At 35.4% G+C, this 115343-nt stretch carries 108 protein-coding genes and 1 tRNA gene (1 of these 109 running past the window's edge); 36 read left to right on the forward strand and 73 right to left on the reverse strand.

Annotation, left to right across the window (positions count from 1 at the left end):
* Window positions 1–1636 precede the first annotated feature (1636 nt).
* Window positions 1637–1834, forward strand: coding sequence for a hypothetical protein (locus DEU39_RS21495; protein WP_062675641.1), 198 nt, complete (start codon window positions 1637–1639; stop codon window positions 1832–1834).
* Between the two features lie 81 nt (window positions 1835–1915).
* Here the strand turns inward: DEU39_RS21495 and DEU39_RS21500 are convergent, their stop codons facing one another.
* Window positions 1916–3544: an acyl-CoA carboxylase subunit beta gene (locus DEU39_RS21500; protein ID WP_062675640.1), complete on the reverse strand. Its 1629-nt coding sequence runs from the start codon at window positions 3542–3544 to the stop codon at window positions 1916–1918.
* 383 nt (window positions 3545–3927) lie between these two features.
* On the opposite strand from DEU39_RS21500, the gene DEU39_RS21505 reads away from it, so the two are divergent.
* The 4 genes from DEU39_RS21505 to DEU39_RS21520 all read left to right on the forward strand — a co-directional run bounded on the left by DEU39_RS21505 (window position 3928) and on the right by DEU39_RS21520 (window position 9598).
* Window positions 3928–4806 carry a DMT family transporter gene (locus DEU39_RS21505; RefSeq protein WP_062675639.1) on the forward strand — a complete coding sequence of 293 codons (879 nt, stop codon included), beginning with the start codon at window positions 3928–3930 and terminating at the stop codon, window positions 4804–4806.
* Between the two features lie 13 nt (window positions 4807–4819).
* Complete coding sequence (locus DEU39_RS21510) at window positions 4820–5902, forward strand: PorV/PorQ family protein (RefSeq protein ID WP_034693290.1); 1083 nt, start codon at window positions 4820–4822, stop codon at window positions 5900–5902.
* A 10-nt stretch (window positions 5903–5912) separates the two neighbouring features.
* The gene (locus DEU39_RS21515) at window positions 5913–6656 is read left to right on the forward strand and encodes a hypothetical protein (RefSeq protein ID WP_120233335.1); all 744 of its coding nucleotides are present in this window, start codon (window positions 5913–5915) and stop codon (window positions 6654–6656) included.
* Between the two features lie 77 nt (window positions 6657–6733).
* Window positions 6734–9598 (forward strand): T9SS type A sorting domain-containing protein, encoded by a 2865-nt coding sequence (locus DEU39_RS21520; RefSeq protein WP_120233336.1) that lies wholly within the window; start codon window positions 6734–6736, stop codon window positions 9596–9598.
* 380 nt (window positions 9599–9978) lie between these two features.
* Here DEU39_RS21520 and uvrC read toward each other — a convergent pair whose 3' ends face one another.
* Together uvrC and DEU39_RS21530 are read right to left on the reverse strand one after the other, a co-directional pair.
* Window positions 9979–11772 carry an excinuclease ABC subunit UvrC gene (uvrC, locus tag DEU39_RS21525; RefSeq protein WP_120233337.1) on the reverse strand — a complete coding sequence of 598 codons (1794 nt, stop codon included), beginning with the start codon at window positions 11770–11772 and terminating at the stop codon, window positions 9979–9981.
* An 86-nt stretch (window positions 11773–11858) separates the two neighbouring features.
* Window positions 11859–12620, reverse strand: coding sequence for a hypothetical protein (locus tag DEU39_RS21530; protein WP_117753117.1), 762 nt, complete (start codon window positions 12618–12620; stop codon window positions 11859–11861).
* 130 nt (window positions 12621–12750) lie between these two features.
* Here DEU39_RS21530 and hutH point away from each other — a divergent pair, with 130 nt between their 5' ends.
* The 3 genes from hutH to DEU39_RS21545 all read left to right on the forward strand — a co-directional run bounded on the left by hutH (window position 12751) and on the right by DEU39_RS21545 (window position 16346).
* Window positions 12751–14238 carry a histidine ammonia-lyase gene (gene hutH / locus DEU39_RS21535; RefSeq protein WP_120233338.1) on the forward strand — a complete coding sequence of 496 codons (1488 nt, stop codon included), beginning with the start codon at window positions 12751–12753 and terminating at the stop codon, window positions 14236–14238.
* A gap of 88 nt (window positions 14239–14326) precedes the next feature.
* Complete coding sequence (locus DEU39_RS21540; RefSeq protein WP_062675635.1) at window positions 14327–14773, forward strand: GNAT family N-acetyltransferase; 447 nt, start codon at window positions 14327–14329, stop codon at window positions 14771–14773.
* Between the two features lie 91 nt (window positions 14774–14864).
* Window positions 14865–16346, forward strand: a complete 1482-nt coding sequence (locus DEU39_RS21545; protein ID WP_120233339.1) for a S8 family peptidase — start codon at window positions 14865–14867, stop codon at window positions 16344–16346.
* A gap of 83 nt (window positions 16347–16429) precedes the next feature.
* Here the strand turns inward: DEU39_RS21545 and DEU39_RS21550 are convergent, their stop codons facing one another.
* From DEU39_RS21550 to DEU39_RS21560, 3 genes are all read right to left on the reverse strand, one after another.
* Window positions 16430–17593 carry a carboxypeptidase-like regulatory domain-containing protein gene (locus DEU39_RS21550; protein ID WP_120233340.1) on the reverse strand — a complete coding sequence of 388 codons (1164 nt, stop codon included), beginning with the start codon at window positions 17591–17593 and terminating at the stop codon, window positions 16430–16432.
* 45 nt (window positions 17594–17638) lie between these two features.
* Window positions 17639–18466 (reverse strand): 4,5-DOPA dioxygenase extradiol, encoded by an 828-nt coding sequence (ygiD, locus tag DEU39_RS21555; RefSeq protein ID WP_120233341.1) that lies wholly within the window; start codon window positions 18464–18466, stop codon window positions 17639–17641.
* 81 nt (window positions 18467–18547) lie between these two features.
* On the reverse strand, window positions 18548–19060 hold the full coding sequence (locus DEU39_RS21560) for a YceI family protein (RefSeq protein ID WP_062675631.1): 513 nt from the start codon (window positions 19058–19060) through the stop codon (window positions 18548–18550).
* Window positions 19061–19491: 431 nt separating this feature from the next.
* On the opposite strand from DEU39_RS21560, the gene DEU39_RS21565 reads away from it, so the two are divergent.
* Complete coding sequence (locus DEU39_RS21565; protein ID WP_120233342.1) at window positions 19492–21630, forward strand: S9 family peptidase; 2139 nt, start codon at window positions 19492–19494, stop codon at window positions 21628–21630.
* A 140-nt stretch (window positions 21631–21770) separates the two neighbouring features.
* Here the strand turns inward: DEU39_RS21565 and DEU39_RS21570 are convergent, their stop codons facing one another.
* Window positions 21771–22145, reverse strand: a complete 375-nt coding sequence (locus DEU39_RS21570) for a hypothetical protein (RefSeq protein ID WP_120233343.1) — start codon at window positions 22143–22145, stop codon at window positions 21771–21773.
* Between the two features lie 292 nt (window positions 22146–22437).
* On the opposite strand from DEU39_RS21570, the gene DEU39_RS21575 reads away from it, so the two are divergent.
* Window positions 22438–23463, forward strand: a complete 1026-nt coding sequence (locus tag DEU39_RS21575; RefSeq protein WP_120233344.1) for an LLM class flavin-dependent oxidoreductase — start codon at window positions 22438–22440, stop codon at window positions 23461–23463.
* A gap of 75 nt (window positions 23464–23538) precedes the next feature.
* On the opposite strand, the gene DEU39_RS21580 is transcribed toward DEU39_RS21575, so the two are convergent.
* The 3 genes from DEU39_RS21580 to DEU39_RS24545 form a co-directional block, all read right to left on the reverse strand.
* Window positions 23539–26574 carry an AAA family ATPase gene (locus DEU39_RS21580; RefSeq protein WP_120233345.1) on the reverse strand — a complete coding sequence of 1012 codons (3036 nt, stop codon included), beginning with the start codon at window positions 26572–26574 and terminating at the stop codon, window positions 23539–23541.
* Window positions 26575–26577: 3 nt separating this feature from the next.
* Window positions 26578–27783: an exonuclease SbcCD subunit D gene (locus DEU39_RS21585; RefSeq protein ID WP_120233346.1), complete on the reverse strand. Its 1206-nt coding sequence runs from the start codon at window positions 27781–27783 to the stop codon at window positions 26578–26580.
* Window positions 27784–27927: 144 nt separating this feature from the next.
* The gene (locus DEU39_RS24545; protein WP_002983641.1) at window positions 27928–28080 is read right to left on the reverse strand and encodes a hypothetical protein; all 153 of its coding nucleotides are present in this window, start codon (window positions 28078–28080) and stop codon (window positions 27928–27930) included.
* Between the two features lie 120 nt (window positions 28081–28200).
* Here DEU39_RS24545 and DEU39_RS21595 point away from each other — a divergent pair, with 120 nt between their 5' ends.
* Both DEU39_RS21595 and DEU39_RS21600 read left to right on the forward strand, forming a co-directional pair.
* Entirely contained in the window at window positions 28201–28446 is a 246-nt protein-coding gene (locus tag DEU39_RS21595; RefSeq protein ID WP_120233347.1) for a VF530 family DNA-binding protein, read from the forward strand.
* A gap of 171 nt (window positions 28447–28617) precedes the next feature.
* Window positions 28618–29118 carry a peptidylprolyl isomerase gene (locus DEU39_RS21600; protein WP_062675624.1) on the forward strand — a complete coding sequence of 167 codons (501 nt, stop codon included), beginning with the start codon at window positions 28618–28620 and terminating at the stop codon, window positions 29116–29118.
* A gap of 207 nt (window positions 29119–29325) precedes the next feature.
* Here the strand turns inward: DEU39_RS21600 and DEU39_RS21605 are convergent, their stop codons facing one another.
* Together DEU39_RS21605 and DEU39_RS21610 are read right to left on the reverse strand one after the other, a co-directional pair.
* Window positions 29326–29703, reverse strand: a complete 378-nt coding sequence (locus DEU39_RS21605; protein WP_062675623.1) for a YchJ family protein — start codon at window positions 29701–29703, stop codon at window positions 29326–29328.
* A 174-nt stretch (window positions 29704–29877) separates the two neighbouring features.
* Window positions 29878–32019 (reverse strand): M3 family metallopeptidase, encoded by a 2142-nt coding sequence (locus DEU39_RS21610; protein WP_062675622.1) that lies wholly within the window; start codon window positions 32017–32019, stop codon window positions 29878–29880.
* Between the two features lie 185 nt (window positions 32020–32204).
* Here DEU39_RS21610 and DEU39_RS21615 point away from each other — a divergent pair, with 185 nt between their 5' ends.
* A complete protein-coding gene (locus DEU39_RS21615; RefSeq protein ID WP_062675621.1) occupies window positions 32205–33032 on the forward strand; it encodes a GIN domain-containing protein in 828 nt (275 codons plus the stop codon).
* Between the two features lies 1 nt (window position 33033).
* On the opposite strand, the gene DEU39_RS21620 is transcribed toward DEU39_RS21615, so the two are convergent.
* The 5 genes from DEU39_RS21620 to DEU39_RS21640 all read right to left on the reverse strand — a co-directional run bounded on the left by DEU39_RS21620 (window position 33034) and on the right by DEU39_RS21640 (window position 37475).
* Window positions 33034–34923: a monovalent cation:proton antiporter-2 (CPA2) family protein gene (locus tag DEU39_RS21620; protein WP_120233348.1), complete on the reverse strand. Its 1890-nt coding sequence runs from the start codon at window positions 34921–34923 to the stop codon at window positions 33034–33036.
* Window positions 34924–34926: 3 nt separating this feature from the next.
* Window positions 34927–35448, reverse strand: coding sequence for an NAD(P)H-dependent oxidoreductase (locus tag DEU39_RS21625; RefSeq protein ID WP_110011719.1), 522 nt, complete (start codon window positions 35446–35448; stop codon window positions 34927–34929).
* A 194-nt stretch (window positions 35449–35642) separates the two neighbouring features.
* Window positions 35643–36458 carry a TPM domain-containing protein gene (locus tag DEU39_RS21630; protein WP_120233349.1) on the reverse strand — a complete coding sequence of 272 codons (816 nt, stop codon included), beginning with the start codon at window positions 36456–36458 and terminating at the stop codon, window positions 35643–35645.
* The gene (locus tag DEU39_RS21635; RefSeq protein WP_183037458.1) at window positions 36439–36867 is read right to left on the reverse strand and encodes a TPM domain-containing protein; all 429 of its coding nucleotides are present in this window, start codon (window positions 36865–36867) and stop codon (window positions 36439–36441) included. Before DEU39_RS21635 ends, DEU39_RS21630 begins: the two co-directional genes overlap by 20 nt.
* Before the next feature lie 2 nt (window positions 36868–36869).
* Entirely contained in the window at window positions 36870–37475 is a 606-nt protein-coding gene (locus tag DEU39_RS21640; protein ID WP_034693337.1) for a LemA family protein, read from the reverse strand.
* 73 nt (window positions 37476–37548) lie between these two features.
* Between DEU39_RS21640 and DEU39_RS21645 the strand changes: the two genes are divergently transcribed.
* The gene (locus DEU39_RS21645) at window positions 37549–38046 is read left to right on the forward strand and encodes a dihydrofolate reductase (protein WP_062675616.1); all 498 of its coding nucleotides are present in this window, start codon (window positions 37549–37551) and stop codon (window positions 38044–38046) included.
* 147 nt (window positions 38047–38193) lie between these two features.
* Window positions 38194–38763, forward strand: a complete 570-nt coding sequence (locus tag DEU39_RS21650; protein WP_034693340.1) for a membrane protein — start codon at window positions 38194–38196, stop codon at window positions 38761–38763.
* Window positions 38764–38826: 63 nt separating this feature from the next.
* On the opposite strand, the gene DEU39_RS21655 is transcribed toward DEU39_RS21650, so the two are convergent.
* The 3 genes from DEU39_RS21655 to DEU39_RS21665 form a co-directional block, all read right to left on the reverse strand.
* On the reverse strand, window positions 38827–39459 hold the full coding sequence (locus DEU39_RS21655) for a trimeric intracellular cation channel family protein (RefSeq protein ID WP_062675615.1): 633 nt from the start codon (window positions 39457–39459) through the stop codon (window positions 38827–38829).
* Window positions 39460–39568: 109 nt separating this feature from the next.
* Complete coding sequence (coaD, locus tag DEU39_RS21660) at window positions 39569–40033, reverse strand: pantetheine-phosphate adenylyltransferase (RefSeq protein ID WP_034693345.1); 465 nt, start codon at window positions 40031–40033, stop codon at window positions 39569–39571.
* A gap of 81 nt (window positions 40034–40114) precedes the next feature.
* On the reverse strand, window positions 40115–41098 hold the full coding sequence (locus DEU39_RS21665) for a D-alanine--D-alanine ligase (RefSeq protein ID WP_120233458.1): 984 nt from the start codon (window positions 41096–41098) through the stop codon (window positions 40115–40117).
* 156 nt (window positions 41099–41254) lie between these two features.
* Between DEU39_RS21665 and DEU39_RS21670 the strand changes: the two genes are divergently transcribed.
* The 5 genes from DEU39_RS21670 to murI all read left to right on the forward strand — a co-directional run bounded on the left by DEU39_RS21670 (window position 41255) and on the right by murI (window position 46565).
* Entirely contained in the window at window positions 41255–42349 is a 1095-nt protein-coding gene (locus DEU39_RS21670; protein WP_120233351.1) for a PASTA domain-containing protein, read from the forward strand.
* Between the two features lie 73 nt (window positions 42350–42422).
* A complete protein-coding gene (locus tag DEU39_RS21675; RefSeq protein ID WP_174525208.1) occupies window positions 42423–43496 on the forward strand; it encodes an RluA family pseudouridine synthase in 1074 nt (357 codons plus the stop codon).
* A 51-nt stretch (window positions 43497–43547) separates the two neighbouring features.
* Window positions 43548–44498, forward strand: a complete 951-nt coding sequence (locus DEU39_RS21680) for a PorP/SprF family type IX secretion system membrane protein (RefSeq protein ID WP_047428474.1) — start codon at window positions 43548–43550, stop codon at window positions 44496–44498.
* A 51-nt stretch (window positions 44499–44549) separates the two neighbouring features.
* Complete coding sequence (gene hemW / locus DEU39_RS21685) at window positions 44550–45674, forward strand: radical SAM family heme chaperone HemW (RefSeq protein WP_120233352.1); 1125 nt, start codon at window positions 44550–44552, stop codon at window positions 45672–45674.
* A 60-nt stretch (window positions 45675–45734) separates the two neighbouring features.
* Window positions 45735–46565, forward strand: coding sequence for a glutamate racemase (gene murI / locus DEU39_RS21690; protein WP_062675613.1), 831 nt, complete (start codon window positions 45735–45737; stop codon window positions 46563–46565).
* Between the two features lie 77 nt (window positions 46566–46642).
* Here the strand turns inward: murI and DEU39_RS21695 are convergent, their stop codons facing one another.
* On the reverse strand, window positions 46643–47242 hold the full coding sequence (locus DEU39_RS21695) for a nitroreductase family protein (protein WP_120233353.1): 600 nt from the start codon (window positions 47240–47242) through the stop codon (window positions 46643–46645).
* 84 nt (window positions 47243–47326) lie between these two features.
* On the opposite strand from DEU39_RS21695, the gene DEU39_RS21700 reads away from it, so the two are divergent.
* Window positions 47327–47674: a winged helix-turn-helix transcriptional regulator gene (locus DEU39_RS21700; RefSeq protein WP_034693356.1), complete on the forward strand. Its 348-nt coding sequence runs from the start codon at window positions 47327–47329 to the stop codon at window positions 47672–47674.
* On the opposite strand, the gene DEU39_RS21705 is transcribed toward DEU39_RS21700, so the two are convergent.
* From DEU39_RS21705 to DEU39_RS21725, 5 genes are all read right to left on the reverse strand, one after another.
* A complete protein-coding gene (locus DEU39_RS21705) occupies window positions 47671–48243 on the reverse strand; it encodes an RsmD family RNA methyltransferase (protein WP_062675611.1) in 573 nt (190 codons plus the stop codon). The two genes, DEU39_RS21700 and DEU39_RS21705, sit on opposite strands and share 4 nt — an antisense overlap.
* A gap of 83 nt (window positions 48244–48326) precedes the next feature.
* Window positions 48327–49043, reverse strand: a complete 717-nt coding sequence (locus DEU39_RS21710) for a DUF3822 family protein (protein ID WP_120233354.1) — start codon at window positions 49041–49043, stop codon at window positions 48327–48329.
* A gap of 18 nt (window positions 49044–49061) precedes the next feature.
* Window positions 49062–49556: a Smr/MutS family protein gene (locus tag DEU39_RS21715; RefSeq protein ID WP_120233355.1), complete on the reverse strand. Its 495-nt coding sequence runs from the start codon at window positions 49554–49556 to the stop codon at window positions 49062–49064.
* Window positions 49557–49681: 125 nt separating this feature from the next.
* Complete coding sequence (locus tag DEU39_RS21720) at window positions 49682–50179, reverse strand: metallophosphoesterase family protein (protein WP_120233356.1); 498 nt, start codon at window positions 50177–50179, stop codon at window positions 49682–49684.
* Window positions 50180–50237: 58 nt separating this feature from the next.
* Entirely contained in the window at window positions 50238–50705 is a 468-nt protein-coding gene (locus DEU39_RS21725) for a hypothetical protein (RefSeq protein WP_062675605.1), read from the reverse strand.
* A gap of 88 nt (window positions 50706–50793) precedes the next feature.
* Here DEU39_RS21725 and DEU39_RS21730 point away from each other — a divergent pair, with 88 nt between their 5' ends.
* Complete coding sequence (locus DEU39_RS21730) at window positions 50794–52338, forward strand: serine hydrolase (RefSeq protein ID WP_120233358.1); 1545 nt, start codon at window positions 50794–50796, stop codon at window positions 52336–52338.
* Window positions 52339–52661: 323 nt separating this feature from the next.
* Here DEU39_RS21730 and DEU39_RS21735 read toward each other — a convergent pair whose 3' ends face one another.
* On the reverse strand, window positions 52662–53555 hold the full coding sequence (locus DEU39_RS21735) for an archaemetzincin (RefSeq protein ID WP_120233359.1): 894 nt from the start codon (window positions 53553–53555) through the stop codon (window positions 52662–52664).
* Complete coding sequence (locus DEU39_RS21740; RefSeq protein WP_103234333.1) at window positions 53536–54012, reverse strand: SixA phosphatase family protein; 477 nt, start codon at window positions 54010–54012, stop codon at window positions 53536–53538. Before DEU39_RS21740 ends, DEU39_RS21735 begins: the two co-directional genes overlap by 20 nt.
* A gap of 115 nt (window positions 54013–54127) precedes the next feature.
* On the opposite strand from DEU39_RS21740, the gene ruvX reads away from it, so the two are divergent.
* From ruvX to DEU39_RS21765, 5 genes are all read left to right on the forward strand, one after another.
* Window positions 54128–54544 carry a Holliday junction resolvase RuvX gene (ruvX, locus tag DEU39_RS21745; RefSeq protein ID WP_120233360.1) on the forward strand — a complete coding sequence of 139 codons (417 nt, stop codon included), beginning with the start codon at window positions 54128–54130 and terminating at the stop codon, window positions 54542–54544.
* Window positions 54541–55113 carry a peptide deformylase gene (gene def, locus DEU39_RS21750; protein ID WP_034693378.1) on the forward strand — a complete coding sequence of 191 codons (573 nt, stop codon included), beginning with the start codon at window positions 54541–54543 and terminating at the stop codon, window positions 55111–55113. Before ruvX ends, def begins: the two co-directional genes overlap by 4 nt.
* A gap of 74 nt (window positions 55114–55187) precedes the next feature.
* Window positions 55188–55745: a DUF5606 domain-containing protein gene (locus DEU39_RS21755; RefSeq protein ID WP_120233361.1), complete on the forward strand. Its 558-nt coding sequence runs from the start codon at window positions 55188–55190 to the stop codon at window positions 55743–55745.
* A gap of 236 nt (window positions 55746–55981) precedes the next feature.
* Window positions 55982–56749 carry a nucleoside triphosphate pyrophosphohydrolase gene (mazG, locus tag DEU39_RS21760; RefSeq protein ID WP_120233362.1) on the forward strand — a complete coding sequence of 256 codons (768 nt, stop codon included), beginning with the start codon at window positions 55982–55984 and terminating at the stop codon, window positions 56747–56749.
* Window positions 56750–56806: 57 nt separating this feature from the next.
* Window positions 56807–57679 (forward strand): SdiA-regulated domain-containing protein, encoded by an 873-nt coding sequence (locus tag DEU39_RS21765; RefSeq protein ID WP_120233363.1) that lies wholly within the window; start codon window positions 56807–56809, stop codon window positions 57677–57679.
* A 95-nt stretch (window positions 57680–57774) separates the two neighbouring features.
* Here the strand turns inward: DEU39_RS21765 and DEU39_RS21770 are convergent, their stop codons facing one another.
* A complete protein-coding gene (locus DEU39_RS21770; RefSeq protein ID WP_120233364.1) occupies window positions 57775–58497 on the reverse strand; it encodes a hypothetical protein in 723 nt (240 codons plus the stop codon).
* A 313-nt stretch (window positions 58498–58810) separates the two neighbouring features.
* Complete coding sequence (locus tag DEU39_RS21775; protein ID WP_120233365.1) at window positions 58811–62527, reverse strand: metallophosphoesterase; 3717 nt, start codon at window positions 62525–62527, stop codon at window positions 58811–58813.
* A gap of 26 nt (window positions 62528–62553) precedes the next feature.
* Here DEU39_RS21775 and DEU39_RS21780 point away from each other — a divergent pair, with 26 nt between their 5' ends.
* Window positions 62554–63729 carry a Pycsar system effector family protein gene (locus tag DEU39_RS21780; RefSeq protein ID WP_120233366.1) on the forward strand — a complete coding sequence of 392 codons (1176 nt, stop codon included), beginning with the start codon at window positions 62554–62556 and terminating at the stop codon, window positions 63727–63729.
* A gap of 17 nt (window positions 63730–63746) precedes the next feature.
* Window positions 63747–64670: a bestrophin family protein gene (locus DEU39_RS21785; protein ID WP_120233367.1), complete on the forward strand. Its 924-nt coding sequence runs from the start codon at window positions 63747–63749 to the stop codon at window positions 64668–64670.
* A gap of 13 nt (window positions 64671–64683) precedes the next feature.
* Here the strand turns inward: DEU39_RS21785 and DEU39_RS21790 are convergent, their stop codons facing one another.
* The 22 genes from DEU39_RS21790 to DEU39_RS21890 form a co-directional block, all read right to left on the reverse strand.
* Complete coding sequence (locus tag DEU39_RS21790) at window positions 64684–66996, reverse strand: GAF domain-containing protein (protein ID WP_062675592.1); 2313 nt, start codon at window positions 66994–66996, stop codon at window positions 64684–64686.
* A gap of 309 nt (window positions 66997–67305) precedes the next feature.
* Window positions 67306–68364, reverse strand: coding sequence for an SH3 domain-containing protein (locus DEU39_RS21795; protein WP_183037459.1), 1059 nt, complete (start codon window positions 68362–68364; stop codon window positions 67306–67308).
* A gap of 87 nt (window positions 68365–68451) precedes the next feature.
* The gene (locus DEU39_RS24550; RefSeq protein ID WP_183037460.1) at window positions 68452–70287 is read right to left on the reverse strand and encodes a hypothetical protein; all 1836 of its coding nucleotides are present in this window, start codon (window positions 70285–70287) and stop codon (window positions 68452–68454) included.
* A 429-nt stretch (window positions 70288–70716) separates the two neighbouring features.
* The gene (locus tag DEU39_RS21805) at window positions 70717–71568 is read right to left on the reverse strand and encodes a PAAR-like protein (protein WP_120233369.1); all 852 of its coding nucleotides are present in this window, start codon (window positions 71566–71568) and stop codon (window positions 70717–70719) included.
* Complete coding sequence (locus DEU39_RS21810) at window positions 71565–72593, reverse strand: LysM peptidoglycan-binding domain-containing protein (RefSeq protein WP_120233370.1); 1029 nt, start codon at window positions 72591–72593, stop codon at window positions 71565–71567. Before DEU39_RS21810 ends, DEU39_RS21805 begins: the two co-directional genes overlap by 4 nt.
* 154 nt (window positions 72594–72747) lie before the next feature.
* Window positions 72748–74127: an NADH-quinone oxidoreductase subunit N gene (locus DEU39_RS21815; RefSeq protein WP_120233371.1), complete on the reverse strand. Its 1380-nt coding sequence runs from the start codon at window positions 74125–74127 to the stop codon at window positions 72748–72750.
* A 16-nt stretch (window positions 74128–74143) separates the two neighbouring features.
* The gene (locus DEU39_RS21820; protein WP_062675590.1) at window positions 74144–75637 is read right to left on the reverse strand and encodes a NuoM family protein; all 1494 of its coding nucleotides are present in this window, start codon (window positions 75635–75637) and stop codon (window positions 74144–74146) included.
* A gap of 2 nt (window positions 75638–75639) precedes the next feature.
* On the reverse strand, window positions 75640–77553 hold the full coding sequence (nuoL, locus tag DEU39_RS21825) for an NADH-quinone oxidoreductase subunit L (protein ID WP_120233372.1): 1914 nt from the start codon (window positions 77551–77553) through the stop codon (window positions 75640–75642).
* Between the two features lie 2 nt (window positions 77554–77555).
* Entirely contained in the window at window positions 77556–77885 is a 330-nt protein-coding gene (gene nuoK / locus DEU39_RS21830) for an NADH-quinone oxidoreductase subunit NuoK (protein WP_002983557.1), read from the reverse strand.
* Window positions 77886–77890: 5 nt separating this feature from the next.
* Window positions 77891–78388 carry an NADH-quinone oxidoreductase subunit J gene (locus tag DEU39_RS21835; RefSeq protein ID WP_034693417.1) on the reverse strand — a complete coding sequence of 166 codons (498 nt, stop codon included), beginning with the start codon at window positions 78386–78388 and terminating at the stop codon, window positions 77891–77893.
* Complete coding sequence (locus DEU39_RS21840; protein WP_040996950.1) at window positions 78388–78945, reverse strand: NuoI/complex I 23 kDa subunit family protein; 558 nt, start codon at window positions 78943–78945, stop codon at window positions 78388–78390. Before DEU39_RS21840 ends, DEU39_RS21835 begins: the two co-directional genes overlap by 1 nt.
* Window positions 78946–79069: 124 nt before the next feature.
* A complete protein-coding gene (gene nuoH / locus DEU39_RS21845; RefSeq protein WP_120233373.1) occupies window positions 79070–80134 on the reverse strand; it encodes an NADH-quinone oxidoreductase subunit NuoH in 1065 nt (354 codons plus the stop codon).
* Window positions 80135–80223: 89 nt separating this feature from the next.
* On the reverse strand, window positions 80224–81222 hold the full coding sequence (locus tag DEU39_RS21850; RefSeq protein WP_062675587.1) for a 2Fe-2S iron-sulfur cluster-binding protein: 999 nt from the start codon (window positions 81220–81222) through the stop codon (window positions 80224–80226).
* Window positions 81223–81263: 41 nt separating this feature from the next.
* Window positions 81264–82175, reverse strand: a complete 912-nt coding sequence (locus tag DEU39_RS21855) for a hypothetical protein (protein WP_117753116.1) — start codon at window positions 82173–82175, stop codon at window positions 81264–81266.
* A gap of 7 nt (window positions 82176–82182) precedes the next feature.
* Window positions 82183–83541 carry an NADH-quinone oxidoreductase subunit NuoF gene (nuoF, locus tag DEU39_RS21860; RefSeq protein WP_089697000.1) on the reverse strand — a complete coding sequence of 453 codons (1359 nt, stop codon included), beginning with the start codon at window positions 83539–83541 and terminating at the stop codon, window positions 82183–82185.
* Window positions 83542–83648: 107 nt separating this feature from the next.
* The gene (nuoE, locus tag DEU39_RS21865) at window positions 83649–84158 is read right to left on the reverse strand and encodes a complex I 24 kDa subunit family protein (RefSeq protein WP_062675585.1); all 510 of its coding nucleotides are present in this window, start codon (window positions 84156–84158) and stop codon (window positions 83649–83651) included.
* 104 nt (window positions 84159–84262) lie between these two features.
* Entirely contained in the window at window positions 84263–85486 is a 1224-nt protein-coding gene (gene nuoD, locus DEU39_RS21870) for an NADH dehydrogenase (quinone) subunit D (RefSeq protein WP_002983543.1), read from the reverse strand.
* 75 nt (window positions 85487–85561) lie between these two features.
* Window positions 85562–86056, reverse strand: a complete 495-nt coding sequence (locus DEU39_RS21875; protein WP_062675584.1) for an NADH-quinone oxidoreductase subunit C — start codon at window positions 86054–86056, stop codon at window positions 85562–85564.
* Window positions 86057–86062: 6 nt separating this feature from the next.
* Window positions 86063–86623 carry an NADH-quinone oxidoreductase subunit B gene (locus tag DEU39_RS21880; RefSeq protein ID WP_002983540.1) on the reverse strand — a complete coding sequence of 187 codons (561 nt, stop codon included), beginning with the start codon at window positions 86621–86623 and terminating at the stop codon, window positions 86063–86065.
* Window positions 86624–86717: 94 nt separating this feature from the next.
* A complete protein-coding gene (locus tag DEU39_RS21885) occupies window positions 86718–87089 on the reverse strand; it encodes an NADH-quinone oxidoreductase subunit A (protein ID WP_034693436.1) in 372 nt (123 codons plus the stop codon).
* Between the two features lie 273 nt (window positions 87090–87362).
* Window positions 87363–87539, reverse strand: coding sequence for a hypothetical protein (locus DEU39_RS24555; RefSeq protein ID WP_167348785.1), 177 nt, complete (start codon window positions 87537–87539; stop codon window positions 87363–87365).
* Between the two features lie 51 nt (window positions 87540–87590).
* On the reverse strand, window positions 87591–88718 hold the full coding sequence (locus DEU39_RS21890) for a GNAT family N-acetyltransferase (protein ID WP_062675583.1): 1128 nt from the start codon (window positions 88716–88718) through the stop codon (window positions 87591–87593).
* Window positions 88719–88822: 104 nt separating this feature from the next.
* On the opposite strand from DEU39_RS21890, the gene DEU39_RS21895 reads away from it, so the two are divergent.
* The gene (locus tag DEU39_RS21895) at window positions 88823–89533 is read left to right on the forward strand and encodes a zinc metallopeptidase (protein ID WP_174525207.1); all 711 of its coding nucleotides are present in this window, start codon (window positions 88823–88825) and stop codon (window positions 89531–89533) included.
* Here the strand turns inward: DEU39_RS21895 and DEU39_RS21900 are convergent.
* From DEU39_RS21900 to rbfA, 9 genes are all read right to left on the reverse strand, one after another.
* On the reverse strand, window positions 89530–90135 hold the full coding sequence (locus DEU39_RS21900; protein ID WP_062675582.1) for an IMPACT family protein: 606 nt from the start codon (window positions 90133–90135) through the stop codon (window positions 89530–89532). The two genes, DEU39_RS21895 and DEU39_RS21900, sit on opposite strands and share 4 nt — an antisense overlap.
* Window positions 90136–90249: 114 nt before the next feature.
* Window positions 90250–90423 carry a bacteriocin-like protein gene (locus DEU39_RS24560; RefSeq protein WP_157885786.1) on the reverse strand — a complete coding sequence of 58 codons (174 nt, stop codon included), beginning with the start codon at window positions 90421–90423 and terminating at the stop codon, window positions 90250–90252.
* A 29-nt stretch (window positions 90424–90452) separates the two neighbouring features.
* The gene (locus tag DEU39_RS24565; protein ID WP_167348784.1) at window positions 90453–90617 is read right to left on the reverse strand and encodes a bacteriocin-like protein; all 165 of its coding nucleotides are present in this window, start codon (window positions 90615–90617) and stop codon (window positions 90453–90455) included.
* 63 nt (window positions 90618–90680) lie between these two features.
* Window positions 90681–91706 carry a bifunctional diaminohydroxyphosphoribosylaminopyrimidine deaminase/5-amino-6-(5-phosphoribosylamino)uracil reductase RibD gene (gene ribD, locus DEU39_RS21910; protein WP_120233374.1) on the reverse strand — a complete coding sequence of 342 codons (1026 nt, stop codon included), beginning with the start codon at window positions 91704–91706 and terminating at the stop codon, window positions 90681–90683.
* Between the two features lie 63 nt (window positions 91707–91769).
* Window positions 91770–93569 (reverse strand): DUF349 domain-containing protein, encoded by a 1800-nt coding sequence (locus DEU39_RS21915; RefSeq protein WP_062675580.1) that lies wholly within the window; start codon window positions 93567–93569, stop codon window positions 91770–91772.
* A gap of 74 nt (window positions 93570–93643) precedes the next feature.
* Window positions 93644–94381, reverse strand: coding sequence for a shikimate dehydrogenase family protein (locus tag DEU39_RS21920; protein WP_062675579.1), 738 nt, complete (start codon window positions 94379–94381; stop codon window positions 93644–93646).
* Window positions 94382–94442: 61 nt separating this feature from the next.
* Window positions 94443–96236, reverse strand: a complete 1794-nt coding sequence (locus DEU39_RS21925) for an endonuclease (RefSeq protein ID WP_120233375.1) — start codon at window positions 96234–96236, stop codon at window positions 94443–94445.
* Between the two features lie 79 nt (window positions 96237–96315).
* Entirely contained in the window at window positions 96316–97521 is a 1206-nt protein-coding gene (locus DEU39_RS21930) for an ABC transporter permease (protein WP_034693452.1), read from the reverse strand.
* A 3-nt stretch (window positions 97522–97524) separates the two neighbouring features.
* Window positions 97525–97884, reverse strand: coding sequence for a 30S ribosome-binding factor RbfA (rbfA, locus tag DEU39_RS21935; protein ID WP_034693455.1), 360 nt, complete (start codon window positions 97882–97884; stop codon window positions 97525–97527).
* A 93-nt stretch (window positions 97885–97977) separates the two neighbouring features.
* On the opposite strand from rbfA, the gene mce reads away from it, so the two are divergent.
* Together mce and DEU39_RS21945 are read left to right on the forward strand one after the other, a co-directional pair.
* Window positions 97978–98376 carry a methylmalonyl-CoA epimerase gene (gene mce / locus DEU39_RS21940; protein WP_062675576.1) on the forward strand — a complete coding sequence of 133 codons (399 nt, stop codon included), beginning with the start codon at window positions 97978–97980 and terminating at the stop codon, window positions 98374–98376.
* Between the two features lie 62 nt (window positions 98377–98438).
* A tRNA-Ile gene (locus tag DEU39_RS21945) sits at window positions 98439–98512 on the forward strand.
* Between the two features lie 162 nt (window positions 98513–98674).
* Here the strand turns inward: DEU39_RS21945 and DEU39_RS21950 are convergent.
* The 12 genes from DEU39_RS21950 to DEU39_RS24570 form a co-directional block, all read right to left on the reverse strand.
* The gene (locus DEU39_RS21950; protein WP_120233376.1) at window positions 98675–99532 is read right to left on the reverse strand and encodes a GLPGLI family protein; all 858 of its coding nucleotides are present in this window, start codon (window positions 99530–99532) and stop codon (window positions 98675–98677) included.
* Between the two features lie 10 nt (window positions 99533–99542).
* Window positions 99543–99869, reverse strand: a complete 327-nt coding sequence (locus DEU39_RS21955; RefSeq protein ID WP_120233377.1) for a thiol-disulfide oxidoreductase DCC family protein — start codon at window positions 99867–99869, stop codon at window positions 99543–99545.
* An 11-nt stretch (window positions 99870–99880) separates the two neighbouring features.
* A complete protein-coding gene (locus tag DEU39_RS21960) occupies window positions 99881–100417 on the reverse strand; it encodes a hypothetical protein (RefSeq protein ID WP_147367634.1) in 537 nt (178 codons plus the stop codon).
* A gap of 19 nt (window positions 100418–100436) precedes the next feature.
* The gene (locus DEU39_RS21965; RefSeq protein WP_120233379.1) at window positions 100437–101114 is read right to left on the reverse strand and encodes an ATP-binding cassette domain-containing protein; all 678 of its coding nucleotides are present in this window, start codon (window positions 101112–101114) and stop codon (window positions 100437–100439) included.
* Complete coding sequence (locus DEU39_RS21970; protein ID WP_131797543.1) at window positions 101107–101946, reverse strand: hypothetical protein; 840 nt, start codon at window positions 101944–101946, stop codon at window positions 101107–101109. The genes DEU39_RS21965 and DEU39_RS21970 overlap by 8 nt, the downstream gene beginning before the upstream one ends.
* Before the next feature lie 52 nt (window positions 101947–101998).
* Window positions 101999–102892, reverse strand: a complete 894-nt coding sequence (locus DEU39_RS21975; RefSeq protein ID WP_120233380.1) for a hypothetical protein — start codon at window positions 102890–102892, stop codon at window positions 101999–102001.
* Window position 102893: 1 nt separating this feature from the next.
* Window positions 102894–103532, reverse strand: a complete 639-nt coding sequence (locus DEU39_RS21980) for a hypothetical protein (protein WP_120233381.1) — start codon at window positions 103530–103532, stop codon at window positions 102894–102896.
* Window positions 103533–103584: 52 nt separating this feature from the next.
* Window positions 103585–103857 carry a hypothetical protein gene (locus tag DEU39_RS21985; protein ID WP_062675569.1) on the reverse strand — a complete coding sequence of 91 codons (273 nt, stop codon included), beginning with the start codon at window positions 103855–103857 and terminating at the stop codon, window positions 103585–103587.
* A 384-nt stretch (window positions 103858–104241) separates the two neighbouring features.
* Complete coding sequence (locus DEU39_RS21990) at window positions 104242–105048, reverse strand: thiopeptide-type bacteriocin biosynthesis protein (protein WP_238590658.1); 807 nt, start codon at window positions 105046–105048, stop codon at window positions 104242–104244.
* Window positions 105049–105098: 50 nt separating this feature from the next.
* Window positions 105099–107327, reverse strand: coding sequence for a lantibiotic dehydratase family protein (locus DEU39_RS21995; RefSeq protein WP_120233382.1), 2229 nt, complete (start codon window positions 107325–107327; stop codon window positions 105099–105101).
* On the reverse strand, window positions 107328–109508 hold the full coding sequence (locus tag DEU39_RS22000; protein WP_120233383.1) for a prolyl oligopeptidase family serine peptidase: 2181 nt from the start codon (window positions 109506–109508) through the stop codon (window positions 107328–107330).
* Between the two features lie 6 nt (window positions 109509–109514).
* Entirely contained in the window at window positions 109515–109691 is a 177-nt protein-coding gene (locus tag DEU39_RS24570) for a hypothetical protein (protein ID WP_157885784.1), read from the reverse strand.
* A gap of 197 nt (window positions 109692–109888) precedes the next feature.
* On the opposite strand from DEU39_RS24570, the gene DEU39_RS22005 reads away from it, so the two are divergent.
* The 4 genes from DEU39_RS22005 to DEU39_RS22020 all read left to right on the forward strand — a co-directional run.
* Window positions 109889–111604 carry a helix-turn-helix transcriptional regulator gene (locus DEU39_RS22005; protein WP_062675565.1) on the forward strand — a complete coding sequence of 572 codons (1716 nt, stop codon included), beginning with the start codon at window positions 109889–109891 and terminating at the stop codon, window positions 111602–111604.
* 134 nt (window positions 111605–111738) lie between these two features.
* Entirely contained in the window at window positions 111739–113490 is a 1752-nt protein-coding gene (locus DEU39_RS22010) for an alkaline phosphatase D family protein (protein WP_120233384.1), read from the forward strand.
* Between the two features lie 218 nt (window positions 113491–113708).
* Window positions 113709–114347, forward strand: a complete 639-nt coding sequence (locus tag DEU39_RS22015) for a hypothetical protein (RefSeq protein ID WP_147367635.1) — start codon at window positions 113709–113711, stop codon at window positions 114345–114347.
* A 161-nt stretch (window positions 114348–114508) separates the two neighbouring features.
* On the forward strand, window positions 114509–115343 hold the 5' portion of the coding sequence (locus DEU39_RS22020; RefSeq protein WP_120233386.1) for an MBL fold metallo-hydrolase. It continues 215 nt past the right edge of the window; the window shows 835 of its 1050 coding nt (coding positions 1–835); the start codon lies at window positions 114509–114511; its stop codon lies off the right edge, out of view.

The following is a 115343-nucleotide window of genomic DNA, read 5'->3' on the forward strand; positions in this document are numbered from 1 at the left end:
GGTACTGCTAACGCGGGAGAGTAGGCCGCCGCCAGTTTTTATTTTATTTTTAAAAAACCTTTATCTTTACGATAAAGGTTTTTTTGTTATATACCTACATCAACACCATCAACACCATCAACACCAACAACACTCAACATACTCACTAAACTAACTAACACAAAATCCAAACAGAAACAGAAGTAATGAGTAATAGATAGTGAGCAGTGGATAATAGATAATAGATAATAGATAATAGATAATAGATAATAGATGTTCGTAGTAAGTAGTCCATCTCATCTATCCGCTATTCTTCTTCCTCCAGCTTTAGGCTTCCAGCTTCCAGCCCTCTGTTTTTTATTCTTTATCCAACGATGGGTCTTTACCTTCAATACTATTTATTCTTCCCAGGCTGTCACTCCAAAGAAATCTAAATAAGGTTTTCTTTATTAAAATGCTTCGACTCCGCTCAGCATGACAATGCCAATACTAACTGCTAAAGAATCGTGGACATTATCCTGTCATCTTGCATCCTTTAAACCTCTAGTAAATAAGTCTGGATTCCTGAGGAATGAAATAATTGGAATAAACGTGCATCCTTACACTTGCAACTGTTAAGTTAATTTCAATAACTCGTAATCCTAATTCCTTGACACTGATTACTTATCCATTATCATTGTTCATTCACTAATCACATTTTAGTCCATTCATCACTGACTTAAGACATTATCGTCGTATAAGGATCCAAGAGCCTAAAAGTATGAAGATTGTGAGATATGGCGACTTAGACCCTTAATACGACAAGAACCTCTAGTGAAAGGGGAATTTATTTCTTATCCCGCCAAATACGACCTTGTATATCACTTTCACTGGTCCCAAATTCAGGATCCTGCTTCATCTGGTCAAGTGCATTCTTCTGATTTTGATAATTCAGATTATCTTTTGAAGGGTAGCTATTCTTCTTGGCATTATCAAAAAAACTCCAGCTTCACTGAATGGATTTTCCAGCTTAAGAACAGTTGATACAACTTCATCGATTTCCTTATTCTTTGCTGAATCTTTCTGTATTTTTTGAGCGTTTATTTGATTTGTACTGAGTAGAAAAACAAAAAACACTGGCGGCCACGGGTAACCCTTTACTTAATTGTTTCATTTTGTTCATCATTTGCTTACTCCTGCAATATTAAAAAAAAAATATGATACTTCATGATAAATAATACATGTAAAGTGTTGATTTACAATTGTTAATAAATTTATTTTGTCGTTTAATCCGAATTTTAGCGTATAATATTCTGTTAATGGTAATATTGAAAAGATAAGATATTGATTATAGGTTATCGTTCATGAATTTTATTTTTTTACTATTTTTTATTTGAAATATGCTTTTTTATCTGGTAAATCTAGGGTTGTAACGTCTCTTTATTAACAATTTATATTATCCATAAAAGATCCCTTCCAATGTGACAATTTTTTTCTTGATACTTAACCAAGCACAATCTATAACATCAACATTAAGTAATCAGCAATAGCTACTAAGTAATGATTAATTATTAAAATTTTTATTTAAATTTCACTATGTGTAGAATAAATAGTATTTTAGAGAAGCGTTATCCGAAAAGCTTAAATAGAGTAGGACACAATTAAAACTAAAATAACTATGAAAAATCTAATGAAGATTTCAAGAGAGAGTTTAAAATCGTTACAAGGAAGTGGAGGACCTACATGTCCTGATGATCCTGCATTTGGAATGTGCTATCCTCCAGGCTGGCCAAATGGAATTTGTATGACTAAGTATCAATGCTGTATGAAACTTGGTGGGCCCATTGAATTTTGTAAAGAAGAATATGGTAAGTAAAATACTTCCCATTTTAAAAGTATAAATAAAAAAGGGCTATCTCAAAATCCTGAGATAGCCCTTTTTTATTATAAATTGATATCAGACTTGTATTACACCTAAGTTGAATTTCTCAGTGATAGGGGCATGATTAGCTGCTTCAATTCCCATAGAAATCCATTTTCTGGTATCTGCAGGATTGATAATGGCATCTGTCCATAATCTTGCAGCTGCGTAAGTAGATTCTGTTTGTTTCTGATATTTCTTAGAAATGGTATTCAGAATTTCATTGTGTTCTTCTTCCGAAATTTCTTTTCCTTGTTTTTTCAATGTTGATTCCTGAATCTGAGCCAGTACTTTTGCAGCTTGTGCTCCTCCCATTACCGCTAAGTCAGCCCAAGGCCATGCAACTATTAATCTTGGATCATAAGCTTTTCCACACATTGCATAATTACCCGCCCCATAAGAGTTACCCGTAATAATCGTGAACTTAGGAACAACAGAATTGGAAACTGCATTTACCATTTTAGCTCCGTCTTTGATAATTCCTCCATGTTCTGATTTGGAGCCTACCATAAATCCTGTAACATCCTGTAAGAAAATTAAAGGTATCTTTCTTTGATTACAATTGGCAATAAATCGGGTCGCTTTATCAGCAGAATCAGAGTAGATTACTCCTCCAAACTGCATTTCTCCTTTCCCACTTTTAACGAGCTTTCGCTGATTGGCTACAATTCCTACAGACCAGCCATCAACTCTTGCCGTTGCACAGATAATACTTTTACCGTAGTCTGGTTTATATTCTTCATATTCGGAGTTATCCACAATACACTTGATAATTTCATAAGTATCATATTGTTCAGCTCTTGAAACCGGCATAATTCCGAAAATATTTTCCGGGTTTTCTTTTGGTGGAAAGCTTTCTATTCTGTCAAAGCCTGCTTTTTCACTACTTCCAATAGATTTCATGATATTTTTGATTCTATTCAAAGCATCTTTATCATCTTTCGCTTTATAATCTGTTACTCCTGAAATAGAGCAATGAGTGGTAGCTCCACCTAATGTTTCGTTATCAATACTTTCTCCGATGGCTGCTTTTACAAGATAGCTTCCGGCAAGGAAAATAGAACCTGTTTTATCCACAATCATCGCCTCGTCACTCATAATGGGAAGATAAGCTCCTCCAGCTACACAACTCCCCATAACGGCAGAGATCTGGATGATTCCCATAGAACTCATTTTAGCATTATTTCTGAAAATTCGTCCAAAATGTTCTTTATCCGGGAAGATCTCATCCTGCATAGGAAGGTAAACACCTGCAGAGTCTACCAGATAAATAATAGGAAGTTTGTTTTCCATAGCAATTTCCTGAGCTCTCAGGTTTTTCTTTCCTGTGATAGGAAACCATGCACCAGCTTTTACAGAGGCATCATTAGCAACTATAATACACTGTCTTCCGGAAACGTAGCCAATAACTACTACAACACCTCCACTAGGACATCCTCCATGCTCCTGATACATCTCGTATCCTGCAAATGCTCCTACTTCTATGGAATCTGAATTTTTATCGAGAAGATAATCTATTCTTTCTCTTGCTGTCATTTTTCCTTCATCACGAAGCTTTTGAAGCCTCTTCTCACCACCGCCTTTTTTAATTTCAGTGAGTAAGCGATTAATTTCAGATAATTTTAATCTGTTCTGATCTTCTCGTTTATTGAATTCGATGTCCATAAAATTTTCAATTTTTTACGCTTAAAGATACTATTTTTATGAGGAATACGAATTGGAAGTAAAACAGATGTTTAATTATTTGGTTTTTAGTAATTTGTGAAATTTTTAACTAAAAAATATTTTCAAATAATTTATATTTTTTCTAACTTTACATAAGAGTAATGGAGGGTGATAACCTCTGAAAATTACTCTGTTCCTAGTTTATTTTTTTAATAGTTTATTATTTGAAGGCCCTGAAAGTTTAATAAATTTTCAGGGTTTTTTTATGGTTTAACCTTTATTTTAAATTTTGTTAACTTTTTTTAGATTAAAGCCGTCTTTTTATCAATATTTGGGTTTGTGATTTGTAAATTTGCAGGGTTAAAATAAAAAGAGGATAGGTTATGCATAAATTGGCACTTTTCAGATTGCATTTAATAGTTTTTTTATGGGGGTTCACTGCAATTCTGGGAAAATTGATTCAGGCCAATGCACAGATTCTGGTTTTTTACAGAATGTTGTTTGCCTCTATTTTTTTGTATGTATTTATCAGGATTTTTAAAAAGGAGAGCATAAAGGTTTCCAGAAAAATATTTTTTCAGCTGGCAGCAATAGGTTTTGCCATGGCACTCCATTGGTATTGCTTTTTTTATTCTATTAAAGTTTCCAATGTTTCTATTGCGCTAAGTTGTCTTTCGTTATCTACTCTTTTTGCCTCAATTCTGGAGCCTATTATTTTCAAAAGGAAAATTGATGTATCCGAAGTGATCATGGGAACTGTTATTGTGGCCTGTATACTATTGATCTTTAAAACAGAATTTCATTTTAAAGAAGGTATTATTTATGGAATTCTGTGTGCCATATTCGGAACTGTTTTTTCTGTTTTTAATGGTAAAATGTTTGGGAAAACAAGTTCGGGGAACATTATTTTTTATGAAATCTTCTGTGGTTGGTTTATTTTAATGTTAATTTATTTGTTTTCAGGGCAAATTTTTCAAATGAATGAAATAAACTACAGGGATCTGGCGTTAATATGCTTGTTAGCCAGTGTTTTCACTGCTTTTCCAATGCTGGAATCGGTGAATTTAATGAAATATATATCACCTTTTACTTTAATTTTAACAGTTAATTTAGAACCTGTTTACGGAATTATACTAGCTTTTTTTATCTTTGGGGAATCAGAACATATGAGCCCTATATTTTATGTCGCTTCGGGTGTTATGATACTGGCAATCATTGCAAATGGATTAATAAAAGCCAGAAAAACTAAAAACTTAAACTAAGCATCAAATTTATATGATGAAAAAATATTTTTTACTTGCATTTTCACTGCTGTTTGGGCTTTCTCAATCTCAGATTATCAGGAAATATTCCAATGAATTCTTAAATATCGGTGCCGGAGCAAGAGGACTTGCTATGGGAGGAGCAGTAATTACCAACCAGGATGACGTATATTCCCCAATGTGGAACCCTGCAGGTCTAATGTCTGTTGAAAGAGATTGGCAAGGGGCAGCAATGCACGCAGAATACTTTGAATCCATCGCGAAATATGACTATCTGGCCTATGCAAAAGTACTTGAAGAAGGTGTTTTTGGCGTTTCGGTAGTAAGGCTTGGAGTAGACAATATTTTAAATACTACCCAAATGATCGATTCTGAAGGGAATATCGATTATGATAAAATTACCAAGTTTTCCCAATCCGACTATGCTGCTATTCTTTCTTATGCTTTCAGACCTGGAGGAAATCCAAAATTAGATGTGGGGGTGAATGCTAAAATTGTTTATAGAAATGTAGGTAAATTTGCAAATGGTTATGGTTTTGGTTTCGATGTGGGAGCAATTTATAAGGCAGATAACGGATGGAAATTCGGAGGAATGGTGAGAGATATTACGACTACCGTAAACTTCTGGACGATTAATCAGAAAGAACTTTCTACTGTTGTAAACGGGGAAGAATTTAACCCAGCTCCTAAGGATAAACTTGAACTTACAATGCCTAAGCTAAATGTAGGTGCCAGCAAATTATTCGAAATCAATAGCAGTGTGTATGTATTACCGGAAGCAGGTATTAATGTTGATTTTGCTAAAACAGCATCATTAATTTCAACAGATTTTGCCAGTATCAGTCCGTATGCGGGAGCTGAACTGGGATATCAGAAAATGATTTTTGTGAGATTGGGGATCAACAGATTCCAGTCTATTACAGATATAGAAGACCTTAAGAGAAAAGTTTCTTTCCAGCCGAGTGCAGGTCTTGGGATCAGATATAGAGGCCTTACACTGGATTATGCAATTACGAATTCAGGGATTGGCGGATCTAATTTCTATTCCAATTTCTTCTCATTAAAACTGGATATGGGAGCATTTAGAAACGATTAAAATTATAAAAATGAAAAAGTTATCAATATTGGCTATGGCTGTTTGTTCAACAACAGCTTTCGCACAAAAGGTTTCAGATTATAAATATGTTGCAGTTCCCGAAAAATTTGAAACATTTAGGGAAGATTATGGGTTAAAAAAATTTTTCACCAAGGCTATGATAGGGAAAAAGTATATCATTCTTCCTACCATTAAAGATAATTGGCCAGCTGAAGCTAAAAGTAATTTCTGTAATGTAGTCTCTGCCGATATTCTTAATGATAAAAGTCTATTTAAAAATAAATTAATAGTACAGTTTAAAGACTGTAATAATACTATGATTCTTGAGTCTAAGGGAGGCTCAAAAATTAAAGAATTTGAAGAAGGGTTACAGGATGCATTGAAAGAAGCATTAATTAAAATACCGGTTTCTAATCCCATTGCATTATTACCTGCATCTAATAATAGTACTCAGCATACATCTCCTGACTCTGTGGCATCTGCAGCCTCTACAACAACTCCTGAGGCAAGTAATTATTCAAACGGGAAATTGGATCTTCAGAAGATACAGATTGATCCTAGCCAGTTTATTTTAGCCAAGTCTGGCAGCTCTGTACCTTTTGCTGTTTTCAAAGCAACTTCAAAGAACTCTGTCTTCCTTGTAAAAATGGCTGATGGAAATACTACCATCGGATATTTTGAAAACGGAAATATTGTGATAGATATTCCACAGACGGATGGAAGATACTCCAAAGAAGTCTTTACAGCAAAATAATTTACATCAATAATAAGAAAAATATCATCCTTAATTCATAACTTTTTAGAATTAAGGATTATTTTAACTACATAGATATGAAAAAAGTTTACATTTCTATATTGGCAATACTGTCAGTATTTTCGAGTGCACAAAGTGTATTTAATACCCAGTTAAACGAAATTAATTTTGGGGCTTCCAGTGATCCTGATAATTTTATAAAATTCAATAATCATATTCTTTTCACAGCCACCAAGTCTACAGAGGAAGGAAGGGAACTGTGGAGTTTTGATCCGGGTACTCAAAAATCAATTCTGCTGAAGAATGTTTTTCCGGGGTACAGCATTGGGATGACTGGAGATCCGTCTTTTATGAGGCTCAATAATAAAATTTACTTTATTGCTGTACAAAGCAATAGTTCGTCCAATAATCAGCTTTGGGTCACAGACGGAACCACGGTAGGAACATCCAAGGTAAAAGATCTGAATTTTGAGTTTTCGGTGGCTGCAACTGCTGCGGTCGGAAATAATATCTTTTTCTACCACCACAATGAACTTTGGTCTTACAATACCGTTGCAGATAGTCTGCAGCTATTAAAAACATTTCAATATTCCGGTGATATAAAAATGTATACTATGAACAATACTTTGTTCCTGGCAGCAGATGATGGCACACATGGAAAAGAGATATGGAAATCAGATGGAACCGTTGCCGGAACATCTTTATTAAAGGATATCGTTCCCAATGCGGGTGGAAGTATTAATGGCGATTTTAAAGCACTGATTTTTAAAAATAAACTATACTTCGTGGTTAATCTTGGAACAGGAACAGCGGGATATGAATTATATTCAACAGATGGAACAGAAGCGGGAACAGTATCCATAAAATCTGTAGGTTATCCGCAGCTGGAAGGAGCTGCCGCTGCTAATTATTTTGTTTTTACAGGCTTTGATGCAGCAAATGGCTATGAACCATGGGTTTCTGATGGGACAACGGCAGGAACTTATCTGTTGAAAAATCTAATGCCTGGAGCTACAAGTTCTATGGCAATGAAAAAATTTGTAAAATATAATAACAAAATATTCTTTGAAAGTAGTGCCAACGGTGTTAACTCTGTGTATGGTAATTATATCTGGGAAACAGATGGTACAGAAGCCGGAACTGTTCTCTTCAATACGCACGCAGGAGCTTTGATTTATGGGAACAGCTCAGATAATAATCATTTGATTCTTACGATGGCTAATTATGGAAACAGATATTGGATAGTGAATGGAAATTCTTCACAGAGTTTTGAGATTACAGGCCTTGGAATGCCAAATAATAATAGTTTTGTAGACCTGAATTCTAAAATTTATCTTACCGGAAATACCCCCAAATATGGCACTGAACTATTTTCACTAAATCCGGTGACCCATCAGACTACAATAGCTTCGGACATCAGTAGATTTGAAAGTTCTTTGCCTCATGCATTTCAGGTGCTGAATGATGATCTTATTTTCATTGCGACGGACAGACAGTATAACAGCCAGATTTATAAGAGAAATAAAAATACACAGCAGATTGAGAGAATATCCAGCTTTGGAGGAAATTCGTTTATAGGTATGGGCAGTGACTTTAATGACAATTTCATTAAAGTAGGAAACTATCTTTACACTCCAGAAGCAGCTTACAGAACAGATGGTACAGAAGCCAATACTTTGTCAATATCATCCCCGAATATTACCAGCAGGGTACCGTATACCAGCTTGAACGATAATACATTACTTTTTGCCGGATACAATAATGTGGTAGGAACTGAACTTTGGAAGATTGATAATACATCCAATACTGTTAGTATGGTCAAAGATATTTCCCAGGATAATATGGGAAGTCTTTATTCCGTAGATTCAAAAACTGCAATACTGAATGGTTTTGCTTATTTTGTGGCAAAAGATAATGGAAAACTTGGGATCTGGAAAACAGATGCTACTGAAGCCAATACCCAAAAGGTAATACAGTTTTCCTATCAGGATGGGACAAATGGAGATATTAAGGTACTGAATGCTTTTAATAATAAATTATTCTTTACAAAACAACAGGAAAATACTCCTGCGAATTACAGCTCCGGGCAAAACGAGCTTTGGATTTCAAACGGCGATCAGGCATCTGCTACATTACTGAAATCTTACGCTGCTCCTTATGGCTCTTCAAGTATTGCGAGAGAAACAATAATATTTAATAATAAGCTTTTTTATGTCACTTCAGGTTATCCTTCTCCAGCGCTGCATTCTACAGATGGAACAGTGGCAGGGACAGAACAGATACTAGCGGGAAACTTTTTTGGTGATGTAAAATTTAAAAAATGTGGAAATCAGTTATTTTTTACCAATAACAATAGTACACAGTTGTGGAAAACAGATGGAACAGCGAATGGCACATCTGATTTATCCCAAAATTTTTCTTCAGTGAAAGATATGACGTGTGCCAACAATTATCTTTACTTTCTTAATGGGGATTCCCAAAAGGTATGGAAAAGTGACGGTGTTTCAACCTCTCCGATGGATATTTTTGTGACAAACGATGATAATCAGCTGCTGGTTAATGAAAATATTCAGAAAATGGGAACAGATGGTGAGAAATTATTTCTGACCATTAATACCAAAGAACATGGAAGTGAATTGTATGTAGTGACTGATCCACTGCCTGTTTATCTGGCAACCCATGAAATATCAGGCGCAGAAAGTAAAAAAGGAAATTCAGATCTGCAGATTTATCCTAATCCTGTTTCAGAATATTTTTCAATAAGACTGAACGAAAATTCTAAAATAGAAATCGTGAAAATTTTTGATGCCTCCGGAAAACTTGTGAAGAATATTATCTACAATAATAAAAATATTGATGTAGCAGAACTTCCATCAGGAATATATTTTATTAAGTTAAAAGCAAATAAAGGGGAATATATGGGTAAGATTATAAAAAAATAATACATGTAAAAGGCTCTTAAAAAGAGCCTTTTATAATATATATGTTGATGTGTTTTTCATTCTTTTAGCATTTTACAAGAGTCTTATAGATATAAAAGCAATTGGATGTCAAATGAAATGTGATTAGATTTATAAAAAGAGAAGAATTTTTATAGCATTATTGTCATTAGTTGATATTACTAATTTATGGGAAAAATATAAATAATACTAATATTTAATAAAATATTTATTTGTTTGTGTGTTTTATTGATAAATTTCCTTTTTGTACTGGGGATTGTTGGTTTTTGTCTCTTATTGAGTAAATGAAAAAAGTATATGAGTTTTAGCATTAAAACTTCATTTTGTTTGTGACAAATTAGCTGCTGTACTGCATTAGTTTATCAATTAGCATTAAAAAATTCCCAAATCACTTTCGCTTTGCTTTTCCCCAGAATTTCTTCAAGAGTTTCAAAATTGGCTTCTTTGATTCGTTTTACAGACTTCAGTTTAGACAAAAGCAATTCGATTGTTTTTTCTCCAACTCCAGAAATTTCTTCCAGTTCGGATTTTATAGTAGAATTTTTTCTTCTTGTTCTGTGATGTTTTACCCCAAATCGGTGGGCCTCATCACGGACACGCTGAAGGATTTTCAACGTTTCAGATTTTTTATCAAGATATAAAGGAATAGGATCTTCCGGGAAAAATATTTCTTCCAGTCTCTTGGCGATCCCTACAATGGTAATTTTTCCATAAAGTCCTAATAACCTCAGGCTTTTAACAGCAGAAGAAAGTTGTCCTTTTCCACCATCAATCAGAATTAATTGAGGAAGGCTTTCTCCTTCATCAAGCATTCTTTTGTAACGGCGGTAGATGACCTCTTCCATCGTTGCAAAGTCGTTTGGCCCTTCTACCGTTTTAGGATGAAAAATTCGGTAATCTGCTTTACTCGGTTTTCCATCTTTGAAAACAACACATGCAGACACAGGATTCGTTCCCTGAATGTTGGAGTTATCAAAACCTTCAATATGTCTTGGTTCTACAGGCATTCTCAGCAGTTTCTGCATTTCGGCCATAATTCTGTTGGTATGCCTTTCAGGATCTACAATCTGAACCTGCTTCAGCTTTTCCAGACGGTATTCTTTAGCATTCTTTTCAGAAAGCTCTACAATTCTTTTTTTATCTCCTACCTTGGGAACAATCAGTTTTACATTTGGGATTTCTACAGACAAATGAAACGGTAAAAGAACTTCCTTAGAATCTGAAGAAAACTTTTGACGGATCTCTATCAAAGCTTCTTCCATAATATCTTCATCAGTTTCTTCAAGAATCTTTTTAATCTCAGTAGTAAAACTCTGGATAATATTTCCGTTTCTTATCTTAAAGAAATTGACATAAGCAGCGGTCTCATCACTGGTCATTCCGAAAACATCTACATCATCAATATTAGGATTTACGACTGTGTTTTTAGCCTGATAATCTTCAAGAATATCCAGTCTTTCCTTAATGATCTGAGCTTCTTCAAACTTCAGGTTGGAAGCAAGCTTCATCATCTGATTCACCAGATAATCTTTTGCTTTACGGAAATCTCCTTTGATAATTCCGCGGATAGCATCTATTTTTTCGTCATAATCTTCCTTGCTTTCAAGATCTTCACAGGGCCCTTCACAGTTTTTGATATGGTATTCCAGGCAGACTTTATATTTGCCTTCCGCAATTTTGGAGGGAGAAAGATTAAGATTACAGGTTCTAAGCTTATAAATGTGTTTTATAGTATCCAACAATATCTTTGCAGGACGTACTTTGGCATACGGACCGTAATATTCAGATCCGTCTTTAATCATATTTCTGGTCAGAAAAATTCTTGGAAAATCTTCATTTTTGATGCAGATCCAGGGATAAGTCTTATCATCCTTCAGCATAACATTATAAAACGGCTGGTACTCTTTAATCAGATTATTTTCCAATAAAAGAGCATCATACTCACTGTTTACAATCGTCGTTTCCAGTCGCTGGATTTTACTGACCATTATTTTGATCCTGTATCCTGAGAGGTTTTTGTTGAAATAGGAGAGTACCCTTTTTTTCAGATTTTTAGCTTTTCCCACATACAAAAGCTGTTCGTTTTTATCATAATAACGATAAACGCCGGGTTCGGATGGTAAGGTTTTGAGCTGTAGTTCTAAAGAAGGATTCATATAACAAAATTAAGGAAACTTTCGCTATCTAAAAAAGAAAAACCTGCAGATGGTTCTACAGGTTTTATTTTAGGGTTCAAAATATTTTATCCGTTGGTCATTGCAGTATATTCACTTACAAGAAAGCTGAAATAATCCCATTCCACAGAGTTCTTAGGATATTTTTTCATGAAATCCTGATTATCTCCAAAAAGAAAATCATAATTGTCTTCAAAATCATCTTTATGCAGCCACATTACCTTGTTGCCCTTTTTTACATAGTAAGATTTGATAACACCGCCTCCAAGCTGTGGAGATCCCATTACAGAAAAACCTGTTGTTTCTTTAGCCCTGGGATCGTGGTATACTGAAATAATGTCATCAAAACCTGGATTGATAACCTGCATCAGAAATTCCTTATCATCTTTTTTGTTCTTTAGGGACACAGTCTGATTTATAAAATAAATTCTGTCATTATTGGTGTTTTTCGTCAACTTCTTAGTTCCGAAGTTTCTGATATTCCCCATGTATTTTGCCACTTTTGCAATCTTCTCTGCATTACTCGGATACACATACATCTCATTGATCTGATCAGCATTGAAAGTAGTATTCTTTTTGGTGATACTGTCTTTGATAGCAACTTCATAGATCTGTCCTTTTTTTGTTTCAATCTTATTACAGAAACCTTTGTAGGTCGTTCCGTCTTTTAAGATAATGGTAGATGTTTTCTTAGGTGATGGCGTATTAAAACCTTCATTAAAAAGGTAAGTTTCCATTTTTTTGATATCCTCTTTAGAATATTTTACTTTCTGCGCGAAAGCTGTCGTGCTTGCTACACATACAGCAAGAAGTAGAGTTTTCAGTCTCATGTATTATTGTTTTTAATTTTCGAGGCTAAAAGTAGTAAATTATTTCGCTTGTTTTATAAAAATATAGAAGATTGAAATTTAGCTTTTCCAATTATTGTTAAATGCGTAATTTTAAGGAAATTTTTTAGAAATGATATACGGAGTAGATGTTTTTACTTTCCATGATGTTCTGGAAATATGTAAAAAACCTAATAAAGCCAAGCTAAACAAAGCGGCAAAAGAACAAATTTTAAAATCTCAGAAAAACGTACAGAAAATAGTAGAGTCAGACAGATGCGTATATGGAATCAATACAGGATTCGGACCATTGTGTGATACTAAAATTTCAGCGGATGAAACCGCTCAGTTACAATATAACCTTATCATTTCTCATGCGGTGGGCGTAGGGAAGCCAATTGATAAAGAGCTTTCCAAGATTATGATGATTGCCAAAGTACATGCTCTTTCGAAAGGATTTTCAGGAGTTTCCCTGGAAGTTATTGAAAGAATGATTCTGATGCTTGAGAAAGATATCATTCCGGTAGTTCCTGAACAAGGATCTGTAGGAGCTTCAGGAGACCTTGCTCCATTAGCACATCTTGTACTGCCTTTACTTGGTTTAGGACAGGTTTGGGAAGGAAATCAGGTTTCTGATACCATTGAGGTTTTAAAAAAACATGACCTTGAACCATTAGCTTTAGGTCCAAAAGAAGGATTAGGATTAATCAATGGTACGCAGTTTATCCTTGCTCATGCGATCAAAGGACTTGAAAAATTTGAATACTTATTAGATCTTGCTGATATGACAGCTGCAATGAGTCTTGAAGCGTACAGAGGTTCAGCAAGCCCATTTAAAAAAGAACTTCACGAGATCAGACCTTTTGAAGGCAGTAAAAAAGTTGCGGCAAGAATGCTTAAGTTCTTAAAGGGATCAGAAAATATGAAAGCTCATGAAGATTGTGAGAGAGTTCAGGATCCTTATTCCATGAGATGTGTACCGCAGGTTCATGGAGCCAGCAGGAATGCTTTTGAGCACCTTAAAGGAATGGCTGAAACAGAATTGAACTCTGTAACAGATAACCCGATTGTCCTAAGCGCTGAAGAATCTATTTCAGGTGGAAACTTCCACGGACAGCTAATGGCATTGCCTTTAGATTATGCTACATTAGCAGCTGCAGAGCTAGGGAATATTTCAGACAGAAGAAGCTACTTATTATTAGAAGGAAAATATGGACTTCCAAGATTATTAACGGAAAGCTCAGGATTGAATTCCGGATTTATGATCCCTCAGTACACTTCAGCTGCCTTGGTTACAGAAAATAAAACATTATGTTTCCCGGCGTCGGCAGACTCTATTCCTACAAGTTTAGGACAGGAAGATCATGTTTCTATGGGAAGTATTTCAGGAAGAAAATTCAATCAGGTTCTGGGAAATCTTGTGAATATTCTGTCTGTTGAGCTTATGTTTGCCGCTCAGGGACTTGAATTTAGAAGACCTGCGAAATGCTCTAAAGTAATTGAAGAAAACTTTGCGATTCTTCGTTCTAAAGTTGCCAAGCTGGAAGATGACAGACTTATCGGTAAAGATATGCTGGCCATTGCAGAATTGATTAACGAACGAAAATTTGTTGTCAACTAATACAAAATACTTGAAAGCTTCCGGAAGGGAGCTTTTTGTTTTCACAAATCTTTAAATCCTTCAATTTTTAAATCTTTAAATCAATTAGATGAATATACTCAGAACAGATTCCAGCCATAAAGATTTTCAAACACTGGTAAAATCCCTTGATGCCGCTTTAGCCGAACATAATGGAGAAAATGATGACTTCTTTGCTCAGTTCAATACAATAGATACTATCAAAAACTGTATCGTAGCCTATATAGATGATATTCCAGCAGCCTGCGGAGCATTCAAACCATTTTCAGAAGATACCATAGAAATAAAAAGAATGTTTACCCATCCTGATTTCAGAAAAAAAGGATTAGGTTCCGCTATTGTGAAAGAACTTCAAAGCTGGGCAACAGAATTGAACTTTACAAAAGCTGTATTGGAAACTTCAAGGGATCTTAAGAGTGCCATCTCGGTGTATGAAAAAAGTGGTTTTTACAAAATACCTAATTATGGTCAATACGTTGGAATAGAGCAAAGTGTGTGCTACGAGAAAGTATTGTAATTTAATATTCATGTAATGCTAAATTCATTTTTTTTCAATTTTTAATTCCCGTTAAAGTGTTATATTGTGGTCTCAACCAAAATTATAACATATGAAAAAAACTGTATTCCTACTGGCAATATTTTTTGCCTTAAACTCGTGCACCAGAGAAGATCTTCAGAACGAAAATGTAAAAACCGAAATGTCCCAGAAAGATCCGTTGACTGCAAAACAAATCAACGAAAGGATCAATCAGGCGATTAAAACGGACGGTACTTTCAATTGGAAGAATGAATCCGATCATTTCGTATGGAGTGCTATTTTCCGCGGAAATAAAATGGTTTCTATCGGTTTTGGAACTTCTAAAGATGATTTCGACAGAAGTAAATCTCCAAACAGCAATGATATCGAAAAAGAAGTTCTTTCTGTGATCAAAAAATATGAAGGAAAAGACGAAAGAAATTTCCTTCTTCTTTTAGATCAATATCTTAATCAGATGGACGTTGTGATTGAAAATGAGGAAACTGTTTCCGCACTTCGCCAAATGAAAAACATCCGATATGTAGAACCTGCAGATTATCATTATTTTGAATTTGAAGCTCAATATAACGCAGCTGCAAAATCTTCAGGAAGTGGTTCATCAGGATGCGGATTTTCATCATCTACACTAAGTACAGCAGACTATACTTCAACGACACCAAGTGCAAAAATACCGTGGGCTTTCACTAAACACAGCATTCCTGAAGCCTGGGGCTATAGTACTGGAGCAGGCGTAACCATTGGACTTATTGATACAGGTGTTTCACCTGAACAGACTCTGTTGGGAGGAAGTTTTAATAATGGTGCTTCTTCAGGCAGAACAATCAGTAAATATGGAGTATATAATTCTGACGGATCAGGAGATCAATGCGGGCACGGAACGAAAATGGCTTCCGTAATGGCCGCTCCGAGAAATAATGCAGGATTACCTGTAGGAGTAGCTTATAATGCCAATCTGATCACTTACAGAGCTGCAGAAAATGTTGTTCTTGAAACTTCTAGTGAACAGACTGCTGTAAAGACCGCTTTCACAGAATTGGGTAACAATACGAATGTGAAGATCATTTCTATGTCAATGGGACATGTTTTCTCTGTCGGGAAAATTGAAGACGGTGTGAAATATGCTTATTCTAAAGGAAAACTGATCTTCTGTGCTGGAGGTACTTCTACCAGTTTCACTAGTTTTGTCGGAGTAATTTTCCCTGCATCCATGCCGGAAACTCAGGCTATAACGGGAGTGAAAGAAAATACTTCCAATCAGAAATGTGATGTGTGCCACTCGGGAAGTCAGATTGATTTTACTTTCCAGATGGAGAGACCTTCAGGAAATACTGTTCCTGTATTGAGCTATTACAATGGTCAGGCAGATTATGTGGGTGGTTCTTCAGTGGCTACAGCAGCTACAGCGGGAATTGCAGCATTGGTTTGGGCTAAAAATCCATCATGGACGAGAGATCAGGTACTCAATAAAATGAGACAGGCAGCTACCTATTATCCTAATGTAAATTCAAGCTATGGCTATGGAAACATTAATGTTCTGAAGGCTGTACAGTAAATAATATCCTTATCAAAAGAAAAGGAAATATCTCACCTGAGGTATTTCCTTTATAGTTTTAATATAATAATCGGTTCCTGATGCTAATCTCCTAATTGATAATCAAGAGGAAGCATATTTTCAATTTTATTTTTTGAGAAATCACCTTCATTAATGAGTTGATCAGGCATTGTAATATTACCTTCCTTTGAAACTTCGAATGATTCTCCATCAGAATGCAGAAATGATGATAATATACTTTTGTCTGTTCTTTTAACAAATTCTTTTCCTTTAAGTTCATAATAAAACTTAGGATAGTTGACCTGCAGGATATCTTTAAATTCAAGAAAAACATGTCCTTCTTGTCTTTTAACATAATCTGAATCAGGGATTTTAGTTTTTACAATAGCCAGCATGTACGGGCTCTGAGTATTTTTTCTACGGGCAATTTCTCTGATATTTTCAGGAATCGTATGTAAATCAGGTTGGGTTACGAGGTCCAGATAATTTTTTAAAATATTTAATTCTTCTTCTGAGGGATACTTTGGATTAGGAACTCTTACCACCTGATTCACTATAAAACCTGCCTCAGTAATTTTATTCTCATAGATACTTCTGAAAAAATGAAGCTGACTGCCTTCGTAAGCATTCATACGGTTTAATTTCACCTTATCCGTATTTTTTGTCTCTTTAAAAAAACTGGTCCCGGAATAATTAATCATTTTAGTATTGAAATCCGAAGAAAAGGCGATCAGATTATAATTAATTTCATAGCCAAGATTTTTATTTTCAATAATGAGTGTATTGGGGGCTTTTACTTTCAGAATCTTATTCTTTTTGTCGTAGGAGAACTTTAAAGATCTTTGATTTTTGATTTTCACATCATCACGATTATTACCTATAAAAGTGTCCAGAAAATAATTGATATAGTTCTGATAAGCTTCGGAAGTGTAGGGAACCAGTCTTATTTCTTCAATAGCATTGGTTTTGGTCAATACCACTTTTAAAGTCTTGTTGATGATATCCGGTAATCCGATGGTAAAGGTTTCATAATCTTCTTTTTGAAAAACAAGATTTCCATATTTCTGAGCAGAGACATGTAATGTGAAACTTCCGTCTTCTTCTGAAACGACTCCTGTTTTCGTCCCGTCAAGATAAATGTTAACCCCAGAGATCCTGTGGCCGGTATCATCCACCACAGTTCCTTTTACCATTTGTGCGGAAAAAAGGGAAGTGGTGAGTAAAAAAAATAGTAATACTGTTTTCATGGTAAACAATATTACTAAACTTTTAGTGATAAACAAAAGAAGAATTTACCCGATTCTTACACTCGTCATACTCAATGACCCACCAATAAGTTCATCATTGAATAAATTAAGCTCTTCAGACTGATCTTTCAGACCCAAAGTATATAATAAAGGGAGATAATGATCAGGCGTAGGAACGGCGTATTGTAAGAAAGTCCCTTGTTTCTGATAATCAATAATATTCTGAAAGTTACCGTCAAGTAGCCAGTTGTTGGTTTTTTCACGGGCTTCTATTGCCCAGTCCCAGCCGGCTCCCACTGTATTTATATTTTTCCAGTCGATGAGGCGGAGGTTATGAACAATATTTCCACTTCCGATAATAAGAATACCTTTTTCACGAAGTTTGTTCAGCCTTTTGGCAAGATCGTAATGATACTGCGGAGGTTTTGTATGATCAATACTCAGCTGTATCACCGGAATATCAGCATCGGGATACATATGTTTGATAACTGACCATGCTCCATGATCTAGTCCCCAGCTATGATCTTCTTCCACATCTACAGGTAGAAGAAGTTCTGCTGTTTCTCTTGCCAGTTCGGGATTTCCCGGAGCAGGATACTGCACATCAAAAAGGGCTTTGGGAAAACCGTAAAAATCATGAATGGTTTTCGGCATATCCATTGCGGTTACAAAAGTTCCGTCTGTATACCAGTGGGCAGAAATACAAAGAATTGCATTAGGTTTTGGAATTTCTGAGGCTGCTTTCCGGAAACCCTGTACAAATTGATTCTCTTCAATGGCATTCATTGGTGAACCATGTCCGAGAAATAAAATAGGCATTCTTTGTGTACTTTTAAAACCGTCACTTATGTTTTGGAGATCGTTGAGGTTCATAAATATTGAAGATTATAAAAAAATAAAAGGTTCAAGGCTTTTAGAAAAATCCCCGAACCTTTTATGCTATATATTAATTTACTATGCCTGTTTTACAAACTGTAATTCACCAGCTACTTTTACATCATCGCTTACCATTACACCTCCTGCTTCAAGAGCGGCGTTCCAGTTTAAACCGAAGTCTTTTCTACTGATTTTTCCTTCAAAAGAGAAACCTGCTTTTGTATTTCCCCATGGGTCTACATTGATTCCTCCAAAATCTACATCAAGATTTACAGGTTTTGTAATTCCATTGATGGTAAGATTTCCAACGATAGAGTTATTTAACGCCTGAGATTCAAAAGTGATGGTAGGGTGTACTTCAGCATTGAAGAACTCTGCAGACTTTAAGTGGTTATCTCTGTCTGTATTGTTAGTGAATACAGAATCTGTCTGGATAGTAGCAGTAGTTTTTGCATTTGCAAAGAATTCGTCTTCAGATTCAATTTCAGCAGTGAAAGTTCTGAAGCTTCCTTTTACGTTAGAGATCATCATGTGTTTTACTTTGAAAGTAATTTCACTATGCGTAGGGTCTAAAATCCATTTTGTTGCCATTGTATTTTGTATTTTTTGTTTGTTATTAATGATGCAAATTTAGGACAGCGTACCTATACAAGTCATTGATATAGGATAAGAAATGAGATTTTTTTGTCAATCGTCAATTTTTGCTTCGCAAGTGAATGGTGAATGTATTTCAACATCCAATTGACAAGCATAGGGGATTGATAGTTCACGATTGACTCATTTAATAATCAATGGTGAATTTCGCTTCGCAGGTGAATGGTGAATTTATTTCAACATCAATTGACAAGCATAGCGGATTGACAGTTCACAATTCATTATCCAAGTTTCTTTTAAAAAATTCTACTATTAAGTTAAGAAATAATTCCTTTGAATGCATGATTTCCATTTTATGAATGTTTTAATTTAACATTTCTTAACGAATGGTTTTTATTTCTTATTTTTGGAGGATTCAATTTTATACAATGAAATTACATAAATTTTCTTTATTGATGCTGGTTTTAGGCAGTTCAGCATTTGCCCAGACCCAGAAGTTTACCATGGCGGAGGCTGTAAATGGAATGAGAACAAACCTTGCTGTGAAAAATATCTCCCAGTTTTCATGGGCTGCAGATGGAAAATCTTATATTCAGGCCGTAAAAGGCGGCTATCTGATTACAGATTTGAAGACTAACAAACAGGACACTCTGATTTCATTGAGTCAACTGAACAGAAATCTTTCCAATGATAGGTTTAAAACTGTTCCCCCTATCAAATTTACAGGGAATTCCAATGGATATTTTACGACAGAGGGCAAAATGTCTTGGATTGAAAAATCCGGAAACGATTGGAAAATAAAAAGCACAGCTGCTATTGATCAGGATGCCGCCAACGTTAAAATGTTTGGTGATAACCAGACTTTTGCCTTCACAGTAAAGAATAATTTGTTTGTCAACAGAAACGGAAAAACCATTGCTGTAACCAATGAAACGAATGAAAATATCATTAGCGGACAGGCGGTTCACAGAAATGAATTTGGAATTGATACAGGAATTTTCCCGGCTCCAAACTCTGAGAGTGTAGCTTTCTATAAAATGGATCAGAGCATGGTAGCAGATTATCCGATCATTGACTGGTCTGTAACTCCGGCTGTAAATCATAATATTAAATACCCAATGGCTGGCCAGACTTCTCATCAGGTAACATTAGGTGTTTTCAATATTAAAACACAATCTACTACTTTCTTAAAAGTAGAGGGTGAAAAAGACCAATATCTGACAGCTGTTACCTGGAGTCCTGATTCAAAATACATCTTTGTAGGGGTTCTGAACAGAGGTCAGAATCATATGAAAATGAATCAATATGATGCTGCGACAGGAGAATTGGTGAAAACTTTATTTGAAGAAACAGATAGTAAATACGTTGAGCCACAGCATCCACTTACTTTCTTCCCGAACTCTAATACAGACTTTATCTGGCAGAGCCAGAGAACAGGATATAATCATTTGTTCCATTATAGTCTTGAAAAAGGACTGGTAGCTCAGATTACAAAAGGAGATTGGCTGGTAACTGATATTTTAGGATTCAATGAAAAGAAAAAGGAGATCTACTTTACATCAACAAAAGAGACTCCTTTGGAAAGACATTTATACAGAATCAACTGGACCAACTTCAAAATGCAAAAGCTTGATAATGCAGAAGGAATGCACATCGGAACTTTGAGCGGCGATGGGAATTATCTGTATGATGCTTACAGCAATGCGAATTCACCGAGAGTTGCCAACATTATCAATACAGCTAATTTAAAAACTACGAATATCCTTACTTCTGAAAATCCATTAAAAAATTATCAGAGACCGGAAATTAAAAACGTAACTTTAAAAGCAGATGACGGAACTCCTTTGTATGGAAAGATTATCCTTCCAACCAACTTTGATCCGAACAAAAAATATCCAACCATTGTTTATCTGTATAACGGACCACACTTACAGCTGATCACCAACAGCTTCCCGGCTTCAGGAAATCTTTGGTATGAATATATGGCTCAGAACGGATACATCATCTTCACAATGGACGGAAGAGGTTCTTCTAACCGTGGAATGAAGTTTGAGCAGGCTGTATTCAGAAACCTGGGAACTACAGAAATGAACGATCAGATGAAAGGAGTAGACTACTTAAAATCTCTTCCTTATGTAGATGGAGATAAAATGGGAATTCATGGATGGAGCTTCGGAGGATTTATGACGACAAGTTTCATGCTTCGTAAGCCGGATGTATTCAAAGTGGGTGTAGCAGGAGGACCTGTAATCGACTGGAGCATGTACGAGATCATGTACGGAGAAAGATATATGGATACTCCGCAGGAAAATCCACAAGGTTATGCAACAGCTAATCTTCTTGATAAAGTGCAGAACCTGAAAGGAAAATTACTGATGATCCATGGCGCTCAGGATGATGTAGTCGTATGGCAGCATTCTATTAAATTCATCAAATCTGCTGTTGATAACGGAGTTCAACTGGATTACTTTACCTATCCAGGACATCCGCATAATGTGATCGGGAAAGACAGAGTTCACCTGATGCAGAAGATCACAGATTATTTTGATCAAAACCTTAAAAAATAAAAAAAAGAAGATGTACCTCAATTAAATGATGTGGTTGAGAATCGTATATATGAAAACCTTTCATGTTAAGGTATATAAAATTCCATAAAAAAGGCCGTTCTCACGAGTTGTGAGACGGCCTCTTTTGTTATTAATTTTTCTTAGATTTTCTTATATGTCAGAGACATGTTGGCTCCGTTGTTAACAAATGAGATTGTTCTTTTAGTTTTATCAAAATAATCAACTTTAAAACGAGTTGTATTTTTTCCAACGGTTATGTTAAGAATCTGTTCATTATCGTCCTTCGCTAATTCCCATTTACCTTTGTTGGTACTTTTTCCAATTGTAGCTTCAAAACCGAAATCTTGGCTGAAGGTTTGAAATACCTTGTCACTGCCAAAAATAGATTTTATGTCTTGTGGCTGGTCATTAATAACAGTTTCTACAAGTTGCCATTTTCCTACTAATTCTTTTGCTGTTTGAGCTTTAAATATGCCTGCTAAAGAAAGGCATACCATTACAATGTACTTTTTCATTATTTGAATTTTTAATTACATGACAAATATACAAATAAATCTCATAGATTTTATCACTAAATACTTGGTAATGAATAATTTAAATTGTTAAAATTGATTTATGTGAATTAATTTTAAATGTTTTAAAAAAGATGAAATTATTTTTTTAAAAACATTATATTTTGTTGATTAATTATATTGTTGTCCAGAGTTTCTTATACCTCACTTTATAGAATCTCATGGATGGATCTTAACAAACATCAATGTTTTTGATTTTCCATAATGGTAACTTTGTGTTACTAAAATCAACAATATGGAATTAGGAATAGGAATGTTCGGAGATTTGGCTTTAGACCAGTCTACCGGAAAATATAGAGATGCAGGAATTAAGATCCGTGAGATATTGGGTCAGGTAAAATTCATGGATGAGGTGGGAATTGATGTTTTCGCGATGGGAGAACATCACCGTCCGGATTATGCTGTTTCCTCCCCGGAGATTGTTTTGGCTGCAGCAGCAAGCATTACAAAAAATATAAAACTGGCGAGTGGAGTAACTGTTTTAAGTTCTTCAGAGCCGGTAAAAGTATATGAAGATTTTTCAACACTGGATTTAATTTCAGACGGAAGAGCAGAGATCTTTGTCGGACGTGGAAGTTTCATCGAATCATTTCCTTTGTATGGCTATTCACTGAATGATTATGAACAGTTATTTGACGAAAAATTAGAATTATTATTAAAAATCAATTCTGAGGAAAACGTTAGCTGGTCAGGAAAACTTCGTGCTCCGATGCAGAATCAGACGGTATACCCAAGAGCAAAAAATGACGGAAAACTTTCCATCTGGAGAGCCGTTGGAGGAACTCCGCAGTCTGTTTTAAGTGCAGCCCGGCTTGGAATGCCTTTAGTTGTAGCCATCATTGGAGGAATGCCGATCCAGTTTAGAAATCTGATCGAATTCTATAAACAGGAGTACCAAAAAGCAGGACATGATGTTTCGAAAATGCAGATCGCAATCCACTCCCATACTTTTGTGAGTGATGACCAAAAAGTGGTGGATGGGTATTTCCATAATTATAAATCTCAGATGGATAGGATTGGAGCTTCCAGAGGATGGGCACCTTACACAAAAGCACAGTATGATGGAGGAAGAAGCAAAGACGGTGCGTTATTCATCGGCAGTCCGGCAGAAGTAGCAGATAAGATTGCTTATATGAAAGAGATTTTCGGAATTACAAGGTTTATCGGGCACATGGATGTGGGAGATCCTGCTCATGATGTGATGATGAAGTCTATAGAATTGTTTGGAAATGAAGTGAAACCTGTTATAAAAGGACTGTAACAGGGAAGTTTTTGAGGTGCAAAAGCCACAAAAGATTTGTTCTTTTGTGGCTTTTGTTATTTACAATATATTGAACTAAATAATTTCAATGATACTTCCTCTTTCTTCATCTTTAATAATGTTGAGCGCCGTTGGAATTTTCTCTTTCAGCTCTTCAACGTGCGAAATAATTCCTACAATCCTGTTTTCTTTCATCAGATTGGTGAGCGTTTCAAAAACAATATTCACTGATTCTGTATCCTGAGTTCCGAAACCTTCATCAATAAAGAAGAAATTCTTATCTGCCTGTGCATTGGCCTGAACACTTTCTGCCAGTGCCAGAGCAAGACTCAATGATACTTGAAAGGCCTGTCCTCCAGAAAGCGTTTTTACACTTCTGCTTTTTCCTTCGTTGAGGTAATCGATGATTTCAAAATCGTTATTTTCATTTAGCTGAAGACTCAGCTGGTTTCTCGTCATCCGGTGAAAACGTACATTGGCATGATCGCAAAGCTGTCTCAGATAAATAGACGAAACATATTGTACAAAGCCTGCTCCTTTAAACAAATTCATCATGATCTTCAGATTTTCCGAACGTTTCTGAAGCTTTGCCAGTTCTTTCAGAAGTTCCTCCTTTTTCACAAATTCCTTTTCCAGACGGTCTATTTCAGCGGTTTTTGTAACTACAGAATCATTGATCTGTTTTTGTTCGGTTTGCGCTTCATTAAATTGCTTTTCAGTCAGAGAAAACTGTTCATTATCGAATGAAAGTCCCTTCAGCTTTAATTCAAGCTCTCCGATGAATTTCTTCAAAGCTTCAAATTCAACTTTGAAAAGCTGAACTTTAGTCCTCACCAGCTGAACATCAATTTCCTGAAGTAAAATATTCTCAACTTCTTTGAATGCTGTGAAATTCTGCTCTGCCAACGCTTTGATAATTGCTTCCTCATTTCCGGAAATCTCCTTCTCAAGTTCTGTAATTTGTTTTTCGAATTGGCTGACGATTGCTTTTTGTTCTGCAAGTTTTGGAGAAAGAATTTTTTCCTGTTCTACAGTTTTCAGGTAATTTTCTTCAATCTCTTTATTAGAATAAGCAAGCTTCTGATACGATTCTTCAATTTCTTTTATTTCCTTTTGAGCATACAGATCCCATTCGAGAATTTTAAGACCGGAACGGCTGATATTGATCTGTTCCTGTTTCGAAACTTCCTCCATACGGAAAGATTCCAGAGCAGTCTTATACTTTTCCAGGGTTTTGATTTCTCTGTCAAGAGTTTCTCTCTCCAAAGTAATATTCCGTTCTGTTTCCTCAATCTTTTTTTCTAAAGTGAATGAATCTGAACGTTTTTTCTCAAATTCTTCCTCCTGATCAGGAGAGAATGCTTTCCATGTAAAATTCAGAATATGATTTTCAAGATCTTTCTGAATCTGAATCACAATTTTCTGTTCCAAAAAAAGCTGTTCCTCAAAGATTTTTTTACGGGCCAGAATTTTGTCAATTTCTGATTCCTGTTTTTGAAGACCAATAGTTTCCTGTTCCACGGAAGTTATTTTCTCCTGAATTTCCTTCAGCTCAGCATTCACATCATGAAATTCCACAATATGCGGATGCTCTTTAGAACCACAGAGCGGGCAATTTTCTCCGTCATGAAGCTCACTGGCAAAACGGGAAAGCTCTTTTTGTATTTTGAGATGATCCAGTTTCTGGGAAAGTTCCTTTTTTTGAGTCTCTAAGGTTTCTTTTTTGATTGTGAAATCTTCTTTATAATTTTCGGTATAAGCAAAAGGCTTTAATTCTTCTTTAATTTCTCCAATCTGCTTTTGATGTTTCCCGATCTTTTCAGCTTGTTCCTGAAGCGATTTTTTAAAATTCTTTTGCTGAATAAACCAGCTGCCCACTTCAGAAAGCAGGGAAGAATCCAGTTTCTGTTCTTTTAAAGTTTTAATCTGTGCGGAAAGCTCATCAATGGTCTTTTGAATTTTCTCTTTATTAAGATCTACTTCTTTTACTTTTTCAGAGCCTTTTTGAGTTCTTTCATTAAGAACTTTGATTTCCTCAGAAAACGTAAGAATCTGAATGATAAGATTCAAATCATTTTCCTGAATTCTGGATTGCTCCAAAGCTTTAAATTGTGGTTCAAGAGCAGAAAGTTGTTCTTTGATGATAATAAAAGCCTTTTCTGTTTCCTGCTGGCTTTTGATCTGCTGTTCTTTCTCATTTCGCTTGTCCGAAATCTCTTTTGAAAGCTTATTTTTTTCAATAATCAACGGATTGAAAAGCCTGAAAATACGGTCGTATAATTCTGCTTGTGCTTCCAGAGCATCCATCTGGGGTTTTTCTTCTGAGAGTTTATTGAATTTTTCTTTATTCTGTTGTAAACTGTCAAAGTCACTTTTAAGGTTTTTAAGCTGCTGATATGCCTGGGAAGCCTTTTCCAGTTTTTCATTGGATTCCGAGAGTTTTTTCTGTTCCTCTACAAGTTCCTCTTTCTGAATCTTGATTTTCTCCTCATTTATTTCTTCAAACCCTTTTAATTGCCCTTCCAGCTGATCCAGTTCAGATCTGTTTTTTATATTGAGTGCTGAAACATTGTTCTGAAGATCAAATTTCTGAAGATTAAAAATTTCCTTCATCATGTTCGTTCTTTCTGCAGCGCCCAATTCAAGGAATTCTTTGAACTGTCCCTGTGGAATAATGATGGTTCTTTTGAAGTTGGAATAGCTTAATCCGATAATAGCTTCCGCATTGGAATGATTTAAAGGAATCCATTTTCCATTGATGTTCTCATAAAAAGTAACAGCATTAGGTTTTACTTCTTCAAATTTTTTGGAATTTCGTTTAAAATCACGGGTGGCACGGAACAATTTATTCTCATAATTTACAAAATCAAATTCTATATAAGAACTGTTTGATTTTAAATTCATCATATTATAAGCCCTTTTATCGCGCATATTCAGACGTTCCGTTTCACCGTATAAAGCAAACGAAATAGCCTCAAGAACGGATGATTTTCCTGAACCCACAGCCCCGAAAATCCCAAACAGCCCCGCCTCAGTAAGATTTCTGAAATCAATGGTCTGGCGTTCCTGATACGAGTAAAGTCCTTCGATAGTTAATTGAACAGGGATCATGGCTTATGCATTTAAAATTTCGTTAAACAAATTCATCAGTTCTTCATTGGCTTCCTGCCCGCCGTTTTTAGATTTAAAATAATCTTTGAATAAAATATCAATATCCTGACTCAAATTGATTTCATGGGTTTGACTTTCTCCCAATTCCAGATTTCTGACTTTTGGAATAAGGTGAACAATTCCGTTATGGGACTGATAAATTAATCTTCTTTCATCAGCTGTTAAAAAACTCTCGCTTTCCAGCGTAAGCTCAATAAATGTATTGGGATTTTCACTTAGCCATTGAACAGTATCTTCGATGGAACTAAATGTTTTTCGGACTAAAGCTCTGCCGCTTTTCAAGATTTTCTTTTCATAGGAAACTATTTTTCCCGGCTCTGCGTCAATGATGGAAACAAACTTCGTCTGTCCGGCTTCACTGAAACTGTAGCACAGAGGAGAGGATGAATAAATCACAGGTTTTTCCTTCGTTCCGATATTCTGAAAACCATGAAGGTGGCCTAATGCCGTATATTGAATCTGCTCGGGAATACTGTCCGAAAAAATCAAATCTGCGTTTCCTATCTTAATCGGCTTTTCTCCTTCCGGTTCTTCCAGAATTTCTGCCCCTCTTTTATTCATGTATAAATGAGCAGTCAGAAGATTCACTCCGGTATCATCGCAGAACTGATCTGCAAGATTTTTCCATTCCTGTGCAAGTACTCTGTTGATTTCTTCTTCTTTATTTTCACCAAAATATTCCTTTAAACGAACCTCATTCGCAAAAGGAGTATGAAGAATTCTTATCGGAAACGGTATGCTATCAATTTTCAGCTCTATAAAACCTTCTTTCGAGTTGATAATGCTAAAATGTTCCGTACCGAAAGGCAAAATTTCTGCTTTGGGATGGCCAATGAGAATAATTCCGCACTCTCTTGCCAGAGGATCGGGAGCATTGATTAAGCTGGGAGAATCATGATTACCGGAAATAACAATCACAGGACGTTTTCCGTTCAGGGATAAACGTTTTAATGTTTTATAAAAAAGTTCAGCAGCCTCTACACCTGGATTGAAATTATCGAAAAGATCACCAGCAATTAAAACCATATCAACGTTTTGTTCATCAGCAATCTGAACAATTTCATTCATAACCAAAACCTGTTCTTCAAGTCTTGAAAAACGGTCGAGGCGCTTACCCAAATGCCAGTCGGCAGTGTGGAGGATTTTCATAATTTAAATTTGAGAATTAAAAAGACTATATGCAGCGTAATTTTCAAGTTGTTTCGCAAAGAATTATTTTGCAGCTATTACAATGTAAAGATAGAGAATACTTCATTTAAAAAATTAAGGTTTCCTTACTTCGGATCAAGATAATTATGGCTTATTGTCAGCTTCTCTTGCTTTAAAATCTTCCCGGATTTGTTTTAACCTTGCTTTTCTTTCAGCTTCTGCATTTTGTATTTTACGTTTTTTCTGATCAATTTTCTTTTTATTTTTCTTCCTGTTCGCTTCGTTGTTTTTGCTCATGTTTTGTAACGGATAATTTTTATTGGTAAGGAATAACTTCTTCAAAAATAAGAAACAAAAAAGGAAGAGTGGTGTGGATTTCCATATAAACTTATAATCAATTAATTTTGTAAAAAAAAGATGGAACAGTCCAAAGATCCTCTACACGGAAAAAGACTTGATGCTATCCTGGAAGAACTGGTAGAATATTATCAAGGTTTTGAAAGGCTGGGCGAGCAGATCAATATTAAATGTTTTACAGATAACCCAAGCATAAGTTCTTCCCTTAAATTTCTGCGGAAAACACCGTGGGCCAGAACAAAAGTAGAGAGCCTGTATCTTTTTGTCCTGAGACAGAAAAAGAGGGAGGAGAACAGAAAAAAATAAAGCCGGGGAGTTATTATGTAAGTAATGTAAAGTAAAAAGGAAAATTATATTTCCTTATGCATTTCATAGCTTCATCATCCGTCTCCTATCTTTTAAGCTCATTGAATCATTTCAAAAAGAGTATATTTGTATGATTAATCGTGAGGCAAAATCACGAAAAAAAGAAAAAATATGACAATCGAAAACAATCACGTTGTAGCTGTAAAGTATATACTTCACACGATCGAACCAGATGGAAGTAAGATTCTTGTAGAAGAAACAACAACAGAAAATCCACTTACATTTTTGTATGGTGTGGGAATGATGATTCCAAAATTTGAACAGAATATCTTAGGTTTAAAAGCTGGCGACAAAGCGGCTTTTGTGATTCAGCCTGAAGAAGCTTACGGTGAAAGACAGCCGGATGCTATTGCACAGTTACCAGTGGAAATGTTTAAAGAATCAGGACTTCCGCCTGTAGGAGCTATTCTTCCTTTATCAGACAATCAGGGGAATAACTTCCAGGCTTTTGTAGTAGAAATTACTCCGGAAGTTGTGGTAGCAGACCTTAACCACCCGATGGCTGGAAAAGTATTAGATTTCGACGTGGAAGTTTTAAGCACTCGTCCGGCAACTGAAGAAGAGCTGGCGCATGGTCATGCTCACGGAATTGACGGAAACGAAGCTCACTAAAAATATAAATGCCCGATTTTCGGACATGTTTAGATAAGAAAATGAGCCACAGATAATCCTGTGGCTCATTTTTATTGATAAGATTATAATAGTTATTGGTTGCTTAGCATTACACTCCACCGGAGGGGCGGCGAAAATTCAAAGAATTTTTAACGGGGTGGTTCTATACGCAAAGCATCACTACATTATATTTTCTCAATTCGTTCTCTAATCCAAAAATTCCCCGGAAACATAATACCAACGTTCGTGCATCTTCTGAAAAACAGAAAACTCATGATGAACTTGCGGATGGCCGTCCTGATCGGTATAATAAGCCTTAAATTCTACATGATTTAAAGCGGGAGTTCTGATGATTTCCAATTTCGTCCATTGGTTGATCTCTCCCCATTCCTGCAGATCTTTTTTATTGTGGTATTTTCTTTTTCCCGGAAGAGTAGTTTCCATAAGGTATTCACCATTCGGAATGGCAAAAGCAGAAAATCTTGAGCGCATCAGAGCTTCAGCCGTAGGAGCATGTTTTTCTCCGGTATGATAAGGCTTGCAGCATTCTTCGTATGATTTTCCTGAACAGCATGGACAGTCCATATATTGTATTTTAAATTTTGAACTGTAAAAATAATGAAATTCAATAGGAATGGACTTTAGCTCTCTCAAAATAAACAAAAAAATCCACCGGTTTCAGCCGAAACATAGAAAATTCTATTGGTCACAAATAGGTATAAAAAAGAAGCACTCTGATTAAAGAATGCTTCCATTGATTTATTTAATAAACCCTCTGTTTCTCAATAAAGGTTTGATATCCGGATCGTGTCCTGTGAAATCTCTGAATGCCTGATTCAGATCTACAGAATTTCCTACGGAAAGAATATATTTTCTGAAACGGTCACCATTTTCTCTGGTTAAACCACCATTCTTACTGATCCACTCCCATGCATCATTGTCCAATGTTTCAGACCATAAATAAGCATAGTATCCTGCAGAATATCCGCCTCCCCAGATGTGGGCAAAATAAGGAGTGTGATATCTCGGCGGAACGGTTGCCAAATTGAATCCATGGCTGGCTAAAGACTGCTTTTCAAAGTCTAAAACAGGAATAAACTGATTTTCATTGCTTACCGTATGCCAATCCATATCGAGTTCAGCAGCAGAAACCAACTCAGTAGTCATATACCCCTGGTTGAAAGTAGATGCCTTTTTGATCTTATCTACCAAAGCCTGTGGAATAGGTTGTTTTGTTTCATAATGTACTGCATAATTCTTCAGAACAACAGGATCTAAAGCCCAGTGCTCATTGATCTGAGATGGGAATTCTACGAAGTCTCTCGGTACATTCGTTCCTGAAAGTGAAGGATATTTCTGGCTGGCAAACATTCCGTGAATAGAGTGACCAAATTCATGGAAGATAGTAGAAACATCATCATAACTGATTAATGAAGGTTTTCCCGGAGCTGGTTTCTGATAATTATAGCAATTAACAATGACAGGTTTTGTTCCTAATAAATAAGACTGCTCCACAAAATTACTCATCCAAGCTCCACCGTTTTTAGAATCTCTTGTATAAAAATCCAGATAGTAAATGGCGATAGATTTTCCATCATGATCGAAGACTTCATACGTTACTACATCCGGGTGATAAACCGGAAGATCTGTTCTCTTTTTGAAAGTCAGTCCGTAGAATTTCTCAGCAGCAAAGAAAACCCCTTTTTCAAGAACTGTTGTAATCTCAAAATAAGGTTTAATTTCACTTTCATCAAGGTCAAATTTGGCTTTTCTTACCTGTTCAGCATAGAAATTCCAGTCCCAGGGTTCTACTTTAAAGCCTCCTTTTTGCTGATCAATAAGATCCTGGATATCTTTTGCTTCACGTCTTGCTGTTTCCACTGCCGGAGTAGCAATCTGGTTCATCAGCTTAGTAGCTGCTTCAGGGGTTTTTGCCATCTGATCCTGAAGCTTCCATTCAGCAAAGTTTTTCTTACCTAAAATCTGTGCTTTCTTTAATCTTAATTTAGCAAGCTGTTCGATGGTTGATCTCGTATCGTTGGCATCTCCTTTCTCAGCTCTGGTCCAAGAAGCTTTAAATAGCTTTTCTCTGGTCGTTCTGTTTTTTAAATTTTGAAGAAGAGGTTGTTGTGTAGTGTTTTGTAACGCCAGAAGATATTTTCCAGGTTGTCCTGCCGTTTTAGCATCAGAGGCTGCAGCTGCAATTTCATCGGCAGAAAGTCCGTCCAGTTCTTTCGCATCGGAGAAAAATACACCTCCTTGTTTTCTAGCTTCCAATAATTTGTTGGCATATTGGGTAGAAAGAGAAGCCAGCTCCTGATTGAGCTGCTTTAGTTTTTCTTTATCAGCAGCAGAAAGGTTAGCACCTGCAATTTCAAAATTCTGCTTATAATATTGTACCAGTCTTTTACTTTCAGAATCCAGACCATCTTCTTTGATGGATTGTATTCTTTTATAAAGATTTTCATTCAGGTACAGTTTGTCAGAATGTGCTGCAAAAATAGGAGCATATTCTTCATCTAAAGCCTGTAATGTAGGATTCGTATTAGCACTGGTAAGATTTGAAAATACAATTTGTGCTCTTCTCAGCACTTCACCACTTTTTTCCAAGGCAACGATGGTATTTTCAAAAGTAGGGGCAGCCGGATTGTTGGCAATTTTTATAATTTCAGCTTCATGTTGCTTTAAACCGTAGTTAAAAGCAGGTTTGAAGTGTTCGTTTTTGATTTTGTCAAACTCCGGTGCTTCGTATTGAAGCTTGCTCTTCTTCATAAAAGGATTTGAAGATAAAGAGGGATCAGGTGCAGGAAGCTCCTGTTGAATATCGGTCTGTTTCATTGTAGTACAAGATTGATTGAACGCCAAGGCAGAAATTAATAATACCGATGAAATATTCTTCATAAATATAGTTGTTATTAAAGCATAAAGATATTAAAAACTTGTATCATAGAACATATTTCGGCGAATGTATTTCTTTAAGCCCTTTGTTGTATTTACAGTATTTTCAAATGTAATGTAATATTTTTTATAAATTAGTTGTTATTTAAATAAAGAAATCAATAAAAAAATTAACAAAAGGAATAAGCATGAAAACAAGTACTTTATTTATTTTTTCAGCCTTTGTGGCTTTAGCCTCATGTAACGATAAACATGAGAACCGAAATAGAGACAGAGACGGAGACCGAAGTAATTGGGTAGAGAAGGTAGTGAGCAAAGAAAGCGGTCCGATACAGCATAAGGAATTTAATGGAGATTTTGACGAAATTCAGGTTTCACAAGCCATTGAAGCAGAAGTTATAAAATCTGAAACTGAGAAAGTTGAAATCTCAGCGCCACAAAGTATCATTGATGAAATTCTGGTGGAAAATGATGGCGGAAAACTGCATATTCATTATAAGCCGGGGATCAGAGTGATGAACATCAGCAAAGTGACAGCTAAAATTTATACAAAAGATTTTAGTAAGCTTATTGCGGATTCGGCTGCGAGAATTATTGTAAAAGATAAATTTACTCAGGAAAAAACAGACATCGAAGCATCAAGCGCAGGAAGTATTTCCGGAGATCTTGAAGCGAATGACATGGATATCAATATAAGCAGCAGCAGTAGTTTCGATGGTAAAATATGGGCAGTAAACCTTGATATTGAATCTTCATCAGGATCAACTCTGGACCTCTCCGGTAAAGCAAAAAAGGTAGACGTGAGTGCTTCTTCAGGGAGCAGCGTTTCTGCAAAAGGAGTTATTGCTGATGATGTAGAAGCAGATGCTTCCAGTGGCGCAAGTGTACACATAAGTGCTGTTTCCAGTGTGAAAGCAGGTGCTTCATCCGGTGGAAGTGTGGATATCTCGAAAAAAGGAGAGCTTAAGAGTGTGATAAAAGACGAAAGCAGCGGTGGAAGCGTAAACATCCAGTAAATTAATCTGGAGACTCTTCCTCATCTTCTTCATCAGCTGATGAGGATCCTTCCCAGTTTTTATTATCGAAATTAAGATTATCATAAGCCAATAAATCCTCCTCACGCTGGAGGATTTCTTTTGTGGTAAACAGAGTAATATCTTCATCATTTTCCTTCATTTTTGCCAGCTTTCTGACTGATGCTTTATCAATGGCCATAAACCTTTGGCCAAGACGTCTTGCAGCATATTTTCTCATTCCCGTTTCATGAAGTACATCTACAGCCATATCCACGGCTGTTCCCAGTGTTTCACGGTAAATATGATTGACGCCATTGTTCAGATAATCATAAGCATCAATCCTGTTTTTGGCTCTTACAAAAATTTTGACGTTAGGATAATGTTCACGGACAAGTTCTGCAATGAACTTGTTATCGTCAGGATCATCCAGACATAAAACCAGAATTTCAGCATCTTCAATTCCTGCCGCTCTTAAAATAGGAATCCTCGTTGCGTCACCATAATACACTTTAAAACCATAGCTTCTAAGCAGTTTCACACGGTCAGAATCACGATCCAGAACGGTAGCTGGTATTTTATTGGCTTTTAAAAGACGTCCCACCGTACTTCCAAAATGCCCGAAACCTACAATGATGATTTTCTTTTGAGTAACATTGCTGTCAAGAATATTATAGTCATGTTCCTCTTCAGGAATTTCTTTGATAAATTTCGGAGTAATAAATTTGTCATTGATGATGAGAAGAATAGGAGTGATACACATGGTAATTGCCGTAACAGCCATCATCTGTGCATTCATTTCGGGACCTAAAAGATAAAGATCTGATGCGTAATTCAGCAGTACAAAAGCAAACTCTCCTACCTGAGAAAGGGCAAAGGCATAAAAAAGACTTTGGGGAGTATCTATCCTGAAAAATTTTCCAATAGTATATAAAACCACAAACTTTACACCCAGTACCGCAAAAACAGTACTGAAGATAAATAAGGGATCTTTCTGAATGATATTAAAATTAATGGTTGATCCTACACTCACGAAGAAAACAGCTAAAAGCAGTCCTTTGAAAGGATCGATCTGTGCTTCCAGCTCATGACGGAATTCACTGTTGGCAAGCATTACTCCTGCCAGGAAAGCACCTAAAGCAGGTGAAAGGCCGATCACCACCATCAGCTCCGAAACTCCAATAACCAGAAATAACGAAGACGCGGTCAGTAGCTCTGACATTCCCGATTTTGAAACATAGCGCAGAAAAGGAACAAATACATATCTGCCGAGTAAAATCAATAATGCTACCCCGAAAATTACGGTTCCGGCCTGAAGCCATTCGGGTAGTTTTTGAATCAGAATCTGAATTTCATTGTCATGATGCTTGGCTTTATAATTGGCCAGAATAGGCAATATGGCCAGAATAGGAATTACCGAAATATCCTGAAACAGCAGAGTAGAAAATGAAGCTTCTCCGGCGGTAGTCTTGAGGTTGTTTTTTTCCTGTAAAGTCTGCAGAACAATAGCTGTAGAAGATAGGGCAAAGCACATGGCAATAGCAATCGCTTTGTCTACTCTCCAGCCTACGCTTGTGAATACAAGAAAAAGCAGAAGAATGGTAAGAGCCATCTGAGATAGTCCAAGACCCATTATTTTCTTTCGCATTTCCCAGAACTTCCGGGGCTCCAGTTCCAGACCTACCAAAAACAAAAGCATGATCACTCCAAACTCGCTGGCATGCATAATGTCATTGACATTGTTTCCTGTAAGTTTAAGGACATAAGGACCTATGATAATTCCTCCTAAAATATAACCGATGACAGAACTCAGCCCTAATTTCCTGGCCAATGGAACCATGATAATGGCTACACCGAGGAAAATTAATGTGTTCATCGCTAAGCTGGATTCCATATGCTATTGATTGAGTAGTTCTGTAAATTCTTTTTTATGTAAAATAATTTCTTTTTTAGAGAGCTTGTTGGCTTCGTATACGATTTTGATATGTTTGATATCTGCTTTAAAAACTTTTAATGAAACAATAAGCCCGCTGATGAGTTCATCTATGGTATATTGATAAGTTCCGGTTTTGCTGAAAGACCTTTCTTTTCCGCCTGTGGTTACCAGAATATAGACTTCTTTTCCTTCAAGTGGATTATGTTCACCTTCTTTCAGCCAGTCTCTGTCGAAAACTTCATCAATCCATAATCTGAGAAGAGGAGGCATTCCGAACCATATCAGGGGAAACTGAAAGATAAAACGCTCATAGTTTTTAAGGCGTTTTCTTTCCCGGAAAGCTGCAATATGAAAGTCAGGATATTCTTCGTAAAGATCTCTCAGGGTATAATGCTGGTGGCGAACGTAGAAATTGATGAGCTCTACATTCGAATTGGAGTGCTCCAGATAAGGGTGTGCAAATACTACCAGCGTCTTCTTCATAATCCTGTTTTCCGTAAATATAGTGAAAAAATATTGAATAAAAGGTGGTTTTTATGATGTTTTATTAACTTTTTAATAGCTAAATGTCAATTTAACATTAATAAAAGTTAATAAATCAGTATTATTTTGGTTTTTAGATAAAAAAAATCAGATCGTGATGATCTGATTCTATATCATTTTTGAATATTGCTTGATTACCATCCTCCGGATGCACCGCCTCCTCCAAAGCTTCCACCGCCACCGAAGCCTCCAAAGCCTCCGCCTCCGCCACCAGAACTTCCTCCGCCAAAGCCGCCTCCTCCGAAGCTGCCAGGGAACGGGAAGAAACCACCGGGATAATTTCTGCGTCCTCTTCTGGTGATAATCACATCATCATCGTCGTCATTATTTCCGCCACGTCCGCCACCTCTGTTTCCAAAAAGGATAGCAATGATGATGAAAATAATAAAAGCAATAATAAGAACTTTAAATGCACTTCCATTGCCGGAAGGAGCTGTTGAGGCTACAGGTTTGAATTTTCCCTCAACAGCCTCCATAATCGCTGAGGTTCCACCATTGATCCCTTCATACCAAAGTCCTTTCTTGAAATTTGGGGTGACGATGTAATCTAAGATCTGTCCAGCTACAGAAGCGGTAAGGTATTGCTCTACGGCACGCCCCTGCTGGATAGACATGGTTCTGTCTTCTGTGGCAATAAGAAAGACCACTCCATTATCTACTCCCTTTTTTCCGATTTTCCATTTTTCACCAAACATGGTGGCCAGAAAATTTACATCTTCTCCTTTGGTAGAGCGGATGATGACTACTTCAATTTCCGTTGAGGTAGAATCTGCAAACTTGATCAGTTTATGATTAAGGGCATCTTTTTCCTGCTGGGAAAGCAATCCGGCTTCATCAAAAACAGGATACAGCACCGCGGGTTTTTCAGGAATGGTATATTGTGCTGATACAAAAGTGTAAAAGCAGAGTAGTAAAAATGAAAATACTATTTTAAGAGAACGTAATTTCATTTGGAAGTTGGTTTGGGTTTTCTCCTTTTACAGGAAAATGTTTTTTGAGTTCAAGTCCTGTTTCCAGGATGGCACTTTTCAGGGCCTGATAATAATTTCCTTTGGCAAATTCAGCGGTGATATAATCGTGAAGATGATCCCAGTAAGATTGTTTTACTTTTTCATGAATGCCGGTATCTCCAATGATGGTAAGATATTTCTGTTCAAAATTGACATGGAAGAGTACCGCATTTCTGTCTGCTGTTTTATCCATAGCCAGTTTTTTGAAAACTTCAAATGCAGTCTTGGCATCCCGGTTTTCCGTATTGGAATCAATATGCACTCTGATCTCTCCCGTAGAATGATCTTCCGCAGACTGAATCGCTTCCACAAGGGAAGCGATCTGTTGATTTGTTAGGAAATTACCCATTATTATTTGAATACTTCAGGAGCTTTTTGAGCGCCTGCGTCAGCTTTGAAATAAGGTTTTTCTTTGAAGTTGGTGAAATTCGCCAGAATATTATTCGGGAAAGTCTTGATGGAAGTATTATAATCCTTTGCAGCATCATTATAGTAAACCGTTTCAGTTCTGATACTATTTTCAATAGCAGTGTATTCTCTCTGGAAGTTGATATACTGCTGGTCTGCTTTTAGGTTAGGATAAGATTCCACCACGGCCATCAATCTGCTTAATGCACCCGATAATTCTCCTTGTGCTGCCTGGAATTTAGCCAGATCAGCTTCGGTCATATTCGTAGGATCAATATTGATGGAAGTAGCTTTGGAACGGGCTTCCACAACTTGTGTTAAAGTTTCCTGCTCAAATTTTGAATACGATTTTACGGTTCTTTCCAGGTTAGGAATAAGGTTCGCTCTTTTCTGATACACAGTCTCTACATTAGACCATTTTGCGTTCACAGTCTGTTCTTTGTTGACAAAGCTGTTATATCCGCTTTTCCCCCAGAAGAATAGAATTGCAACAATAATAAGAAGGGCAATACCAATGGTTCCTGCACCCAGACATCCTTTATTTTTCATAGTTTATTTTTTTAAATTTTTTGTGCTAACCAAATATACAAATTATGTGCTAATTTTGTAAAAAATTATTTGAATGACAACAATAGTGGTGGCAATGGGAGAGAAAAATGAAATTGGTTTTGAAAACCAGTTGCTTTGGCATCTTCCTAAAGATTTGAAACATTTTAAAGATATTACTTCCGGACATCCGGTTATTATGGGGAGAAAGACCTATGAAAGTATTGGAAAAGCTCTTCCGAACCGTACCAATATTGTTGTGTCAAGAAAAAAAGACTGGTTTGAGGAAGGAATTCTTATTGTAGGAAGCATCAAGGAAGCATTGAAATTTGCTAAGAAGATTGATGAGGAAGTTTTCGTTATCGGTGGCGGAAATATCTATGAGCAGACTATGGATGTAGTTGACAAACTTGAAGTTACTTTGGTGAAAGCAGATCTTCAGGCTGATACATACTTTCCGAAAATAGATCCTAAAATCTGGAAAATGACTAACGAAATCTGCCATGAGAAAGATGAAAAGAACGGCTATGATTTCTGTTTCCAGACATTTGAAAAAATCAAAAAAGAAGATTAGATGTCAATAGTCAATTTTGCTTCGCAAAGTGAATCGTGAATTTTCCGCAGTTACAAAATTAACAAACGCAGCGAATTGACCATTCACCATTGACTTTTTGAACTTTAAGCTCTAAATTTATTATCTTTGCACTTCTAAAATTTAATAATGAATAAATACATAAAAATTGCAGTAGCAGCAGTTCTTATCCTGTTAGGACTTTATATGATGATTTTCACAAGAAATCTTGGTTGGGGTATTGTTGTTTTTCTTTTGGCTGCATTTCCCATCTTGCTATTCTTTAAAAACGAATATATCCTATTGGCATTCTGGCAATTGAGAAAACAAAATATGGAGAAAGCCGGAGAATGGTTATCCAAAATAACAGATTATAAAGGACAGCTTCATAAAACTCAATACGGATATTTTCACTATTTATCAGGACTGACGCAAGCTCAGGATCATCCTGCGAAAGTAGAGCCTTTCATGAAGAAAGCGTTGGAGTACGGTTTGAATATGAAACACGACAGAGCAATGGCTACTTTAAATCTTGCTGCAGCAGCTATTTCTAAAGGAAGAAAGCAGGAAGGTCAGAAGTTGCTGGAAGAAGCAAAAAGACTGGACAGTGCCGGAATGATGACCGATCAGATCAAAATGATGAAAGATCAGTTGAAAATGCCAACCATGCAGAAGCATATGCATAACCCGAATATGAGAAACAGAGGGAAATTCTTCTAATCAAAAAAAATAAAAATAAAAAGCACCTTTTTGAGGTGCTTTTTTATGTGTTAAATATCAAATTTACATTTCTGAGTTTTGATCATAGCCATAAAATTTAGGCATCTGCCAATGGTATTTTACAGCAAATGTTCGAATCGCAACGATCAGTAAAATAGTGAAGATTTGTATAAAAGTATAGGAAAGCACTGTATACCTGGTCATCAATAGAAATGCTGCTCCGCCCACTATACATGCTGTGGCATAAATTTCCTTTCTGAAAATTAATGGAATTCTATTGAGTAATATATCCCGGATAATCCCTCCAAAACAACCTGTAATAGTTCCTAATGCAATACAGATCATTGGATGAATACCTGCATTTAAACCTTTTTGTACACCGATTATGGTAAATAATCCAAGTCCGAAGCTGTCGAAGATAAATAAAGTTACTTTAAAGTTTTTCTCAAGAGATTTGAAAATCATTGAAAAAATACTGGTCACCAGAATCAGGGTACACATCAGAATATCATGCATCCAGAATACAGGAATATCCAGTAACAGGTCTCTTACAGTTCCTCCTCCTACAGAAGTTACAAATGCAATAATAAGCACTCCGAACGGATCAAGCCGTTTCTGCATTGCTGCAAAACTTCCGGACATGGAAAAGGCAATGGTCCCAAGGACTTCTATTGCAAAATTGAACTGTTCGTGCATATATAATTATAAATGATTGTTGATAAATGATAATTGATGAATGATTTCTGCTTAAGCAAATTCTTGGCCATTATATCAATTATCATTTATCGCTCATCAATTATATTTTTTATCTCTCCACTCTCACAGAGTCCGGAACCATCAGTTCATATTCGCCGCCGTGGTTAATAACTTCCCTTACAATGCTGCTACTGATGAATGATTTTCCTGAGGAAGTCAGTAAGAATACGGTTTCCAGTTTTTTATGAGCTAATGTTCTGTTAGTATGAGCAATCGCTTTTTCAAATTCAAAATCTGCCGGGTTTCTTAATCCTCTGATGATGTACTGAGCATTTTTTTCAAAACAGTAATCTACTGTTAGACCTTCAAATGAATCTACTTCCACATTGGGAAATTCTGCTACAGAGTTTTGAATAAATTCCATTCTTTTTTCAAGAGGGAACATATATTTTTTCTGAGAGTTCTGTCCGATAGCGATGATTAATTTATCAAATAGCGGTGCCGCTCTTTCTATAATGTCGTAATGTCCTAGTGTAATAGGGTCAAAAGACCCTGGAAAAACAGCAATTTTCATGTTGTATGAGTTATGACGTTGAATGGTAAATTATCAGTTAAAAGCTATGTATTTATTATTTCTAACCTCTAATTTCTATATTTACTTATTAAGTGCTTTTTCTACTTCATTTCCACAAAGATCCATAATGGAAATTCCATAATGTCTTGCCTGCTGAGGGAGAATACTTGCGGGAGAGAATCCTGGGTTGGTATTCATTTCAAGCATATAAGGAATTCCGTTCATCAGAATGTATTCACTTCTTGAAAAACCACTCATGCCTAATGAATCGTAAGCTCTTTTGGCGATTTCTTCCACTCTTTTAGTGGTCTCTTCGTCAATTCTTGCAGGGGTAATTTCTTCAGAAGCACCTTCATATTTTGCTTCATAATCAAAGAACTCATTGGTAGGAACAATTTCTGTAATTCCTAAAACAATAGTTTCTCCTTTAAAATCAATAACTCCTACAGAAACTTCCATCCCGTCCAGGAAACTTTCAATCAGGATTTCGTCATCTTCCTTGAAAGCAATTTCAGTAGCGGCAATCAGTTCCGATTTTTCTTTTACCTTAGAAATTCCCAGAGAAGATCCTGATTGGTTAGGTTTTACAAATAAGGGAAGGTTAAGTTCTGATACAATTTCATCCACATTGATGTCTTCCCCTTTTCTTAAATAAATACTTTTTGCAGAAGGAATTCCGTATTTTGATAACACGGCAAGAGTGTCTTTTTTATTGAAAGTAAGGGCACTCTGGTAAAAATCACAACCTGTATATTTTTGACCGATGGCATCCCAGTAGGCCTGAAGAATTCCGTTTTCTCCCGGAGTCCCGTGGATGATATTGAAACAAACATCAAATTTTAAAGTTTCCCCATTATCTAAAGTTACAGAAAAATCTCCTCTGCTGATGGCATATTTTTTATCATTTTCACCTAAAAAATACCATTCATCTTTAAGGACTACTACTTTATATACGTCATAGAGATTTCTGTCTAAAGAATCATAAATCAATTGTCCGCTTTTTAAGGAAACAACATATTCATCGGAATAGCCTCCCATTACTACGGCAACACTTTTTTTATTCATAACCATATAGTATCAATTAAGGCAAATTTAATCATTTTATGCAATGCAATATGGGAAATCGGCAAATTTTAAAATCAAAAATGAATTGTGTTAAATAAAAAGTCCATTCTAAAATTATTAGCTATATTTGCGGTTATAATTAAAGTATTTTTAAGTATGCTTAAATCACTTTTCAATTGGAAAGTTTTACTGAATTTAGTAGTAGCCATCGGTGTTTTCGTTGGGCTGGTATGGCTCACATTTCGCTGGTTGGAGTACCATACTAACCACGGTCAGGAAATTCCTGTTCCCAATATTGTAAATAAATCGGTACATGATGCCGTAAAAATATTAGATGATACAGGGCTGGAATATGAAGTAGACAGTGCCAATTACGACCCGAAATACAGACCATTCCAGGTATTGCAGGTATATCCTGCACCAGGTTCCCGTGTAAAAGACGGAAGAACTGTAACGCTTAAAGTAAATCCGAGAACATGGGCTCCTATTGCGGTGCCGAATGTTATTAATAAATATTCCGGACTGGCCTTTCAGAGATTGGATCAGGTAGGTCTTAAAATCGGTGATACGATTTATGAGCCTAGTATTCAGAAAGATGCCCTTTTAAGAATATTATATAAAGGAAATGCTGTAAACCCAGGTACGCGTTTACCAAGATTCTCTACGATTGATGTTGTGGTAGGATCGGGGCCAATGAGAAATATTTCTATTCCTAATGTTGTAGGACTTACGGTAAAAGAAGCAAGAGCTGTTATTACCAAGAGTATGTTTGAAGTAGGGCTGGTAGAGCATGAAGATGGAAGTAAAGATGAATCTGATATTATTTATTATCAGGATCCTGCCTCCGGAGATGTTCGTGATCAGGGAATGCAAATCGATCTTTGGGCAAGTAAAAAGACTCCGGCAGAATTAAGAGCGAAAGTAGAGCAGTTGAATTCTATCTATCGTATGAAAGTGGATACTTCACTTCCTCCGGTACGATATGAAGAAGTGCATAGTGAGCCAAGTTATGATGCTCCGGTTGTACCCGCTCCTGCTCCAAAAAGAGAAACTCCAAAGCCGGAAGCTCCGAAGACAGAGGCCCCTAAAAATCAGACTACAGCAGCTAAACCAGCTGCTGCAACTGTTGAAAAACCTAAAACACCTGCAGGGAACGGTACTCACACTGCTGGAGGTACAACAAAACCTGCAGCAACAACAACACAACAGCCTGCTCAAAAGCCAAAAGCTAAGAAGGTTGTCGTAGAATAAGATCAGATTAATATCAAAAATACAGGCTTCAACTATAAAATGTTGAAGCCTTTTGTGTAAAAAATATAAAACAATGTCAGAAGATAACGACGATTTTTTAGATGAAGAATTATTAGATTCCAACAGTATCGAAAACATCGATATTGATGAGGAAAATAAAGGATTGTATGAACATCTTAATATCACTGTCGACAGCAAACAGGAACCATTAAGAATAGATAAGTTCCTTTTAATATACAGACAGAATTCTTCAAGGAATAAAATTTCACAGACCTGCAGAGCCGGAAATGTTATAGTGAACGGAACAGCGGTGAAACAGAATTACCGTGTAAAACCGGGAGATCAGATCTCAGTTTTGCTTACCCATCCTCCAAGAGAAAATGTCATTATTCCCCAGGATATTCCTGTGAACATCGTTTATGAAGATGATGACTTGGTTGTTGTGGATAAGGAAGCGGGAATGGTGGTACACCCAGGATTTGGAAACTGGGACGGAACATTGGTGAACGCATTGGCCTTCCACTTTGAAAAGAATGGTGAAAAATCAGATCTTGACAGGGTAGGGCTTGTTCACAGAATTGATAAAGATACCTCAGGACTATTGGTGATTGCCAAGAATGAATATGCATTAAGTTTCCTGGCAAAACAATTCTTTAACCGAACCACCAAAAGGCTGTATTGGGCTTTTGTGTGGGGAAATATGCAGGATGAAGAAGGTACCATCAGAGGCCATATCGGAAGGCATCCTAAAAACAGAATGCAGATGTCTGTTTATGAAGATGGCAGCCAAGGAAAACACGCGGTGACCCATTATAAAGTGCTGGAAAGATTCAAATATATGACCTGGGTGGAATGTAAACTGGAGACCGGAAGAACGCATCAGATCAGGGCTCATTTCAGACATATCGGGCATACTTTGTTTAATGATGAAAGATATGAAGGACATACACCTTTAAGAGGGGTAAATCTTCCAAAATACAAGCAATTTATTAAAAATGTTTTTGAAATTTTGCCAAGACATGCCCTTCATGCCCATACCCTAGGATTTATACACCCAACAACAAAAAAGGAATTATATTTTGAGAGCCCAATGCCCAAAGATATGGCGGATGCCGTAAAAAAATGGAGAAATTATTTAGAAAACTAAAAATATATTGAGAATTTTTTTATATTTGTTGAATTGAAATCAAGATTTGTTATGAGAAAACTATATGCTATCGTATGTTTAGCTCTTTTGTCAAATGCATACAAAGCACAAGAATCACTACCATACTATCAGCAATATCTTTTGGATGGTGAGTTCCTGTTCAACCCAGCTCAATACGGAAAAACAGATTACGTACAGCTCAACGCCAATTATCAACAACAATTTTCAAAATTCAGTAATTCTCCGAATGTTCAGTCAATCGGGATTAATGCGAATATATTTGATAGAGTAGGTGCTGGTATTTCCGTGTTTAGAGACAGTAACGGACCGATCTCTGCTGGTGGTATCACGGCTGGTGCTTCATATTTTATTCCGCTAAGTAGTGAAGGAGACAGAAAAGACCAATTCTCTTTCGGTACAAGTGTTAACTTCTATAACATGAATTTTGATTATTCAAAAATCAATACTGAAGAAGGTGGTGACCCACTATTGAGAGGTGAAGAAAGTAACATCTTTATGGTATATGCAAACTTCGGTTTGGCAGCTACCTACAGAGGTTTATTCGGGGGTGTTTCCGTAAATGATATCGCATTAAGTAATGATGCTTCTATTGTAAACAACTACGAGCCTTCTCCAATTAAATTCTTCTTAAACTTAGGATACAACTGGAATATTGCTGATAATATTACATTAGCACCTTCAGCATTAATCAATCTTAATACAAATTCAACGAGAATGATAGACTGGAACCTAATGGCTACATTCTCTAATGATATTAACGCATTCTCTTTCGGGGTAAGTTACAGAACGGTTCAGAACAGATTTGATAATCAGAACCTAAGTATCTCTCCAATTGTAAAAGTAAGATTCAACAAATTCATGATCGGAGCTACTTATAACCTTGGATTATCTGATATCCAGAGCTATGGAGGAAACAGCTTCATGATCGGTCTTGGATATAACTTCGACAACTTTATTAATGCTAGAGGATTTAGATATTAATTAATTTAATTTAAATAAATTTGAGCTCTGAAATTTTTCAGAGCTTTTTTTATGATTTATATTCACATTCCGTTCTGTAAACAAAAATGCAGTTACTGTAACTTTCATTTTTCAACATCCCTGAATTTCAAGGATGATATGCTTCGTGCTATGAAAACTGAAATACTATTGAGAAAAGATGAGCTACAGAATAAAAATCTGAAATCCCTGTATTTTGGTGGGGGAACTCCTTCTATTCTTTCTGTGGATGAGATCAGTTCTTTAATAGATGATGTTCTGAAGTACTTCAGTTTTGAAAACGATATAGAAGTCACTCTGGAAGCCAATCCCGATGATCTGGATAAAGACTTTTTAAAACAGCTGGCGGGAACACCGGTGAACAGACTGTCTATTGGTACTCAAAGTTTTTTTGAAGAAGATCTTAAACTGATGAACAGAGCTCACAGTGCTTCCGAAGCAGAAAGTTCCATCAAACGGGCACAGGATTTCGGCTTTGAAAACCTGAGTATTGACCTGATCTATGGTTCACCCACATCCAATCTTGAAATCTGGAAAGAAAATCTGAATAAGACAATTGCTTTAGAAGTTCCTCATATTTCATCTTATGCATTAACTGTTGAGCCCAAAACAGCTTTAGAAAGCTGGATTTCAAAAGGGAAAATAAAAAGTCCCAAAGAAGAAGAGCAAAACAGTGAATTCTATTATCTATCAGACTTTTTAAAAGACAATGGTTTTGAACATTATGAAGTGTCTAATTTTGCAAAACCTGGTTTTTACTCACGACACAATTCTGCTTACTGGAAATACAATGAATATCTTGGAATAGGCCCCTCAGCACATTCCTATAACGGATTTGATGTAAGAAGCTGGAATGTAGCCAATAATCAGCAATACATCAAAAAACTGAATGATAAACTTCTGGCTAAAGAAGAAGAAATTCTTTCCCATGAAGATCAGTTTAACGAAATGATTATGATTGGTTTACGTACCATTTGGGGTGTAGATCTGGAAAGTTTAAAAAATAAATTTTCAGACAGAATGCTGGAACATTTTCAGAGAGAGAGCAAGTTCAAAATTGAGGAAGGTATTTTAATCATTGAGAATGAACATTTAAAAATTCCTGAAAAACATTGGTTTATGGCAGACGGAATTGCGTCGGATTTGTTTATTGTATAATGTTTGTATGTATACAGCATGCCATAAAATTCACTATTTTTGTATAAAATTTCAACTCATTTGAAAACGAAAAAACAAGATTATTCACATCTTTCACCCAACCAGCCTATCGGAATTTTTGATAGTGGAGTAGGAGGTCTTACTGTTGCCAAAGAAATTAAAAGACTTCTGCCTCACGAAGACCTTATTTACTTTGGAGATACAAAGCACCTTCCTTACGGAGAAAAATCCAAGGAAGCGATTATTGAATATTCTACAAAGATCACCAATTTTCTGCTGGAGCAGAACTGTAAAGCCATTGTCATTGCCTGTAATACGGCAACGGCTAATGCTTTAAATGAAGTGATGCAGTCTGTTGCGGGAAAAGTACCTGTAATAGACGTTATTAACCCTGTTGCTGAAAAAGTATCATACGAAATCCATAATAATGTAGGCGTCATTGCTACCAAAGCAACCGTGAATTCAGGATTATATAAAAAGAGCATCAGAAAACATAATAAATGGATCAAAGTGGATGAACTGGCAACACCATTACTGGTTCCTGCCATTGAAGAAGGATTTAAAAACCATCCGATCACCCATGCTATAATCTACAATTACTTGAGTAACAGTAAACTGAAGAATATTGAGACCTTGATTCTGGGCTGTACCCATTATCCTCTTTTAATAGATGAAATCAAGCAGTATTATGGAAACAGAGTCCGTGTAATAGATTCTCCGAATATTGTGGCTAACCATTTGAAGATTATTCTGGATAAGTATAGTCTTTTAAATGATAACAATCACCAGCCGAATTATCACTTCTACCTTTCCGATCTTACCAAGAATTTTGAAAAGATCTCCAAGAAGTTCTTTGGAAAAACCATCGATTTAGAATTGAAAGTATTATAAATAAAAAGTCTGCCTCATATTGAAGCAGACTTTTTTATTAGGCCTTTGTGAAAGAGATTGTGAAATTTGTGTTTATGTTACGCCTCTATAATTACTTTTTCAGCATTCAGCCTTTTCTTCGGATTGAATTTCGGCTGATTAGCATCTGCTTCATCTCTCTGTCCGATGGCTACGGCAAATAAGGTTTCATATTTTTCATTATTCAGAACAGCATCATAACCCTCCGGTTCAATTCCTTCCATTGGAGTAGAATCTATTCCCATTGCTGCGCATGCAGACAAAAGAACTCCTAATGATAAATATACCTGATGACCAAGCCATGATTTTATTGCTTCTTCTCCCTTAGGTTTTACCATCGTTCGGTAATAATTAACAGAACCTTCAGGAAGGTTTTCTTCAATTTGCTTTTCAAAGTTTTCTATGTTTCTGATCACTTGAAAAACAATTACATGACTACTATCCAGTACTTTTTCTTTATTAAAATAAGACTTGTCACCCAATTGCTTTTTCAGTTCCGGATCATTAACGAAAATAAAATTCCATGGCTGGCTGTTAATGGAGGAAGGACTTAAGTTTAAAATCTCCTGAAGCGTTGCAATTTGTTCTTCACTGATTTTTCCCTGTGGATTATACTTTTTTACAGTATACCTGTTTTTCATTTGGTCTAAAAAGTTCATAATTTTATACTATCATTTTTATAGTTACAAAATTAATTTAAGTTTCCTAACTTTGCAATAACGGTAAAAAATGATAGTATAAAAATGTATACAATAGATAATAAATCCTATCCCTGCTGTACCAGCGTTACGATGAAATTTATCGGTGGGAAATGGAAAGCAGTAATTTTACACCACCTTATTGGAGGAGCGAAGCGTTATAATGAAATAAGAAAATCCATTCCTACTATTACGGAAAGAACATTGAGTTTGCAGCTAAAGCAATTGGAGGAAGATGGAATTGTTGACAGAAAAGTTTTTACAGAAAAACCTCCTTTAGTGGTAGAATATGAATTAACGGACTTTGGAAAGACGCTTTTACCTGTTTTAGAAGCTATAACAAAATGGGGCGAAGAATCTCCGGTCATCTCAAAAAAAATAATCAGGAATTAAAGTTCCTGATTATCTTCTTTATTGGGTTCAAAAAAACTGAAACTTACGTTTCCGTATTTTCGGGTATCTATTAAATTGGGATGGTCAAGTTTCATACGACTTTGGTGCTCTACAATAAGAACTCCGTTTTCCTTCAGGTATTTATTGTTTAAAACAAGAGAAATCAGCTCGTGGTATTTTTTCTCTTCCATTTCAAAAGGAGCATCAGAAAAAACAATCTCAAAAGATTTTTTATTTCTGAATTTTTTTAGCCAGTCAAAAACATCGCCTCGCTGTACATTGATCTGAAGTGCCATGTCAAGCTCAGATGCAGTGGTATTTATAAAGGCGGTATGCTTCGGATTCAATTCTACAGACGTTACATTTTGACATCCTCTGGAAGCAAATTCAAAGGTGATAGAGCCAATTCCTGCAAAAAGATCAAGCACGGAAATCGACTGCATATCGTATTTATTTTCCAGAATGCTGAATAAAGCCTCTTTCGCAAAATCGGTGGTAGGTCTTACTTCAAAGTTTTTAGGAGCTGCAATTTTTTTGGCTTTCCATTTGCCTGATATTATTCTGAACATATTTTTGTTAGGGTTTGGGTAATAGATTTTAGGTATTGGGTAATATGTTTGGATTCTGATCCCTATTACCTGCGGCCTGAAACCTAGTTAAGTATAAAATTCTTATTGGGAATATTGTCAAAGACAATTTTCAGATTTTTAACAAATTTCTGAAGTTCGGAAATAAACGTTTCATTTTCCGTCGTTTCTCCATAAGCATAAAAGCTGGTTTCATTGATTCCGAAACCGATCTTGCTCAATGTAAACATAATGAAGTAAAGGAAATCTACTTCAGAATTGACATCCAGATTATTATAAAGAATGATTTTCTTATTATCAATCGCAAAAAACTCACATTGATTGTGATACAGATTGATATGAATTTCCTTATTCGTTTTATTATTGATTGAACTTAAAAACTTTTCCCCGGAGAAATTAAAATGAACCGGTATTGCCAGTTCTTTTATTTTCTTATAGTAGTTTTTCGGGAACGTATAATAAAACTGAATATTGAATTTTTTGTTGATAGAAAGCATCAGCTCTTCTTTCTCTCTGTCGGTAGGAGCATTGAAGGCAATTAAATCAAATCCTGCATCATGCTCAGAAAAACCTTCCGGCATCAGGGTAAAGTGGTTCAATGCTGAAATCACATGGATTTCGTCATAGCGCTGCTTTATAAGAACTTCATCCAGCTTTTGGTCAATAAGACTGGCTGGTGTCTCTTCAGTAACGAAATAAGACTTTTCTTCCAGAATGTTTTTGTTTTTAACAATCTGATAGATTAATCCGTCTTTGGTAAAAAGTAAATTAAGTACGTTCATATTTCAATTCCTGCAAATTTAGTGAAATTCTACCATTACCGCACCCGATTGATGGTGAAGTATTTCCTTATTATAAAAATCAATATTAACCTGGCTTTCCAATACATCCCGAACCATCCTCTGTAAAGTCCCGTCGCCAATGCCGTGAACAATTTCAAGTCTCTTCAGGTTGTTTTTTCTGCAAAACTCAATCACTTCAATCAGTTTTTCCTTTTGAATAAACAATCTTTCAAAACTGTCATAATCATTGGGATTCTTTACCAAATTATGAAAATGCAGGTCTAAAACCAAATGATTTTTCTGATGTTTTTTAGAAATGATTTTTCTAGGCTCCGCTTTTCTTACGACTCTGATATTTTCATAAAGATCAGCATCTTTAGGAACCAGTTTTTCTTTGGGATACTGATGAGTAAAACCATATTCGTCTTTAAAAACGACAATATTACCCTTCACGGAAGTAACTACTCCGCTTAAATCTTCATCTACTACCGAAACCTTATCGCCAATTTTCATATTTTTCAAGACTTCTGTGAGCCATTATTTGTGCAAAGGTAAAAAGTAAAACGGATGAACACAAACTCCTCTACCTTCGAACTCTACAACACTCAAACCCTCCAACTTTCACACACTCTTCCTCATCACACTCTTGGTCCCAGTTCAATGACCTCCAGATCTTTGATTTCCTCACCATCCACCACAAAGCGCATCATGGTTCTCACTTTATGCCAACCCTGTTTTCCGCAAGCTCCCGGGTTGAGATGAAGAAGACTGTTTTTCTGGTCATACATTGCTTTTAAAATATGGGAATGACCTGAAATAAATAATTTCGGAGCTTTTTCTGCAATTTCTTTTTTTGTAAGTGGAGTATATTTTCCTGGATAACCTCCGATATGGATCATGAGAACTTCCAGTTTTTCACAAAAGAAACGGTTCACTTCCGGAAATTCTGCCTGAATTTTAGCATTATCAATATTTCCATAAACACCCCTCAATGGTTTTATTTTTTCCAGTTGTTCAATGACATCCAGACTTCCGAAATCTCCACAATGCCATACTTCGTCAGCCTGAGAAGCATATTCAAGGATACGGTCATCAATATAAGAATGGGAATCGGAAAGAAGAAGAACTTTTGTCATGTACTGCCATTTTTAAGACTGCAAATATAAAGAAGCTTTTATCAATTCACAGGAGAAGCTAATCAGTAATATTTTTTGTTTTCCTTATAGAATCAAGTTTCTTTTCAATATCTGCACTGAAGACCTTTTTCAGTTTCAGTTGATTCTCTGTAAGCTTTGAAATGACAAAAGTACCGGTCATATTGGTATTAGAAGGGAAAACCAACGTTACTGTAGAATCTGAAGCTTTTTTCCAGCTCCCGATATAACGGTCTGGCTTTTCGTTTTTTTTATTTACAGGTTCTTCCAGGGTATCATATCTTAAGGTAGATTTAATTAGATTTCCTGTGATTTTTCCATTTTTCTGAAATCTGATTCCTTCTCTTCTTGCCTCAAAACCATCCTGTTTTTCGTAAGTATAGATATAAGTGTCCATTTTACTTAGATTCCAGGTCTGCAAAAGTAAAGGGTTTGAAGTTCTGTCCTGGGCTTTGACCCCAATGATAGCGAAAAGAGAGAAAATACAGATACAAATAGGCTTTTTCATGAATACAACTGATTTATTGTAAAGTTTTAATACAGCTAAAATTAGCATCGCTTAATATTTAGTAAATTTGGGAAAATTAAAATAAACAATGAAACAGAAACTTTCTTTTTTCATTTTTCTTTTGACCGTAGGATTGGCCAATGCGCAGGTTGAAGAAAAAAAGCTGGACGAACTGATCCAAAATACCCTGAAAACCTTTGATGTACCGGGAATGTCAGTAGGAATTGTGAAAGATGGCAAAATGATCTATTCCAAAGGGTTTGGGGTACGTTCTCTTACAACAAAGCAGCCAATGGATGACAATACGCTGGTAGGCATTGCTTCCAACTCAAAAGGCTTTACCTGTACAGCATTAGCCATCTTAGCAGATGAAGGAAAACTGAACTGGGATGATAAAGTTTCAAAATATATTCCTGAGTTTCAAATGTATGATCCCTACGTTTCTCAAAATGTAACGATCAAAGATCTTATTACTCACAGAGCGGGATTAGGACTTGGCCAGGGAGATCTTATGTTCTTTCCTGAAGGAGGAAACTTGACTGTTAATGATATTGTTCATAATGTGAGATACCTGAAACCGGAAAATCCTTTCAGAACAAAATTGGATTATAACAATATCATGTTTATTGTAGCCGGAGAGGTCATTCACAGAGTTTCCGGATTAAGCTGGGCAGAATTTATTGAGCAAAGAATTATGAAGCCTGTAGGTATGACTTCAAGTTTCGGAAGCTATAACAGAGCAAAAGCTATAGCTAATAAAATTGATGCACACGCTCCTGTAGACGGAAAAGCAATTGCTGTTCCTCACGACTGGAATGAGACGGGCAATGCAGCAGGAGGAATTATGAGTAACATTAAAGACATGACCACGTGGGCGGAATGTCTGTTGAATAACTTCACCACAAAAGATGGTAAAAAACTGGTTTCGGATAAGAATGTTCAACAACTTTGGAGTCTGCAGATTCCGGATAGAGTGGCTGCAAAAAATCCTTATGATACAAGTTTCTATGGATACGGTTTAGGATGGTTTTTAAGTGATGTTAAAGGACACAAGCAGGTACAGCATACCGGTGGATTGATCGGAACGGTAACACAGTTTACATTAATTCCGGATATGAAACTGGGAATTGTAGTCTTGACGAACCAACAGTCCGGAGCCGCTTTCAATACTATTACGAATACCGTGAAAGATTCTTATCTTGGGGTAGCCGACAGAAACTGGCTGAAAACCTATGGCGAAAGAATGGCTAAAATGGAAGCCGAATTCAGCAAACAAAAGAAAGATGCTTTTGCAAAATCCGAAGCCTTCAAAAAAGAAAAAGCACTGCAGCCAAAAGCAGAACAGTTCACAGGGACATATAATGATATTTGGTTTGGTGATGTAGAGATTGCTCAGCAGGGAAATAGCTACAGAATTTCGTGCAAAAACTCTCCAAGATTAAAAGGAGAATTACTTCCATACTCTAATAATTCTTTTATTATTAAATGGGACGACAGAAGCTATGATGCAGATGCCTATATTATTTTCAGCTATGACGAAAACGGAAAAGCAGAATCTGCAAAATTAAAAGCGATCTCTGATGTGACGGATTTTAGTTTTGATTTTGATGATCTGGATTTGAAGAAGAAATAAAATCGAAATTACATAAGATATTTTATAGAGAACGGGCTTTGATCCGTTCTTTTTTTGTTTGTTAACCTCGAATGCCACAAATTTATTCACAGATAACACTCATTTTAATGATCATTGAAAATGAGAACTGAAATAATTCAATAGAAACGGGCTATCATCCTGAGCATAAGCTGAAAGGTTACGAATACCAGTTCAAGAACGAACACCGTTTTTTCATGTTTACAACGATAATGGCTTTAGGCGAAGCTAATCACCCCTTCAAAAAATAAATTTTTTGCCACCTCTGGAGGAGGGGAATAGGCAGTCGGTAAAAGGATGTTGGTTTATTGTACAAGATTCAGGTCTTGCTGTGATAGGGAAAGTTCTGTGTTAAGATGTTGCTTTTCAAAGAAATTTTTCAATTCAAAAAGTCTTTTCTTAGGATCATAATGGATACTTGAATTGAGTTTTCTCTGGCAGAGTGAGCATGCTCTTGCGAGGTGATAATCTGTTTCAGTAAGCGTATTGGTTCCATTCATCACGCAGTTGGCATTCAGACAATGGCTTATTCCAAACATATGCCCGATTTCATGAGAACTGATCTTTATTAATCTCAGAAAACTCTCATTAAAGTTGGAATCGCTTAAATGACCGCTTGCAAATCTATACATTGACGTTACCCCTACACCTTTTTCATAAGATGCCAGTCCGAAAACATAGTTCCATTCCGGTTTTGGAAAAAGATCTTTTTCTGTAATTCCCATCAGTACTACAGCATCTTTAGGTTTTCTTTTGATCAGAATGCTATCCAGTACATATTCTGCAAGAATCTGTTCATTTCCTTCGTTCGAAATTCTTCTTACATTTTCAGGAAATATCGTGTTAGGCAGTGCTGGTAGTATTTTGGTCTCCAGTTGGTAATATGTTTTTAAATATTCCTTTGTGAGGATTATTTCTTTTTTCTGAAGTTCATCGAATGTTCCTATAGGCTGAAGATAAATGATATTTTTTCCGGGCTGTGGTTTTATCTTTTTTAATTTTTGAAAATCTTCAAATGTCTGGAAATGTTCATCATGATTATACCGCCAGCTTCCGGGTTTGGGAGAAGAGGAAAGTTTGATGTCATTGAATGCAATAGATTCATAGTAATTTTTCTTCTGTTTCTGACAAGAGAAAAGAAGGGTAATTATTGTGACATAAAAAAATAGAAAAGTGAAATTATATTTTCCCTGGTTCATAAAAGAAAAGAAGTTTCTTTTTAGCACCATCGAATTCTGACCAGGATTCACAGTCTACTTCAAAACCTGCAACTCCGCAAGTGGGGAAATGGAAAATATCTTCAGAAATGGAATTGGCAAAATTGGAAATTCCATTATTGTGAGAGAAGAACGCAACTGAATTCAGGTTGTCATCCAGATCATAAATTACAGATTCAAAGCTTCTTTCCGAAGGGTTATATAGTTTTTCATCAGTTGAACAGTTCAGCTGATAGGCCTGATTGAAAATCTTACAGGTATTCAGTGCACGTACCGCAGGGCTGGACACAAAATGATCAATGGAAATATTATTGCTTTTCAGGAATCTGGACATGTGCATAGCATCCTCCAAACCTTTGTCTGCCAAAGGTCTGTCAAAGTCCTCCGTTTCCTCCGGCCAGTCGCTTTTTGCATGTCTAACGAGGATGAGTTTCTTCATATAATTGTTTTTTGGAAGATTAAAATTATAAAAAAAATAATGGAATAAAACATGATTTATATAAAAAAACTGCGTTATGAATAAAATCAGTAAATTTTACTAAATTTGCAAACTTATGGGACAAATCCTTGCAATAGACTACGGAAAGGCTCGTTGTGGTATCGCTGCAACTGATGATATGCAGATTATAGCCAGTGGGCTGGAGACTGTAGAGAGCCGTTTTTTAATGGAATTTTTGAAAAAATATTTCAATGAAAATAAGGTGGATGAAGTAGTAGTTGGGCTTCCCATAGATTTGAAAGGAAATGTTTCAGAAGTTGAAACCGATATTTTAAAATTCATAGAAGAATTTAAAAAAGAATTTTCGGATATTGCAGTTCACCGTTTTGATGAAAGATTTACCTCCAAAATGGCTTCTTTTTTTATTTCCCAAAGTGGAAAAAACAAGAAAAAGAGGCAGGAAAAAGGATTAATAGATAAAGTAAGTGCAACAATTATATTGCAGAATTTTTTAGAACAAAGATTAAGATGATATTACCGATAAGAGCTTTTGGGGATCCTGTTTTGAGAAAAGTGGGAAAAGATATAGACAAAGATTATCCCGAATTACAGGAACTGATAGATAACATGTTCGAAACCATGTACAGTGCAAATGGCATAGGTCTTGCAGCGCCACAGATTGGTTTGGATATCCGTCTGTTTGTAATAGATGTGACGCCTCTTGCAGAAGATGAGGATTATGAAGATATTAAAGATGAGTTGGCGGAGTTCAAAAAAGTATTCATTAATGCGCAGATTCTTGAAGAGTCAGGGGAAGAATGGAAGTTCAATGAGGGCTGTCTTTCTATTCCGGATGTAAGAGAAGATGTGAAAAGAAAAGGAACAATCGTTATTGAATATTATGACGAAAATTTTGTGAAACATACAGAAACTTTTTCCGATATTAGAGCCCGCGTAATTCAGCATGAATATGACCACATTGAAGGAGTTCTGTTTACCGACCACCTGAGCGCTCTGAAGAAGAAACTCGTAAAAGGTAAGCTGACCAAAATCTCTCAGGGTGACGTGAACATCGGTTACAAAATGAGATTTCCAAAATAATTAAATAAGGATTAAAACGAATAATAAAAAGCAAAAAGCTAGTGCTGATTGCAGAATTTACAAAAAATAAAATTATGCTGTTAGAAAAAATAATTTCAATTTCTGGAAAACCAGGACTTTTCAAATTAGTTTCTCAATTAAGAAACGGATTCATCATTGAAGATGTTACCAACAAGAAAAAAGTAAGCATTGGAAACTCAAGCCAGGTAAGTTTATTGGATAATATTGCCATGTTTACATTTGAGAAAGAAGTTCCTTTGTTTGAAGTATTTGAAAATATTGCTAAAAACAACGATTATAAGGAAACAATCTCTCACAAATCTTCTGATGCAGATCTGAAAGATTTTATGCTGGAATCACTTCCTAACTATGATACAGAAAGAGTATATTCTTCTGATATCAAGAAATTGGCTCAATGGTATAACATTCTTCAGAAAGCAGGATATATTACTCCTGATAGCTTTGTAAAAGCAGAGCCTGAAACTTTGGAAGGAGAACCAGCTGAAGAAGTAAGCATTGAAAAAGAAGCTAAGAAAGCGGCTCCAAAAGCAGAAAAGCCAGCCGCTCCAAAAGTAAAAGCTACTTCAGCTGCAAAATCAGCTCCGAAAAGTACACACAGAAAACAAGGATAATTCATTTTTGAATTAAAAATACAAAACCTTGTCTGGAATTTCCGGACAAGGTTTTTTGTTTTTTCAAGACAAAAAATAATTGATGCTAATATTCCAAACCTAGCAGGTTTCGAGAACCTGTTGGGTTTACATATTGAATCTATCCGGATTCTGCACTTTGCAACTTTTACTTCCAACGTTTGTAATGATGTCCGAATATCCCTTACATTTGTATAAGATTGAATTTCCCATTATTTATGAATACGAAACAAGAGAAACTGGAGGCCTTCGGAAGATTACTGGATATTATGGATGATTTGCGTGAAAAATGTCCATGGGATCAGAAACAGACATTCCAATCACTTCGCCATCTTACCCTTGAAGAAACCTACGAACTTTCAGATGCTATTTTACAGGAAGATTTACAGGAAATAAAAAAAGAATTGGGTGATGTTTTGCTTCATTTGGTTTTTTATGCTAAAATCGGTTCTGAAAAAGGAAGTTTTGACATTGCAGATGTTATCAATTCCCTGAATGAAAAGCTGATCTTCCGTCATCCTCACATTTATGGAGATACTGAAGTGAAAGGTGAAGAAGAAGTGAAGCAGAACTGGGAAAAATTAAAATTGAAAGAAGGAAACAAATCTATTTTAGGTGGAGTTCCGAAAAGTCTTCCAAGTTTGGTAAAAGCTTACAGAATTCAGGATAAGGTGAAAGGAATAGGTTTTGAGTTTCATGATGCAGAAGATGCCTGGAAAAAGGTAGATGAAGAAATTCAGGAGTTTCATGCTGAAACGGATTTGGATAAAAAAGAACAGGAGTTGGGGGATGTTTTCTTCTCACTTATCAATTATGCAAGAATTTCAGGAATCAATCCCGATTCTGCGTTGGAAAGAACCAATCTGAAGTTTATTTCAAGATTTCAAAAGATGGAAGGCCTTGCCGGGGAACAGGATTTAAAACTGGCAGATATGTCTCTGGAAGAAATGGATGTTCTTTGGGAAAAGGCAAAAAAACTTTCATAGTTGCCGATTGGAACAATTAATGCTTCTTATATTCAGTTAAAAAAATAAAATATAAATATGTTACGCTTTCTTATTTTACCCGCCTTGCTTTTGTTAAGCTGCAATCCAAAAGCTCAGAATTCTCCTGCTAAGGAAGACGAATTGAAAGTACAGTTTTCCTTACCCAAGAAGTTGAAGGAAGTTTCCGGAATTACTTTGTCAAAGGATAAGAAAACAATCTGGGCGATAGAAGACAGAGGAAATAAAAATGCAATATACGGGCTAAGTGATAAAGGCGATATGCTGGCAAAAATACCGGTAGAAAATGCTGAAAATACAGACTGGGAAGATATCATATCTGATCCCCAGGGAAATATTTATATCGGAGATTTTGGGAATAATGACAATAACCGACAGGATCTGGCCATCTTAAAAACAGATTTGAAAGATACCAAACAAATTGCGGCCAAGGTTGTTCAGACTACAAAATTCCATTATCAGGGACAGACAGAGTTTCCTCCCAAAAAATCAAATCTTTTGTACGATTGTGAAGGTTTTGTGGAAATGGACGGAAATTTTTACTTATTCACTAAAAACAGAAGCAAAGGTTTTGATGGAACTTTCCTTGTATTCCAGGTACCCAATAAAGAAGGCGATTTTGAAGCAAAGTTAATAGGAAGGTTAAAACTTGATGGAGGGTATAACGATGCTGCTATTACCTCTGCCAGCATCAACAGTACAAAAGATAAGATTGTATTGCTTACCCATAAAAATGTTCACGTTCTTACCGGATTTACAGCAAACAATTTCAGTACTGCAAAAATCCATAAAATCCCTTTACATCATAATTCTCAGAAGGAAGCAGTTGTATTCTTTGATGATAAAACATTAATGATCGCAGATGAGAAAGGGAAAGATGAAGGTGGAAATGTGTATACTTTTTCTTTGTAATAAACAAACCTCTATAAAAATTCAAACCCCACAGAGAAATCTGTGGGGTTTTTAAATATATGAAATGTTAATGAAGTGATTGACGTTTGTAGTGCTTAGGGAGTAAGGTAAGAGATATGAATATTTCCGCTGGATAATCTGAAGTTCTGAGTATAACGGCAGCGTATTCTGAATGTTTCTCCTGCATTGAAAAAGTTAATGGAGGAAAGATTATGATTCAATCCCGTTGTACGCTCTCCATGGCCCGTAGATATGCCTGCTAACGTTGTGAGTGCAGGAGAAACTTTTTGTATGTATGAGTTAGCTGTTCCTGCAGTTTGTCCTGATGGATTTAAATTAAGATCATAAGTAGCATAAGGAACAATATTGTAAAATCCAGGTTTTACTACTGTGAAAAGCCCTGTTGTAGAATTATAAGTTAAATAAGCCGTATCGATCTTATTACTCACATTAAAAACATAGGTCTGTGAATAACTTTCATGGGTATTGACTGGTGTAGAATGCGTACCTGTATAACTTCCACTGGCTGGGCTGATGTCTGTTTTGTTTCCGACATAAACCACCTTTAGAAAGTTTTCTGACTCAATTGTTTTCCAAACAGGTGCATTACCTGCTCCATTTGACATTAAAACTTCACCTTTGTTTCCGGAATTTCCCTTTGTTCTGTCATCTCCACCCACATTAAGATCTTTAACCACCTGCAGTGAACCGTTGACATGCAATGTATGTTGGGGAGTCGGTGTCTTAATCCCTATCTGTGCATTTAACTGAATGAACATGACAAATAAAGCCATATACAATAGTTTTTTTTTCATCATTTGTTGATTTTTTGTTGCCACAAATATAAAATGTTTTTAAAATGTCTATTTTTTAAGGAATTGATAATCATATTGAACTATGTCTGGTTTTGACTTATGTAGCTGAAAATATGGCCTTTAATTAAAGGCCATATTTATTTTATCAGTAAAAAATGTGAGTTGAAAATTTGAATTATTAAATTTTATTAAAATTGAAATTTTTTCAAATTTTTAATTTTAAATAGTTTAACATGTTGTTAAACAGTGTTTTATGTTGAATGTTGGATTGCAGTACCTGTTCGAAAATGAGAATTGTTTTTTTAAATTTATCAGATTAAAATTTCATTCCCACTCCGGCAGAAATTCTTCCACCATCTGAGCCATAGAAATAATTCAACCTTGCAGACATCATTTCCACAATACTCAGCCATACTCCGGCACCGGCAGACTGATGCCATTTTCTAGAGTTTTCATTGTCATTCCATACACGGCCGATATCATATCCGATAAGAATTCCCATGTTCGCAGGAACAATATTATTTCTTACCCGTCCAAAATCCCATCGGATTTCTGAGTTATTGGTAAAATAGGATCTTCCTGAGAATCTTTCATTTCTGAAGGCTCTCATTCCATTATTACCTCCGATAGCTGCAGCCTGATAAAATTCAAAATTATTATTATTAATCCACATCACATTGCTGGAATTAGCGAACACAAATGTTCCCTTTTTATCAATCCTGTGGTCAATGGCAAGCTTTCCTTTTACGGTTACGAAATTCTTATTAAAATCAGAAAGTGTTGCTTTCCAGTCTGCATTCAGCATAAATTCCAGTCCAAGAGTAGGGAAGGCTGCATTATCTGCATTTTTATAGCCAAAGGTATAATTGGCTCCCACAAACTGCTGGCTGTTAAATACACCAGGTCTGACATCCGGTGACTGATTGATGAAACGGTCAGCTTTTCTCTGTACTTTATTATCTTCAAAAGTCAGTTGAAACTGATGGCTGAGGTTCATCCAGCTCTTTTGAGAAATAGAGGGAGCGAAGTTAAACTTAGATATTCTGGCTCTGTTGTATTCTCGTTCTGTATCCTCCTTATCATACTCGCTTTCATTGGAAAGTCCAAAGAAGTTTTGAGAGAACCTCGGAGTTGTATAAAATGCATCAAGATTGATATCCCAACCTGAGATTGCCTTTTTAAATACCCCTTTGTAAGTCAGGCTAAATCCTGCAGTTGCTGTATAAAAATTAGCTTTTAAACTGTGTCTTTGAGTAAATGGATCACGGATAAAATTATTCACCGTATAATTAGCTAAAACTCCTACAATGACACCATCATCCGGGTTGTAATCCAGGTTTGGATATCCTGCAACGGAATTATATTTGGGGTGCTTATAATTATAGCTGTTGATGTCATAATCATCCGTAATGTTTTTGGTTGCATTTCCGGAATTGTAAGTGTTTTTCTGAGATTTGAAATCATAGATTTTCACTTTTCTTCCATCCGCAACGTTATAGGTATCATGGTTATATCCGCCAATCAGTCTGATATTCATTTTAGGACTTCCGCTTCCTGTTACTACATAAGTATCATCATCTTCAAGTCCGTAGATCCATAATTCTTTTGTTTTCGAATCATGATACGTCTTTTCAAAAACAAGTTCATTCTGGTCTTTATTTTTACCAAGCTTGTATTGCTGTACCATCACAGAATGTCCGTTTTTGGTGATGACAAACTTATCAGGGTTTACCGTTCCTGCCAAAGGAACTTTTTTCAGCAATACATCATAGTATTGAGCTGCATAGCTTTGTAGCTTTGTTTTTCTTATTTTCAGTTTTCTCTGGATTTCAGCAATGGTGTCATCCTGCACTTCTTTCGGGAGGTTATGGAAAGCATCATCGATATCCGCATCCGTAAGATGTTCCTGAATATATTTTGCCTGGGTTTCCCACTCATTCTGATCTGAACCTTTTAAGAATACAAGATCCATCGGATAAGGTTCCATTGCAAGCCACTTTACACTGCTGATGTCTTCTGTAAAGGTTTTCATATGACGGATAGCAGGAACATTCATAATGATTTTAAAGGCTGCTCCATCATATTTACTGAATGCCTGATCTCTGTCTTTTGGAATGGGTTTATAAATCACTTTATCACCCTCTTCATATTGTGCCCATTTCCATTGGTCTGAATGTCTGTCCCAGTCTCCGATAAGCATATCAAATAACCTTGCTCTGATATAAGATTCTCTGTCAACAGAATATTTATTACTCTTGCTGAGGTTTTTTAATACATCATCGGTAGAAACAATATCTTTTGCATTATCAAGATAAGCCAATGTTTTAGGATCTGAAGAAAAACGTTCTTCAATCATATACATTTCATCCCCGTAATTTTCGTTATATCTATCCAAAGCGCGTTGTTTAGGAATGTAGTACAGTTTTGGATTACTGTGGAAAATGCCCAGTTTTTCAGACATATTCCCAATGGTAAACGGTGTAAATGGATGATTGGTGGTATAAAAGTCAAGTAAGAATTTTTCAGGATACGTATCTGCAAGTTCTTCTCCCAGTGTACTTTTCTGGAAAGCCATATTATTTAAGAAACGGATCGCACTTTTTTTCACGCCGCGCATCACGAATTCCTGTCCGTCTGCAGACTTCAATCGCAAACTGTTGGACTGGTTTCCTCCACCTTCTCTGAAAGGAATGTATCCTCCGTTCAATTCTGAAAGATTAGCCGTCGGAGCTTCAATGGGAATTCCGTAATATCTTCTGTAATGATCCCCCCAAAGCCAACGGTAAAACTTTCTTTTTTCGGTAAGCGGTACCGGGTAAATAGTTGAAGAGAATGTTGCAGGAAAAGAATTTGGGAAATTATTGACAAACACATCCGGTTTGGAAATCACGGAAATATGAGTCAATTTTTGAAGCTGAGCATCTTTAGTAGAAAAATACTCCACATCTGTGCTTTCATCTTTTCTGAAATTTAAAACCGCAAAGCCACTGCCCCCGTAGGAAAAGTCTGTTTTTTCTACAATGGTAGAAGGATCTGTTTTAGAACCTGCTCCACTAATGATCTGTCTTAAATTTCCATCTTCGTGATATTGCAGATTATGGTCATGACCGGATACGAAAATAATGTTTTCCTTATCCTGAACAATACTTTTCAATCGGTTGGCCAGATCTGCATAATGTTGATTATTAATGTCTTCAGGACTTGCGCCTGAGGAACTCCTTAATATATTGATGACACTTGCCACTACAGGAACAGGAACTTTACTCTTTAAAGGAAAGAGATGAGATTTTGCAGAGTTAAATCCTGCATGTGTTCCGCTGCTGATGATGGGATGGTGTAGGGCAACAATGATTTTTTTCCCCTGATTTTTAATGATCAGATCTTTAAACTCTGTGAAAAAATCTTCACGGGTTTTGATATTACAGTTTTTGTTGATTCCAGGATAATTGTCCCAGTTGGCGATCACCCATTCCGAATCAATAGCAATAAGTTTGATATCTTTAGAAATGTTGATGTCATCAATAGGACAGCCATTTTTAGGAAGGAATGCTTTTTTATCATCAAGATATTTTTTAACCAGCCCTTCCTGGGTATTCAATCCTTCCAATCCACTGTACCAGTCATGATTTCCCGGAATCACAAGAGTTTTTCCTTTAAAATTTTTGGTAATGGAGAGTTGGTTTTCCAGTTTTTGTTTCGCTGTGGCGTAATCTTTATCTGTTTCTTTAGGCATCCCATTGGGGTAGATATTATCGCCCAGAAAGACCAGCATAGAGTTACTGTTGGCAGAATCCAGCTTACTTTTCAGTAAATTAAGTGTTTTTTGTGCCTGAGGTTCATCTGAGTTTCCTGCATCTCCAATCAGAAAGAGTTTAAAATCATTTTCTGATTTTATTTCGGAATCTTTTACTTCAAATAAGTTTTTGCCCTTTTGCACGTTATAGGTAGCACAGGAATAAAGGACTCCTGCAGACATTACCGTTCGAAGAACAATAGAAGTATTTTTTAGATGAGTTTTAAAGGATAAATTCATAAATTTACATTAACAAAATTTCAGGGATGAGCATTTTACAAAAAGCTAAAAATTATGTTGAAATCTTATTCAAAGATAAGTTATCTTCAGTATATTTTTATCATAATTTTATCCATACTGCCTATACAGTTAATAAGGCTGAGGAAATCATGAAAAACACTCCTGTTTCTGAAGAGGATCAGGAGAAGGTACTCGTTGCATTATGGTTTCATGATACAGGGTATATAGAATGTGCGCTGAACCATGAGGAAAGAAGTGTAGAGGTCATGAAAGCCTTTTTACACGAGCAAAACTATCCTGAAAACTATATTGCAGATGTTGAAAAACTGATTCTAGCTACCAAAATTCATTATGAACCTCAGAACTTACTGGAAAAAATCGTAAAGGATGCCGATTTCAGTCATTTTGCAGGCCATGATTACAGTGATATTTCTGATGCTTTGAGAAAAGAATGGGAACTTACCAATGTAAGATGTTTTTCCAATGAAGAATGGAATGCCGGAAATCTGGACATGCTGAAAAATAAGCATACTTTTTATACGGATTATGCTAAAGAAAACTGGGAACCGCTGAAAAAGAAAAATATTAAAAAAATCGAGAAGAAGCTGGAAAAAGAAGAGGAGAAAAAAGAAAATAAAAAGGAGGTTTCGGAAGGTAAAAAAGAAAAGGAAAAATCAGACAGAAGTGTAGATACCCTATTCAGAGTTACACTGAACAATCATACAAGATTAAGTGATATTGCAGACAGTAAAGCCAATATTCTTTTATCGGTAAATGCCATTATTATTTCAGTTTGTCTTTCTGTATTAGTACCGAAGCTGGATGCTCCTAAAAATTCACATCTGATTCTTCCAAGTTTCATATTATTGTTATCAAGCGTATTGACGATCATATTTGCGATTCTGTCCACAAAACCGAATGTCACAAAATCAACTTTTACTTCTGAGGATATCGCCAACAGAAAAGTAAACCTGCTGTTCTTTGGAAACTTTCATCAGATGTTGTTTGACGATTATAATAATGCGATGAAAGACCTTATTAAAGACCGAGATTATATTTATGACTCAATGGTGAAGGATTTGTATTTTCTCGGGAAAGTTCTTAACAGGAAGTACAGGCTTTTATCCATTACCTACAAGATTTTTATGGCTGGAATTATTATTTCCGTTTTATCTTTCGGGGCGGCTTTTCTTAGTCTTTAATTAATAAACATATACAAATGATAGTCCGACAGCGTACGAACTGGCTGAAAATGTTATTTATATGGAGAGGCTCCGTATTGAAGAAAATTGTTATTCAGCTTACCATTATCACGCTGTTTTCATTGGCGATCTATTTTTTCAAAGGAGAAATTTTTGATTATAAAGTACATCTCAATCCTACTATTTTTACATTAATAGGACTTGCTCTTGCCATTTTTATGGGATTCTGTAATTCTGCAAGCTATGACCGTTTCTGGGAAGGCCGGAAACTCTGGGGATTACTGGTCATTGAAACCAGATCCCTTACAAGACAGATCCTATCGCTGGTAAACGATTCTTCGCCTGAAGCTAAAGAGGAAAAAGAGAAAATCATCAAGCTGATCTCTGCATTTGCATGGTCACTGAACTTTCAGCTGAGAGATAAATCTGGTACAGAACATCTTGAGAGACTGCTTTCGCCCGAACAACTGGAACTGGTGAAGAATAAAAAATTCATTCCCAATATTATTTTAGGCGTTATTGCAGATTGGCTTAGCGAACAGAATAAAAAAGGAAATATTGATACCATTGTCATGACTTCCATGGATCATCAGCTGAACCAGTTTTCTAATATTTCCGGCGGATGTGAGAGGATTTACAATACACCATTACCTTTTGCTTACAGTGTTTTGCTGCATCGTACCGTTTATCTATATTGTTTCTGGCTTCCTTTTGGGCTGGTAGATACTTTGGGATGGATGATGCCTTTAATCGTTTTATTGATCAGCTACACCTTTATTGCTCTTGATGCTATTATTCAGGAGATTGGAGAACCTTTTGGTGAAGAGGAAAATGATCTTGCTTTAAACAGCATCTGCCGTACGATTGAGTTTTCTATTTTTGAGCAGGCAGGAATTCCTCAAGGGGAATTGAAGAAGCCGGATACTTATTTTGTGGATTAAATAAGCATTATTTTTATTCCTGCGGAAGTGTAAATGATACTCTCAATGCCAGTAATCCCGTAATTCCCTGAAGGTCTTCTACTCTTAAAAATTCTATATCATTTTGTAAAACTCCTTTTTTCTGCAGTTTGGAAATGTAGTCAAGGTATTCTTTCTGGTTTTCCATGCCGAAATAAACGATGGTGATCTTTCCGGGAGCAGTGATGCGTTCTGAAGAATCTTTCACATGGGCTTTGTCCAGACGTTTTTTGATAATCTCATAATAGGAGTTGTAAGCTCCATCTACATCAAAGCGTTTTTCATCCATTCTGAAACGGATGTCTATTTTTTCATTATAGACGAAAATCAGTGAAGCAATATCAAGTGGTACCGGAAGATACTTTTTGAACGACTGAAATTCAAGCTCCATTTTACAGATGGTTTTCAGCTGCCAGTATCTCAGTTTGTGAACTACTTTCGAAGTATAGTGCAGCTCAGGAGCTATGGTAGAACCAATATATAGATTATGCTCTACGCCATCAGACTTAAATCTTTCATAATAATGCGGGAAAATTTCCTGTGCTTTTACCTGGCTTTCGTCCAGCATATCTGCCAGTTTTCGGTTGACCAGCGTGATAGAGTCATCAAGGTTTTTCCTGTGGTGATAAAACAGATCCGTAGAAGTAAAGATGTGTGAAAAATAGTCTTTGATTTTTGTTTTTATTTCTCTGGAGGTTCTTACTTCCAGTTTTCCCTGTAAAAAAGGATGAATTTCTTCCCTTAATAATCTCTGAAAACGTTGTTCCGTATCAGCTTTGATCTCATTGTTGATCTCATTCTCAAAAACATCCAGTGCCAGTACAAATTTTTCCGAATCGGAATTGGTGAGTGTCAAAACTTCATTCAGCCATTCAATTTGTTGATTAAGATCCTGCAGCATCAGATTAAAACGTTTTTCAGAAGAAGAACGGATATCTGAAACCCCAAACAAAGGTGTCAGATTTTTGAATGCAATCTGTTTTAAAGTATAAATTTTCTTTCCAAGCGATGCTGTAAAATATTTCTCAGCTTCATTTCTGAACTTCCATACCACACTGTCATGGATGGTTGTATATTCACGCTGGATAATGGCTTCAATCTGGTAATTTTTCTCAAAATAAAATCTGTTCAGAGAAAAAAGAACCATATCAGTAAAAAACTCAAGTTTTTTAAGCTTTAAGCCATTGAAACTTCCGGCAATAGGAGAGGTGAATTCCATGATTGCAAGAAGCTCACCATCTTTCATGATAGGAATTACCATGAAGCTGTTCACATTATTATCCTTTAAAATACTGAAGGAAGGAAGCAGCTTGACATTTTCGTCCAGGTTGTTTACATTGGAGACAACTACAGGCTTTGAATTATGATTTAAATTATTGAAGGTACTCTTACGGGTTTCTTCATCAAATGCATTGATCCAGAAATCCAGGATATGATTCGTAAGAAGACTCTCATAAATCGGGAGTTTATCCAGCTTCTGTTCCTTTTTATTGAAAGTCATCAGTCCGAAGCTCAATTCCGGAACATCAAAGTAAGATTTGAAAATTTCCGTAAGATTTTCGTTGGGATTCATATTTTCCGGATCAATTTCAATCATGCTTGATTTCAGATCGGAAAGGGCGACTTCAGAGGTACAGTCTACCAGTGAAATAATCGTAAATCCTTTTAATATCCACGATTGAGAAGGGAAATACTTTTTCCAGAGTTTAAAATCATCCAGATTTTCCAAAAGCATATCCAGAATATCATCAGATGGAATTTTGGCATCTTCTGTAGGAGTAATTTCCGTAAAGTCAGAATTGACCGTAATTTTATAATGTTTCATGATTCCCTGTTTATTGGGAATATCATAATAAAACGGAAGCGTACTTTTAATATCTTTTTTAAAGTAGCTTTGAAGAATCAGACAACAGCAGAACACATAAAATTCATTATCTGAAATATTTCTGAGTTCTATTTCGAAGTCTTTTCCGGCATCTTTCAGAATATCCTTAAACCTTTCGGTATAGTTGAAGGTGATATTGGAAAGCGGAATGCTTGCCGCCTTTATTTCGTTTTTGGTAAGGCCTGTTGGGAAAAGATCCGCAAGAAGCAGTCTGATCAGGTCTTCGTATTTTTCAAGAAGGGCAGTATCCTGGAAGCCTTCTCTGAGCTCTTTAAAGTTTCTTGTGCTTTCAATCAAAGACTCTGCGTAGTTCACTCTGTATTCCAGTCTGTCATTATAGCGGATATGTTCCAGAACATCCAAATATTTTTTGAATGATATATAAACCTGAAAGGGAGAGTCTTTTTTATAGAGATTAGCCAAGAGCTGAAAAATTTAGAGTAAAGTTATGAAAAAATCACTATTTATAAATTTGTTATTAATTGTTGAAAATAGCCTTTTCTATCACTTTATTTTTGTTTTATAGTGAAATTATTAACAAGAATATTAAATTTAGTGAATCTCTGTTTCTTTTTATAAAAATATCTGAGCTTTTTTATATGGTAATACATTTTTAATAAAATAAAAGCTTCCATTGACTATAGAAAAGCTTTATAGTTAAAATGTTGACAATGGCGAAAAAGAAGGAAAAATCGTCTAAATGTTACTAACCGAAATATATTTTATTACGTATTACTCATTCTTTATTCTACTTTTATGAATATAACCTTTTTTGCCATCTTTTGTTTCCACAAGCCACCAATCTCCACTGTCATCTAAAACTTTTACCTGTTCACCAGATTTTATTTTTTGTAAAACTTCTGAAGTGGTATTTTTATCTTTTCTTAAATTGGTATACCCGTCAGGGTCATTAATTATTTTATTGTCGTCCGGACCATTGAATATTTCTAAGTTTTCACAAAAGACTTTTAATCTTTCATTACCATAATAACTGTTGTGTTCTAACTTTTTAATAAAGCCTTTGTTTTTATTGATAAAACTCTGAACATCTCCAATATCACCTACATTTAATGACTTTTCACATAAAAAAGCAATACTTTTATCACATTCTGCATAGTCGAGTTGATTTTTATACATCATATTGAGAATTTCTCCCAATGAATCATATCCGTTTCCTTCCTTTGCTTCAGAAAGTATCTCTTTTGTTTTGCCTTTATAAACAATCTGTTCAATGTCATTCACTATACCGCTTCTAAGCACAAATTGTTGATTTTTATTTTTTCTTCCGAAGATTAATTCATGAAAAGATGTTGTGTTTGAAAAATCGAAATCTTTGAAAGCAAAACTTACAAGATCTTTATCTTCATTATATCCATAATATAAAACCAGATCTTTTGTAAGATAAGGATCTCTCATTTTCAGGATTTTTAACGCCGTTTTATCTTTATAAATAATAAATTTATTATACTGATATAAAATATCTGGCGTGATAGAATATTTAGCATCAGAATCGCTATCCTGTACTAATATATATGCTTTACTTTTTATAGCAACTTCCGGAAAATCTGATATTCTCAGGGAGACAATCCTATTGGTATATTCATCAATATTTACCCCGTAAACTTCTGATATTCTTTTGGAAAACAATTCAGAATCAGGAAATTTATAATTGAAGTTTTCTAAAGATTTAGCTCCGTAATTGATAATATCTGGTGAAAGATTATCATAATTGAACTTAGTGTTATCACCTTCTTCAATCAGGTTATAGGGAGCTTTATTTTGTGAATTCATTTGTTTGTTCGTTTTATTTTGTCCACATGATAATGTGAATATTAATAATACTATTTGTGGCAGATTCTTATTCATTACTAATTTATTTTAAATTCCTGTCCATTTTGTAGTTCCATATGCTGGGTTATCCCATTGTGATTCTTTTACTTGACGCGGCTCAACAATAAAATGTACAGGTCTATTATCTCCTAAACTTAAATCAGGTATTTCTTTAACAAAGTTTTTAACAGGTGTTGTGTCTTTTCCAGAATTGAATGTGAAACAACCTACTGAAAAGCGTGGGCAATAATGATGCAGTGCAACCCCTCCTCTTGCCCCATCAGGTCCATTTATTCCATTTTCATCACCTGCAGATTTTGATTCAGAATCAATTACATAAACTAAATATTTTTGACTATCTAAACCTGGGACTAGGAAGTATTCACCAGGGGGAATTTCATTATATTTTCCAAATCTTTTATCAGAATGTTTAAAGGTTTCATTAGAAGATTTGGAATAAGTTTGATGTGTATCTCTACTTAAGTATGTTGTATAGTCAGGGTTAGGTAGTTTATTTTCTCCTTTAAGTTTTTTGAATGTTGCCAACGTAATATCTTTGTAGACTGTTGTCTGGTACATGATCCAATATATATTTTGCGCTGGATCTTTTTCACTTCTCTTATCGGTTCCAGACACTAAAATTACTGTCCCTTTTTCAGTGGAAGTTGATTTGTTCTTTCCTAATGTACATTCATTTACTTTTAAATGAGACACACTTTTTTTAAAGAAATCAGTTGCTACATCCAGATTTTTTAAGCCTACATTTATTTTTTTTCTAACAGGTCTTACATTTTTTACATCATTAACCATTAATGTAGAATTACTCAGCCCTTTACCTTTCCAGTCTGCCAATGCACTGAGAACAGCATATTTTGGCTCTGTGGGCATGTCATAGTAAGTAATAAAATCAAATAGATCTACATCTTTTATAGTTTTTTGTTTTCTGTTTTCTTCAAATTCAAATTTATCAAAATGCTTTATCCTTTTTTCCGAAGATATTAATTCGCTGTAGATTTTTGCGGGAACATATTCTTTAATCAAACCCATTGCAGATTTGTAATTACCTTTGCCCGTTAATTGAATCAAGCCTTTTCCCCGGAAGTTAAAGCCATCTCCGCTGGCTTCATTTCCATTGCCGTTACCAAACCCGTTTTCAGCCGCATATAAAAAACTGAATAACTTTTTTTGATCGGGTCTTTCATTACAGAATTCTTCAATCTGTCCTCTTTTATCCAATAGTTTACCGCGATCCCCAAAAGTACCACTGCGAATATTTCTTGGAATATATTTTACATTTCCTTCTGCCATTTCTTTTTCTCTAAAATGGGTTTCTGCTGCAATTTGAGCTAGAAAATGAGCTTTTTTTGCACATGTATTTATTCCAAAATCTAATTTATATTTATTAATCCAATTGACACAATCCATTCTGAAAGTTTTGTCACTTTCCCCAAATATTTCTTTTATCTCATCCCAAGTGAAATCTTTTTCACACCTCGGGCATTTCCCTTCAGAACCTTGCTGATTAGGATCCTGTCCCACATTGCTGGCGGTCTCGGGGTTTTCCGGTGGAGGATTGATGCCATTTCCTTTTACCGCAATGATCTGATTCAGAACCTGAACTGTTTGTGGGCTGAAGGTGGAAATATTATTATGTTTAACTACCAAATAGTATTCATGTTCTCCTCCATCTATCATAAAAGATATTCCACTTCCCTGAGCTTTTTTCATCATCAATTCAGTAAGGACTATATTTTCATCATTTACTCCATTAGCATTAACTGCAATTTCTTTTTCATAAAGTAGTGTATTTTCGTCTTTGTTGTGTCCGGTGTCTGCTGTTGTGTCTCGTTCCCAAACCTGTAAAATCAGCTTTTCTTTAAACATATTCTGCGTTTTTATTTCCGCAACTATGGTCTGACCATATTTAGGTTTTATTGTAATCTTTTTTTTATTGCTGTCAAGGAGCGTTAATGATATAATTTTAGGTGCTCCTTTCGTGGGTCTTATGTAAATAATGGTATTGCCTTTTTTTTCAGGAGAATTCAGATACCCCTCTACAAAGAATTCCTGTCCAAGAGCTTTTTCTTCAAAAGTAAATGTCCCCGTTGCCCCTTTCTTTTTAATATTGGTAGAAGTATAACTTCCATTATTTCTTTTTCTGAAGAGTTCCCAAGTGACATTATTCCCATTTCTTTGGCTGGCAGGAGTTTCCTTATACCATTCTGTAACTGAATAGGATGCCGAAGCACCAATTTGTGGATTTGTGGGACCTGTTATTTTTGCTACACCTTTTTTTGACATTGCCTTATAATTTTAATGTGCATAACTATTTTCATTATCAATCTCTTCTTTCAGCTCATCAATGTTCACTATGGGATTATAAATATTCTGTTCCTGAGAATCAGCATTGGCAATCTGTGTTTTGCTGATTCCGTTTTGTTGCCCATGCTTCAGGACCGTAATTTTTCCGCCGGTAGTGCACATCAATTCAGAAATTTCTGTTAGACAACTTTTCCCCATTACCTTCACTTTTTCATAGGTTTTCTGCCATTTTCCTGCGGGAGCATAGGTACAAGGTAGATATCCTCCAGAACTCGGCTTTAGTTTACATTGACCGAAAGGTTGCACAGATGGATCAAATTGTAAATCATCTTCTGTTACAGCCAAATAATCATCTTGACCTTCTGCATTATTCCAGTAATGTTTTTGATGACTTGTCACTTTAAATCTTGGAAATTTGAACCCCTGATTACATTGGCATATACCTTTTTGAATAACGAAATATTTTCCATCATGTTCGTTGGAGTCCTTATTTTCCTCTTCAGTCTTCTTAGTCTCTTTTTGATTTTTTGAAGAAGTATTGCCTAACTCTCCCGCAGATGAATCTTCGTTTGAACTTTCATTATTATCAGGATGAGTTTTAGTATTGCTTTTCTGCATATCAGAATTTTTATCTTCGTTCGGTCTGATGCTTTTATCATTAGCTAAAAACTCTTGGTCTTCAGGAATACAAATTTGTTTCCCTGCCTTTAACTCTCCATGTATAATATCATTTTGGGGGCATGAAAGATTATGAAAAGTTTTTAAGTAGTTCTCATCTTTTATATTGAACTTTTGGGCAATATCGGCAAAAGTATCATTGTTCTTTGTGATATAAATTTTCATTTTTGTGTTTTTAGATTTAAGTAGTGTTTATAAAATAGTTCATTCCTATGACAAATACATATTGTGGCACTTGCTTCCGCTAATTGTTTAGTAAATTTATTTGTGAAATAATGTATTTCTATGCTGGCGTTTATACTATCTTCCTGTTTTTCGTTTTCAAAACGAGATCCTTTTATTAATTCCTGAAGACTGCAATTCTCTGCAATTATTCCTTTAATAACTGTTTCAACATATTCTATATTTTCATGGAAATATTCGGCATTAAAATCAAATTTCAAGGGAAAAGAATTGGGGTATATTTTGAAACGTTCTACCCAGCTTGATTTTCTGCTAAACCAATTTATATCAGGAAATAATACTTTATTTAATAAGGTAGAGCTTATCTTTTTTAGAAAATATTTTTCATTTGAGATATTTTCATAGAATAAATCAATATAGGCTTTTGAAGGCGCACCTGTAAAAAAATCTCTGATAGCTGTTTGATTATCTTTAAATTTTTGTACTAAAGTTTTATGATTGGCAAATGAAGAAATTTTTCCATCAGGTGATATAATAAATGGAATGGGAGAGACTGTTTCCATACAAGCTAGCGCAAGGGAACTTACTTTGTCATCTGGTGTGCAGTTGTTTTTTTTGAAATTTTTTTGTCTCTTTTTTGCAATAATCTGGGTTGCCTTCTGATCTATTTCAATATTAACTTTATAATTAAATGTTAGTTCATTTTTATTGAATTGCTGTATATTTTCTGTGATATTATATTCATCAGCGTGAAGCGAAGCTAAATCCTGGGCTGAAGGAAGTCTTTTTTGTAATAGGTCTTCATATTCTTCTTTAGAAACATAGGCTATAGGTATCAAAATAAAATCGACTCCCCTCAGGCTTTCAAACCACAACTTATCCATCTTCCCGCAGTTTTGATTATGAAACTCTTTTAGGTCGTGTTTGTTCATATTCATACGAAATGCAATAGAGTTGAGGCTATCATCTGGCTTCACTTTATATTTGATAAAATCTTTTTTCATCATCAATTTTTTTCAAATAATGTAAATCTATAAAATTTCAAAAAGATAAACTGTAGTAATTCTACGATAAGTGATAAATAAATTTTAAAGTAATTATATCAACAAAAAAACCTCCCATTAAATGGAAGGTTTTAATATCATTTATAATAAGGTCGTTTTACAACCCGAAAATTCTTGCAAACATATCCGGGAAAACTCCTAGGATGATAATCAGGGCAATAACCACTACTGCAATAATGTTGTAAGTAAGGGTTACTTTTTCTGATGATTTGAATGTTGATTCTTTAAAGAAGAACATCGCAATGATCAGTCTTAGATAGTAGGCAATGGATAGGGCAGAACCTAACACAGCTACCAGTACTAAGAATGCAGCACCGTTCATCGCCTGGGAGAATAAAGCAAATTTCCCCATGAAACCAGCTGTTAACGGAACTCCTGCCATTGAAAGCATTGAGATCGTTGCTGCTGTTGCCAATAAAGGTTCTGTTTTTGCCAATCCTTTGAAAGCTCCGAAAGACGTTTCTCTTTTTAATTTCTCTACCCAGATCAGACACATGAAAACTCCTACTGTAGATAAAGAGTAAGCAAACAGATAGAAGGCAAGGTTATAAGTAGAAAGACTTGTCATTCCGAAGAATACCAATCCGATATATCCTGCGTGAGATACTGAAGAGTATGCCAGCATTCTTTTTGCATTCGTCTGAGCAAGACCCATAACGTTTGCCAAAAGTAATGTAATGATTAAGAATACCCCTAAAACATTAATCCATTCGTGAGTAACCCCAGCGAAACCAAGCGTCATCAATCTGAACAGGGCAAAGAATCCTGAGATCTTTACTACACTCGCCATGAAAGCTGTGATTAATGAAGGAGAACCTGCATATACATCAGGGCTCCACATATGGAAAGGTGCTAAAGCTACCTTGAATGCCAATGCGCAAAGAATCAGTAATACACCTAAGATGAACATTACATTTCCAGCATTTGCTACTCCAAAGTCGTGGATTTTGTACAGATCAAAACTTCCTGCACTTCCATAGATGAACGCAATCCCGAACAGTAAGAAACCTGTTGCGAATGCACCCATAAGGAAATATTTAATAGAAGCTTCGTTGGATCTCAGATCAGTTTTGTTAGCTCCCGCCATTACATATAACGGAATAGAAAGGATCTCAACTCCTAAGAACATCGTCACCAGGTTCTGGTATCCGAAAAGGATGATCCCTCCACATAATGCGAATAGCATCAATGCATATAATTCTGACTGGTGGCTTCTGTGGTTGCTGAAAGCAAAACCGCCCAGGAAGAATAACAATAATGTTGTTACGATTGATATTTTAGTGAATAATGCGGTATTGTCACTGTACTCATACATATGCTTGTAATGGTCGAAAAACGAACATTCCGGCATAAAACTTACGTACAATGCGATGATTAATCCCAAAATCCCAATGTATCTTGCGAATTTTCCTTGTTCAAAAACTCCTGAAAATAACGCAATAACTGCCGTTAGGAAAACAATAATTAAAACACTCATTTCTTAAAATATCAAATTAACTTACCATTGATTGGTAGATAAACTTCACCGAACTACTCACCATGTCGATTACCGGTTGTGGAAAAATACCTAGTAAAATCACAAAAACCGCTAAACTTGCCAATACAGAAAATTCTACGCCTGATAAATCTTTTGCTGTACTTAAAACGGCTTCATCTCCTTCTCCAAACATTGCTTTTCCGTAGAATCTTAATAAATACACCGCACAAAGAATTACCGTAAGACCAGCAATTACTGCTGCTGTTCCGTTAAAATCATAAACCGATTTCAACAAAATAAATTCCCCGATGAATCCATTGGTTAATGGAACTCCCATTGAACCTAATATAATGATCAGGAACAACACCGCAAACTTAGGCGCTACTTTAGCTAAACCTCCCATTTGTCTGATGTCTCTTGATTTAAATCTCTTGTATAAAATATCACAACAGTAGAATAATCCTACCACGTTGATACCGTGAGCAAATGTCTGTACCAAAGCTCCTTCAGCACCTTCTACATTGAAAGTTCCTCTCAAAGTAACTACTGCTGAAGCGAAGATCCCTGCTACCATTAATCCTACGTGAGAGAAAGATGAATACGCAATGATTCTCTTCATATCCGTTTGGATGATCGCAATCAATGCACCATGAACAATTCCCACGATGGCAAGAATAATTACAATCTGTCCTGAAATTCCGGCAATCGGAAGCGGAGTGATTGGAAGTAAGTATCGCATTACACCATATACTGCCATCTTCAGCATGATCCCTGATAATAACATAGATCCCTGAGTAGGAGAGTAGGTATACGTGTCAGGCTGCCATGTATGGAAAGGGAATACCGGTAATTTCACTGCAAAAGCAAAGAAAATAAACCAGAATACCACAGTCTGCTGTACTTCATTCAGCTGAGCATTATATAAATCTGTTAAAGCGAATGATGCAGAGTGGTTGTACACATAAATCAATCCGGCTAACATAAATAATGATCCCACGAAAGTATATACGAAGAATTTCGTAGTGAATTCAAACCTTTTATTCTCTTGTCCCCAAAGTCCGGCAATGAACCAAATTGGAATCAAAGTTACTTCCCAGAAAATGTAGAATAACAATCCGTCTAAAGAAGTGAATACTCCTACAAGACCAAACTGCATCAATAGAATCAGTCCGTAGAATGTATTTCTATAGTTTACATTTTCGTTGAAAGATGATAAAATAATGATTGGAGCCAGAATATTGGTCAGTAATAAAAGAAGCATGCTCATTCCATCGATACCGAAGTGAAGAGAGCTCTTCATAAATTGTGACCATGGATAATTGATCTCATGCTGCAATACGCTGTCTACTGTCGGAGTAAAATCAAAATCCGAAAGTACGTAAAACGTAAGGAGCATTTGTACCAATGCAATTCCAAGCGCCAAATATTTGCTGGAATTATTCTTCCAGGCAAAAACTAATCCCGAACCTACTAGAGGTAATAGTAATAATGTTAATAACAAACAAGACATTATTATTGTAATAAAAAGTTAACAATTAATATAATTCCCACCGCTAAAGACATGATAAGGATATATGTCTCTACATTTCCGTTCTGTACACGCTTCATAGCTTTTCCGCTGTCTTCAGCACCATCACCTACAAAGTTTACAAAACGGTCTAAGATACCCTTATCAAACATTTTTCCTCCGCGTCCTAATCCTTCAACAGTTTTTACAATCAATGCGTTGTAAAGTTCGTCAACATATAATTTCTTAGCAGAAAGCTTTTCCCATCCGGTATAGTTTTCCTCTGCAACAGCCATCTTTTTCTTACTTACATAAGTATTTCTAACAATGAACCATACAGTGAAGAACATCAAGACTGTAGCTGCTAATAAGATCATTTCAGTATTGAAAGGTACTCCTGAAAGAGTAGCTTCCATCTGGCTGTAGCTTTGTTCCGTAAGAACCGGCTTTAACCATTCCATCAGTTTGGCATAATGCCCATGACCGATAAAGTGTGGCAGGTTGATAAAACCTCCGATTACAGAAAGAATAGCCAATACGATCAATGGTAATGTCATATTTGACGGGCTTTCATGTAAGTGGTGTTTCTGTTCTTCAGTACCTCTGAATTCTCCGTGGAATGTCAGGTAGTATAGTCTGAACATATACGTTGCAGTCATTGCCGCTAAAACAAATAAGATTACCCAGTAAACAGGGTTTTTAGCGAAAGCTGCTACTAAAATTTCGTCTTTGGAGATCATCCCTGATAATAAAGGAAAACCTGAGATGGCTAATGTTCCGATAAGGAATGTAGCGTGGGTAAGAGGAATATATTTTTTAAGACCTCCCATGAAACGCATATCCTGTTCGTTGCTCATAGCATGGATTACAGAACCTGCACCTAAGAATAATAACGCTTTAAAGAATGCGTGTGTCATTACGTGGAACATTGCTGTTGTATAGGCACCAAGACCTAAAGCGATGAACATAAATCCAAGCTGTGAAACTGTAGAATAAGCCAACACTTTTTTGATATCGTTTTGACGTAGTGCATAGAACCCTGCCAAAGCAGCAGTTAAGAACCCGATGAATAAAATTCCTCCCTGTACAGTTGGTGCTAAAGTAAATAAGAAATTGGATCTTACTACCAAATAGATACCTGCTGTTACCATCGTTGCCGCGTGGATCAACGCTGATACAGGAGTTGGTCCCGCCATCGCATCCGGTAACCATGTATATAATGGAACCTGAGCAGATTTACCGGTAGCACCGATGAATAAACTCGCTGTGATAAAGATAATCACTGTTCCGTCTAATTCAAATTTTGAAGCGTTTTCTGCTACAGAAAGATAATCTACAGCATTGGTTTGAGAAGCGATCATGAAGATACCGATCAATAACGCAAGGTCACCAATTCTGTTCATGATGAAAGCTTTTCTTGCTGCTTTACCATATTCTTCGTTGGTATACCAGAATCCGATCAACAGGTAAGAACAAAGACCTACACCTTCCCATCCAATGAACAGGATAAGGTAGTTGCTTCCCATTACTAAAAGTAACATCGAGAAGATGAAAAGATTCAGGTAAGTAAAGAACTTGTAGAATCCTTTATCATGACTCATATATCCGATAGAGTATAAGTGGATCAGTGAACCGATACCCGTAATGATCATCACCATCATTAAAGAAAGCTGATCAATCTGGAATCCAAAATTAATCTGAACTCCGTTGACTCTAAACCATTCAAAAGCTTTTACAATGACAGGCTGGCTTTCAGAATTGAAATTCATGAAAAGGCTTACTGCAATACAGAAAGATCCGAAAACTACAGCAGTAGCCAGAGATCCTACCAATATTTTTGGAAGATTTTTCCCGAACAGCCCGTTAATAAGAAACCCTAAAAGTGGTAAAAGTACTATTGCATATACTAGATTCTCCATTCTTATCCTCTTAATTTATTAAATATACTCACATCTACAGAACGGGTGTTTCTATATAGCATCGCAATAATTGCAAGACCTACTGCTACTTCAGCAGCAGCTACCACCATAATGAAGAAAACTAAAAGCTGTCCGTCGCCGTTGCCTTTATACGCTGAAAAAGCTGCCAATAAAAGGTTTACAGAATTCAGCATAAGCTCTACACAGCCCAGAATCACAATAGCATTTTTTCTAAGCAATACTCCCATTACTCCCAGACAGAACAATACTGATGAAAGAATGATGAAGTAGTCCAAAGGGATGCTTTGTATAAATGTATTTACTTCTCCCATAATTTTTATAAATCTTTTTTACCGATTAATACCGCGCCTACAATACCTGCCAGAATTAGGATGGAAGCAAGCTCAAACGGTAAAACATATTCATTAAACAAAAGTCTACCCAGATTTTTGGTAAGACCAACCCCTCTGTCTACATTTTCAACAACAATGTGATTGTCTTTTACTCCTCTGAAAACTCCTAATACACCTACCAAAAGAAGACCTGCCGTAAAAACTCCAACAAATTTTAAAGTATTGTTCTTCTTACTTTCGTCTTGTTTATTAAGGTTAAGCATCATTAAGATGTAAAGGAAAAGTACCATGATGGCACCTGCGTAAACAATAATCTGGATGATTGCCAGGAACTGTGCATTGAGAAGAATGTACATTCCGGCAATTGAAAACATCGTAACAATTAATGACAAAATAGCATAAAGAGGATTTCTTGCAAATACAAAGTAAACAGCACTTGCCACTGCTAAAAACGCCACCAAGAAAAATAAAAACTGATCCATTATTTTACCGCATTTTTTTGTTTCTCGGATTGTCTTGTCGTGATATCAATCCTTTCATTTATTTTTTCAACTAATTTATCTTTTCCGTAAATGAAAGAACCTCTGTTTGTTTCCACGTCTACCAATCTGTCAGTAAGATAGATGGCAGATTTAGGACAAGCTTCTTCACACATACCGCAGAAAATACATCTTAGCATATTGATTTCATATACTGAAGCGTATTTCTCTTCTCTGTAAAGACCTTTTTCCTCTTTAGTTCTTTCAGCAGCAGTCATCGTAATGGCTTCTGCAGGACAAGCTACCGCACAAAGTCCGCAAGCTGTACATCTTTCTCTGCCTTCTTCGTCTCTTTTCAAAACGTGCTGACCTCTCCAGATAGTCGTTCTTGGTTTCTGTACTTCCGGATATGAATATACTGCGGGAGCACCCTTTATCACGGTTCTTACAGCATGCTTAAATGTAATCCCCATCCCTGTAAAGATCGCAGGAAGGTAGATTTTTTCAGCAAGGGTCATTTCTTTATTGGAAACAACTTTTGATCTGTTTGTAAGTTTCATTTAATTATAGATATTAGATGTTAGACACCAGATTTTAGACTAATCTTGTCTGTTATCTTAATTTTTAATATTCAATATTCACACAAACTTAACAAGTTTCAAAAACCTGTTAGGTTTAGATAATTTAATTTCCAAACGCTAAAATTACAGCTCCTGTAATTAATAGGTTTACCAATGCCATAGGGATTAGTGTTTTCCATCCTAAGTGCATTAGCTGGTCATATCTGAATCTTGGAAGTGTCCATCTGATCCACATGAAGATCAGAATTCCAATTACTGTTTTCGTAAGGAATGCTACGATACTTAAAATCCCTGCAGTGTTTTCACCCCAGTTCTGAGTTACCCATTCAATACCAGGATAGTTATAACCTCCGAAGAAAAGGACAACCATAAAAGCATTAGAGATAAACATGTTCACATATTCTCCGAACATATATAAACCTAACTTCATGGATGAGTACTCTGTAGAGTATCCTGTTACCAATTCAGATTCACACTCAGGTAAATCGAACGGGTGTCTGTTGGTTTCTGCCAGAGCAGCTACAAAGAAAACAAGGAATGCAATCGGCTGGTAGAAAATGTTCCAGTTCAATCCAGAAACCCAAGGAATAACGCCCCATAATCTTCCGGTTGTCTGACTTTCAGTGATTTCTTTTAAATCCAAACTTCCAGACATCATAATGATAGAAAGAAGTGCTAATCCCATCGCCAATTCATAAGAAATCATCTGAGAAGAAGCACGGATAGCACCTAGTAATGAATATTTGTTGTTCGAAGCCCAACCTCCGATCATAATTCCGTAAACCCCGATGGAAGCCATACCGATGATGAAAAGTACACCAACATCGATGTTTGCTACCTGAAGATCAAAAGAAGTACCTGCAATATTTAAACTTTTACCCCAAGGAATTACAGCTCCTGTAATCAATGAAATAAACATTACCAGCGCTGGTCCTAATACGAAAAGGAATTTTTCTGCATTGGCAGGCGTAAAGTCTTCTTTGAAGAAAAACTTTCCACCGTCAGCAAGAGGCTGCAGCAATCCAAATGGTCCGGCTCTGTTAGGACCAATTCTATCCTGCATGATAGAGGCTACTTTTCTTTCTGCCCAGGTAGAGTAGGCTGCAATCGTCAGCGATAGCAGGAAAAGTGCTAGTACAAGTATAAGTTTAAATGTAAGTAAATCCATTTTTATTTAGATATTAAGATGTCAGATGCTAGATGTCAGATTTAATTTGCTGTCTGAAGTCTGGTATCTGAAATCTGATGTCTTATTAATTATTTTTCGTCTTTTTCACTGATTTCTTTAGCCATCGGATTGTCTAAAACTCTTAGTTCGTCTTTTGGCTTTTCGTAGTGGTTCAATGAAATTACAGAATGTCTGTCGATGTGTCTAGGACCTTCGATATTCCAGTCTGATAAAGATTTTCTTTCGAAACGGCATGTATCGCAGATGAATTCTTCCACTTCTCCCCACTGGTCTTTTCTGGCAGTAACTCTTACAATTTCGTCACCTTTCATCCATACTACAGCTTTTCCTGAACACTTATCACATTTGCAGGAAGCGTTCATTGGTTTTGTAAACCAAACTCTGCTGGCAAAACGGGCTGTTCTGTCTGTTAATGCCCCTACAGGACAAACATCGATAACGTTTCCGATGAAGTCATTGTCTAAAGCTTTATTTAAATACGTTGAAATCTCAGCGTGATCTCCTCTGAAAAGGATACCGTGTTCTCTTGTTTCTGTAAGCTGGTTAGCAGTCAGTACACATCTTGCGCAAAGAATACAACGGTTCATATTTAGTTTGATGTTTGGTCCAAGATCATCAGCTTCGTAAGTATTTCTTTCGAATTCTGTTCTTGTGTTTTCCACACCATGCTCATATCCTAAGTCCTGAAGATGACATTCTCCTGCCTGATCGCAGATAGGGCAGTCCAGCGGGTGGTTTACCAATAGGAATTCGGTAACCGCTTTTCTTCCTTCCTGAGCTTTCTCAGAAGTAAGATTTTTTACTTCCATACCGTCCATTACATTAGTTCTGCAGCTTGCTACTAATTTTGGCATAGGACGTGGGTCTGCTTCAGATCCTTTAGAAACTTCTACGAGACAAGTTCTACATCTTCCTCCACTGGTTTCCAATTTGCTGTAGTAGCACATTGCAGGAGGTACAGATTTACCACCAATTTGTCTTGCAGCTTCCAGAATAGAAGTACCAGGCAAAACTTCGGTAGTCTGTCCGTCTATAGTTATTTTGAATTTTTTAACTTCTTCGCTCATATGATATGCTTTAAGCTTTATGCGTTAAGCAATAGGCTTTGTTATTTATATTTCTTTGTATTAAATGTATATCCAATTCCTCCAAGGACCTGTCCGAAAACAAAATCCTGGCGTGCTTTGTCCGGTTTGTTATTTAATGTAGTTTTAATATCCCACATGTTGATATAACCGGCTTTTCCTTCTAATCTCAGCATCCAGTTTTTCCAGAATACAAGGTTAAGACTGGATCTGATATCGGTTCCCATCCCTGCAACGTGGAAACGGTCACTTCTTTCGTTACCAAAAAGTTTTACATTACTTTTCGGAAACATAAATCCGATTCCGGCTCCATAAGACCATACTAAATCTATATTTTTCTTATGAACAAGATTTTTGTATTTCTCTAGACCTAAGTTTTCATAGTTAAGCCCGTCTGTATGTTCGAAAGTAAGGAACTTCTCATCTGCAAGATTAACCTGCCCGTTCTGAACCATTGCTGCATATTCAGGATCTGAAATATGACCTTTGAAACCTACAGTCTGGTTCTGATCCATTACATATTTCATATGGTCTATCCCTAATACCAATGCTAAATTATCTTTAATAAAGTATCCTATTCTGAAATTATACTGTGTTACAGTAAACCAGCTCGGATCAAAATAGACAATTCCAAATTTTGTAGGTCTGTCCTGTGCCTTTACATTATTCAGCTGAAAATCGTATCCGTTTCCGGTAAAGTGGATGTCAGAATTGCTGTAAGCTGCTCTGTTCCAACCATAAAATACGAAAACCTGACCTTTTTTGCTCAATGGTAAAGGTTTTTCCTTTCTCTCAGCTTTAATCTGCTCTTTCTCACTCACTAAATATGACAAATCCTCTTCAACGGATCTGTTATAATTTGCAGTATCAGTTTTCTTATTTTGTGCAAATACAAAATTCGACATCATTAAGCCGACCACCAATAATTTTTTCATCTTTTACTTATGCGTTCTTTTCAACAGCCGGGATAGGGTCAGCATAATGTGCCAATCCATAATTTTGTGTCTGAGACAACTCTGGGTTTTTTACGTGCCACTCAAATTCATCTCTGAAGTGACGGATCGCTGCTGCAACCGGCCAAGCTGCGGCATCACCCAACGGACAAATCGTATTTCCTTCGATTTTTCTCTGGATATCCCAAAGCAGATCGATATCTTCCATTTTTCCTTCTCCTTTCTCGATTTTCTTTAAAATCTTGTACATCCATCCCGTTCCTTCACGGCAAGGCGTACATTGTCCACAGCTTTCGTGATTGTAGAATCTCGCCAATGTCATGGTGTGTTCTACAATACACTGGTCTTCATCCAAAACGATGAAACCTCCTGAACCCATCATGGTTCCGGTAGCGAAACCACCATCTGCCAATGATTCATAGTTCATATATCTTGGCTCTCCATTCACGGTTCTCAGCAATAGGTTTGCAGGAACAATCGGAACAGAACTTCCTCCAGGAATACAAGCCTTTAATTTTTTACCATCTTTAATACCACCGCAATATTCATCAGAATAGATGAATTCCTCTACTGTGATCGTCATATCGATTTCGTATACACCCGGTTTGTTGATGTTTCCACAAGCAGAAATCAGTTTCGTACCTGTAGATCTTCCCACTCCGATTTTAGCATACTCAGCACCTGTAATATCAATGATCGGAACTACTGCCGCAATGGATTCAACGTTGTTTACCACTGTTGGTCTTTCCCAAAGACCTTTTACTGCCGGGAATGGTGGTTTTAATCTCGGGTTACCTCTTTTTCCTTCAAGGGACTCAAGCAATGCCGTTTCTTCACCGCAGATGTATGCTCCACCACCTCTCTGTACATAGATTTCAAGATCGAAACCGGTTCCTAAAATATTTTTACCTAAAAATCCTGCTGCTTTAGCTTCTTCAATAGCTTCTTCAAGGATATCGGGAATCCACGAATATTCTCCACGGATGTAGATATAAGAAGTATTGGATCCTAAACAGTAAGAAGAAATTAGCATTCCCTCAATCAATAAATGAGGAAGGAACTCCATCAGATATCTGTCCTTGAATGTTCCAGGTTCAGATTCATCCGCATTCACAACAAGGTGTCTTGGAACACCTTCAGGCTTGGCCAGAAAGCTCCATTTCATTCCTGTTGGGAATCCAGCTCCACCACGACCTCTTAGTCCTGAAGCTTTTACTTCTTCAAGAATTTCGTCCGGAGTCATCTTCAAGGCTTTTTCAGCTGCTGTATAACCTCCCTGTTTACGGTAAGTTTCAAAGTAGCGGATACCTTCTATATGTGCGTCTTTAAGTAAAAGTTTTTTACTCATTGTTTATTATGCTTTTCGCTATTGGCCATTGGCTTCTAGCTTTTTATAATTATTAAAGAAAATAACTGAATAATTTAAAATCTAAAATGTAGAATTTAAAATTTCTATTAGTCTAAAGCAACTTGTCCCTGTCTGCAAAGATCAAGGATTTCATCTACTTTTTCTATCGTTAAATTTTCATGAAAGAATTTCCCTAGCTGCATCATGGGTGCGTATCCGCATGCTCCAAGACATTCAGCTGGTTTTAAAGTAAACATACCATCTTCAGTAGTTTCTCCATCCTTAATGTTCAGTTTGGTTCTGATATGATCCAGAATTTTTTCGCTTCCACAAACCATACAAGGCCCTGTTCTGCAAACTTCCAATACATATTTACCTACCGGCTTCATATTAAACATGGTATAGAAAGTAGCCACTTCATATACTTCGATCGGTTGGATACTTAATAGTCCGGCAACATAATCCATCACAGGAACATCTAACCATCCTCCGAATTCTTTCTGTGCCAAGTGAAGTACAGGAAGAAGAGCAGATTTTTGTCTTCCTTCAGGATATCTTGCGATAATTTTGTGTACCTGTGCTAAACTTTCCGGTTTAAAAGCTATTGTTTCGCTCATTTTTTATCTAAGATTTCAGATGCCAGATTTCAGACATCAGATTTTAAATTTATATATAAAGCGAAGAGTCTAACATCTGAAATCTGATGTCTGACATCTTCTTTTTATGCGTCTAATTCTCCCGCAATAATATTCATACTACACATCGTTACAATGGCATCTGAAATTACAGAACCTGTAATCATTTCAGGGTATGCCTGATAGTAGATGAAGCATGGTCTTCTGAAGTGAAGTCTGTAAGGGCTTCTTCCTCCGTCACTCACAAGATAGAAACCTAATTCTCCGTTTCCACCTTCTACAGCATGGTAAACTTCTCCTTTTGGTACATCGGTTTCTCCCATTACGATTTTGAAATGGTAGATCAATGCTTCCATTTTCTGATATACATCTGCCTTTTCAGGAAGATAGAAATCAGGGACATCCGCATGGAATGGCCCTTCCGGAAGATTTTCGTATGCTTGTTTGATAATTTTGATTGATTCCCAGACTTCCTGTTGACGAACCATGAAACGGTCGTAAGTATCTCCTGAAGTTCCTACCGGAATAATGAAGTCGAAATCCTGATATGAAGAATAAGGCTGCGCAACTCGTACATCGTAATCTACACCTGCTGCACGTAAGTTAGGACCTGTGAAACCGTAGCTTAAAGCTCTTTCGGCAGAAATAGCTCCTGTACCGATGGTTCTGTCCATGAAAATTCTGTTTCTTTCTAATAAAGTACAGAATTCTTTGAATCTTGGTGGGAAAGTTTTTAAGAAATCCTTGATCAGCTCATGGAATTTAGGAGTGAAATCTCTTTCAAAACCTCCGATTCTTCCCATATTGGTTGTCATTCTGGCTCCGCAGATTTGCTCATACATATCATAAATACGTTCTCTTTCGATGAACATATAAGTAAGACCTGTAATAGCTCCTGAGTCCATTCCGGTTACCCCGTTACAGATCAGGTGGTCACCGATTCTGGCAAGCTCCATCAGGATAACACGCATATAGTCTACACGTTTTGGAACTTCTACGCCAATCAGTTTTTCTACTGTCATGTGCCAGCCTAAGTTATTGATGGGTGCAGAACAGTAATTCATACGGTCCGTAAGGGTAGTGATCTGAGAATAGTTTCTTCTTTCAGAAATTTTCTCAAATGCTCTGTGGATATATCCTACGGTTTGCTCTGCGTGAAGGATTCTTTCTCCATCCATCGTTAAGATATTCTGGAAAATCCCGTGCGTAGCAGGGTGGGTAGGTCCCAGATTCAGGGTATATAATTGTCCATCAATCTGTTCCTTACTTTCGTACTGGTTTAGTATATTAGATAATGAGTTATCTTTCATAATTTAAATGCTTTAGGCTATAGGCTCTAGGCTTTAAGCTTATTGCTTGCTGCTTACTGCTTATTGCATTATTTTTTATCTTCCGAACATGCTATCGTTCTTGTCGGTTCTTGTACCGTCTTCAAGGCGATATTCCTTCAACATTGGGTGGTATCCAAGATCTTCCATATTTAAAATAGGTCTGAGATCCGGGTGTCCTTTAAATTTAATCCCATAGAAATCATACGTTTCTCTTTCCATCCAGTTAGCTCCTGCAAATAGCTCTACCAGAGAGTCTACTTCAATATTTTCTCTGGACATAAAGATTTTCAGACGTAATCTGAAATTGGCCATCATATTGTGCAAATGGTATACAACACCAATTTCCTTTTCAGGGAATTCAGGATAATGAATACCACAGATATCCGTAAGGAAATTAAATTCCAGTGATGAATCTTTCAGATAGTGAATGATTTTCTTAATATCTTCTTTCTTCACTTCAATAGTCAGCATTCCATAAGGTTCTGAGCTTGAAATGACAGATTCCGGAAATTCTCTTGTGATTGCTTCTAATACAAATTCGTTTGTCATTTCCGTTTAGTTGCTTATGTTGTAAGAATCTAATAATTTCTGATATTCAGGCATGTCTCTTCTTCTGATGCTTTCGCTTTCTGCAAGAGCCTGTACCTGCATTACACCTTCAATTATCTGTTCAGGTCTTGGAGGACATCCGGGAACGTAAACGTCTACCGGAATAATCTTATCAATTCCCTGAAGTACAGAATACGTATCAAAAATACCACCGCTGGAAGCACAAGCTCCAACTGCTACCACCCATTTCGGCTCAGCCATCTGAGTGTATACTTCTTTCAGGACTGGTCCCAATTTCTTTGATATAGTTCCGCAAACCATCAGCATATCTGCCTGTCTTGGAGAGAAAGAGTTTCTTTCCATACCAAATCTTGAAGCATCATATGTCGGGTTCAGGGTAGCCATAAACTCGATACCACAACAAGAGGTTGCAAAGGGTAACGGCCAAAGTGAAAACTTTCTTGCCATCCCGATTACACTGCTCAGTTTTGTTGCGAAAAACCCTTCTCCTTCATAGCCTTCGGGAGCAGGTGCATCTGTTCTTATTACTGGTTTTTTATCTGACATTTTCTTTTGTTGATATTTAAAGATTAAAACGTTTATAAATTTAATCATCTCTGTTTTTAAACGATTAAATTATTCAATCTTTTAATGTTAAAATTTATTTATCCCAATCCAGTGCGCCTCGTTTCCAGACATAGAAAAACGCTACGAAGAAGATCGCAACGAATGTAAGCACGGCAAGGAAACCTTCCATACCGAATTCTCTGAAGTTTACAGCGTAAGGATAAAAGAATACGATTTCAATATCGAATAGTACGAACAATACCGCAGTCAGGAAGTACTTGATAGAAAACGGTGTTCTTGCATTTCCTTCTACAGGAACTCCACATTCCCAGCTTTGGTTTTTTACAGAGTTTCCTTTTTTCTGCTGTGGACCTAAGAAATGTGCTCCAAGCAAAGAAACCGCTACAAATCCTACTGCTACACCAGCCTGGATAAGGATTGGAATATAACTTTCAGGTAAATTCATTTTTGCATTATTATCTCAATTTGCAAATTTAGCGAATAAACAAGAAAGCATGAAATTTATCAGCTTAAAAGTCGGATTAAAATGAGCTAAACCGGTAATTTAGAATCAATAAAAATTAGCTTTTTATGATTATTTTTTTGTGGTATTTTTCCCCTTTTTTTGTAGTAACTCTGGAAAAATTGCATCCCATCATGTATATCGTGGATATTTTGAATTTATTTATTGAGGAATAAAAACAAGTGATTAAATGACCTATTGGGCTATGGTTATCGTCTATTTTTTCATTTTTTTCAAAAGAGTGTAGGCCATAAAGGAAATATATCCAAAAAGAATACTGGCAAAAAGAATGTTGATTACCGTATTGGTTTTGTCATCGGGCGACTGAAAAAAAATGTTATAACCAATAAATCCGGCAATTAAAATAGCAAATATGATAAGCTGTGGTTTCATAAAGTTCAAAGTTTGGGTAGTGAGTTTACGTTTTACAAAATGCAGTATCAATTAGTTGAGTTCCATTGAATATGTTCTCCTTCTTTTGTGATTCACCGGATTGTAATCCTGCCACAACAGCTGAATACTTTTGTTTTCTTCGAGTTCCGGGTTGGTTTCAAGGTACTTTACTCCTTTTTTTCTGAAAATATCCCAGATTTCTTTAAAAATAATAGAAGTTACTCCTCTTCTCTGATAATCCGGATGAATTCCGATCAGGTAGAAGTTCGCTCTGTCATTTTTCTTTCCTGCTTGTAAGAAATGCCACCAGCCAAAAGGAAGTAGTTTTCCACCGGACTTCTGCAGAGCTTTGGAATAAGAAGGCATTGTAATAGCAAAGGAGATCAGATTATTGTGTTCATCAGCAATACAAACAATGAAATCTTTATCAATAAGTTTGAAATATTTCTCTTTATAGGTTTTACGCTGTTCATCAGAAATCGGAGTGTATGTAGAAAGATGTTTGTAAGTCTCATCCAGAAGATCAAACATAGGATCTACATACTGAATAATCTCTTCTTTTGTTTTGAATTTTAAAACTTTTAGCTTGTATTTTTCAGAAATAAGCTGATTGAATTTATGAATTTTGTCCGGTAATGTTTCGGGGAAGATTATTTCAAACTCTACCCATTCCTTTTCTTTAGTCAATCCCAGGTTCTCAAGATGCCTTGGATAGTACTCGTTATTATAAATTCCGATCATCGTCGCCAGCTGGTCAAAACCTTTGATCAGCATTCCTGCTTTATCAAGATTGGTGAAGCCCATCGGTCCTTCAATTTTGTCAATATTTTTTTCTTTGGCATAATCAACCGCTTTTTGAATCAATGCTTTTGAAACTTCAGCATCATCAATAAAGTCGATCCATCCAAAGCGTACTTTTTTAATGCCTAACTCTCTCTCTTCTTTGTGATTGATCAAAACAGCAATTCTTCCTACAATCTTATCATTCTTATAAGCCAGAAACTGTTTGGCTTCTGAATATTGAAGCGCAGGATTTTCATTTGCATTCCAAATGTTGATTTCGTCATTGATAAAGGACGGAACATAGTAGGGATTGTTTTTATACAAATCCATTGGAAACCTTACGAATTGCTTGAGCTGACCCGCTGTTTTTACTTCAATAATTGAAACTGTAGACATGTTTTTTGAGAGGAATTAAAGGACAAATATAAATAATAATATCGTATACTTTGGCACAGTTTTTATATGATTATGGGTAAAATTAAACACAAAATTTATATAAAATGGTGGGTTATTATATCATTATTGGTATTTCAATGTTGGTGAGCTGGTGGGTTTCGTCCAGATTGAAATCGAAATTTGAATATTATTCCAATGTACACCTTCGAAATGGCCTTTCGGGGAAAGAAGTAGCGGAAAAGATGTTGAGAGATAACGGGATAAATGATGTTCAGGTCATATCAGTACCCGGGCAGTTGACGGACCACTATAATCCGGCAGATAAAACAGTGAACCTTTCTGAGGGTGTTTATATGCAGAGAAACGCAGCGGCCGCAGCAGTGGCAGCTCACGAGTGTGGGCATGCAGTGCAGCATGCGGTAGGGTATTCTATGCTGAATTTACGTTCAAAACTGGTTCCTATTGTCAATATAAGTTCCAATCTGATGCAATTTGTCCTTATTGCGGGTATCGCAGTAATGGCTGCGTCCAGAACAATTGAAAACCCTAATGGAAACACTACTGTGCTGGCAATCGGCGTTGCGATGTTTGCCATGACAACACTTTTTGCTTTTGTAACACTTCCGGTGGAATACGATGCGAGTAACAGAGCGATGAAGTGGCTTAAAGATACGGGAACTGTAACTGCAGAAGAATTTGTTGGAGTACAGGATAGCTTAAAATGGGCGGCAAGAACTTATGTGGTAGCTGCATTAGGTTCTCTGGCACAACTTCTTTACTGGGGATCTTTGCTTCTTGGTGGGAGAAGGGATTAATTATTAAATTCAAATGAAACATATTGCATCTCAGAAAGCTTTTCTGAGATGCTTTCTTTTTGTGCCAGTTTCAATGACGCGGTGAGAATACAATTTTCATTCGCATCGAAGTTCAAAACTTTAGCATCAAATTTAGAAAGCAAGGTAAAAATTGTATTCTGCTGATTGAAGTTAAATTGAATCTCTACTTCTGTTTCTAATTCTCTGGTGATAATACTGGCTGCCTCTAATGTAATCTTCGCAGATTCTTTATAAGTTTTTACAAGGCCGGAAACTCCCAGTTTGGTTCCTCCGTAATAACGGACAACAATGACAAGGACATTGGTGATTTCATTCGCTAATAATTGATTGTAAATAGGCAATCCTGCACTTCCGGAAGGTTCGCCGTCATCATTGGCGCGATAGTTTTCCCCATTCAATCCCATTCTGAAAGCATAACAGTGGTGAGTTGCTTTCGGATGTTCTTCTCTTATTTTCTCCAGTGCACTCTTTAATTCTTTTTCATTAGTCACAGGATAAGCAAATCCGATAAACTTGCTTCCTTTTTCTTTTAAGAGAGTATTTTCTATGGGGCTTTCTATGGTTTTGTATTCGAACGTCATCGGAATTGCTGCTTTGTTATGCAAAAATATTAAATAAATCCTAGTACTTAATGAAAGAAGCCGCCAGATTTCTGACAGCTTCCCAATTTTTATGTATTGCAACTTTTGTTATTTCTATCCGCAATAATCCAGCGGAAGTAAACAAATATAGTTTGTAGGACCACAAAAGTCTGTAGGACAGAAATCTCTACATCTTGTAAGGTCTCCATTAGGCAAAGTACAGTTTACAAAAGCTCCGCCTTGAATAGATTTTAAACCGATTCTTGATACTTTTTTCAAATTTTTCATGATATTAGTTTTTGTTTTTATATCAAAAGTTAACAAGGGAATGTTCCATCTGCCCAAGGTGGTGGGCAACTCATACTGGAAGGTGTTGCGCAGCAATGTTGTAATGAAGGAGGGTAGAATGAGCAACATTCAGGAGCAATTCCTCCGTTTACTTTTTTTAAACTCTGTCTCGAAACTTTCTTTAAATTTTTCATAGTAATTTTAATTTGTAAGACTAATGTAAAGAAATTATTTCATTTGATGGTGATACAAAAGTATTATTTTGCTTTAAAAAATGAAATGGTATTATCTCTGAAATTTTCAATTGTATCAGGAACTTGATCTAATTCCGGAGCTTTTGTCCCATTTTCTAATATCAAATTCTCATTTTTAATTACAATAGCTTCGTCCCAAAGATTAGCATTAATAAATTCCTGCAGAGTAAAGCGGCCCCCTTCGATAATCACAGATTGTATTTGTTCTTTATACAATGCCTCCATGAGCTCAGGCAGAAAATGAGCCTTGTTGATTTGAATGAATTGAATATGTCCTTCAGTACCTTCTTTCACGGAATTTAAAACCAATGTTCTTGCTTTATTGTTATAAATATTGAAACTGGCAGGAACTTTTAAATCAAAATCAATCAGAATTCTTACAGGATTTACGCCTTCAACATTTCTTACGGTAAGACTGGGGTTATCGTTCAATGCAGTTTGAGTTCCTACTAAAATGGCATGCTCGTCAGCTCTTAACTGATGAACAAACTGGTTTACTAATGTATTGGAAACGGCTGTCGGTGTAAAATCCTTATCCAAAAAGCCATCACCGGATTCTGCCCATTTTAAAATGATATATGGTCTTTTCTTTTCGTGATAGGTGAAAAATCTTTTGTTCAGTTCAATGCATTCTTTTTCAAGAATTCCTGATACGGCTTCAATTCCAGCATCCTGAATGATTTTCTTTCCTTTCCCATTCACTTTATCATGGGAGTCCATTGCGCCAATCACTACTTTTTTAAATCCTAATTCTTTAATCTTCAAAGCGCATGGCGGAGTTTTTCCATAATGTGCGCAGGGTTCCAGAGATACATAGATTGTAGATTCCGGAATCAGATCTTTATTTTTAACGGAATTGATGGCATTGATTTCTGCATGAGGTTCTCCTGCTTTGTGATGATACCCCTCACCAATGATTTTTCCGTTGTGTACGATCACACTTCCAACAAGAGGGTTAGGGTAGGTGTTGCCAAGAGCTTTTTGAGCCAGCTCGATACATCTTTTGATATAAAATTCGTCGTTGTTCATATGTATAAAAAGAAAAAGCGAAGACAAATTGCTTTGCTCCGCCTTTATTTATTTTGTTATGTATTAATCTCCGCTGATAATGCTGTGAAGATTTTGTTTTAACGTTTCAAGATGAGCTTTTTTCTCATCAATCGTGTTATAAGTGTCTTTTAAAAGAGGGTTTTCTCTGGACGGTTTGTTGAAGAAAGAAAGGTTGTTTTCCAGTTTAACAATTTCTGCCTCAAGATCAGAGATTTGATTTTTGATCTTTCTTGCTTTGTCGGTAAGCTGGTTTTCAGATAGACCTTCTTCTTTCAGTTCAAGTTCGTTGATCTTATTTATTTTCAATTTCTCTCTCAATGTTTTGTTGAATTCAGAGTTGATTGAAATTTTATCTCTCGGAACTTTTCCGATATTATTCCATGAAGTTTTGATCTGCTCGATTCTTTCAATGCTTCCTTCTTCATTGGAAACTTCTTTCAGTTCATCAAGAAGAGCTTTTTTGTTCTTATAATTTTCTTTCCAGTTGTCGGTAGAAGTATTGCTCTTCTCTCTGTAATTGTTGAAGAATGCATTACATGCGTCACGGAATTCATCCCAGATTTTATTGGTCATGCTCTTTGGAACGTGGCCGATTTTTTTCCAGTCTTCCTGGAGTTTTTTGAATAACGGAACAGCAATATCCCATTCCTCGTTATTCATATTGTCCTGTGCAGTCTGGATCAGTTTAAGTTTTTCTTCAAGATTTGCCTGTTGAGAACCTTTCAACGATTTGTAGTAATTATTTTTCGTTGTATTAAAGCCTCTAAGTGTCGTTTTGAAATCATTCCAGTTTTGATTGGAAAGTTTTCTTGGAACACTTCCTGTTTTTAAGAATTCAGAACGCAGATCTTCCACTCTTTTAATGGCATTCTGCCAGTAGTTGTGGTTTGGCGTTTCCGAAGGTTCAGACAGTTTCTTGATTTCTGCAATAATCTGATTTTTCTTTTCAAGATTTTCACTCTGTTCTTTTTCAATAGAAGCTGAAAGTTCAGATTTTCTTTCGTGAATTTTATTCGAAATTTCTTTAAACTCTTCCCATGTTTTCTCACGGAACTCTTCAGCAACAGGTTCTGCTTCTTCTTTCCAAAGTTTATGAAGATACTGAAGTTCGTTTAGAGCTTTCTGGATAACGGGTTCATTTTCCAGCTCTTTAGCGCGGGCAATAATATGTTCTCTCTTTTCCAGATTGTGGCTGTATTCCTGCTCCAGAAATTCTTTATTAAGATCCAGCATCTGATAAAACTGATTCAGGTGGTGGAAATAATTATTGTTGAGAATTTTGAATTCAGACTTTGCAACCTGTCCTGCTTTTGACCAGTCTTCTTTAATCTCACGAATAGATCTGAAAAGATTGATTCCTGGTTCTGAGCTGGTGTATAGATTTTTAAGTCTTTCGATTATGCTTTGACGGTGGTCAAGGTTTTTCTTTTGCTCTTCTTCCTGTCCTTTCTGGAAGTCGTCATGTTTTTCCTTGAAAATATTAACCAACGCAGAATACTTAGCCTGAGAAGGGTGTTCGTAGCTGAAATTTTCAGCTGGATTTCCCGCTTCTACATATTCATGCTTTTTATCTTCCACTTCATCATGGATATAATGACTTGCTTTCTCTTTCAGCTGGTTGAATCTTTTGAAGTTCTCACCGGCATTAGGAGTGTTGATGATTTTTTCCATTTCCTTTAAAGCATCGGCAAGGGAAATTTCTTCCTCATGTTCATCCAGGTGCTCTGCATCATCTTCATGTTGGTTTGCATCATGAGAAACTGTGTTTTCTGATGGGTCCTGAGATACTTCGTTAGGATTTTTCTTTTCTTCGTTTTCAGAAAGATTGTTTTCTGTAGTCATAGCAAATCTTTTATGTGAGTGGCGTTAATATCCTTTAAATATAGCTTTAAGGCCAATTAAAGTACTAATTTATGTTATTTTTTTTGAAAATTCCAAATTTCCCAAGCTTTTTCTGCTTGCTGTTCAAGCATATAGTACCCATTCACTGTTTTTGCTCCTTTTTCTGAGGCATTGATGATGAATTGGGTATAGTTTGGATTGTAAATCAGATCAATAACGAGATGATCTGAAGAAAGCCCGTCAAAAGGAAAGTTCAGACAGTCTTTCACATTCGGGAAAGTGCCTACCGGTGTACATTGGATAATAATTTTATGCTCTGCAACAGTTTCCTGATCAAGATTTTCATAATTGATTTCTGTACTCCTTGAAATAGTTACAGAGGGAATATTGTTCTTGTCCAATGCATATTTGACGGCTTTTGCTGCCCCTCCGTTTCCTAAGATCAGTGCTTTATCCTGAGAAGGTTTTTTGTGCAAAAGAAGCGTCTTTTCAAAACCGAACGCATCTGTATTATACCCTGTTTTTTTGCCATCCTGAATAAGAACGCAATTGACAGCACCTATTTTCTCGGCTTCATCACTTAGTTCATCGAGATAATCGATTATTTTTTCTTTATATGGGATGGTCACATTGAATCCTAACAAGTCCGGAGAAGCAAAAAGGTTTTCTACTTCATTGATTTCGTTCAGATCAAAAATATCGTAGGAGAAATTCTTCAGCATGAGCTTTTGGAACTTGTTTTCGAAGAATTTTTTAGAAAAAGAATAAGAAATATTTCGTCCTATCAATCCTAATTTTTTATTGGAATCCATACATCAAAAATAAAAAAAAGACCGGATAAATCCGGCCTTGGTTTGAAATATTTTTTAATAATTAATCTACGATAAATTTAGTAGAGAAATTATCTGTTTTAAGGAGATAAGTTCCTTTTACTATACCTTTAAGATTAATTTTGTTTGAATGTTTGAAAGGATTTGCAATTGTTTCAATTCGTTTTCCTGAAAGATCATAGATCTCAGCTTTTGAAATTTTGCTAAGGTTTTCTCCTTTTACAAATAATTCATTATTTCTTACCGGGTTAGGGTAGATAGTGAAGTCTGATTTGTCCTTTTGGTTTTCAGCGGTAGCTAACGTAGTACCGAAACATGTCCAGCTTAGGTCATCCAGAGCAACTCTGTTGGAGGTAGAAGAATTTGTCAGTTTAATCACCGCATTTCCGCTTACATTTATATTGCTGATGGTAGTTGTAGTAACAACATTACTGTAAGGAATAGTTCCTACATTGACGTCGTTTACAAGAACATTGAAGTATCCTGCGCTTCCGGAGAATTTCAATTGAGTTGTTAAAGTTAAGCTTTGAACTCCACCTGAGAAAGTTGAACTTATTAAAGTTCCATTTTTTATGGTAATAGCTTTATTATTGATGGTCTGGTCAACTCTTGCGTCTGTAGCAGTCCATGAAATTCCGTTGTTGGTCCAGTTTACTGTCATGTATGTATTTACAGGACCGGTGATCATTTCGAAATTTTCAGTTCCACAGTTTCCTCCTCCGGCAGGTACATCAAGAGTTGTTTCTGTAGCTGTTGTACTTTGTGGGGAAGAGTTTGTGAAAGCATCTTTAGCAATAATGTAGAATGTGTATTGAGTCAATGGTGATAATCCTGAAACAGTAGTAGATGTAGTTGTCCCTGAAACAGTAGCTTTTAAGGTTCCGTTGGCATAAATATCATACGAAGTTACTCCTACATTATCTGTAGCAGCTGTCCAGCTTAAAGCAATAGAGTTTGAAGTTGGGTTGCTGGCAACAAGGTTGGTTGCAGCTGTAGGGGCTTGGTTATCAACAACCGGAGCTCCCCAGATCTGAGTAACATATTCGGGGTGATCAATGAAAGGGTTTCTGTTTCCCTGGTAAGTATAAGAAGCATTGTTTCTTGCAATTTCTTCCGGAGATACGGGATCCATTGCATTCCATGCTAAATATTGATTAAGTGCCCAAGGCTGTAGTCCCGGGAATGCTGTGTTACCAAGCATGTCACCAGTAGTGAAATTAGGAAGTTTGTCTTCATATCTTGTTACGAAATAAAGGATCATTCTGGCAATGTCTCCTTTGAAAGCATCAATGGGTTCAAATACAGTACCTGCATATCCTGCAGAAACCGAATTTCCTAGTTTTGATCCATTTTTTGAAGTAAAAGAAGGTGTTCCTACAATTCCGAAAGGGTAGTTGGATCTCATTCCGTTTACTTTTCCGTCTGTAGCACGGATAAAATGAATGTCAGCTACCATTGGGGAAGCATTGTTGAACAAACTTTGAGGAACAACGTGCTCTCTGTTGTAGCAGTCACCTTCATTAGAATATCCGGCAGATCCACACTGACTGGTTCCCAGGGTGAAATTATACTGATCCGGTCCATTGGGGTTTTCAGAATAAATATCCAGAATAGTTCCATCATTTTCATAGAAATAATCGCGGTCTGTGGTAGCATAACCTGTCCACAGGCCACCGTAACCATTGTCTATATGTCCATTACTGATAATGATTTTAAGAGCTGTTTTAAGAGCTGCACCTGTTAAGGTCGGCGATTGGTTATAATATCCAGCCGGAGCCTGTGCCAAAGCGCTTATAAATGTCACGCTTAAAAGGAAAAAAGATAAAATTTGTTTCATTTTTTAAAATTGGGGCGTAAAGGTACGAAAAAATGAAACCGAAGTATATTAATTGTATGTAATATATAAAGTTGAAATGTTAGCCTTTAGTAATATATTCTTTACTGATTTTTGAAAAGAACCATGAAATAGTGATTCCAAACAAGGAAGCTGTAAGGGCCACAATAAGATAATTTTTTCCCACAATTTTTACAGGGAATGGCAGAACCTCATTGGCTCTGAAGAACTCTGTATAAAGCTGGAAGTAGCAAAGTGCTGTTCCAAGAATTAATCCGGTAATCACACCTGAAATCACAATCAGGAGGCCAGTGTAGAAATAGGTCATTCTTAAATGGCTTAAAGGAAAGCCTAAAGATATCAATGATTTTGCCTGTTCTTTTTTGTCAAGCTGAAGGATAATAATGGCTCCGGCAAGGTTAAAAGTCGTAATAAAGATCACCAAGGCAAAGATCAGGTAAATGAATAGCTTTTCTGTATTAATCATTTTCCAGAAAGCAGCATTTTCCTCTTCTTTGGTTTTGATCTCAATATTTTTTCCGAGAGAAGAAAGCAGGCTTTGTTTTACAGCATCGGCATTTTCCGGATTTTTCAGTTTAATAACAATCTGGTAAGCAGACTTTTTAGGAAGAGTGAGTAATTCTTCTGTAAGCTCAATAGGAGAAACGATATAATTGTCCAGCTGGTCTTTTCCAGGGAAGACACCTGTTACCAGAATATCTCTTTTATTATAAATGTCTTCTTCCTTACTGATAATCCCTGTTCCCGGTTTGGGCATAAAGACGGTTGCATAATGATTGGAAGAATCCACAGGAATTGAAAGTCTGTTATCCAGACTGTTTTCCATCAACACCTCATTCGAGTATTTGAAACTTGGATAAGTTCCGTAAAACACTTCTTTATTAATAGGATTTACCTTAACATAGGCAGAATCTACCCCTCTTAGGTAAGCAATATCACCCTTTCCGTTGAAACTGATATATACTTTTTCTTCTATAACGCGGGAAAAACTGCTGATTTCCTTATTGTTGCTCAAAACTTTACTGACGTTATCCAGATTTTTGATGGTTTTTCCGGAGGTGCTTTTTAACGTAAGATCAGCGTGAAGATTGGAAATAAGGTCTTTGTTCAGGTCTTCAAGCCCTGAAAAAACAGAAATAATGACGAACATTGCAGCCACAGCAACCGTCATGGCACCTACAGCCAGCCACGTAATGAACGTAACGGCAGTACTTCCCTTTTTAGCCAAAAGGTATCTGGATGCTATGTAAAATGCAATATTCTTCAAGATCTATAAAACAGGATTGTCGCCTTCACCTCTTAATTCTCTTTCTAGTCTTTCAACATCATCAAGAGCGGTATCCAGGTAAAAGTTAAGTTGTGGAATAATACGCACCTGTTTTGCCATTTTCTGGCCAATGAAGTTTCTGTATTGAGGTTTGTTTTCTTCAATCTCCTTCATTACAGCGGTACGGAATTCCTGTGGGAAAATGCTTAAATAAATCTTAGCAATTCCTAAGTCAGCAGTTACTTTTACATCTGAAACAGATACCAATATGCTCTGTTTGCTTTCTGAAGCCTGTTTGCGGAAAAGCTCTGCGAAGTCTTCCTGAATGATCTGTGCTACTTTTCTTTGTCTGTTACTTTCCATAATTTCTGCAAATTTAGTACTTTTGTTTGAATTGATACTTTGAAATTCAACTACAGTATCAAATTTACGATTTAATTATATTGATTAGTATTTATGAAACTAGAACATATTGGCATTGCCGTAAAATCTTTAGGAGTTTCTGATGAACTTTTTGCCAAATTATTAGGAAAAGAATCCTATAAAAAAGAAACAGTGGAAAGGGAAGGGGTAGTAACTTCTTTCTATGAAACGGGAGAAAGTAAAATTGAGCTTTTAGAAGCCAGTAATCCAGAGAGCCCGATTTCGAAATTTATAGATAAAAAGGGAGAAGGCATCCATCATCTGGCATTTGGCGTTGAAAATATCGTGGAAGAAGTGAAAAGACTGAAAAAAGAAGGATTTCAGTTTATCTCCGAAGAACCGAAAGAAGGTGCTGATAACAAATTAGTTGTATTCCTTCATCCCAAGTCTACAAACGGAGTGCTGGTAGAACTTTGCCAAGAAAAGCAATAAAAAATTTTGTAGTGAAAGAAATTTTACTATTTTTGCAAACACAAAATTTAACCAAGTTTTGAGGTCCTATAGCTCAGTTGGTTAGAGCACCTGACTCATAATCAGGTGGTCCCTGGTTCGAGCCCAGGTGGGACCACAGAAAATCAAGCACTTACAAAAATGTAGGTGCTTTTTTTTTGTCTTAAAACTATATACTGAAATACAGGTTCAGGTTTAAATGATAATACTGTATTGGTGCAGGGCTATAAAAAAGTAGGACATACTTCCCTACATATAGATTTTTTATTAAATATCTTTATTATTCTTTTTCAATAGGATTATTGTTAAGCTTGTAAGATTCTTTTATTTCCTTTCCTTGTTTCTCAATAAAGTCCTTTACCTTCATGTCAGTTCCAGGCATTGTCATACTTAATAATTGAGGAGTTAGCTCATTTCTCATGGCAGCTAAAGGATCCTGTTTGTAATTTTCAAAGGTTTTTATAAATTTTGCTTTTTCTACTATTTTCACATTACCATTGGTGAACTTTTTAACAAGTGAATCCTCACTGTTATCTTTCGCTTTTTTATTTCCTTTTAAGGTAAATGAATAATTGTGTTGATCATCTTCTATTTTTACAATTAATCCAGGTAAACCATTAAATTTATAAGGACCGTCATTAAAAGGAAGATCAGGACAAAACCAGGCAACCCATTTTCTTCCCGCAAAATTTACTATAGCTTTTTGGGCATTATATTCGCCGATTTTTTGCTTTTCTTTCTGAACTTTCCAATCAAAATTTATTTTTTCCTGATAGCCAAAGGTAAGAGGAGTCAATCCGTTCATAATATCTTCAGTATATTGAACTTCCATGTCAGGATATTTTTTTGTTACAGAATAGGTAAATCTGACATTCGGAGGTGCTGACTGATTTTCGTAAATGCCTGTTTTTTGCATTTTTTTAAATACTTCGTTGGAGATTGAATCTGAAACAATTAATTGATAATCTTTAAAAATCGATTGATCTTTTTTAATATCTAAAACCATCATTGCAGTTTCATTTCTTGTAGAATCTTTTTTAGGTTTATATTGTACTTCATAGAAAAAACGATTGATCTCCTGAGCTTTGATTTTGATAGTGGTTAAAAAGAATAACGGTAGTATCAATAAGTATTTCATGGGTTAATTTTTAAAATTTGTATCTGTATTTTGCAAAAATTTTATACCAAAAATCCGTGAAGGGAGTAGGTAAAAAAGAGAAAAAAGAAATAATTCTCCAGGGAGAAGTAAAGTGGGCAAATATTTCAAATATTGCCTTCGAACGTACCCAGACTTCATTATCATTCACAAAATAGATGGTCTGAAGATCTATAAACTTAATTCCTTTATCACGAAGAATTTTCCTTGCTTCTTTGTTTCTTACGGAAATGATTTCCAGTGTTTTAACGTTAGATTGGCTCCATCTGGAAAACCTTGTGCAAAACTTACATTCAGAATCATAAATAATAACTTTCATTTTGTGAATTTTTAAATAGATTGCAAGTCTGGCTGCGTTTTTATGTTTTTATATTGTGATAAAATGAATAACGAAGAAAATGACCCTGCCAACAGCCCAGTAAATATCATGACTCCACTTTGAAGAATAAATGGAATTTTTTTCATGTAATCAATATTTTTTGAGGTTACCGCATATTGTCTGGATATTATCTGTAATGTTTCAGCATATTTTAAAGACAATGTTTTATCAATTAAAGCATACACGAAAACATCGATCAAAAAAATCATGATGGCGCTAAGAATGAACGTACAAATCACATAATAAAAATTGGCGATATGATTTACCTGTTTTACCTTCTTATATTTCTTTAGTGACAGAAACAAAATAATTGCAGCGATCATAAAAGCAATAAACAATGATAGAATAGGGAAAAAAGCAACTGCAGTCATACTAAAATTATCATAAGAAAGATAGTATGCAATGCCATAAATACATCCTGTAAAGGATAAAGCGATCACTATTGAAGTAATAAAAATATACTCCAATGAAATAAGGTTATTGTCCATAGAAATTAGTTTTTAAATGCTAAATGTTGATGTAAGAGACCCAATCTTTCTGAATATCTTCTGTAAGATGTGTCCTTATTAAATGGTATTCTTCTGATAGGTAAATTTTAGCGAATTTTCCATTTTGTAAATGTCCGATATAATCACAACAATTTGTAAGAGTTTCCATAATATGAGAGCTTATCAAAACGATCTTATTTCTTTTTTTGAGGTCATCAATGATAAAATAAAACTTTTCGACACTTTCAAAATCGAGTCCGTTAAATGGTTCATCAAATAAGTATATGGGTCTGTCAATTAAAATATTACAAAGGATTGCAAGTTTCTTCTTGGTTCCTAATGAAAGTTTTTCAACAATAGCGTCTGTTGGAATATTAAAGAAATTTGTCAGTCTTGTTATCTTTTCATCCTCGTTATCATGAATAAACAGGTTTAAAATATCGTTAACCGACAGATAAGGATAAAAGTAATTTTCAGATTCCAAATATGAAATATCTCTTTTATATATGGGTTGGTCTTGTAATACTATTTTTCCATGGTATCTTGTATTTTGAAAAATAGATTCAAATAAAGTTGTTTTTCCCGCACCATTCCTTCCAAGAACACCGAATATGCTTCCTTCATTTATATTTAAACTTAGGTTATCCAAAATTTTTTTGGAGTTATAACTCAAGGTGATATTTTGTATACTAAACATACTTTGTAATTTTCTTTAAGGCTGATTTTCTATTGTTTATAATGTAAATTATTGCTGGAATTAGTAGCCCAATAATAAGTGTAAATTTGAAAAATTCAGCATCATTGATATGAGTTACCTTTATTTTTTCATTATAATTTACGTACTTATTAATAATAATAACATAATTTGAAAGAAAAAGATAAAAACTGAAATAAATTATATAATCTTTTTGTAGAGGATTTAAAAATGCAAAGCTGATTATAGCAGGAATGGAGATCATCAAGCAAATCAGAAAAGAGTATATGATTTTTTTTTCTAATCTGAATTTTGAGAATTGCAGAATGAGAATTTCTTTATTTTCCTGGAGTGAATAAACATGCAAAAGAATATGTAGCCAGCATAATCCTAATATTATCAAAGTTGCAGGATGATATCCTAAGAAAACGGAAAGTAATACAAAGGAAAAGAAAATTATAATATTCTTTCGTATATAGGCTTTCCACTCTAATAATGCATTAGGGAGTTTATTGATAAACCTTGGGTTTGCAAAATATTTTTTAAGCTTTAATAATGGTAAAATGAAGCATATAAAACCATTTCCCAAAAAGGCAAAGTTATTTTCTTTGAAAACGAAAAATAAATTTATAAATATCCAAATTATCAAATATTCTAATGCAAGGCTTATATAGAATTGCTTTCCTAAAATATTTTTTAAAAAATTAATATCCTTTCGCGTAAAATGAATGATAAATAAAACAGTTGATGAAATTAATGCATAATAGCCATTATGATTCGTTTTAAAAAAAAGTAAAAATAAAAGTATTATACTTACTAAAACACCAATATCCATACTTTGATTTGACGCTTTAAGTAATAATTTTAATCTCAGTTTCAGATATCTCTTAAGCATATTCTTTAATAAATATTTTTCTTTTGAATAGCGATACAATTTTTTGAAAATATACTCCAACCTTTTTCCATTCTTCATCACTTATGAAAAAGCCATAACACATCATAAATAGGATTTCAAAATCATGGATCATCATAAAAATGTATATTCCCAGATGGATCATTATTCCAAGAGCAAACACAACGTATTTACCGGTTTTATGCCATGCAAGAAAAGGAAATGCTAACTCCCACATTAAAGTAATATAGGTAGAAAGTGTCACAAAAATCCCATTTTTTGCTAGTATATTATTCATTTCTGTTCCCTTAAATCTTTCTAATTGTAATGTATAATAAGTGGCAACACCGCTGAACCATACTTTAGCATTAAGTTTGAATATGGCAGAAACGAAATAAATCAAAGATAAATGAATTTTTATAGATAAAACGGATATTTGATTGACAAAATAGCTGATACTATCTTTTTTTTGTCCGTTACTGTTATTTAATGTGAAATACCTGTAGCAATCCGTAAAAATCATGTACAGTAAAAGAAATTTCAATAAATTATCACCACCATTTAATATAAAAGGATATGCTCTTTGAACAATTTCTACGGAAATATATAACAATAAGGGAGTGAAATACCTGAAAATTCCAAAGGCAAATAAAATACTTAGCAACATTATAGCACTAAGAATAATATTAATATTTTGAAAAATAGAGGATTGCTGAATTCCAAATAACTGAAATATTGGATTAACCGGTGCTCCTTTCAAAAATGTAGCATCAGTGATGAGATCCTTATTAAAAAATAATTGTAAATATTTTTTAAACACGTGTATTGATATCAATATCCTGAAAATCGAAAGATATATATAGTGATTTGAATGGAATAGTTTTTTCATTTTAAAAAGGATAAGGATTGAAAGCAATTACTTTAGATTCTACATTTGGCTTTTTACTTTCTCTATTAGCAAATTTTTTAATTTCCTCAGAATTTATGTTTATCGTTACATATTTTACTGTCTTTAACTTTTCGGCAGACATTTTATCTTTTCCAACAATCTTCGCATAGTCTTTTAAAAGGAGAAAACCTTGAACTTGTTCAGGAACTTCATTGAGTCTTTGTACTGCCAGAAGATTGGCATTGTGAAGATTTAGCTCGGGTTGTGTAGTATTTATTTCAGTTCTTTCTTTCACTATTGTATTAACGATACCTTCGATAGATCCATAAATTGTATAGTCTACCATCTCGGCTCTGCCATTAAATGGCCTTGTATTTCGTTTTGATTCTATAATTGAAGAATAGACTTCGAAAGCAGCAATTTCATTTTTATTCTCATCCAGATAGGTAAAATAAAGTTTGTAGTTAAATTGTGGTGGAGGGGCAAAAAAACTCCATTTTTGAGCAAAAAAAGTAGAAAATAGTTTCATTTCTTTTTGATACTCAATCTTTATAAAATTATTGGGTGAATTGTATAAAAATGTAAAAAGCCAATAAATTGATACACAGGTAACGATAAATATTTTAATTGCTTTTTTCATAACTGTCAGGAATAAAAATGGCTCATTGTATTAATGAGCCATTAAATCATTATTAGTCTAAGTTCTGGATGTTTGCTGAAACATCATCTGTTGCGTGAAGACCATCTACTAGAGCTGAAACAACCATTACAGCAAGAAGAACGGTGCCGGCAACAGCAGATACACTTGAACCTGGAGGAAGCGCCTGGCGTGAAGTGTTAGAAGACTGTACTTGATCTCCATAGGCGATACCTTGTGCTTTAACTACATTAGGTACTAAAAAATTTAATGCAAATACGAATGCCATTCCACCTGCGAAAACTGAGTTTCTGATTTTTTTGTTCATGATAATTTTGTTTTTTTTATGATAATTAATTTTGTCATATAATCCCTGACATGGGTTTTCTGCTGATCAGGCTTGTTTCATTTTTATATTGCGCAGATATAAAAAGGTTAAGATTATTTGTGTTTCTAACCAAGGCAAAGATGCGTGTGCTTTTTCGATGATACAAGAAAAGTATAGTGGGATTTATAAATTTTGGATGAAAATCCTTATGGATTTATAAATTTAAATGAGAATTGAATGTTGTGTAAATTATTGTTTGCTAGTCTGTTGTGTTTTCAATAGTATCCTGCATAAGAATTTATAGGATACTATTGGAAAGTGTTTTTTTTGGGCGAATAATATCAGGAAACTGAGGAAAAAGAATGGGGTATTTTGAAAAATTCTTTATAAGAATGATTCATAAGCAAGCGTTTTATAATATCTCACTAGATAATCATAAATAACCATTTCAAATAATCTTTGCTGAGAAACAAATATTCTGTTGATATTCATATGGAAAATACTCTGAAATAAGAATTGCAGAGGCATTTCTAAAGATTGATTTTTATGTTTATGAAGAATGTTTTGTAGCGCAGTGTTCTTTTCTTCAATATTATAAATAATAGAGTTTCTTTCTTCCAAAAATTCTTTAGAATTAATAAAGTCTACAAATTTAGGTTTAAACTCGCGGTATTTTTTGTCTAACTGGCTATTGAGTTTTTTATCGGCATTAAATTCCTGTTTAAAAGTATGATTAAAATATTTGATCCACTCCAGCTTTTCTTGGATGGAAAGATTAAGTTTATTCAACATCTCATCCATATAAAACAAGCTGACTATGATCTTTTCCTCATCATCATAATGTAAACACTCCAACGTGAACTCACTATTTTTGTGAAATAGGGTTTCTATTTCTTCCATGGTATTCTTTCCATACCTTTCAATTTCCCGTTTATAGGTGTCGACCATAATGGTAAAAATCTCTCCACTATCTATATATGGCTGAAAAATATTTTGAGCAGTGTTAAGAATTTCATGGTAGTATTGGGGATCATTTAATTTTAATCTTATCCTCAAATGAGATTTAGGATCATAATACCGTATAAAAAACCATTCGGAAATATAGCCGTTCTTCTGAAATAGCTCTATTAAAGGATGTATGGCTTCTTCCAGGATTATATCAGAAGTTTTTATACCTGTATATATTTTCAAGTATAACCAATTACTTCCGGGGATAAAAGTTCGTTGCATTATTAAATATCTTACTTATTTTTTTCTTTTACGGCTTTATACAGTGGAAAAATAAACTCCTGTCTGAAATGATCTTTTTCATTCGATAAAAATTCTTCTATAATGATTGATTTTTGGCTTTTAACAGTTTCAATAAAAAGCTTTGCCATATCATAATTTTCAAGAGCCAGGGTTAAAGTATTGTCAAATTTGGACCATTGAATCCAGTCCGGAATTTTTCTTTTGTTTCTCCAGTTTTTTAGTTCCTGTAAAAAATCTTTTTTGTTCAATTTTAATTGATCTAACAAAAAAATATCTTTTTCTGTAATCTTCCACCGCGCTTTTGAAAGAATGATATTACGATATTCTACCCTTGGCAAAAATGTATAAATATATTCTAAGTCGCCCCAGTTAAAATAAAGCCCGGGTTTGATATTCTGTGTATGTAAATCTGATAAGAAATGATAGACAGGTAATGTATTGGTATAGTAATTATGGGCGTTTGTGAGATAAGGAATAACCCTCCTATTTAGTTTTTTTGAACGTAAAATAATCTCATCATTTTTTAAAGAAATATATAAATCCTCTGTAGATATCTGATTTTCTTGAGGCAATAAAGATTGAGCTAAATAAGGAATTTCATACGTTCTCAAAGTAGGTCTTCTTATTATATTTCCTATCCTTGCTTCAGGTAAGTGAATGATTTCAGCTAAGATCACGTCAGAGTTGAGTTCTTTTTCCTTTTCAGCAATGTTTTTGATAAGATTCTGTACTTTTGATTTTTCAGAACAGAATCGCCCCAAAAGAGTACCGGCACTAGTTCCTGTGCTTGCATTTAAGAATATTTTTTCCTGATTATTTTCAGAAATTATTTCTGCCATGATAGAGGTGGTATCAGGCATATTATCCCAGTTTTCCTGGAAATCTTCAAAATCCGGATCAGTTAGTTCTATACTATATTGGTTATCTAGTAGAGCTTCCTGTAACTTTTCATTAAGTATTATCTGGATCGGAGTAAGCTCAATATTTTTATTTTGTTTTTCCTGTGAAATAGGGAGTATTAAATCTTCTATATAAGGATGAATGCCTTTTGAAGATGTATTTTGCTTATATCCTATACCTATTTCAGTATCTAAGACATATAGCAGAGGCATTTCCTGAGTATCAAACTTTTCGATAAAAGCTTTTTTAAATCTCGAAAATTGATTTTCCTTTTGTGTTAAAGTGATTTTATTTAGAAAACTTATTCCTGTTTTTAATTGTTTTTTCCAACTTGGGGATAAGTAAAAATGAGAGATATTATAGAGATCCGTCTGAAAAAGATATTTTTGTTCATACTCCATAGTGAACGATTGTATCAGGTCTCTGATTTCATCGTATAATATAGTAGGATTACCAATATTTAAATCCAGTTTCTCCAAGTTATTCTTTAAAGAAAGTAAAATATCAGTTTCATTTTTTATTTTTAATCTATTTAGAACAGTAATAATAGTATTTAAAAAATCAGTTCCTGATACATTAGGTTCAAGCTCACTTACCAGAACCTGATTAGCAATCAATTCTTCTACAAATTCTCTTGCTTCATCTTCTGTTATCTCTTCATTAAGCAGGATATGAGAAATTTCACTAATGGTTTTACCTTGTTTTGAAAAATTTATTATTTGCTGTAACTCTGCAGATATTGGAGCCGAGGAAATAATGTATTCTCTTTTTCCTCCTGTGTATTGATATTCTATATATCGAATTCTATTACCTATTTTATAGATGCTGTTATTAGGAAAAAATAAAAGCTTATTCTTTACTATGGGTAGTTGTGTAAAGTATTGTGCAAGAGAAACAAGAAAATGCATATCTAATCTGGTATCCCGTACTAATTGATCAGTAGGTAGTTGGTATCCTGTTGTGTTGTCGGAAAATTTTGATGCTTCTAAAGAAAATTCTCCTAATCCTATACCAGAAAATAAGCCGAATGGAGTACAACGGGTACTCATTCGGCTATAATATTTTAGAAGGGTATTTTTGAGTTTATGAAACTCTTTGGATGATAATGGTTTTTCTGAGCTGAGCCATTTGTCAAACTTTTCATATAGATGAGAGGAGGCAAGATAGATAGCCTCCCTAAAAACAGGATTGTTAAAAATCTCTTTTAAGTTTTTATCTGAAATTTCATCTTGACTAAGTTGTTCCTGAAAGCTCTTTAGTGAGAATAAAGGGGTTCGTACTATATACTCATTAAAAAAATGATAAGGGAAGCGTGACATCTAATTTTTTATTTGTTCTTTTGGTCGGTAGTCAGGATGGCCTAATTGCCAAAATGCAAAAGTAAATATATCATCAATATTAGTATATCTTTGATCTACTGCAACATTATTTCCATGACCTCCTTCAAAATCTATTTTTAATAACTGAGGATTGGAAGAAGCATCATTAAACATTAGCTTAGCAGCATATTTTACGGGTTCCCAGACTATAACCCGCTGGTCGTTTATTCCTCCGGTTATAAAAGTAGCAGGATACTTTTCTCCTTTTTTAATATGCTGATAAGCATCCATTTCCAGCAAACTTTTGAATTCTTTTGGATCGTTAACCGTTCCGAATTCTTTGGGCTGGCCATTAGGGGTTATTTCATCTCTTAACGGATTCATTACTCCTACTTCTGCAATAACTACTTTAAAGAGGTCAGGTCTCTCCGTCATGGCTCTCCCTACAGTAATTCCTCCGGCACTGGAACCCCAAATCGCTACTTTTTCTTGTGAGGTATATTTTTCTTTTATCAGATATTCTGTACAATCTATTAGATCCCTCCAGGTATTGGGTTTAGTTTCTTTATATCCTCCTAAGCGCCATTCTTCTCCTTTTTCTCCTCCTCCTCTTACATGAGCTATTGCAACTACACCACCTTGTTGAACCCATAATAAATAGGTGGGAGAAAAATAGGGATTATTAGAAATACCATAAGAACCATAGCTGCTAATAAGAGTCATATTCTTACCATCTTTTTTGATGTTTTTATTATATAGTAAGGATACCGGGATTTCTTGTCCATCTCTTGATTTCACGATGATTTCATTAACAATAATATCCTGAAACTCGGGATATTTAGTAATAGGGGTAAGATTTTCTGGCTTGAAAGAATTGGTCTTTAGGTCATATTTAAATCTTTGCTCATCATTGGCCCAGCCGGAGCAAGTTATCCAGATATCAGAATGATTTTCTCCTTTGCCTCTTAAATTAATATCTCCGGATGGATAGGGAAGCTCAATAGAATGATTTTGTCCGTTTTTATATAAGTATAGTTTAGCTTCTACTCCGTTTTTTGTAGTGGTATAATAAATACCATCTTTTGTGATGGTATAGCTTTTAATAATTTCGTCTTTTTTTTCAGGAATCAAAACTTCACCATTCTTAAAGTCAGGATTGATAATACTGGTTTTACATAGCTTATTGAGAGAAGTATTGTAACCTGATATAAAAAATATTTTATCTTTTTGAAAAGTTAAACTTTTAGCTTTATCGTCCGAATTGGAAAATAATCTCCAATTTTTTTTACCTGATAATAAATCCTGTTTACGAATGATAAATGTTTTTCTATAAGACTGGAAATCAACCAACATGCCAATATAGTATTGATCATCAGCACTAAAGTCTAAAATGATAGGAAATTGATCTTCGGTAATATGTAGATCAGGATTGTTTTTAGCAGAAAAAACGTCAACCGATTTATTAGGATCAGTTCCAATTTTATAGAATACAGTTCTTGTATTTTTATAAAAGTTTTGAGATGTTGGGTCAGTTGTAGAAAACTCGACATAGATAAACCCCGTATTATCATCTATCCATTTTATTCCATCGAAAGTAGCGGGTGCAGAGTTGGTAATAATCTCAGGATGTACATATTTCGTTTTTACATCCAGGATAATTATTTCTGATAATTCTTTTCCTTTTTCAGACATGGAAACAGCTATTTTACTGCCATCCGAAGATGGACTTATATAATTGATAACAAAAGAATGACTTCCGTTATTCTCTTGATACATAGCAGGATCATATAGCAATACTTCTTGGCCTAAAAAGCCTTCCTTATAATATAATCTTGCAATCTTTTCATCACCATTTTTCTTTAAATAAAAATATTTGTCATTATCGGTAATTTCAAAATCTGATATAGAGTACCCCTGCCTTCTGTCAAATTCTAACCTTTTTTCAACATAATAGTTTTTTTTAGGAATTTGATTTAATATAGAATTGGTATAATTGGTTTGAGACTGCATCCAATTTATAGTTCCTGCGTTTTGAAGATCCTCAAGGTTTCTATATTCATCTATTATTTTAGTTCCAAAATAATTTTCTGTAACAGGTTTTGAAGGTGCTAAATTGTTTTTTTGAGCCTTTACGGGAAGTACGTATAAAATAGCAATAATGACAAATATTAAGTTTTTCATATTTATTTAAGGCTTGATTGTATGTTTAATGGGAGTGTTTGGATCAACTTCGCCATTTTCATCTAAAGATACCTGATTACCATTCCCTCCATATCCTCCATGGATTCTCTTTAAATCATTAATCTTCATAATCTGTACTTTTTTTAAAGACAATTTCTTTTGCGCGTTGTTTTCTTTTTTCATGATTGTTATTGTTTATAAAAATTAATTTTACAAAGAAAGCAATATTTCTTTGACCCCACTGAAAATATATCTATAGATTTATAAATACATATTTGTAAAATGTCAATAAAATAATAATGATCAATTAGTTAAAATCAAAATACAGATTATGTATTTTCTTGAAAAAATGAATATTTTTGTACGGTATAGAAAAATTAATGAAAAAGATATTCCTGCTTTTATTAGCATTCTTTTGTAGTCTATTTTTTGCTCAAAACAAAATTGATAGTTTAAAATTATTGAATTATGAGGAGTTAAGAAATAAATTTAATGTTTATGATGAATCTAATAAAAAGTTAGAAGCACAAGTTATTTCTCAATATTACTTAGCAAAAGCAAAAAAAGAAAAAAATATCCTTGAAATTGCAGAAGGATATAATCTTATGCATTCAACTGAGGACTTCCCTGTGGCCTTAAAGTATATTGATAGTCTGGCTATGATTACAAAAAATGTGAAAGGAGATGTATATCCAGCCAGAACATTTATTATAAAAGGAAATTTATACTATAAATATGACAATTTAAAAGCTGCCCTTGATAACTATATTTTAGGTTTGGAATATTCTAAAAAGCAAAAGAATTTGAAGCAAATAGCTTATGCTAATATGAACATTGCCTATTTAAATAGCTATATGGGGAAAAATAAAGAGGCAGCAAAAACATTTAGATATTATTTATTGAATTCCCACGATATAACAGATGAATATCAGCATGATCAGATGCGGGTAAGTCTTGCGTACTGCTATATTAAAATAAATAAAATTGATTCTGCCAGTTTTTTCATTCAGGAAGGATTGAATTCTCCCTTTGTACAAAAGAATATATATAATAGGAATCAGTATTTATATTTATCTGGACAGCTGCATCTTAAAACCAAAAATTATCAAGCTGCAATTGCTGAGTTAACAAAGGCGTATACTTATTTTTCAAGTATTAATGATAACAATCAAAATTTTGTATTATATAGTCTGGGAAAATGTTATGAAGAATTGAATAACAAACAAGAGGCGATAAAATATTTTACTCAGATAGATTCCAATGTAAAAAAAACGGAGATTACTTTTCCAGAGTTAGGAGATGTATATACTTTTCTAATAGATTATTATAGGGAAAACGGCGATAAAGAAAAGCAACTCTATTATATTGACCGTTTTCTAAAAGTTGATAAAAAGCTTGATGAACAATTTCGATACTTATCAACGGAGTTGCACCAAAAATATGATACGCCCAATCTTTTACAAGAAAAAGAAGTTATAATAAATGAATTAAAAAATAAAAAAACATTTTTGTATGTTTCTGTTAGTATTTTAACTTTAATATTACTTTTACTTACCTATTTTTATTATAAAACTAAGAAAGCTGAGAAAGAACATCGAAAAATTGCTCAGGACTTAATTCATTTGATTGAAAAAAGAAATCTTGAAGCAGCTCAAAATAAAAACGATAAACCAGTAGAAATATACGAACCGGTAAAGGTTGAAAGTGAAACCAAAACAATTAAAACGGTTCCCGAAGATGTTGCTCAATCTATCTTAAGGGATCTGGACAATTTCGAAAACAAACTTCATTTTTTGAAAAACGGGATTACATTAACAAGTCTTGCAAAAAATATTAAAACCAATACTGCTTACTTATCGGAGATTATTAATAATCATAAAGGTAAAAATTTCACAACTTATCTTAATGATTTACGTATTGATTATGCTTTAGATCAGCTTGTAAAAGATAAGAAATTTCGTTCTTATAAATTACCTGCTATTGCAGAAGAAATAGGCTATAATAACGTTCAGGCATTTTCGATTGCTTTTAAGAAAAAGACAGGAACTACTCCGTCTATTTATATTAAAGAGATTGAAAAATCAATTTCGAATTAAAATAAAACAAATATGATTTTAGCATAAAACTTACTATGTATAACATTAAACATTTGTTTAAAAAACCATAAAATACATTTAAAATTTAGTTAACAATTTTCTTCTTCATATACCGTTGCTTTGCAAAAAAAGTAATGATGGAAAACAACCACCAATTCAACAGAAGAAGATTTCTTAAAAATTCACTATTGGCAGCCGGAGGAATTTTTCTTGCTCCTCTTATCGAAAGTTGCAGTGACGATTTTACTGAAAATGGAAATGCTCCCGATAATCTCCAAAACGGAGGTTTTGAATCCGGGGTCGCAAGTTTTGATCCGAGTGCAACAGGAATTATTATCTGGACCCGATATTCAAAGGGAACGGATGCAGAAATTACATGGGAAATTAGCAAAAACAATACTTTTTCGGAGGTGGTAAGAAGAGGGCAGGCCAATGCTATGGCAGTAAATGACTTTACTATAGCTGTAGATGTACAGAATATCTCTTCTAACACAAAATATTATTATAGATTCTATAACAGTAAGACCAAAGAAGTGAGTGTGACAGGAGAAACCCTTACTTTACCTTCAAAATCGGATGCTGTAAGTGAAGTGAAAATGGCAGTGGTGTCTTGTTCCAACTTTCCTGCAGGACTTTTTAATGTATACGGTGCAATTGCAAAATCTGAAGCTGATGTTGTAGTACACCTTGGAGACTATATTTATGAATATGCTCCGGGACAATACGGAACAAATCCTTACACCAATCAGTTAGGAAGAGCTCATCAGCCGGCGAAGGAAATTCTTAACCTCAGCGATTACAGAGAAAGATACAGGCAGTACAGAGGAGATAAAAATCTTCAGCTTCTTCATCAGAAAAAACCGTTCATCTGTGTTTGGGATGATCATGAATTTGCTAATGATACCTATAAATCCGGAGCAGAAAATCATCAGCCCAACGAAGGCGATTTCCAGGCAAGAAAAATGGCGGCTTTCCAGGCATATAGCGAATATATTCCTCTTAAAACGGGAAAAGATATGAGAATTTACAGAAGTTTCAATTTCGGGAATATCCTTTCACTATACATGATGGATACCAGGGTGATTGCAAGAGATAAGCAAATGGAATATTCCGATTATATTGATAGTACTGGGAATTTTAATCAAATACAGTTTAAAACAGATTTTTTAAGCACAAACAGAAAACTAATCGGAAATGAGCAGATGGCATGGCTGGGCTCTCAGATCAATAGCGATACTGCAAAATGGAAAGTGCTGGGCCAGCAGATTTTAATGACTAAAATGATGGTTCCAGCAGAGTTATTGATGCTGCTGAATCAGATTCTTGCAGAAATTAAACAACACGGAAGTGCACAGCCGGCTACCATGCAGGCCCTTCAGAATACCATCACTCAGCTGATTATTCTTAAAACAAGATACCAACAGCAGGATCCTACTTTGACACCTCAGGAAATTGCAAGAATCACAACTACTTTACCATACAATCTGGATGCATGGGATGGATATTTTATGGAGAGGGAACAACTTTATTCTGTTCTTGCAGGGAAAAATGTAGTGGTATTAGCGGGAGATACCCACAATGCATGGTTAGGAAAACTGAACGATGCACAAGGGAAGTTTATCGGAACAGAATTGGCTTGCAGCTCCGTTTCTTCTCCTGGCTTGGAAGGATATCTGGGAATAACTTCAGATCCTGCAAAAGCGATAGAACTGGCCCAGGCATTTTCATTACTGATTGATGATCTGGATTATGCCAATCTTTATAAAAGAGGATATCTGCATGTGAAATTTACCACTGGAAGTTCTACTGCAGAATGGAGGTTTGTAGACAATGTCATCTCTGATACTTATAATGTAAGTACAGAAAAGACCTATACGATATTATAGTTTCGATAATCATATCTTATTTTCAATTAAGTAAAAAGAGTCACGGTGTACTGCGGTGGCTCTTTTGTATTATAGTTTGGAAGCTGGAAGCAGGAGGAGGGAAGCTATTAAGATCATAACTGCTTACTGAAGGTTATTTACTTTTTTTGTATCTTGAACAGATGCAAGAGGATGTAAGAAAAGATTTTTTGCCATTAGTTTCTAAAACATGCTGGTTCATGACCTGGCTGACCAGGACTTTTGGGGGGCTTTTATTGTTGGCAGCGTTTCTGATCATAGTGGGATTGCCTGTTGTGATGAGTGATAAACCGGTTATATTTGTTATTGTAGCCATACTATACTATCCGGCACTTGCTTTCGGTTTATATCGTTTTTTTCTTTACCAAAGGAGAATCAGAAAAAGAATTGTCAGAAAGATAGAGGTTGATGATAAAGGAGTTCACTATGAGAGAGCCGATGGAACAATAGATAAAATTTTGTACAATAGCCTGAAAAAATATTCCTTTTCTGATGAATATGATGTGAGTATCAGTCCAAGGCATAAAACTTATATATTGAAAGTAAATAACAATGGCTCGGTAGCAGACGTTGATTTTAATGGAATGGATGCAGGCTACACTACTTATATTGGAAATTTGAGAGCTTTACGAAGAAGATACATCCAGGGAATTGTGTATTTTCGACCAGATTTGCGAATAAATCCTTTGGTTTATGAGGTCTATTATATTAATCCTGTTGATTTTACTTTCGATCGTAAAAAGTTTTGGACAGAATGTGGGAAGATTTTGGTAATAATGATACTATTCTGTGTAATATTAGGAACCATCATGCTCGGATTGGTTAAATGGCTTTTTTAAGAATCTTTCATTGATTAACGAAGAATTTAAATTTCATATCCTTTTCAATTTATTTTTATATCTCAAAATCTTATGCTTATATTTATTTTATATTAAGGTTTTCCGGTTAATAAAACAGGGTGTATTCTCTGGAAAGTATGACTGGATTTAAAATTAAATGAATGAAAAGTTTAAAAAAGCAGCTCGGACAGTTTCCGGATGAAAAAAGGAAAGAATATTTCAGTACACTACCGAATTATCTCAACGGGCGATTTCAGAATATATTAACAACCCCGGCGCTGTTAGAAGGAGAAAGCATGACTAAATTGCTCCTTCAAAGCTTGTGCAAAGTAGAAAATACATCACCAAAAATCGCTCTCCCGTTTATAGTGACTGACCTTAAGAATCTTCGTCCGGATGAAAATGTGTTGGTATGGTTTGGGCACAGCTCCTATTTTATACAGCTGGATGGAAAGAAATTTCTTATAGATCCTGTTTTCAGTGGAAATGCTTCTCCAATGCCCGGTTCTATAAAAGCTTTTCAGGGGGCAGATTATTACAAACCGGAACATATGCCGGAAATAGACTTTCTGCTTATTTCCCACGACCATTGGGATCATCTTGATTATAAAACCGTTCATGAATTAAAAGATAAAGTAGGTAAAGTTATTTGTGGTTTGGGAACCGGACAGCATTTCGAATATTGGGGCTGGAGCTTTGATAGAATTGTCGAAAAAAACTGGTGGGAAAGTATAGACATTGCAGAAGGCTTCAGAATTACACTCACTCCGGCAAGACATTTTTCCGGCAGATTGCTGAACCGTAATATCTCACTCTGGACTTCCTTTGTTTTAAAAACACCTACGAAAAATCTGTTTTTAGGCGGTGATAGCGGTTATGGAAATCATTTTACAGAAATAGGGGAAAAATATGGACCATTTGATTTAGCCGTAATGGAAAATGGGCAGTATAATGAAAAATGGCCCTATATTCATACGCTGCCAGATCAGTTGATCA

Origin of the sequence: Chryseobacterium sp. AG363 (assembly GCF_003610675.1) — a bacterium.
Taxonomy (GTDB): Bacteria; Bacteroidota; Bacteroidia; order Flavobacteriales; family Weeksellaceae; genus Chryseobacterium; species Chryseobacterium cucumeris.

Excerpts from the sequence above, each read along its gene's own strand:
- DEU39_RS21495 (WP_062675641.1), top strand. The coding sequence starts at position 1,637 with ATGAAAAATCTAATGAAGATTTCAAGAGAGAGTTTAAAATCGTTACAA.
- DEU39_RS21500 (WP_062675640.1), bottom strand. The coding sequence starts at position 3,544 with ATGGACATCGAATTCAATAAACGAGAAGATCAGAACAGATTAAAATTA.
- DEU39_RS21505 (WP_062675639.1), top strand. The coding sequence starts at position 3,928 with ATGCATAAATTGGCACTTTTCAGATTGCATTTAATAGTTTTTTTATGG.
- DEU39_RS21510 (WP_034693290.1), top strand. The coding sequence starts at position 4,820 with ATGATGAAAAAATATTTTTTACTTGCATTTTCACTGCTGTTTGGGCTT.
- DEU39_RS21515 (WP_120233335.1), top strand. The coding sequence starts at position 5,913 with ATGAAAAAGTTATCAATATTGGCTATGGCTGTTTGTTCAACAACAGCT.
- DEU39_RS21520 (WP_120233336.1), top strand. The coding sequence starts at position 6,734 with ATGAAAAAAGTTTACATTTCTATATTGGCAATACTGTCAGTATTTTCG.
- uvrC (WP_120233337.1), bottom strand. The coding sequence starts at position 11,772 with ATGAATCCTTCTTTAGAACTACAGCTCAAAACCTTACCATCCGAACCC.
- DEU39_RS21530 (WP_117753117.1), bottom strand. The coding sequence starts at position 12,620 with ATGAGACTGAAAACTCTACTTCTTGCTGTATGTGTAGCAAGCACGACA.
- hutH (WP_120233338.1), top strand. The coding sequence starts at position 12,751 with ATGATATACGGAGTAGATGTTTTTACTTTCCATGATGTTCTGGAAATA.
- DEU39_RS21540 (WP_062675635.1), top strand. The coding sequence starts at position 14,327 with ATGAATATACTCAGAACAGATTCCAGCCATAAAGATTTTCAAACACTG.
- DEU39_RS21545 (WP_120233339.1), top strand. The coding sequence starts at position 14,865 with ATGAAAAAAACTGTATTCCTACTGGCAATATTTTTTGCCTTAAACTCG.
- DEU39_RS21550 (WP_120233340.1), bottom strand. The coding sequence starts at position 17,593 with ATGAAAACAGTATTACTATTTTTTTTACTCACCACTTCCCTTTTTTCC.
- ygiD (WP_120233341.1), bottom strand. The coding sequence starts at position 18,466 with ATGAACCTCAACGATCTCCAAAACATAAGTGACGGTTTTAAAAGTACA.
- DEU39_RS21560 (WP_062675631.1), bottom strand. The coding sequence starts at position 19,060 with ATGGCAACAAAATGGATTTTAGACCCTACGCATAGTGAAATTACTTTC.
- DEU39_RS21565 (WP_120233342.1), top strand. The coding sequence starts at position 19,492 with ATGAAATTACATAAATTTTCTTTATTGATGCTGGTTTTAGGCAGTTCA.
- DEU39_RS21570 (WP_120233343.1), bottom strand. The coding sequence starts at position 22,145 with ATGAAAAAGTACATTGTAATGGTATGCCTTTCTTTAGCAGGCATATTT.
- DEU39_RS21575 (WP_120233344.1), top strand. The coding sequence starts at position 22,438 with ATGGAATTAGGAATAGGAATGTTCGGAGATTTGGCTTTAGACCAGTCT.
- DEU39_RS21580 (WP_120233345.1), bottom strand. The coding sequence starts at position 26,574 with ATGATCCCTGTTCAATTAACTATCGAAGGACTTTACTCGTATCAGGAA.
- DEU39_RS21585 (WP_120233346.1), bottom strand. The coding sequence starts at position 27,783 with ATGAAAATCCTCCACACTGCCGACTGGCATTTGGGTAAGCGCCTCGAC.
- DEU39_RS24545 (WP_002983641.1), bottom strand. The coding sequence starts at position 28,080 with ATGAGCAAAAACAACGAAGCGAACAGGAAGAAAAATAAAAAGAAAATT.
- DEU39_RS21595 (WP_120233347.1), top strand. The coding sequence starts at position 28,201 with ATGGAACAGTCCAAAGATCCTCTACACGGAAAAAGACTTGATGCTATC.
- DEU39_RS21600 (WP_062675624.1), top strand. The coding sequence starts at position 28,618 with ATGACAATCGAAAACAATCACGTTGTAGCTGTAAAGTATATACTTCAC.
- DEU39_RS21605 (WP_062675623.1), bottom strand. The coding sequence starts at position 29,703 with ATGGACTGTCCATGCTGTTCAGGAAAATCATACGAAGAATGCTGCAAG.
- DEU39_RS21610 (WP_062675622.1), bottom strand. The coding sequence starts at position 32,019 with ATGAAGAATATTTCATCGGTATTATTAATTTCTGCCTTGGCGTTCAAT.
- DEU39_RS21615 (WP_062675621.1), top strand. The coding sequence starts at position 32,205 with ATGAAAACAAGTACTTTATTTATTTTTTCAGCCTTTGTGGCTTTAGCC.
- DEU39_RS21620 (WP_120233348.1), bottom strand. The coding sequence starts at position 34,923 with ATGGAATCCAGCTTAGCGATGAACACATTAATTTTCCTCGGTGTAGCC.
- DEU39_RS21625 (WP_110011719.1), bottom strand. The coding sequence starts at position 35,448 with ATGAAGAAGACGCTGGTAGTATTTGCACACCCTTATCTGGAGCACTCC.
- DEU39_RS21630 (WP_120233349.1), bottom strand. The coding sequence starts at position 36,458 with ATGAAATTACGTTCTCTTAAAATAGTATTTTCATTTTTACTACTCTGC.
- DEU39_RS21635 (WP_183037458.1), bottom strand. The coding sequence starts at position 36,867 with ATGGGTAATTTCCTAACAAATCAACAGATCGCTTCCCTTGTGGAAGCG.
- DEU39_RS21640 (WP_034693337.1), bottom strand. The coding sequence starts at position 37,475 with ATGAAAAATAAAGGATGTCTGGGTGCAGGAACCATTGGTATTGCCCTT.
- DEU39_RS21645 (WP_062675616.1), top strand. The coding sequence starts at position 37,549 with ATGACAACAATAGTGGTGGCAATGGGAGAGAAAAATGAAATTGGTTTT.
- DEU39_RS21650 (WP_034693340.1), top strand. The coding sequence starts at position 38,194 with ATGAATAAATACATAAAAATTGCAGTAGCAGCAGTTCTTATCCTGTTA.
- DEU39_RS21655 (WP_062675615.1), bottom strand. The coding sequence starts at position 39,459 with ATGCACGAACAGTTCAATTTTGCAATAGAAGTCCTTGGGACCATTGCC.
- coaD (WP_034693345.1), bottom strand. The coding sequence starts at position 40,033 with ATGAAAATTGCTGTTTTTCCAGGGTCTTTTGACCCTATTACACTAGGA.
- DEU39_RS21665 (WP_120233458.1), bottom strand. The coding sequence starts at position 41,098 with ATGAATAAAAAAAGTGTTGCCGTAGTAATGGGAGGCTATTCCGATGAA.
- DEU39_RS21670 (WP_120233351.1), top strand. The coding sequence starts at position 41,255 with ATGCTTAAATCACTTTTCAATTGGAAAGTTTTACTGAATTTAGTAGTA.
- DEU39_RS21675 (WP_174525208.1), top strand. The coding sequence starts at position 42,423 with ATGTCAGAAGATAACGACGATTTTTTAGATGAAGAATTATTAGATTCC.
- DEU39_RS21680 (WP_047428474.1), top strand. The coding sequence starts at position 43,548 with ATGAGAAAACTATATGCTATCGTATGTTTAGCTCTTTTGTCAAATGCA.
- hemW (WP_120233352.1), top strand. The coding sequence starts at position 44,550 with ATGATTTATATTCACATTCCGTTCTGTAAACAAAAATGCAGTTACTGT.
- DEU39_RS21695 (WP_120233353.1), bottom strand. The coding sequence starts at position 47,242 with ATGAACTTTTTAGACCAAATGAAAAACAGGTATACTGTAAAAAAGTAT.
- DEU39_RS21700 (WP_034693356.1), top strand. The coding sequence starts at position 47,327 with ATGTATACAATAGATAATAAATCCTATCCCTGCTGTACCAGCGTTACG.
- DEU39_RS21705 (WP_062675611.1), bottom strand. The coding sequence starts at position 48,243 with ATGTTCAGAATAATATCAGGCAAATGGAAAGCCAAAAAAATTGCAGCT.
- DEU39_RS21710 (WP_120233354.1), bottom strand. The coding sequence starts at position 49,043 with ATGAACGTACTTAATTTACTTTTTACCAAAGACGGATTAATCTATCAG.
- DEU39_RS21715 (WP_120233355.1), bottom strand. The coding sequence starts at position 49,556 with ATGAAAATTGGCGATAAGGTTTCGGTAGTAGATGAAGATTTAAGCGGA.
- DEU39_RS21720 (WP_120233356.1), bottom strand. The coding sequence starts at position 50,179 with ATGACAAAAGTTCTTCTTCTTTCCGATTCCCATTCTTATATTGATGAC.
- DEU39_RS21725 (WP_062675605.1), bottom strand. The coding sequence starts at position 50,705 with ATGAAAAAGCCTATTTGTATCTGTATTTTCTCTCTTTTCGCTATCATT.
- DEU39_RS21730 (WP_120233358.1), top strand. The coding sequence starts at position 50,794 with ATGAAACAGAAACTTTCTTTTTTCATTTTTCTTTTGACCGTAGGATTG.
- DEU39_RS21735 (WP_120233359.1), bottom strand. The coding sequence starts at position 53,555 with ATGAACCAGGGAAAATATAATTTCACTTTTCTATTTTTTTATGTCACA.
- DEU39_RS21740 (WP_103234333.1), bottom strand. The coding sequence starts at position 54,012 with ATGAAGAAACTCATCCTCGTTAGACATGCAAAAAGCGACTGGCCGGAG.
- ruvX (WP_120233360.1), top strand. The coding sequence starts at position 54,128 with ATGGGACAAATCCTTGCAATAGACTACGGAAAGGCTCGTTGTGGTATC.
- def (WP_034693378.1), top strand. The coding sequence starts at position 54,541 with ATGATATTACCGATAAGAGCTTTTGGGGATCCTGTTTTGAGAAAAGTG.
- DEU39_RS21755 (WP_120233361.1), top strand. The coding sequence starts at position 55,188 with ATGCTGTTAGAAAAAATAATTTCAATTTCTGGAAAACCAGGACTTTTC.
- mazG (WP_120233362.1), top strand. The coding sequence starts at position 55,982 with ATGAATACGAAACAAGAGAAACTGGAGGCCTTCGGAAGATTACTGGAT.
- DEU39_RS21765 (WP_120233363.1), top strand. The coding sequence starts at position 56,807 with ATGTTACGCTTTCTTATTTTACCCGCCTTGCTTTTGTTAAGCTGCAAT.
- DEU39_RS21770 (WP_120233364.1), bottom strand. The coding sequence starts at position 58,497 with ATGATGAAAAAAAAACTATTGTATATGGCTTTATTTGTCATGTTCATT.
- DEU39_RS21775 (WP_120233365.1), bottom strand. The coding sequence starts at position 62,527 with ATGAATTTATCCTTTAAAACTCATCTAAAAAATACTTCTATTGTTCTT.
- DEU39_RS21780 (WP_120233366.1), top strand. The coding sequence starts at position 62,554 with ATGAGCATTTTACAAAAAGCTAAAAATTATGTTGAAATCTTATTCAAA.
- DEU39_RS21785 (WP_120233367.1), top strand. The coding sequence starts at position 63,747 with ATGATAGTCCGACAGCGTACGAACTGGCTGAAAATGTTATTTATATGG.
- DEU39_RS21795 (WP_183037459.1), bottom strand. The coding sequence starts at position 68,364 with ATGAATTCACAAAATAAAGCTCCCTATAACCTGATTGAAGAAGGTGAT.
- DEU39_RS24550 (WP_183037460.1), bottom strand. The coding sequence starts at position 70,287 with ATGTTTAAAGAAAAGCTGATTTTACAGGTTTGGGAACGAGACACAACA.
- DEU39_RS21805 (WP_120233369.1), bottom strand. The coding sequence starts at position 71,568 with ATGAAAATTTATATCACAAAGAACAATGATACTTTTGCCGATATTGCC.
- DEU39_RS21810 (WP_120233370.1), bottom strand. The coding sequence starts at position 72,593 with ATGATGAAAAAAGATTTTATCAAATATAAAGTGAAGCCAGATGATAGC.
- DEU39_RS21815 (WP_120233371.1), bottom strand. The coding sequence starts at position 74,127 with ATGAGTGTTTTAATTATTGTTTTCCTAACGGCAGTTATTGCGTTATTT.
- DEU39_RS21820 (WP_062675590.1), bottom strand. The coding sequence starts at position 75,637 with ATGTCTTGTTTGTTATTAACATTATTACTATTACCTCTAGTAGGTTCG.
- nuoL (WP_120233372.1), bottom strand. The coding sequence starts at position 77,553 with ATGGAGAATCTAGTATATGCAATAGTACTTTTACCACTTTTAGGGTTT.
- nuoK (WP_002983557.1), bottom strand. The coding sequence starts at position 77,885 with ATGGGAGAAGTAAATACATTTATACAAAGCATCCCTTTGGACTACTTC.
- DEU39_RS21835 (WP_034693417.1), bottom strand. The coding sequence starts at position 78,388 with ATGGATCAGTTTTTATTTTTCTTGGTGGCGTTTTTAGCAGTGGCAAGT.
- DEU39_RS21840 (WP_040996950.1), bottom strand. The coding sequence starts at position 78,945 with ATGAAACTTACAAACAGATCAAAAGTTGTTTCCAATAAAGAAATGACC.
- nuoH (WP_120233373.1), bottom strand. The coding sequence starts at position 80,134 with ATGGATTTACTTACATTTAAACTTATACTTGTACTAGCACTTTTCCTG.
- DEU39_RS21850 (WP_062675587.1), bottom strand. The coding sequence starts at position 81,222 with ATGAGCGAAGAAGTTAAAAAATTCAAAATAACTATAGACGGACAGACT.
- DEU39_RS21855 (WP_117753116.1), bottom strand. The coding sequence starts at position 82,175 with ATGAAAAAATTATTGGTGGTCGGCTTAATGATGTCGAATTTTGTATTT.
- nuoF (WP_089697000.1), bottom strand. The coding sequence starts at position 83,541 with ATGAGTAAAAAACTTTTACTTAAAGACGCACATATAGAAGGTATCCGC.
- nuoE (WP_062675585.1), bottom strand. The coding sequence starts at position 84,158 with ATGAGCGAAACAATAGCTTTTAAACCGGAAAGTTTAGCACAGGTACAC.
- nuoD (WP_002983543.1), bottom strand. The coding sequence starts at position 85,486 with ATGAAAGATAACTCATTATCTAATATACTAAACCAGTACGAAAGTAAG.
- DEU39_RS21875 (WP_062675584.1), bottom strand. The coding sequence starts at position 86,056 with ATGACAAACGAATTTGTATTAGAAGCAATCACAAGAGAATTTCCGGAA.
- DEU39_RS21880 (WP_002983540.1), bottom strand. The coding sequence starts at position 86,623 with ATGTCAGATAAAAAACCAGTAATAAGAACAGATGCACCTGCTCCCGAA.
- DEU39_RS21885 (WP_034693436.1), bottom strand. The coding sequence starts at position 87,089 with ATGAATTTACCTGAAAGTTATATTCCAATCCTTATCCAGGCTGGTGTA.
- DEU39_RS24555 (WP_167348785.1), bottom strand. The coding sequence starts at position 87,539 with ATGAAACCACAGCTTATCATATTTGCTATTTTAATTGCCGGATTTATT.
- DEU39_RS21890 (WP_062675583.1), bottom strand. The coding sequence starts at position 88,718 with ATGTCTACAGTTTCAATTATTGAAGTAAAAACAGCGGGTCAGCTCAAG.
- DEU39_RS21895 (WP_174525207.1), top strand. The coding sequence starts at position 88,823 with ATGGTGGGTTATTATATCATTATTGGTATTTCAATGTTGGTGAGCTGG.
- DEU39_RS21900 (WP_062675582.1), bottom strand. The coding sequence starts at position 90,135 with ATGACGTTCGAATACAAAACCATAGAAAGCCCCATAGAAAATACTCTC.
- DEU39_RS24560 (WP_157885786.1), bottom strand. The coding sequence starts at position 90,423 with ATGAAAAATTTGAAAAAAGTATCAAGAATCGGTTTAAAATCTATTCAA.
- DEU39_RS24565 (WP_167348784.1), bottom strand. The coding sequence starts at position 90,617 with ATGAAAAATTTAAAGAAAGTTTCGAGACAGAGTTTAAAAAAAGTAAAC.
- ribD (WP_120233374.1), bottom strand. The coding sequence starts at position 91,706 with ATGAACAACGACGAATTTTATATCAAAAGATGTATCGAGCTGGCTCAA.
- DEU39_RS21915 (WP_062675580.1), bottom strand. The coding sequence starts at position 93,569 with ATGACTACAGAAAACAATCTTTCTGAAAACGAAGAAAAGAAAAATCCT.
- DEU39_RS21920 (WP_062675579.1), bottom strand. The coding sequence starts at position 94,381 with ATGGATTCCAATAAAAAATTAGGATTGATAGGACGAAATATTTCTTAT.
- DEU39_RS21925 (WP_120233375.1), bottom strand. The coding sequence starts at position 96,236 with ATGAAACAAATTTTATCTTTTTTCCTTTTAAGCGTGACATTTATAAGC.
- rbfA (WP_034693455.1), bottom strand. The coding sequence starts at position 97,884 with ATGGAAAGTAACAGACAAAGAAAAGTAGCACAGATCATTCAGGAAGAC.
- mce (WP_062675576.1), top strand. The coding sequence starts at position 97,978 with ATGAAACTAGAACATATTGGCATTGCCGTAAAATCTTTAGGAGTTTCT.
- DEU39_RS21950 (WP_120233376.1), bottom strand. The coding sequence starts at position 99,532 with ATGAAATACTTATTGATACTACCGTTATTCTTTTTAACCACTATCAAA.
- DEU39_RS21955 (WP_120233377.1), bottom strand. The coding sequence starts at position 99,869 with ATGAAAGTTATTATTTATGATTCTGAATGTAAGTTTTGCACAAGGTTT.
- DEU39_RS21960 (WP_147367634.1), bottom strand. The coding sequence starts at position 100,417 with ATGGACAATAACCTTATTTCATTGGAGTATATTTTTATTACTTCAATA.
- DEU39_RS21965 (WP_120233379.1), bottom strand. The coding sequence starts at position 101,114 with ATGTTTAGTATACAAAATATCACCTTGAGTTATAACTCCAAAAAAATT.
- DEU39_RS21970 (WP_131797543.1), bottom strand. The coding sequence starts at position 101,946 with ATGGATATTGGTGTTTTAGTAAGTATAATACTTTTATTTTTACTTTTT.
- DEU39_RS21975 (WP_120233380.1), bottom strand. The coding sequence starts at position 102,892 with ATGAAAAAACTATTCCATTCAAATCACTATATATATCTTTCGATTTTC.
- DEU39_RS21980 (WP_120233381.1), bottom strand. The coding sequence starts at position 103,532 with ATGAAAAAAGCAATTAAAATATTTATCGTTACCTGTGTATCAATTTAT.
- DEU39_RS21985 (WP_062675569.1), bottom strand. The coding sequence starts at position 103,857 with ATGAACAAAAAAATCAGAAACTCAGTTTTCGCAGGTGGAATGGCATTC.
- DEU39_RS21995 (WP_120233382.1), bottom strand. The coding sequence starts at position 107,327 with ATGTCACGCTTCCCTTATCATTTTTTTAATGAGTATATAGTACGAACC.
- DEU39_RS22000 (WP_120233383.1), bottom strand. The coding sequence starts at position 109,508 with ATGAAAAACTTAATATTTGTCATTATTGCTATTTTATACGTACTTCCC.
- DEU39_RS24570 (WP_157885784.1), bottom strand. The coding sequence starts at position 109,691 with ATGAAAAAAGAAAACAACGCGCAAAAGAAATTGTCTTTAAAAAAAGTA.
- DEU39_RS22005 (WP_062675565.1), top strand. The coding sequence starts at position 109,889 with ATGAAAAAGATATTCCTGCTTTTATTAGCATTCTTTTGTAGTCTATTT.
- DEU39_RS22010 (WP_120233384.1), top strand. The coding sequence starts at position 111,739 with ATGATGGAAAACAACCACCAATTCAACAGAAGAAGATTTCTTAAAAAT.
- DEU39_RS22015 (WP_147367635.1), top strand. The coding sequence starts at position 113,709 with ATGACCTGGCTGACCAGGACTTTTGGGGGGCTTTTATTGTTGGCAGCG.